Annotated in this window: 96 protein-coding genes and 2 pseudogenes (2 of these 98 only partly in view); 69 read left to right on the top strand and 29 right to left on the bottom strand. The window is 59.4% G+C overall.

Annotated features, from left to right (window positions below):
• Positions 1 to 143: the 5' portion of a helix-turn-helix domain-containing protein gene (locus AC3ZU9_RS12505; RefSeq protein ID WP_490090793.1), read on the bottom strand. 832 nt of this gene lie to the left of the window's left edge; the window shows 143 of its 975 coding nt (coding positions 1-143); the start codon lies at positions 141 to 143; its stop codon lies off the left edge, out of view.
• A gap of 241 nt (positions 144 to 384) precedes the next feature.
• Here AC3ZU9_RS12505 and AC3ZU9_RS12500 point away from each other — a divergent pair, with 241 nt between their 5' ends.
• From AC3ZU9_RS12500 to AC3ZU9_RS12485, 4 genes are all read left to right on the top strand, one after another.
• A complete protein-coding gene (locus tag AC3ZU9_RS12500) occupies positions 385 to 918 on the top strand; it encodes a 2,4'-dihydroxyacetophenone dioxygenase family protein (RefSeq protein WP_076953982.1) in 534 nt (177 codons plus the stop codon).
• Between the two features lie 23 nt (positions 919 to 941).
• Positions 942 to 2,183: an MFS transporter gene (locus AC3ZU9_RS12495; RefSeq protein WP_122811021.1), complete on the top strand. Its 1,242-nt coding sequence runs from the start codon at positions 942 to 944 to the stop codon at positions 2,181 to 2,183.
• Between the two features lie 61 nt (positions 2,184 to 2,244).
• Positions 2,245 to 3,513: a carbohydrate porin gene (locus AC3ZU9_RS12490; protein WP_122811022.1), complete on the top strand. Its 1,269-nt coding sequence runs from the start codon at positions 2,245 to 2,247 to the stop codon at positions 3,511 to 3,513.
• A gap of 51 nt (positions 3,514 to 3,564) precedes the next feature.
• Positions 3,565 to 4,290, top strand: a complete 726-nt coding sequence (locus AC3ZU9_RS12485) for an SDR family NAD(P)-dependent oxidoreductase (RefSeq protein WP_224795860.1) — start codon at positions 3,565 to 3,567, stop codon at positions 4,288 to 4,290.
• Between the two features lie 36 nt (positions 4,291 to 4,326).
• Here the strand turns inward: AC3ZU9_RS12485 and AC3ZU9_RS12480 are convergent, their stop codons facing one another.
• On the bottom strand, positions 4,327 to 4,914 hold the full coding sequence (locus AC3ZU9_RS12480) for a TetR/AcrR family transcriptional regulator (protein ID WP_122811101.1): 588 nt from the start codon (positions 4,912 to 4,914) through the stop codon (positions 4,327 to 4,329).
• 147 nt (positions 4,915 to 5,061) lie between these two features.
• On the opposite strand from AC3ZU9_RS12480, the gene AC3ZU9_RS12475 reads away from it, so the two are divergent.
• From AC3ZU9_RS12475 to AC3ZU9_RS12465, 3 genes are all read left to right on the top strand, one after another.
• A complete protein-coding gene (locus AC3ZU9_RS12475; protein WP_122811024.1) occupies positions 5,062 to 6,162 on the top strand; it encodes an alkene reductase in 1,101 nt (366 codons plus the stop codon).
• A gap of 59 nt (positions 6,163 to 6,221) precedes the next feature.
• Positions 6,222 to 7,010 carry an SDR family NAD(P)-dependent oxidoreductase gene (locus AC3ZU9_RS12470; protein ID WP_122811025.1) on the top strand — a complete coding sequence of 263 codons (789 nt, stop codon included), beginning with the start codon at positions 6,222 to 6,224 and terminating at the stop codon, positions 7,008 to 7,010.
• Positions 7,011 to 7,349: 339 nt separating this feature from the next.
• Positions 7,350 to 8,348 (top strand): NADP-dependent oxidoreductase, encoded by a 999-nt coding sequence (locus AC3ZU9_RS12465; protein ID WP_122811026.1) that lies wholly within the window; start codon positions 7,350 to 7,352, stop codon positions 8,346 to 8,348.
• Positions 8,349 to 8,697: 349 nt separating this feature from the next.
• Here AC3ZU9_RS12465 and AC3ZU9_RS12460 read toward each other — a convergent pair whose 3' ends face one another.
• On the bottom strand, positions 8,698 to 9,633 hold the full coding sequence (locus AC3ZU9_RS12460) for an alpha/beta fold hydrolase (protein ID WP_122811027.1): 936 nt from the start codon (positions 9,631 to 9,633) through the stop codon (positions 8,698 to 8,700).
• Positions 9,634 to 9,797: 164 nt separating this feature from the next.
• Here AC3ZU9_RS12460 and AC3ZU9_RS12455 point away from each other — a divergent pair, with 164 nt between their 5' ends.
• The 10 genes from AC3ZU9_RS12455 (at position 9,798) to AC3ZU9_RS12410 (ending at position 20,907) form a co-directional block, all read left to right on the top strand.
• On the top strand, positions 9,798 to 10,478 hold the full coding sequence (locus tag AC3ZU9_RS12455) for a TetR/AcrR family transcriptional regulator (RefSeq protein WP_122811028.1): 681 nt from the start codon (positions 9,798 to 9,800) through the stop codon (positions 10,476 to 10,478).
• A gap of 342 nt (positions 10,479 to 10,820) precedes the next feature.
• Positions 10,821 to 11,537, top strand: a complete 717-nt coding sequence (locus AC3ZU9_RS12450; protein ID WP_163825797.1) for a Crp/Fnr family transcriptional regulator — start codon at positions 10,821 to 10,823, stop codon at positions 11,535 to 11,537.
• Between the two features lie 565 nt (positions 11,538 to 12,102).
• A complete protein-coding gene (locus AC3ZU9_RS12445; RefSeq protein ID WP_122811030.1) occupies positions 12,103 to 13,377 on the top strand; it encodes an outer membrane protein transport protein in 1,275 nt (424 codons plus the stop codon).
• A 343-nt stretch (positions 13,378 to 13,720) separates the two neighbouring features.
• Entirely contained in the window at positions 13,721 to 14,380 is a 660-nt protein-coding gene (locus AC3ZU9_RS12440; RefSeq protein WP_206077238.1) for a winged helix-turn-helix transcriptional regulator, read from the top strand.
• A 347-nt stretch (positions 14,381 to 14,727) separates the two neighbouring features.
• Positions 14,728 to 16,380: a GMC family oxidoreductase gene (locus tag AC3ZU9_RS12435; RefSeq protein WP_122811031.1), complete on the top strand. Its 1,653-nt coding sequence runs from the start codon at positions 14,728 to 14,730 to the stop codon at positions 16,378 to 16,380.
• 24 nt (positions 16,381 to 16,404) lie between these two features.
• Complete coding sequence (locus AC3ZU9_RS12430) at positions 16,405 to 17,664, top strand: NADH:flavin oxidoreductase/NADH oxidase family protein (protein ID WP_490090792.1); 1,260 nt, start codon at positions 16,405 to 16,407, stop codon at positions 17,662 to 17,664.
• A gap of 112 nt (positions 17,665 to 17,776) precedes the next feature.
• On the top strand, positions 17,777 to 18,622 hold the full coding sequence (locus AC3ZU9_RS12425; RefSeq protein WP_122811033.1) for an alpha/beta fold hydrolase: 846 nt from the start codon (positions 17,777 to 17,779) through the stop codon (positions 18,620 to 18,622).
• 21 nt (positions 18,623 to 18,643) lie between these two features.
• Positions 18,644 to 19,042: a helicase gene (locus AC3ZU9_RS12420; protein WP_122673137.1), complete on the top strand. Its 399-nt coding sequence runs from the start codon at positions 18,644 to 18,646 to the stop codon at positions 19,040 to 19,042.
• Between the two features lie 33 nt (positions 19,043 to 19,075).
• Entirely contained in the window at positions 19,076 to 20,038 is a 963-nt protein-coding gene (locus AC3ZU9_RS12415; RefSeq protein ID WP_122811034.1) for an alpha/beta fold hydrolase, read from the top strand.
• Between the two features lie 44 nt (positions 20,039 to 20,082).
• On the top strand, positions 20,083 to 20,907 hold the full coding sequence (locus tag AC3ZU9_RS12410; protein ID WP_122811035.1) for an SDR family NAD(P)-dependent oxidoreductase: 825 nt from the start codon (positions 20,083 to 20,085) through the stop codon (positions 20,905 to 20,907).
• Positions 20,908 to 21,267: 360 nt separating this feature from the next.
• Here the strand turns inward: AC3ZU9_RS12410 and AC3ZU9_RS12405 are convergent, their stop codons facing one another.
• From AC3ZU9_RS12405 to AC3ZU9_RS12385, 5 genes are read right to left on the bottom strand one after another with little or no spacing between them, the layout of a single operon-like run.
• Positions 21,268 to 22,143: an alpha/beta fold hydrolase gene (locus AC3ZU9_RS12405; RefSeq protein WP_122811036.1), complete on the bottom strand. Its 876-nt coding sequence runs from the start codon at positions 22,141 to 22,143 to the stop codon at positions 21,268 to 21,270.
• On the bottom strand, positions 22,136 to 23,782 hold the full coding sequence (locus AC3ZU9_RS12400; RefSeq protein WP_122811037.1) for a dipeptide ABC transporter ATP-binding protein: 1,647 nt from the start codon (positions 23,780 to 23,782) through the stop codon (positions 22,136 to 22,138). The genes AC3ZU9_RS12405 and AC3ZU9_RS12400 overlap by 8 nt, the downstream gene beginning before the upstream one ends.
• The gene (locus AC3ZU9_RS12395; protein WP_490090791.1) at positions 23,779 to 24,606 is read right to left on the bottom strand and encodes an ABC transporter permease; all 828 of its coding nucleotides are present in this window, start codon (positions 24,604 to 24,606) and stop codon (positions 23,779 to 23,781) included. The genes AC3ZU9_RS12400 and AC3ZU9_RS12395 overlap by 4 nt, the downstream gene beginning before the upstream one ends.
• A complete protein-coding gene (locus AC3ZU9_RS12390) occupies positions 24,606 to 25,583 on the bottom strand; it encodes an ABC transporter permease (RefSeq protein WP_490090790.1) in 978 nt (325 codons plus the stop codon). The genes AC3ZU9_RS12395 and AC3ZU9_RS12390 overlap by 1 nt, the downstream gene beginning before the upstream one ends.
• Positions 25,580 to 27,163 (bottom strand): ABC transporter substrate-binding protein, encoded by a 1,584-nt coding sequence (locus AC3ZU9_RS12385; RefSeq protein WP_122811040.1) that lies wholly within the window; start codon positions 27,161 to 27,163, stop codon positions 25,580 to 25,582. Before AC3ZU9_RS12385 ends, AC3ZU9_RS12390 begins: the two co-directional genes overlap by 4 nt.
• 316 nt (positions 27,164 to 27,479) lie before the next feature.
• Between AC3ZU9_RS12385 and AC3ZU9_RS12380 the strand changes: the two genes are divergently transcribed.
• Complete coding sequence (locus tag AC3ZU9_RS12380) at positions 27,480 to 28,820, top strand: tetratricopeptide repeat protein (RefSeq protein WP_122811041.1); 1,341 nt, start codon at positions 27,480 to 27,482, stop codon at positions 28,818 to 28,820.
• 103 nt (positions 28,821 to 28,923) lie between these two features.
• Here AC3ZU9_RS12380 and AC3ZU9_RS12375 read toward each other — a convergent pair whose 3' ends face one another.
• Positions 28,924 to 29,916 (bottom strand): P1 family peptidase, encoded by a 993-nt coding sequence (locus tag AC3ZU9_RS12375; RefSeq protein WP_122811042.1) that lies wholly within the window; start codon positions 29,914 to 29,916, stop codon positions 28,924 to 28,926.
• A 310-nt stretch (positions 29,917 to 30,226) separates the two neighbouring features.
• Here AC3ZU9_RS12375 and AC3ZU9_RS12370 point away from each other — a divergent pair, with 310 nt between their 5' ends.
• Genes AC3ZU9_RS12370 through AC3ZU9_RS12340 form a run of 7 tightly spaced genes read left to right on the top strand, consistent with a single transcriptional unit; the run spans position 30,227 to position 39,039 of the window.
• The gene (locus AC3ZU9_RS12370; RefSeq protein ID WP_490090789.1) at positions 30,227 to 32,662 is read left to right on the top strand and encodes a TonB-dependent receptor plug domain-containing protein; all 2,436 of its coding nucleotides are present in this window, start codon (positions 30,227 to 30,229) and stop codon (positions 32,660 to 32,662) included.
• A 57-nt stretch (positions 32,663 to 32,719) separates the two neighbouring features.
• Positions 32,720 to 34,054, top strand: a complete 1,335-nt coding sequence (locus AC3ZU9_RS12365; RefSeq protein ID WP_122811044.1) for an LLM class flavin-dependent oxidoreductase — start codon at positions 32,720 to 32,722, stop codon at positions 34,052 to 34,054.
• Entirely contained in the window at positions 34,051 to 34,965 is a 915-nt protein-coding gene (locus AC3ZU9_RS12360) for a 5'/3'-nucleotidase SurE (RefSeq protein ID WP_122811045.1), read from the top strand. The genes AC3ZU9_RS12365 and AC3ZU9_RS12360 overlap by 4 nt, the downstream gene beginning before the upstream one ends.
• Entirely contained in the window at positions 34,962 to 35,942 is a 981-nt protein-coding gene (locus AC3ZU9_RS12355) for an LLM class flavin-dependent oxidoreductase (RefSeq protein ID WP_490090788.1), read from the top strand. Before AC3ZU9_RS12360 ends, AC3ZU9_RS12355 begins: the two co-directional genes overlap by 4 nt.
• Positions 35,939 to 36,916, top strand: a complete 978-nt coding sequence (locus AC3ZU9_RS12350; protein ID WP_122811047.1) for an LLM class flavin-dependent oxidoreductase — start codon at positions 35,939 to 35,941, stop codon at positions 36,914 to 36,916. Before AC3ZU9_RS12355 ends, AC3ZU9_RS12350 begins: the two co-directional genes overlap by 4 nt.
• A 16-nt stretch (positions 36,917 to 36,932) precedes the next feature.
• Positions 36,933 to 37,910, top strand: coding sequence for an LLM class flavin-dependent oxidoreductase (locus tag AC3ZU9_RS12345; RefSeq protein ID WP_122811048.1), 978 nt, complete (start codon positions 36,933 to 36,935; stop codon positions 37,908 to 37,910).
• Positions 37,903 to 39,039, top strand: coding sequence for an LLM class flavin-dependent oxidoreductase (locus AC3ZU9_RS12340; RefSeq protein ID WP_122811049.1), 1,137 nt, complete (start codon positions 37,903 to 37,905; stop codon positions 39,037 to 39,039). Before AC3ZU9_RS12345 ends, AC3ZU9_RS12340 begins: the two co-directional genes overlap by 8 nt.
• Positions 39,040 to 39,046: 7 nt before the next feature.
• On the opposite strand, the gene AC3ZU9_RS12335 is transcribed toward AC3ZU9_RS12340, so the two are convergent.
• Both AC3ZU9_RS12335 and AC3ZU9_RS12330 read right to left on the bottom strand, forming a co-directional pair.
• Complete coding sequence (locus tag AC3ZU9_RS12335) at positions 39,047 to 40,126, bottom strand: sigma-54 interaction domain-containing protein (RefSeq protein ID WP_122811050.1); 1,080 nt, start codon at positions 40,124 to 40,126, stop codon at positions 39,047 to 39,049.
• 187 nt (positions 40,127 to 40,313) lie between these two features.
• Positions 40,314 to 41,381, bottom strand: coding sequence for a sigma-54 interaction domain-containing protein (locus AC3ZU9_RS12330; protein ID WP_122811051.1), 1,068 nt, complete (start codon positions 41,379 to 41,381; stop codon positions 40,314 to 40,316).
• Positions 41,382 to 41,726: 345 nt separating this feature from the next.
• On the opposite strand from AC3ZU9_RS12330, the gene AC3ZU9_RS12325 reads away from it, so the two are divergent.
• The 6 genes from AC3ZU9_RS12325 to AC3ZU9_RS12300 all read left to right on the top strand — a co-directional run bounded on the left by AC3ZU9_RS12325 (position 41,727) and on the right by AC3ZU9_RS12300 (position 50,611).
• Entirely contained in the window at positions 41,727 to 42,803 is a 1,077-nt protein-coding gene (locus AC3ZU9_RS12325; RefSeq protein WP_122811052.1) for an ABC transporter substrate-binding protein, read from the top strand.
• 14 nt (positions 42,804 to 42,817) lie between these two features.
• Positions 42,818 to 44,044 (top strand): alpha/beta hydrolase family protein, encoded by a 1,227-nt coding sequence (locus AC3ZU9_RS12320; RefSeq protein WP_065941405.1) that lies wholly within the window; start codon positions 42,818 to 42,820, stop codon positions 44,042 to 44,044.
• A 13-nt stretch (positions 44,045 to 44,057) separates the two neighbouring features.
• On the top strand, positions 44,058 to 45,263 hold the full coding sequence (locus tag AC3ZU9_RS12315) for an LLM class flavin-dependent oxidoreductase (protein ID WP_122811054.1): 1,206 nt from the start codon (positions 44,058 to 44,060) through the stop codon (positions 45,261 to 45,263).
• A 4-nt stretch (positions 45,264 to 45,267) separates the two neighbouring features.
• Positions 45,268 to 46,824 carry an ABC transporter substrate-binding protein gene (locus AC3ZU9_RS12310; RefSeq protein WP_122811055.1) on the top strand — a complete coding sequence of 519 codons (1,557 nt, stop codon included), beginning with the start codon at positions 45,268 to 45,270 and terminating at the stop codon, positions 46,822 to 46,824.
• Positions 46,825 to 46,944: 120 nt separating this feature from the next.
• Positions 46,945 to 49,506: a TonB-dependent receptor gene (locus AC3ZU9_RS12305; RefSeq protein ID WP_490090787.1), complete on the top strand. Its 2,562-nt coding sequence runs from the start codon at positions 46,945 to 46,947 to the stop codon at positions 49,504 to 49,506.
• 19 nt (positions 49,507 to 49,525) lie between these two features.
• The gene (locus AC3ZU9_RS12300; protein WP_490090786.1) at positions 49,526 to 50,611 is read left to right on the top strand and encodes an LLM class flavin-dependent oxidoreductase; all 1,086 of its coding nucleotides are present in this window, start codon (positions 49,526 to 49,528) and stop codon (positions 50,609 to 50,611) included.
• Positions 50,612 to 50,707: 96 nt separating this feature from the next.
• Here AC3ZU9_RS12300 and AC3ZU9_RS12295 read toward each other — a convergent pair whose 3' ends face one another.
• From AC3ZU9_RS12295 to AC3ZU9_RS12265, 7 genes are read right to left on the bottom strand one after another with little or no spacing between them, the layout of a single operon-like run.
• Positions 50,708 to 52,486 (bottom strand): dipeptide ABC transporter ATP-binding protein, encoded by a 1,779-nt coding sequence (locus AC3ZU9_RS12295; protein WP_122811058.1) that lies wholly within the window; start codon positions 52,484 to 52,486, stop codon positions 50,708 to 50,710.
• Positions 52,483 to 53,310, bottom strand: a complete 828-nt coding sequence (locus AC3ZU9_RS12290) for an ABC transporter permease (protein WP_122811059.1) — start codon at positions 53,308 to 53,310, stop codon at positions 52,483 to 52,485. Before AC3ZU9_RS12290 ends, AC3ZU9_RS12295 begins: the two co-directional genes overlap by 4 nt.
• On the bottom strand, positions 53,307 to 54,365 hold the full coding sequence (locus AC3ZU9_RS12285) for an ABC transporter permease (RefSeq protein ID WP_122811060.1): 1,059 nt from the start codon (positions 54,363 to 54,365) through the stop codon (positions 53,307 to 53,309). Before AC3ZU9_RS12285 ends, AC3ZU9_RS12290 begins: the two co-directional genes overlap by 4 nt.
• Positions 54,358 to 55,914 carry an ABC transporter substrate-binding protein gene (locus AC3ZU9_RS12280; protein ID WP_122811061.1) on the bottom strand — a complete coding sequence of 519 codons (1,557 nt, stop codon included), beginning with the start codon at positions 55,912 to 55,914 and terminating at the stop codon, positions 54,358 to 54,360. The genes AC3ZU9_RS12285 and AC3ZU9_RS12280 overlap by 8 nt, the downstream gene beginning before the upstream one ends.
• Positions 55,915 to 55,917: 3 nt before the next feature.
• A complete protein-coding gene (locus AC3ZU9_RS12275) occupies positions 55,918 to 57,105 on the bottom strand; it encodes an LLM class flavin-dependent oxidoreductase (protein ID WP_122811062.1) in 1,188 nt (395 codons plus the stop codon).
• Positions 57,106 to 57,151: 46 nt separating this feature from the next.
• Complete coding sequence (locus AC3ZU9_RS12270; protein WP_093545108.1) at positions 57,152 to 57,880, bottom strand: class II aldolase/adducin family protein; 729 nt, start codon at positions 57,878 to 57,880, stop codon at positions 57,152 to 57,154.
• Between the two features lie 15 nt (positions 57,881 to 57,895).
• Complete coding sequence (locus AC3ZU9_RS12265) at positions 57,896 to 58,939, bottom strand: ABC transporter substrate-binding protein (protein WP_122811063.1); 1,044 nt, start codon at positions 58,937 to 58,939, stop codon at positions 57,896 to 57,898.
• Positions 58,940 to 59,281: 342 nt separating this feature from the next.
• Here AC3ZU9_RS12265 and AC3ZU9_RS12260 point away from each other — a divergent pair, with 342 nt between their 5' ends.
• From AC3ZU9_RS12260 to AC3ZU9_RS12195, 14 genes are all read left to right on the top strand, one after another.
• A complete protein-coding gene (locus AC3ZU9_RS12260) occupies positions 59,282 to 60,514 on the top strand; it encodes an acyl-CoA dehydrogenase family protein (protein WP_122811064.1) in 1,233 nt (410 codons plus the stop codon).
• Between the two features lie 56 nt (positions 60,515 to 60,570).
• Positions 60,571 to 62,337 carry an ABC transporter ATP-binding protein gene (locus tag AC3ZU9_RS12255; RefSeq protein WP_122811065.1) on the top strand — a complete coding sequence of 589 codons (1,767 nt, stop codon included), beginning with the start codon at positions 60,571 to 60,573 and terminating at the stop codon, positions 62,335 to 62,337.
• Complete coding sequence (locus AC3ZU9_RS12250; protein ID WP_122811066.1) at positions 62,330 to 64,168, top strand: ABC transporter ATP-binding protein; 1,839 nt, start codon at positions 62,330 to 62,332, stop codon at positions 64,166 to 64,168. Before AC3ZU9_RS12255 ends, AC3ZU9_RS12250 begins: the two co-directional genes overlap by 8 nt.
• 190 nt (positions 64,169 to 64,358) lie before the next feature.
• Positions 64,359 to 65,510: an LLM class flavin-dependent oxidoreductase gene (locus tag AC3ZU9_RS12245; RefSeq protein ID WP_122811067.1), complete on the top strand. Its 1,152-nt coding sequence runs from the start codon at positions 64,359 to 64,361 to the stop codon at positions 65,508 to 65,510.
• Positions 65,511 to 65,530: 20 nt separating this feature from the next.
• Complete coding sequence (locus AC3ZU9_RS12240) at positions 65,531 to 66,604, top strand: ABC transporter substrate-binding protein (RefSeq protein ID WP_122811068.1); 1,074 nt, start codon at positions 65,531 to 65,533, stop codon at positions 66,602 to 66,604.
• A gap of 88 nt (positions 66,605 to 66,692) precedes the next feature.
• Positions 66,693 to 67,751 carry an ABC transporter substrate-binding protein gene (locus AC3ZU9_RS12235; protein ID WP_065941389.1) on the top strand — a complete coding sequence of 353 codons (1,059 nt, stop codon included), beginning with the start codon at positions 66,693 to 66,695 and terminating at the stop codon, positions 67,749 to 67,751.
• Positions 67,752 to 68,087: 336 nt separating this feature from the next.
• Positions 68,088 to 70,328: a TonB-dependent receptor gene (locus AC3ZU9_RS12230; protein WP_122811069.1), complete on the top strand. Its 2,241-nt coding sequence runs from the start codon at positions 68,088 to 68,090 to the stop codon at positions 70,326 to 70,328.
• A 68-nt stretch (positions 70,329 to 70,396) separates the two neighbouring features.
• Complete coding sequence (locus AC3ZU9_RS12225) at positions 70,397 to 72,862, top strand: TonB-dependent receptor plug domain-containing protein (protein ID WP_490090785.1); 2,466 nt, start codon at positions 70,397 to 70,399, stop codon at positions 72,860 to 72,862.
• Positions 72,863 to 73,032: 170 nt separating this feature from the next.
• Entirely contained in the window at positions 73,033 to 73,794 is a 762-nt protein-coding gene (locus AC3ZU9_RS12220; RefSeq protein ID WP_122811071.1) for an ABC transporter permease, read from the top strand.
• Positions 73,795 to 73,803: 9 nt separating this feature from the next.
• Positions 73,804 to 74,565, top strand: coding sequence for an ABC transporter permease (locus AC3ZU9_RS12215; protein ID WP_122811072.1), 762 nt, complete (start codon positions 73,804 to 73,806; stop codon positions 74,563 to 74,565).
• 11 nt (positions 74,566 to 74,576) lie between these two features.
• Positions 74,577 to 75,356, top strand: a complete 780-nt coding sequence (locus tag AC3ZU9_RS12210) for an ABC transporter ATP-binding protein (protein ID WP_122811073.1) — start codon at positions 74,577 to 74,579, stop codon at positions 75,354 to 75,356.
• A gap of 138 nt (positions 75,357 to 75,494) precedes the next feature.
• Positions 75,495 to 76,223, top strand: coding sequence for an SDR family NAD(P)-dependent oxidoreductase (locus AC3ZU9_RS12205; protein WP_122811074.1), 729 nt, complete (start codon positions 75,495 to 75,497; stop codon positions 76,221 to 76,223).
• Between the two features lie 13 nt (positions 76,224 to 76,236).
• On the top strand, positions 76,237 to 77,070 hold the full coding sequence (locus tag AC3ZU9_RS12200; RefSeq protein ID WP_122811075.1) for a CmcJ/NvfI family oxidoreductase: 834 nt from the start codon (positions 76,237 to 76,239) through the stop codon (positions 77,068 to 77,070).
• A 102-nt stretch (positions 77,071 to 77,172) separates the two neighbouring features.
• Complete coding sequence (locus AC3ZU9_RS12195; protein WP_071495196.1) at positions 77,173 to 77,955, top strand: IclR family transcriptional regulator; 783 nt, start codon at positions 77,173 to 77,175, stop codon at positions 77,953 to 77,955.
• On the opposite strand, the gene AC3ZU9_RS12190 is transcribed toward AC3ZU9_RS12195, so the two are convergent.
• Both AC3ZU9_RS12190 and AC3ZU9_RS12185 read right to left on the bottom strand, forming a co-directional pair.
• Positions 77,952 to 79,430 carry a class I adenylate-forming enzyme family protein gene (locus AC3ZU9_RS12190; protein WP_154845594.1) on the bottom strand — a complete coding sequence of 493 codons (1,479 nt, stop codon included), beginning with the start codon at positions 79,428 to 79,430 and terminating at the stop codon, positions 77,952 to 77,954. The genes AC3ZU9_RS12195 and AC3ZU9_RS12190 overlap by 4 nt on opposite strands.
• A 2-nt stretch (positions 79,431 to 79,432) precedes the next feature.
• Entirely contained in the window at positions 79,433 to 80,455 is a 1,023-nt protein-coding gene (locus AC3ZU9_RS12185) for an alcohol dehydrogenase catalytic domain-containing protein (protein ID WP_122811077.1), read from the bottom strand.
• Positions 80,456 to 80,603: 148 nt separating this feature from the next.
• Between AC3ZU9_RS12185 and AC3ZU9_RS12180 the strand changes: the two genes are divergently transcribed.
• The 12 genes from AC3ZU9_RS12180 to AC3ZU9_RS12125 all read left to right on the top strand — a co-directional run bounded on the left by AC3ZU9_RS12180 (position 80,604) and on the right by AC3ZU9_RS12125 (position 93,390).
• A complete protein-coding gene (locus AC3ZU9_RS12180) occupies positions 80,604 to 81,305 on the top strand; it encodes an enoyl-CoA hydratase/isomerase family protein (RefSeq protein WP_122811078.1) in 702 nt (233 codons plus the stop codon).
• Positions 81,306 to 81,410: 105 nt separating this feature from the next.
• On the top strand, positions 81,411 to 83,936 hold the full coding sequence (locus tag AC3ZU9_RS12175; RefSeq protein ID WP_122811079.1) for a TonB-dependent receptor plug domain-containing protein: 2,526 nt from the start codon (positions 81,411 to 81,413) through the stop codon (positions 83,934 to 83,936).
• A complete protein-coding gene (locus AC3ZU9_RS12170; RefSeq protein ID WP_224795859.1) occupies positions 83,936 to 85,249 on the top strand; it encodes an MFS transporter in 1,314 nt (437 codons plus the stop codon). Before AC3ZU9_RS12175 ends, AC3ZU9_RS12170 begins: the two co-directional genes overlap by 1 nt.
• Positions 85,250 to 85,269: 20 nt before the next feature.
• A complete protein-coding gene (locus AC3ZU9_RS12165; protein ID WP_122811081.1) occupies positions 85,270 to 86,454 on the top strand; it encodes an acyl-CoA dehydrogenase family protein in 1,185 nt (394 codons plus the stop codon).
• Positions 86,455 to 86,463: 9 nt separating this feature from the next.
• Positions 86,464 to 87,780 (top strand): amidohydrolase, encoded by a 1,317-nt coding sequence (locus tag AC3ZU9_RS12160; protein WP_490090784.1) that lies wholly within the window; start codon positions 86,464 to 86,466, stop codon positions 87,778 to 87,780.
• 511 nt (positions 87,781 to 88,291) lie between these two features.
• Complete coding sequence (gene ectB, locus AC3ZU9_RS12155; protein WP_490090798.1) at positions 88,292 to 89,545, top strand: diaminobutyrate--2-oxoglutarate transaminase; 1,254 nt, start codon at positions 88,292 to 88,294, stop codon at positions 89,543 to 89,545.
• Positions 89,542 to 90,009, top strand: a complete 468-nt coding sequence (locus tag AC3ZU9_RS12150) for a GNAT family N-acetyltransferase (RefSeq protein ID WP_122811084.1) — start codon at positions 89,542 to 89,544, stop codon at positions 90,007 to 90,009. The genes ectB and AC3ZU9_RS12150 overlap by 4 nt, the downstream gene beginning before the upstream one ends.
• A 10-nt stretch (positions 90,010 to 90,019) precedes the next feature.
• Positions 90,020 to 91,324, top strand: a complete 1,305-nt coding sequence (locus AC3ZU9_RS12145; RefSeq protein WP_490090783.1) for a SidA/IucD/PvdA family monooxygenase — start codon at positions 90,020 to 90,022, stop codon at positions 91,322 to 91,324.
• Between the two features lie 51 nt (positions 91,325 to 91,375).
• The gene (locus AC3ZU9_RS12140; protein WP_012723429.1) at positions 91,376 to 91,999 is read left to right on the top strand and encodes a LysE family translocator; all 624 of its coding nucleotides are present in this window, start codon (positions 91,376 to 91,378) and stop codon (positions 91,997 to 91,999) included.
• A 9-nt stretch (positions 92,000 to 92,008) separates the two neighbouring features.
• On the top strand, positions 92,009 to 92,308 hold the full coding sequence (locus tag AC3ZU9_RS12135) for a hypothetical protein (protein WP_122811086.1): 300 nt from the start codon (positions 92,009 to 92,011) through the stop codon (positions 92,306 to 92,308).
• Between the two features lie 382 nt (positions 92,309 to 92,690).
• On the top strand, positions 92,691 to 92,861 hold the full coding sequence (locus AC3ZU9_RS12130) for a histidine phosphatase family protein (protein ID WP_318185188.1): 171 nt from the start codon (positions 92,691 to 92,693) through the stop codon (positions 92,859 to 92,861).
• 58 nt (positions 92,862 to 92,919) lie between these two features.
• Positions 92,920 to 93,390, top strand: a complete 471-nt coding sequence (locus tag AC3ZU9_RS12125) for a bifunctional diaminohydroxyphosphoribosylaminopyrimidine deaminase/5-amino-6-(5-phosphoribosylamino)uracil reductase RibD (RefSeq protein ID WP_093545050.1) — start codon at positions 92,920 to 92,922, stop codon at positions 93,388 to 93,390.
• On the opposite strand, the gene AC3ZU9_RS12120 is transcribed toward AC3ZU9_RS12125, so the two are convergent.
• The 4 genes from AC3ZU9_RS12120 to AC3ZU9_RS12105 all read right to left on the bottom strand — a co-directional run bounded on the left by AC3ZU9_RS12120 (position 93,384) and on the right by AC3ZU9_RS12105 (position 98,848).
• On the bottom strand, positions 93,384 to 93,716 hold the full coding sequence (locus tag AC3ZU9_RS12120; protein ID WP_093545047.1) for an Arm DNA-binding domain-containing protein: 333 nt from the start codon (positions 93,714 to 93,716) through the stop codon (positions 93,384 to 93,386). The two genes, AC3ZU9_RS12125 and AC3ZU9_RS12120, sit on opposite strands and share 7 nt — an antisense overlap.
• 636 nt (positions 93,717 to 94,352) lie before the next feature.
• Complete coding sequence (locus AC3ZU9_RS12115) at positions 94,353 to 95,030, bottom strand: YkgJ family cysteine cluster protein (protein ID WP_490090782.1); 678 nt, start codon at positions 95,028 to 95,030, stop codon at positions 94,353 to 94,355.
• A 175-nt stretch (positions 95,031 to 95,205) separates the two neighbouring features.
• Entirely contained in the window at positions 95,206 to 96,789 is a 1,584-nt protein-coding gene (locus tag AC3ZU9_RS12110; RefSeq protein WP_490090781.1) for a methyl-accepting chemotaxis protein, read from the bottom strand.
• 457 nt (positions 96,790 to 97,246) lie between these two features.
• On the bottom strand, positions 97,247 to 98,848 hold the full coding sequence (locus AC3ZU9_RS12105; RefSeq protein WP_490090780.1) for a phytoene desaturase family protein: 1,602 nt from the start codon (positions 98,846 to 98,848) through the stop codon (positions 97,247 to 97,249).
• Between the two features lie 112 nt (positions 98,849 to 98,960).
• On the opposite strand from AC3ZU9_RS12105, the gene AC3ZU9_RS12100 reads away from it, so the two are divergent.
• The 5 genes from AC3ZU9_RS12100 (at position 98,961) to AC3ZU9_RS12080 (ending at position 103,909) form a co-directional block, all read left to right on the top strand.
• Entirely contained in the window at positions 98,961 to 99,671 is a 711-nt protein-coding gene (locus AC3ZU9_RS12100; protein WP_490090779.1) for a Crp/Fnr family transcriptional regulator, read from the top strand.
• 481 nt (positions 99,672 to 100,152) lie between these two features.
• Positions 100,153 to 101,295 (top strand): pectate lyase family protein, encoded by a 1,143-nt coding sequence (locus tag AC3ZU9_RS12095; protein WP_490090778.1) that lies wholly within the window; start codon positions 100,153 to 100,155, stop codon positions 101,293 to 101,295.
• A 343-nt stretch (positions 101,296 to 101,638) separates the two neighbouring features.
• Positions 101,639 to 102,211, top strand: coding sequence for an isochorismatase family protein (locus tag AC3ZU9_RS12090; RefSeq protein ID WP_490090777.1), 573 nt, complete (start codon positions 101,639 to 101,641; stop codon positions 102,209 to 102,211).
• A 163-nt stretch (positions 102,212 to 102,374) separates the two neighbouring features.
• Complete coding sequence (locus tag AC3ZU9_RS12085; protein WP_490090776.1) at positions 102,375 to 102,566, top strand: hypothetical protein; 192 nt, start codon at positions 102,375 to 102,377, stop codon at positions 102,564 to 102,566.
• Positions 102,567 to 102,751: 185 nt separating this feature from the next.
• Complete coding sequence (locus AC3ZU9_RS12080; RefSeq protein ID WP_490090775.1) at positions 102,752 to 103,909, top strand: serine hydrolase domain-containing protein; 1,158 nt, start codon at positions 102,752 to 102,754, stop codon at positions 103,907 to 103,909.
• An 82-nt stretch (positions 103,910 to 103,991) separates the two neighbouring features.
• On the opposite strand, the pseudogene AC3ZU9_RS12075 reads toward AC3ZU9_RS12080, so the two are convergent.
• A pseudogene (locus tag AC3ZU9_RS12075) lies at positions 103,992 to 104,258 on the bottom strand (aldo/keto reductase); the annotation flags it as partial.
• A gap of 54 nt (positions 104,259 to 104,312) precedes the next feature.
• Between AC3ZU9_RS12075 and AC3ZU9_RS12070 the strand changes: the two are divergent.
• The 3 genes and pseudogenes from AC3ZU9_RS12070 (at position 104,313) to AC3ZU9_RS12060 (ending at position 106,236) form a co-directional block, all read left to right on the top strand.
• Positions 104,313 to 104,510 (top strand): hypothetical protein, encoded by a 198-nt coding sequence (locus AC3ZU9_RS12070; protein WP_490090797.1) that lies wholly within the window; start codon positions 104,313 to 104,315, stop codon positions 104,508 to 104,510.
• Between the two features lie 2 nt (positions 104,511 to 104,512).
• Positions 104,513 to 104,871, top strand: a pseudogene (locus tag AC3ZU9_RS12065) (type II toxin-antitoxin system RelE/ParE family toxin).
• Positions 104,872 to 105,324: 453 nt separating this feature from the next.
• A complete protein-coding gene (locus tag AC3ZU9_RS12060; RefSeq protein ID WP_490090774.1) occupies positions 105,325 to 106,236 on the top strand; it encodes an N-acyl homoserine lactonase family protein in 912 nt (303 codons plus the stop codon).
• 58 nt (positions 106,237 to 106,294) lie between these two features.
• On the opposite strand, the gene AC3ZU9_RS12055 is transcribed toward AC3ZU9_RS12060, so the two are convergent.
• The 3 genes from AC3ZU9_RS12055 to AC3ZU9_RS12045 all read right to left on the bottom strand — a co-directional run bounded on the left by AC3ZU9_RS12055 (position 106,295) and on the right by AC3ZU9_RS12045 (position 110,216).
• Positions 106,295 to 108,241 (bottom strand): methyl-accepting chemotaxis protein, encoded by a 1,947-nt coding sequence (locus tag AC3ZU9_RS12055; RefSeq protein ID WP_490090773.1) that lies wholly within the window; start codon positions 108,239 to 108,241, stop codon positions 106,295 to 106,297.
• Between the two features lie 191 nt (positions 108,242 to 108,432).
• On the bottom strand, positions 108,433 to 109,245 hold the full coding sequence (locus tag AC3ZU9_RS12050; RefSeq protein WP_490090772.1) for an N-acyl homoserine lactonase family protein: 813 nt from the start codon (positions 109,243 to 109,245) through the stop codon (positions 108,433 to 108,435).
• A gap of 77 nt (positions 109,246 to 109,322) precedes the next feature.
• Complete coding sequence (locus tag AC3ZU9_RS12045; protein WP_064052546.1) at positions 109,323 to 110,216, bottom strand: NAD(P)-dependent oxidoreductase; 894 nt, start codon at positions 110,214 to 110,216, stop codon at positions 109,323 to 109,325.
• A 227-nt stretch (positions 110,217 to 110,443) separates the two neighbouring features.
• Here AC3ZU9_RS12045 and AC3ZU9_RS12040 point away from each other — a divergent pair, with 227 nt between their 5' ends.
• The 4 genes from AC3ZU9_RS12040 to AC3ZU9_RS12025 are packed head-to-tail and all read left to right on the top strand — an operon-like array spanning position 110,444 to position 115,142.
• A complete protein-coding gene (locus tag AC3ZU9_RS12040) occupies positions 110,444 to 111,571 on the top strand; it encodes a zinc-dependent alcohol dehydrogenase family protein (protein ID WP_102060522.1) in 1,128 nt (375 codons plus the stop codon).
• A 14-nt stretch (positions 111,572 to 111,585) separates the two neighbouring features.
• Positions 111,586 to 113,019, top strand: a complete 1,434-nt coding sequence (locus tag AC3ZU9_RS12035; protein WP_490090771.1) for an aldehyde dehydrogenase family protein — start codon at positions 111,586 to 111,588, stop codon at positions 113,017 to 113,019.
• A gap of 34 nt (positions 113,020 to 113,053) precedes the next feature.
• Positions 113,054 to 114,721, top strand: coding sequence for an MFS transporter (locus tag AC3ZU9_RS12030; RefSeq protein ID WP_064052543.1), 1,668 nt, complete (start codon positions 113,054 to 113,056; stop codon positions 114,719 to 114,721).
• A gap of 28 nt (positions 114,722 to 114,749) precedes the next feature.
• Positions 114,750 to 115,142 (top strand): carboxymuconolactone decarboxylase family protein, encoded by a 393-nt coding sequence (locus AC3ZU9_RS12025; protein ID WP_102060524.1) that lies wholly within the window; start codon positions 114,750 to 114,752, stop codon positions 115,140 to 115,142.
• A gap of 75 nt (positions 115,143 to 115,217) precedes the next feature.
• Here AC3ZU9_RS12025 and AC3ZU9_RS12020 read toward each other — a convergent pair whose 3' ends face one another.
• Positions 115,218 to 115,343: the final stretch of a zinc-dependent alcohol dehydrogenase family protein gene (locus tag AC3ZU9_RS12020; protein ID WP_102060525.1), read on the bottom strand. The gene runs 876 nt beyond the window's last position; 126 of the gene's 1,002 nt are visible here — the last part of the coding sequence; its start codon lies beyond the right edge, outside the window; its stop codon occupies positions 115,218 to 115,220.

Genomic DNA, 115,343 nt, shown 5'->3' with positions numbered 1-115,343 from the left:
AACCCGGTTTCACTGAAGGAAGAGCACTTCAGGCCGACCAGCGTCGATGCGTTGTACTGCTCCCAGAATGCCACGCGCTGATCCAGCGGAAGGTCATCGGTACTGGCACGCTGGGTATCAAGCAAGGCGGCGGTTCGGGTCATTTTTATTATTCTCGTTTTTATTAACTACTCGGCCCCACACAAGGCTAATTACCGGGCCTGCAGCGCCCCATTAACCGCCCACCCAAGCACGCTGTCAATCGGTAGCCGATACAAAACCACGGCAACCGATGAACTGAAAATATCCGTCCGATTCAGACAACAATGACGTCAGTTTCGATCAAACCGCAGCTCCCCGTTCTCCCTAGAGTGGCCCCTGTATTCCAACAATCAGAGGCCCAACATGCCCGAATTAGCCCGCAACGAATTCTGGAAAGACCTGCAGCCCATCGCGAACTGCTTCAAGCCCGACGCCAAGCCTGAGGTTTACCTGCCGAATGCCGCCAGTGATGATTTGCGGCTCTACGTGCCCTTCACCGAGACGGTTTCTTCACGCCCTCTGTGGATCTCCCCCAGCGAAAACCGCTGGTGCGACATCTTGATGTCCAGCCATGCCGGCCTGGTCAATCGCCACTACCACCCGCACGAAGTGTTCGCCTACACCTTGTCGGGCAAGTGGGGCTACCTGGAGCACGACTGGACCGCCACCGCCGGTGATTTCGTTTATGAGACGCCCGGCGAGGGTCACACTTTGGTGGCCTATGAACATGAGGAACCCATGCGCGTGTTCTTCATCGTCAAGGGGCCACTGATCTGGCTCGACGAGCAAGGCGAGTCCACCGGCTACTTCGACGTGCACTCCTACATTGCCCTGTGCCGTGAACACTACGAAAAGGTCGGACTCGGCGCTGATGCAGTGGACCGTCTATTCCGTTAAACCCCGTGCTGCGGAGAACCATCATGGCTCACAACAATAATAAAGCCAGTTATGAAAATGTCCTGCTCTGCGTGTTGTTCCTGACGTTTGGTTTTGTGTTTTTCGATCGTCTAGCGCTGTCGTTCCTGTTTCCGTTCATGGCTGAAGAGCTGCATCTGAGCAACAGCCACCTCGGCATGTTGTCCTCGGTGCTGGCCTTGGCATGGGCGATTTCCGGCACGTTGGTCGGTGCGTGGTCGGATCGTCGGGGGGTGCGCAAGCCGCTGCTGATTGCGGCGGTCATCCTCTTTTCGCTGTGCTCGGCCCTCTCGGGGCTGGTCGCGGGATTCCTTAGCCTGTTGCTGTTTCGCGCCATCATGGGGTTGGCCGAGGGCCCCATCCTGCCGTTGTCTCAATCGATGATGGTGGAGGAGTCATCGCCGCATCGCCGGGGCTTGAACATGGGCCTGCTGCAAGGTTCGGCAGCGGGTTTGTTGGGCGCAGTAATCGGCCCGCCGGTATTGATTGCCCTGGCCGAGGCTTACGGCTGGCGACATGCGTTCATTGTGTCGCTGCTGCCAGGACTGCTAATCGCATGGCTCATCTGGCGCTATGTGCGTCAGGATGAACCTCGTCAGGCTCCAGTGAGTGACGTCAAGCTCAGCGGGCATCGCCTGGCACTGCTTAGAAGCCGCAACATCGTGCTGTGCACATTGATCAGTTGCGTGTTTCTGACCTGGTTCGTGATCCTGATCTCCTTTACCCCGACGTTTCTGGTCAGCGTCCGCGGTTACAGCGCACCGAGCATGGGCACGATCATGAGTTGCCTGGGTGCGGCATGGGTTGTGTGGGGGTTTGTGGTGCCCAGCATCTCCGACCGTATCGGCCGCCGTCCGACGCTGGTGCTGTTCTCGCTGGTTGCTGCCTGCTGCCCGATAGCCCTGCTATTTGCGCCGTCGCCGATGATACTCGGCGTGCTGATGGTGCTCACCTTCACCGGGCTTGGCTGCTTCACGCTGTTCATGTCCACCATTCCGGCTGAAACCGTCCCGCGTGAAGTCATGGCCACGGCGCTGGGCATGATCATGGGCGTTGGCGAACTGGTGGGCGGGTTCGTGGCGCCGACCGTTGCCGGGTTCGCTGCCGATCAGTTCGGGTTGTCGATTGTGATGTGGATCTCCTGCGGCGGCGCCTTGTTGGCAGCAGGGCTGTCCCTGCTGCTCAAGGAAACCGCACCTGGCGTGCTGCAACGCCGATCAATGCAAGCCTGCACACAGCGTGCGTGATCCGAGATCACCACGCTGCTCCATTTGCTCATCACAACAACAATAAAATGAGTCCCAGACCATGCACCCTACTCTTCGTTTGTACGCGTTTTTATTCCTGGTGTTTACCTACCCCCAAGCCTGGGCACTGGACCGAGAAGGTCCACTGGCCGGCCTGGGCGAGCAATTGGCAGGCTACGGCATCCAGCCCCATGTGCAATTCACGAGCCTGTCGATGAAAAACCTCGACACCGGCCCACGGCCCTACAGCTTCGGCAACAGCGGTGACCTATACATCGGCGCAGACGTTAACCTCGCCACGCTCAGTGGCCTGGACGGCGCAGCCCTGCATTTCGAACAAACCGTCTTTATCCTCGATAACGGTACCGGCCAACCGACCGGGGGCGAATGGCAAGGTGCCGTCGGCAGCTATTTTGGCGGTGCGCCCTTGCACAATGACATCGCCAGCAATCAGTTGAGCCTGTTGACCTACGAGCAAAAATGGCTCGATGGTCAGCTCGACCTGCACGTCGGACGGACCAATGGCCGGCGGTACTTCTACATCTATAACTGCGAAACGGGGGTCACCTGCAACGACCCGATCCTGGACGCCTCAAGCGGCATGTTGCCGCCGCCCTTCGGTGCCTGGGGCGGCTATCTGAAGTATCAAGTGAACCCGCGTTTTTACGTGCACGCGGGTGCGTTTGAATCCAACCCGGTGGACTACCTGAAAAAGCGCAAAGGCCTGGACTTCAGCACCGACGACGCCAGTGGCACCAGCTTTCTGCTGGGCATTGGCAGCAAGCCGGGCGATGACACCACCCAGTACGAATTGAACGCGTATTTCAACTCGTCCAACCAGGTCGACCCGTTGACGGGTGCCAGCGACCACGGCACAGCCGGCGGCTTCTTCAAGTTTCGCCAGACGCTCTGGCGCGGCGGGCAGCAAGGCGTGCAGGTATTCGGTTCGCTGTCGGCGGCGGCTGACGATAAACAACCCTTCAGCCATTTCGCCGAAGCTGGGCTGACCTACCTTGCCCCCTTTGATCGGGCGCAGGACAAGCTCAATCTCAAAGCCAGTTACCTGCAAGTCAACGACCATCAGTTGCAGTTCCAACAACGCCTGCGCACGGCGGCCGGTGGCGATCCTGAGTTGGGTGAGCGCAATGTCTACGCAGTGGAAGCCAACGGCCACTTTGCCTTGACCCGCCACCTGGCGATCGAGCCGAGCATCCAGTACATCATCAACCCGGACAACTTCTACAACCCGGGCGCGACGCAATTGAGCAACAACGGTTTTGTGGTTGGCCTGCTGGTGGTGCTGGATGTGGGTTCGGTACTGGGTCTGTAAGCCGGTGCCTTGAATAAAACGTTTAACTGACTCCGTGAGGTAATGATGACTATGTTCAGCAGCACTCTGTTTGAAGGCAAGGTCGCGCTCGTCAGCGGCGGCACATCCGGGATTGGCCAGGCGACCGCCGAGTATTTGGCCCGGCATGGCGCCAGGGTCGTGGCGATCGGCTTGGGCGCCGACGCGACAATCGTCGCTGAGGGAGTTGAGCTTGATCTTCGCGAGGTTAACGTCACCGACGATCAAGCGCTCAAAGGCGTGATCCAAAGCCTGGACCGCCTGGATATTCTGGTACCGGCTGCGGGTGGCACCCTGGGCGAAAAGGAGATGGAGTGGGACGCCTTCAACCAGGTGTTGTCGGTGCAACTCAACGCTGTCTACCGCCTTATCAACCTGGCGTATCCATTGCTGGCCAGGCAAGGTGGGTCGATCATTAACATCGCGTCGATGTTCTCCTACTTTGGCGGGGGCAAACTCGTGGCTTACTCGGCAGCCAAAGGCGCGATTGTCCAAATCACGAAGTCCCTGGCGGAGGCCTACGCCCCTGACAACATTCGCGTCAACGCTGTAGCGCCGGGATGGATTACCACCCCACTGCTGGCGAAAATCGATGATCAACCGAGGATAGATCGCCTGCTGTCGCGTACGCCCATGAAACGCTTCGGCAGTGCTGAGGAGGTCGCCAAGGTGATTGCCTTCCTGGCTTCAGATGCGGCGTCCTTTGTAACCGGTGTGGTGCTGCCGGTGGATGGCGGTTACCTGACCACCGCTATCTGAAGTCAGCATCGCCTCACAGGCGCGCCTTGATTCACCCTATGACTCGCTCGATGGCGATACAGGCAAAGCAGCAGTCATCCGAGCGTGGCAAACCTCAAGTATTTCATCGGAAAGCTGCGAGTCATCCGGACAAGCGCGCGATAACATGACCGCGCCAACAGCATGGGCGAGGATGTCGATCATCTTCGCCCTTACCTCGCCCGGTGCCGCCTCTTCGGTGGTTGGATATCCTTCTCCCAGCGCGCTCAATGTGCGCTCTATGCCATCGGCGAATGCGCCTCGCAACTCGTCCGGCTGACGCGCCGCGTCTCCGCACAATGCTGCCATGGTGCAACCATCGCCACGCCCGTCGCGGTGGTCCCTCGAAAAGTACAAATCGATAAACCCCTGCACATCGAGCGATTCGGCATCGGACAACGACCGGGCAAGACTGTTAGCCGAAGCTTCGGCCATCAACTCAGCCTTGGAGCCGAAATGTTTGTAGAAACCTCCATGGGTGAGTCCGGCAGCCGCCATTAGATCCACCAAACCTACACCGTCAAACCCTCGTTCACGAAACAACACAGAGGCCGTCTCGACGATGCGTTCGCGATTTGCCTGCGACTGGGCCTTGGTAACTCTCACCTGCAATACCTCGGGTCAGCTAAAGAATCATGCATCCATAGTACATAGATGTTGAGCGCAATCAAATTTATTGACAGTTTAGATTATGATCACCATCATAACGACAAGCCAAATCCATTTCAGCAACGGCCTCGGAAGACACATCACATGACCGATCAGAATCTGTTTACGCCCTACACGCTTGGCGCCCTCACACTGTCGAACCGTATCGTCCTCGCGCCGCTGACGCGCAACCGTGCAGGCGCAGGCTTCGTACCCAGCGAATTCGCGGCGACCTATTACAGTCAGCGCGCATCCGCCGGCCTGCTGATTTCAGAAGCCACACAGATCTCTCAACAGGGTCAGGGCTATCAGGACACTCCGGGGATTTACACACAGGCGCAGATAGATGGCTGGCGCACAGTCACCGATGCGGTGCACGCAAAAGGCGGGAAAATTGTGCTGCAGCTGTGGCATGTCGGCCGCGTATCGCATGTTGACCTGCAGGAAAATGGCGCAGCGCCGGTTGCCCCCTCTGCACTGCGCCCGGCGACTAAAGTATTCGTCAACAACAGCTTTGAGGACGTTTCCCCACCGCGCGCACTGGACATCAGCGAGCTGCCCGGCATCGTTAACGATTTCCGACAAGCCGCCGCAAACGCTATTGCAGCGGGTTTTGATGGCGTAGAGATCCATGGTGCAAACGGCTATTTGCTGGATCAATTCATTAAGGATGGCGCCAACGTACGCACCGATGCCTACGGCGGCACCATCGAAAATCGAGCGCGCTTATTGCTCGAAGTGACGGCCGCGGTCGTCGCCGAAATTGGTGCGGATCGCACGGGTATTCGCCTGTCGCCGGTGTCGCCAGCCAATGGCGTTTCGAGCAGCGATCCGCAGGCGCAGTTCGATTACATCGTCGACCAACTGGATGAAATTGGCATTGTTTATCTGCACGTGGTCGAAGGCGCTACGGGCGGGCCACGTGATGTGGCGCCGTTCGATTTCGGCGCCTTGCGCCAGCGCTTCAAAAATACCTACATCGCCAACAACGGCTATGACGTGGCGCTGGCGACTTCGCGAGTCAACGACGACAAGGCCGACTTGATCGCCTTCGGTCGTCCCTTCATTGGTAACCCCGACTTGGTGGAACGACTGAAGACCGGTGCGCCGTTAGCCGCCTTCAACCCCGCCACGCTGTATGGCGGCGGCGCGGCGGGCTATATCGACTACCCGACGCTTGCCGAATCGAGCGCTGCTGCGAACTGAGCACACCGCTGTTTTTTGCGCATCACCCCAATCGATATGCTTGAAAAAGAGATGACACCATGACCGCACGCCCTACCGTTCTTATCACTGGCGCCTCCACAGGAATAGGCGCGGTTTACGCCGAGCGCTTTGCCCAACGCGGACACGATCTGGTTCTGGTTGCCCGGGATGCCGCGCGCCTGGAAACACTTGCAGCGAAGTTGCGCAGCGAACACAGCATCGCGATTGATGTGCTTCAGGCTGACCTGACCCAACTCAGCGATCTGGCGAGCGTCGAAGCGCGACTGCGTGATGACGCCCGGATTGGCATCCTCATCAACAATGCCGGTGCGGCGCAGTCCGGCAACTTCATTGACCAGAGCACCGACAGTATCGCGAACCTGGTAGCTCTAAACACTACGGCTCTGGTGCGGCTCGCCAGCGCCATCGCGCCACGCCTGGCCAAAGCAGGTGACGGCGCGATCATCAACATCGGCTCAGTAGTGGGTCTGGCTCCGGAGTTCGGCATGTCGGTCTATGGAGCGACCAAGGCGTTCGCGCTGTTTCTTTCCCAGGGACTGAGCCTGGAGCTTTCGCCTCTGGGCGTCTATGTCCAAGCCGTGCTGCCTGCTGCTACCCGCACGGAGATCTGGGATCGCGCGGGTATCGACATCAACACCTTGAACGAAATTATGGAAGTGGGAGATCTGGTCGATGCCGCGTTGATTGGCTTTGATCGTCGCGAGCCAGTGACCATTCCGCCGCTGCAAGAAGGCGAGCGCTGGGACGTCCTGCAAACGGCGCGTCAGGGTCTACTCGCGCAGATCAGGCAGTCCACTGTTGCACAACGCTATAAAGCCCAGTCGTAGTCTTTCTGTAATCGGCGCCAGCCAGCTGGGTGCTGAAAGCACGTTAACGGCACCCAGCGCTCGCAATTTGCACGGAGTCACCATGCCCCTCTTGGATACATGCCTACACTCTGGATCACAGGTGCAATTCGTCAAAACAGCGAACCACACGATCATGGTTGGCGACACAGCCTTTGCCTATCGGGATATGGGCCCCTTCACGAAAGTACCGCTGGTTCTGCTCAACCACTGAGGTGCGGTGCCGGACAACAATTGTCGATGGGTTGGCAAAGAGCCCATAGCAGCAACGCAGGGAGCTCGCTTCCAACCTTAACTCCAACCTACAAGAGCCGCATCATCATGAAGGCATTTTTAATTGATCGTTATGGCAAGAACGCAGGGCGTATCGGCGAGATATCCGAGCCCTCGGTGGGCGTCCATGACGTCCTGGTTCAAGTACATGCCAGCAGCGTGAACATGCTGGACTCAAAGATCAGAACAGGCGAGTTCAAACTGCTACTCCCGTATTCATTTCCACTGACACTGGGCAATGACTTGGCCGGGGTTGTGGTGCGGGTAGGTTCCGGAGTGAAACGATTCAAGCCAGGCGATGAAGTCTACGCACGCCCGCCTGAGGAGCGGATCGGGACGTTCGCCGAAATGATTGCAGTGGACGAAAACGCGCTCGCCTTCAAGCCGGTCAATATAAGCATGGCTGAAGCCGCATCCATTCCCTTGGTCGCCCTGACAGCGTGGCAAGTGCTGGTTGAAACCGCACATGTGAAGAAAGGCCAGAAAGTGTTAATTCACGCTGGCGCCGGGGGTGTCGGCACCCTTGCCATCCAGCTCGCCAAACACCTCGGGGCCTTTGTCGCAACCACTACCAGCACTGCAAATGTCGAGTGGGTGAAAGCGCTTGGGGCCGACGTGGTCATCGACTACAAACAGCAGAACTTCGAAAGCGTCTTGCGCGATTACGACGTGGTGTTGAACAGTTTGGGCGCAGATATTTTAGAGAAGTCGCTCAAGGTACTGAAGCCCGGCGGTCAACTCATCTCCATTTCAGGACCACCCACGCCGCAGTTCGCACAAGAGCGAGGGGCAGCGTGGGCGATCAAGCAAGTCATGCGTCTGTTGAGCTATGGCATTCGACGCAAGGCGCGCAAGCAGGGCATTAGCTATGCGTTCGTATTCATGCAGGCACAGGGCGCGCAATTACAAAAAATCACCAAGCTGGTCGAGTCCGGCGTTCTACGGCCGGTCATCGATCGTACCTACGCGCTTGAGTCAACTGCAGAAGCACTGCGCTACATCGAACAGGGCAGATCAAAAGGCAAAGTAGTCATCCAGATCAAATAGCTACCCCCCCATCGGAAACAAGGGGTAAGGCAGAAGCGCGCAAAAGGCCGGCAAGATGGAAGTGGATAAAGATAAGTGCGACACCAACGCAAACATTGAATCAATCGTAGCCGAAAGACACGACACAGAAGATAACAGTGAATGTCAGGGTAAAGCGCCAGAACCTGACGAAGCGACGTCTGAGCGTTCACCAACGAATAAAGTGCCTGACGCCACTGCTCCGCCTGTAATCCTCTGGCGTAGCTTGATGCTGCAGCAGTAAAACTACGACGTCGGATCGCCGGCCCATCAGATTAGGCCCAAAACCTCTCCCGCGCCCTAGGGTGCGGAAGAGTCAATGACGATGTAACTACAACCGTTGATAGACGAAACCTGGTTCTATAAGCCGATGGCTAACGCGTAGAGGATGTTGTGCGATAAACGTATTCAAATGCTTTGCCACCTCGTCCGGCACGGAGTCGGGAAAGAAATGACCGCCTGGAATGGCGGCGGCGGCCAAGGTCGTAAAACGCTTAGACCAGGTAGCAGGAATGTCATAGTGTCGAGCCATTGCTCCAGACGCGCCGTAAAGAATCTGCGCGGGGATCGCCATACATTGCTCTTGATCAATCGAGTCGTCAGCGAAATCGACCGCCAGTGCAGCACGATAGTCGTTGCAAAAACCAGCGATGGTCGCTGGGTCTCTCCATGATTGCCGGTACGCCAACAGTTGCTCAGCATTGAAGTCTTCCGGCCCGGCCGCTCCCCATCCGAAAAGACAACTCTCGAAGAAAAAATCCGGATCAGACTCGATCATTCGCTCGGGAAAGGGCGCAGGCTGGGCCAAAAAGAACCAGTGCCAGTAGCTTTGCGCGACTTCCTTGCGCAGATCGGTCAACAGCACCGTCGTTGGCACAATGTCCATTAGCGTGAGGCTGGCTACCGAATCCGGGTAGTCGAGCGCCAAGCGATATGCAGCCCGAGCGCCACGGTCGTGGCCTATGAGGTGGAACTTTGAATGCCCGAGTGCGCGCATAAGCGCCAATTGATCCAACGCCATGGCGCGGAATCCGTAGTTCGCCAGGCTTGCTAGAGCCGTAGGCTTACTCGACGCCCCATATCCGCGCAAATCGGCGCAAACGACCCGATAGCCTTGCGCAACCAATATGGGTGCAATTTCCGCCCAAACTGCCATGGTCTGCGGGAAGCCGTGCAGCATCAGTACAGGTTCGCCTTCACCGGCAACCACACACGCGATTTCAACTTCGCCTACGTTGACATGATGCTGCTCGAACCCTTCAAACATAAGTTCTCCTTTGAGGTTTTTACCATCGTCGGTCAGTGGGTAGACCTTGCGTCTGCGCGGATCAAGAGTTTCGCCAGCAGTGTACTTTTCAGCGCCCTTTCGCGGCCCCATCTGCATAGCGATGTTATTTTGTTAAAATAACTTTGTTATGGCACCATCGCAACATGACTGAAAAATCACTTCCCGACGCCCCCATTCGCCTGATTGAGGCGACCATTCGTGTGCTTGCGACCAGAGGTCCATCCGAAGTCAAGGCACGTTCGATATCGACTGAAGCCGGCCTTTCTACGATGGGTGTTTATACCCACTTCGGCGGGGTGCCAGAACTTCTCCATGCAGTCGCTGACGAAGGTTTCAAACGGTTGGCGGCAGCCTTCAAGCGCTTGCCTGTGACGGATGATGCGATAAGCGACTCATGTGCAATCCTCCTGGCGTGCCGCGACTTGGCAAAAAGCAATCCTCATTTGTACGACTTGATGTTTGGCCTTTCGATTGATGGAAGGTATAGCCCCTCACGCGGCACGATGACGTCAATTGCGGGTGGACAATCGGAAGCGTTCAAAGCGACCTATACGATTGTGATCCAGGCATGTGCGCGTTTGGTAGACGAGAAATGCGTACACAAAGTCGATCCGGCGCTCATCGCACCACAGCTATGGAGTGCTGCGCATGGATTCATCATGCTCGAACTCGCGGGCCACTTTGCAGGCATAGCCAAGCCTGCTGAAGAGATCCTGGTGGCGACATGCAACAACATTGTTGTGGGCTTTGGAGCGAATCGCCAAATAGTCGAGTCTTCCACTGCTGGTGTACTTGCCAGATGGGTAAGCTCACCAATGGCTTGAAAACCCGCGCCCCCAAACAGCGCTCACATCTTCGCCGGGCTCCTCGCGTGGCGCGCATCTGCTGCTAGACACTCATTCAGCGTGATAACCGTTAATCCGACCAATGTATAACGCTGTTATCTTCAAAAAATAACACTGTTATAGTACGTTCGTAATACACGGCTTTTGCCGTACGTTTTTCGATGAACACGATGACCGTCGCAGATGCCAGCCTCAAAAAGCTCGACTGACCGGACCTGTCTCGTGTGAGCGAACTTGATTTCCCGGGGCCTATCCGGCCAAGCAATGCGCCCCATTCGACAAGCATTGGAAACACAGCCGCCACGATGGAGCGACCAAAAGATGAATGGCTTCAACTGGATAGATCAACTGAACCCTCAATTGCGTAATACCGTTCTGGGATGTGCCCATCCAAGAACCGTTGCCGACTCAAAGATCCTTTATCAAAAAGGCGACCGAATAACAGAGGTTTTTCAGATCGTTTCCGGAGCCATACGCAAATGCATTCTCACGGAGGACGGTCGAGAGGTTCTGCTCTACATTTATGGACCAGGCGATATCGTTACAGATGCACCACTAGCTGATGACGAACGCTGCCCCGTCACGCTGACGACACGCGGTGAAACCAAATTAAGAGTTTGGTGGGCGGGTGATTTGAAGCTACTGCGCGAGCAGCACCAGGACATCGAAATGGCCCTTACCCGCCAGCTCAATCTTCGCTTGCGAGTGGCGCTTCAGTTAATCGAGGAGCTCCTGACCTTGCCGGTCGCAGCAAGAATCGCATCCCGTTTCGCTCAACTCAGTGGTCTTCAAATGCCTTCCAATAAAGGGGTCGATTTGCTGCTCTCGCAGGTAGATATAAGCCTCATGGTCGGAAGCACACGACAAAGTGCGAATCGAGCAATCAACGTCCTTAGAAAACTCGGCCTGATAGAAGCGCTCTACGGGAAAATAACTATCAAGGATCTGCAGGGCCTTAATCGCTATGTTCGAGAACATCACCGATCAAGCGAAAAAAAGCTCACACAATGTAATCTGGAAGACGTTTTCTCCTTGTGATACGCCCTACCATCGGTTCCGTAAGTGCCCTAGCCATAACAATAAAACAGGCGCTACTGGAGATTTCCCATGCATGCAAAAACACTCGCCATTATTTCGCCGTCCCTCGTGCCAACGGCACTTCACGGTGCTCACCGTCTCACGTACTACCGCGCTGGCTTCGCTAAAAGCCAGCATGCCCGCCCGATGACTCAGGGTTTGAGCCTTCGGGTTATCCACCCTCGAAAACCCGGGGCAATGCTCGACTGCAAAGGTCAGCACGCCTACCCCCCCTCCCCACTCGCTATCTACATCAAGCCAACGCATTCGCGAGCCAAATCGATGAGCCCCCGATCAACCAATCCTCCCTCAGGCCCAGCAAGCGATGCCTCTCTGAAGGAACCCTTGCCCGCCAATCTGCCAATGCGCTCCTCGCTGACCTAGCTCTCTTTTGGGCCGCTAGAAAACACGCAGATGACTAGGCGTCACGGTTATGGATCCTCTCCATTGCACTGGTGCATGACGGAGAACGTGATCGCCCCAAACGGGTGATGGACCACGCTTTCACCCTGATCGGAGTAAGAAATTGAATAAAATCATTCTTCAAAGCACTTTCGCGCTGACCGTTTGCACTCTTTGCTCCACTGCTATTGCCAACGGCCTGGCCGTCAATGAGCAAAGCGCCAGCGCTGCCGGGACTGCCTATGCAGGCCGCGCGTCAACAGCGCTGGATGCCAGCACTGTCTATGGCAACCCCGCCGGCTTGAGCAAGCTCAAACGCACCGAGGTCAGTGGCGGTTTCGCGGTGGTCAGTGCCAAGACCGATATCCATGACGTTCAGAGCGGTGCTTCGGGCGGCAACAAAGGCGACTCAGTACCCTTGATCACGCTACCTTTCGGTTACTTCTCCACGCCGATCAATCAGGACCTCACCTTCGGAATGGGTATTTATGTTCCCCAGGGGCTGAGCAACGATTATGAAAGCAGCTTTCAGGGCCGCTATCACGGTAGTAACAGCTTGGTAAAAGTGGTCACCTTGCAGCCGACACTCGCCTATCGACTCAACGAGCGCGTCAGTATCGGCGGTGGCCCGACCATCAATCACATAGACGGCGAACTGGAGAACGATCTGGCCACGGGTGCGCTGAATGCGGGCAAGGACACAAAGATCACTATCAAGGGCGACGATACCGCGATCGGATACAACCTTGGGCTGATGATCGATCTGAATGACGCAACGACGTGGGGCATCACTTATCACTCCAAGGTCACCTATACACTCAAAGGTCATACTGGAGTTAAAGACGCTCCAAGCGTGTTAGGCCTGAACGGTAAGTATGCGGCCTCCTTGACCACCACCCTTCCAGAGTCAGTGGATACCTCTTTCACCCATCACTTCAATGATCGCTGGACCGGTTACCTGGGTGCCACCTGGACGCGCTGGAGTCGGCTGAGCAAGCTCGAAGCGATAAATAAAGGTGTGTCACCGCTTGGGCAGCAACTGGGGTTTGGCACTATAGGCGAGGAACTTAACTGGCATGACACCACAGCAGTGGCAGTGGGCGCCTCCTATCAGCTTGACGAGCAGTGGGTACTACGCGGGGGTTTCGCCTACGACCCATCACCGACTACCAATGCAAATCGTGAAGTGCGCATTCCCGTAGGCAATCGCCGGGCACTGACCTTCGGAGCCGGTTATTCACCCAATGAAGATCTCACCTTCGACCTCGCTTACGCCTACCTGTGGGAAGGCAGCAGCTCGATAAGCCAAGCCAACACCTCCGGACTCCAGCCGGCTTATAGCGCCAAGTACGAGAACAGCGCCAACGGTGTAGCGGTTCAAATGACATACCGTTTTTGAACTGATCTGACGTGGGTTGGCTTCCGATCAGCAACCCCACGTCAACGGCATTTCCGCTACGCTCAAAAACCTATAAAGCTATATTATTTGTATAGCATTATTAGTATACAGATCGTATAGTGAGCTCAAGAGCGACACTCGACCCACCCAAGCAGCGAGCGATACATGAGAACGGCCATGAGATCAGCAGCAGAAAATGCTCAAACGCTGCGCTCGTTCCAATCGACGGCGACGCGTTCAGCGACGCTACCGAAGGGAAAGGCACCAGGTCTTGAACGGGTGGTGCTTGCCGATCTACCGTATTGCGCCACGTATCGGCTGAGCGGAATATGTACAATAAGCCATGACAAACAAAACCTATGGTCAACTCTGCCCGATCGCCCGGTCGCTGGATGTGCTGGGAGATCGCTGGACGCTGCTTTTGATTCGCGAATTCCTGCTGGGTCCAAAGCGATTCAAGGACCTGCTCGCGATTCTGACCGCAATGGGTCCAAACCGGCTCTCGGAACGTCTCGCCATGCTGGTGCAGAATGGCGTTATTCAACAAGTCACGTTGCGCACGCCTCCTGCTACGCCCGCTTACGAGCTGACGGCGCTGGGCGAACGGCTACGCAAGCCAGTGCTCGCGTTGGGTTTTTGGGGGCTGAGTTTGCCGATCGACGAGCGCATCGATCCGTCCAGTGCGCGGGCGGAGCTCATAGCACTTTGCCTGACCAGTGCGAACGATTCGGCATCGAGCATCGGCTTGCAGGAAGTCTACGAATTTCAAGTGGGAGCAGAAGTCTTCCATATACAAGTCAACGACGGCAGCCTGTTGGCGAGGTCGGGGCCCTGCGCGGAGCCTGTCGACGTCAAGATCCAGTGCGACATGCAAACGTTCATTGCTCTGGCCTTACGCGAGGTCACGCCAACGCAGGCGCTTCGCGAAGGACAGGCAAAACTGCTGATCGGCGAGCGTCCAGCGTTTACGCGCGTGTTCAAAGTACTCGAGTACAAGCCCTAAAGCCTGGGGCCACCTCCCGTTTTTCTTGGGGGGTGGCGGGCCTGAATGAGCCGCTATACCCAGACACCCACCCGCACCTTATTGCCCGTGCTCAATCCGTCGCATTCTCGCGCACGGGGAACAACGCTGTCCCCTTAGCTGCCAGCCGAACCTATCTGCCCCTACTTGCCTGCATCCGATGTCGTCCGGTGGTAACCCCGCGCACGTCAAACGCTCATGCGGCGTGTAACCACTTTCAGTAACACCTGCCCTGTCACCAGTGTCCGAAGCGCCATTACAAAAATAAGGAGACGCAGCATGACCCGTTTTTTTACGCCTCAACGCAGTGCTTGCCTGGGCAGTACGAAATGAAGCCATCTTTCGATCTCGACTATATCGTTATCGGCTCAGGATTCGGCGGCAGCGTGTCCGCTTTGCGGTTGACCGAAAAAGGTTATTCCGTCGCAGTCATGGAGATGGGTCGACGCTGGACACCTGAGGATTTTCCCGCGTCTAACTGGGATATCCGTCGCTGGATGTGGCGACCCGGCATGAAGATGTTCGGCTTCTACAACATGCGCAAATTCCGCCACGTGATGATCGTGAGCGGCAACGCGGTGGGTGGTGGATCAATCACCTACGCCAATGTCTTGCTGAAGCCGAGCGACAGCATATGGAGTGAAGGTTCCTGGGCCGGTTTAGCGGACTGGAAACGGATCATGCCGCAGCACTACGCCACGGCAGAGAAAATGCTCGGCGTGACAGAGAGCAAAATCATGGCAGAGGCCGATTTACGCCTCAAAAAAATGGCGGATCTGCAAGGCGTTGGCCACACGTATCACGCCCCCCACGTAGGAACGTTCTTTGCTCCTGAAGGCGAGGAAGGCGGCAAGACTTATCCAGACCCCTACTTCGGCGGTGAGGGCCCGGATCGCGGAACCTGCACCGCGTGCGGTGGTTGCATGATGGGTTGCAAGCACAACGCCAAAAACACGCTCGACAAAAACTACCTTTATCTCGCGCAAAAGCGTGGTGCCCAGGTGTTTGCTGAGACCAGGGTGGTAGACGTCCGGCCGCTCAACAACAAAGAAGACGGCAGTGATGGTTATGAAGTCTTTACCGAGTGCTCAACGGCTTGGTTCAAAAAGCAGCGTCGCAGTTTCCGCTGCCGCGGCGTGGTCTTCGCCGCGTCGTCCTTAGGCACGATGGAGTTGTTGTTTCGCCTCAAGCAAAAAGGCTCATTGCCACACATCAGTGCGGACCTGGGAAAGCGAGTTCGTACGAATGCCGAGTCGCTTATCGGTATTCGCTTTCCTGCAACGGACAAAAGCATGTCGCCAGGGCTGGCGGGTGGTGGCGGCATCTACCTTGATGAGCGCACCCATATCGGCGTCGTGCGTTACCCGGAAGGCTCGGATGCGATTGGCCTGCTGATGACGTTGCTATGCGGCGGACGTGCCGGGTGGACACGAATCTTTACCTGGCTGTGGATGCTGCTCAAGCACCCACTGCAAGCTTTGCACGTGCACAACCCCGTGGGGTTTGCTCGGCAGACGATGTTGTTGCTGGTGATGCAAACCGTGGACGCGTCGCTGAACATGAGGCTCAAGCGTCGTTGGAATTGGCCATTCGCAAAAAAGCTGGACAGCGAGGGAGGCCCGATCCCGACCTTCATTCCAGAAGCCAATGCCTTTGCCGAAAAAGGCGCAAAAGCACTTGGCGGCATACCGACAACTTTTCTGTCCGAAATCTTATTCAACATCCCGACCACCGCGCACTGTATGGGTGGCTGTGCAATGGCCGATTCGCCAGAGCGGGGCGTAATGGACGTACAGAGCCGCGTCTTCGGTTATCGAAACATGCTGGTCTGCGACGGCTCGATGCTCAGCGCCAATCTCGGGGTTAATCCAAGCCTGACGATCACCGCATTGACCGAGCATGCCATGTCCTACATCCCAGCCAAAAACACCCAATTGCGGCGGATGTCGGATCGCGTCCCAGTGCACACCCTTCAATCTTGAAATAGCCTTTGTAGAGAATTCACCATGACCGCCTCCCCGACTGAAGAAAATCTGCTGAACCAGCCCTTACACCTGCCGAACGGGAGCGTTTTTCGCAATCGCCTAGCCAAGGCGGCCATGAGCGAAACGCTGGGCACCTACAACAATCGCCCCACATTGAAACTCGTCGAGCTTTACCGTCGGTGGTCCGCGTCAGGCATTGGTTTGCTGATTACCGGAAATGTGATGATCGACCGGCGTGCGCTCGGTGAACCGGGGAACGTGGTGATCGAGGATGATGCGGACCTGCCGATGTTACGCCAGTGGGCGCATGCCTCAACCGAGCAAGGAGCCGCGATCTGGGTGCAGCTTAATCACCCCGGCAAGCAGTCGACCAAAGGTCTGAACCACAGCAACCTCGCGCCATCTGCCGTGCCGTTTCGCAAGGACATGGCCTCATTCTTCGAAACTCCATGCGAAGCTACGAAGGCCGAGATCGAAGAGATAATTCAACGCTTCGGCCGCAGCGCAGCCACCTGTAAGAAGGCGGGTTTCAGCGGCGTGCAAATCCATGGCGCGCACGGCTATCTGATCAACCAGTTCCTGTCCCCCCACCACAATCGGCGAACGGATGAATGGGGTGGTAGCCCTGAAAAACGTCGGCGTTTCGTGCTGGCCGTCTATACCGAAATACGGCGCCAGGTCGGCGCCGATTTTCCGGTCGGAATCAAGCTCAATTCTGCAGACTTCCAGTTCGGCGGTTTCAATGAAGAGGAGTCCATGGCAACGATCCATGCACTCGCCGAAGCAGGTATCGATCTGATTGAAATTTCGGGCGGCACTTATGAAGCGCCCGCCATGAGCGGCGGCCTCGAAGAAACCAAAAAAGCATCCACCGTCGCGCGTGAGGCTTACTTTTTGGAGTTTGCCGAGAAAGTGCGCGCCTCGATCGACGTGCCGCTGATGGTCACAGGCGGTTTTCGCAGTGCCGCTGCCATGAACGCCGCGTTGGGTTCCGGCGCACTGGATGTCATAGGCCTGGCACGGCTGTTGGCGATTGATCCCGAAGCACCGGCGGCCCTGCTGCAAGGGCAGGACAGCGCGCAGCGTGTACGACCGATCACCACAGGCATCAAGCAGATCGATCAGATGGGGGTCATGGAAATTCTGTGGTACTCGCTGCAGCTCAAGCGAATCGCCAATGGCGGTGATCCAAAACCCGATGAAAGCGGGCTTTGGGCGCTTGCAAAATCGGTGCTGAAAAGTGGCTGGGGCACATTCCGTACGCGACGCGCGCGCGCATGAGCCCGGCCGTCGCTGACCCGATCGCGCTGATTTTCACTGTGCCTGCCCCCTTACGTACACAGGTTCAACGGCGGCGCCTGCAAAACATGACAAAATCTTGGAGCACTTCAAAATGAGCTATAGCCATCTAACCGCCCCTACCCTCTATGTCGACGTCGATGGGGACACCTTCGCCTATCGCCGCTGGGGCAATGACAAGACAGACCAGCCTCCCCTGTTCCTCCTCCAACATTTCCGTGGCGGCATGGATCATTGGGACCCCATCATGACGGATGGGCTGGCGGCAGGGCGCGAGGTCATTCTCTACAACGGTCGCGGCATTGCCTCCTCTTCCGGAGAACCGCGTAACCGAGTTGAGCTGATGGCCGACGACGCTGCCGCGGTGATCCGCGCACTCGGTCTATCAACAGTCGATGTGCTGGGTTTCTCGCTCGGCGGTTTTATCGCACAGGACCTGACTCGACGCCATCCCGACCTCGTGCGCAAACTGATGCTGCTGGGTACCGGGCCGCGTGGCGGTAATCCGGACTCAGACCCTGGTGTGCTGGAGGCCGCACCACGCCCCATCCCCACAGTGGACGACTTTCTGTTTCTGTTTTTCGGTCGATCTGAAGCGGCGCGACAGGCAGGACGCGATTTCTGGGAGCGTCGTCATCAGCGCGTCGACCAGGACCCGCCAAGTTCTGCGCAGGTGATACAAGCACAGATCGAAGCCCATATGCACTTTATGCCCAAGCCGGACCCAAAAAATCCCTTCGATCATCTGCGCGCTATCAAACAGCCAACGTTCATCCTCAACGGCATGAATGACATCATGGTTCCAACGGTCAACTCCTGGTACATGGCCCAGAACATCCCAAACGCCCAATTATTCCTGTACCCGGATGCGGGCCACGGCGCCCAATTCCAATGCCCTGAGCGCTTTCTGAAACACGCCATCGCGTTCCTCAGCGAATAACCCCTACGGAGCGAGTACATCATGCTGAAATTCAAATTTTTGTTATGGGCGTTGACCAAGCTGTTACAGCGAGCCATCAAGAAAAACCCCGGCTGCGCAAAACTGGTTAAAGGCAAGTCGCTGGTCTTTCAGATTCGAACTGAGGATGGCGTGGGTCGCTACTTCACCGTTGCGAACGGAAAGATAAAATCCGCCGCAGGCTTAACGCAAAAGCCGGCATTCACTCTGTCGTTTAGAAACGCAGAAAGAGGCTTCGCCATACTGTCGGCTAAAGACAGCAAAGATGAATTCCTGACAGGGTTGCGTAAAGGCGATCTGAAAATCAGCGGTGATTTTGTTGAGGTGATGTGGTTCCAGGGGTTAACAGAATACTTGCAGCCGGCTAAAGACCCTGCACAGGTCTTTTTTACGACGCGTTAGGGCTCGACACACTCAACTCTGGAGTAAAAACCCATGCATCGTTTATTTGCAATGGCCGTGCTGTGCTTCACGTTTGGAGCATCCTTCAATACGGCATCCGCCCAGGCCCAGGCAGTGGGCTACCCGGCGCCAAGCCCATCATCAAGCGAATCTCGACCGGGTGTCGAATGGCGAAATGTGCGCACTCAGTTCGTCTCCACAGGCGGTGTTTATTACGCCTATCGTGAGCTTGGACAGAATCAGGGTGGCACGCCCGTCGTGTTTCTAAACCACTTGGCCGCCGTGCTGGACAACTGGGATCCGCGTGTCGTGGACGGGATCGCAGCGAACCACCACGTTGTCGTGTTCGACAACCGTGGCGTCGGCGCTTCAACCGGCGAACCTGCGGCAACCATCGAACAGATGGCTGATGATGCAATCAGCTTCATCAAAGCCAAGGGCTACACGCAGGTCGACCTGTTCGGCTTCTCGATGGGAGGCATGATTGCCCAGGAAATCGTGCTCAAGGAGCCGCAACTTGTCCGCAAAATCATCCTGGCCGGCACCGGCCCGGCAGGTGGCGAGGGCATTAGCACCGTCGCCGGCGTTTCCAATAGAGCCCTGATCCGGGGCCTCTTGACGTTCCAGGATCCGAAACAGTTTCTGTTCTTCACGCGTACCGCTAACGGAATCGCCGCAGGCAAGGCGTTCCTGGAGCGGCTGAAAGAGCGTTCTGAAAAACGCGACGATGAGATCAGCTTTTCCGCGTATCGGGCGCAGTTAAAGGCCCTGCGCGCCTGGGGCGAGAAAGCCCCCTCCGATCTCTCTGTCGTCAAGCAACCGGTGCTTATCGCCAATGGAAAAGACGACCTGATGGTTCCGATCGAGAACTCGCGTGATCTTGCACGCAGGCTCCCCCACAGCGAGTTGATCATCTACCCTGACGCCGGTCATGGCGGCATATTTCAGTTTTATGCCGACTTCATACCCGCCGCGCTCAAGTTTCTGGCTCGTTAACACACCTCTGCATCCACCTGGCGCTACACGATAAGGAGAACGCCATGAGCACTTATACAACCGGCAACATTGGCAAGCGGGCGCTGGTGACGGGCGCCTCCAGTGGCATTGGTGCGGCAATCGCCCGTGAACTTGCGGCGCTCGGCGTGGATCTGGTGCTGACGGCGCGGCGGCGCGACGCACTCGAATCGGTGGCCGCGTCCTGCGAGGGTGTGAAGGTCGAGATCGTCACCGCTGACCTCGGCAAGCCCGATGCCGCACGCGCGCTGTGGGACGAAGTGATCGCCGCCGGCCCCATCGATATCCTGATCAACAATGCAGGATTCGGCTACTTCCGCCGATTCGACGCGGTCGACTGGGCGCGCGACGCCGAACTCGTCCAAGTCAACATGACCTCACTTGTCGAGCTTGCAAGGAGCTTCATTGACACTCGCAAGGCAAGCACCGGCCGTGCGTACATGGTCAACATCGCGTCGACCGGCGCGTACCAGTCAGTGCCGAACATGGCGCTGTATGCCGCCTCAAAAGCCTTCGTGCGCAACTTCAGCGAGGCCCTGCATGACGAGCACCGCGATACGCCGCTGTCGGTGACCTGCATCTGCCCAGGCGGCACCAACACCGCCTTCCATGCTGCGTCAGGCGGGGGCGACTACTCGAAGATCGCGAACGCATCGATGAAAAGCGCGGAGTTCGTGGCACACGCTGCAGTCCAAGCGATGCTGCACGGCAAGCGTACGGTTGTGCCCGGCCTGTTCAACAAGTTGTCATGCCTGGGCGTGCGATTCGTGTCGCGCAGGTTTGCGTCTCGGCTGGCAACTCAAGTGCTCGGGAAACCGCGATTCGTTCTGCCCACACGCGGTGAACATTAGATACTGCAATGAACCTGTGGCGGCTTGAAAATGTGTGTGATGCTGCCGGCATTACGTTGCTGGGGCTGTATGGGGCGGCGTGCCGCTGAGCGGTGGCGATCTTTAACACCGCCCCAGACCGTCCCGTGTCCAGTGAACCCTAGGGCCAGGAGGGCTGGGCCGGCGCCCGCTTGGTCAAACTTAAAGGCTCAACCCTGAAGGGTATCAAGGACCAAGAAGAAGGTGATTCCAAGACAAGCTAATGGATTCCACCCTTAGCCAAAAAAACAAATACTCATCAGCGCTACATTTAAAGCGCTGCGCTGGATAGAGTACCCATCCATAAGGCCGGTATTCACGTGTTCACCAACTGAAGCCAGCTCAACCGGACGAACCTGGACGCTGATCAAGTTTTTTCATCAGCCTCTGGAATGCCGCCAGCACCTGCGCAGGCCGCTCCAACATCAATTGATGACCACACCGCTCCAACACCTCAAAGCTACCCGTCGGCAGCTGTCGGGCGAGCGCGTCCCCCCCACTGGAGGGCGTCAGCCCGTCGCTGTCTCCCGCTAACACATAAGTCGGCAACGTCAGTCGGGCCAGGGTATCGGCGTCGGGCCATTGGGCGTTTTGCAGTAGAGACTTGAACACATACAGACGATTACGACGAGTCAGGTTTTCCTCGTAGGCCACCAGCCGGGGATCGGCTGCGGGGTGCCACGCACGCTGACGAAAGCCCTTGGCCAGCAACGGCCGCAGCAGCTCCAACACCCAGGCAGGCAGCGCCATCAGACCACCGCGGCTCAACGGGCGATGCAGTTGCGTGCCTAGCAGCAGGGCGCCATCTATGGTCACCTGCGGCAACCTGTGTGGGAGCTCCAGCAAGGCACTCAACCCCAGTCCGGTACCAAAGGAATGTGCGACCAGGATATTCCGCCGTGCAGCGTAGCGGCTCAGTATTTCCAGCTGATCTGCCACCAGTTCCGACCAGGCATAGGCCTGCGGCTGGCGCGGCTTTTCGCTATCGCCGTGCCCCAACAGGTCCCACGCCACCAGGCTGTATCCCTGATCGGACAACGACTGCCATAACTCGCGCCATTGATCCTTGTGACCACCCCCACCATGCCCGAAGAACAAGACTGTATCTGCCTGATGCGTGCCTGGTTGATAAGCGATGCTCAGGTACCGTCCTGGACGGATCTCCACCCGCTCGCCCCGCACCAGAGGTAAATCAGAAAATGCGTGTAAATCAGCCATGAGTGGGACAAGCCTCTTTGGATTCAAGGTTTTGAGGAGTGACTGTCGAAGGGGGGACGGTTCTGGAAAAACCACGCAATAAGGTCTGGGTATAAGCGTGTTGCGGATGGACCAGTAGCGTTGCCGCTTCCCCCTGCTCCACCACATGCCCGCCCTGCATCACGGCAATGCGATCACACAGTCTGGCGGCCACTCGCAAATCGTGGGTGATGAACACAATGCTCAGCTTGAGCCGACGTTGCAGGTCTTCAAGCAACTCGAGAATCTGTACCTGGATCAGCGCATCCAGAGCGGAAACGCATTCGTCCGCGATGAGTATTTTCGGCTCTACAGCCAAGGCACGGGCGATACCGATACGCTGGCGCTGACCACCGGAAAACTGATGAGCATAGCGTTCGAACGCGGCTGCGGGCAGCCCAACCAACTCCAGTATTGCCCGCGCGCGTCGCTCAGCCTCGGCCTTTGAGTGTCCCTGCACCAGCGGGCCGGTCATGACGATACGACCGACGGTCTGGCGCGGATTGAGCGAGGCAAACGGGTCCTGGAAAATCATCTGCACGTCGCTGCGCAATGCTCGCAAACGCCCTTCGGACAGCGCCGTTACATCCTGACCCAGCCATTGAATTTGACCACTGTCAGCACGTAGCAGCCGAACAAGGCAACGGCCCAGAGTGGATTTCCCCGAGCCTGACTCCCCAACAATGCCCAGGGTTTCACCCTCGCGCAGGGTCAACTGAACCTGCGCCAGGGCCTGGGTGGCACGCTTGCGCCACCAACCGCTGTGGCTGTGAAACACTTTATTGAGTTGCTCGGCCTTGAGCACCACACTCCCGTCCACCGTCGTGCGCGGGGCCCGCGGTTGCGCCGAGACCGCTGCCAACAGTTGCTGGGTATAAAGCGCCTGAGGCGTGCGCAATACTTGATGGGCGCTGCCCTGCTCCACCAACTGGCCTTTTTCCAGCACCAGCACGCGGTCGGCAATGGCCTCGACCACGGCGAAATCATGGGTGATGAACAACAGCGACATGCCCTTGTCCTGTTGAATCTTGCGTAACAGATCGATGATCTGCGCCTGGGTGGTCACGTCCAGCGCCGAGGTGGGTTCGTCGGCGATCAGCAGCGAGGGATCGAACGCCAATGCCATGGCGATGACCACGCGCTGGCGCTGGCCACCGGAGAGCTCAAAGGGATAGACCAGGCGCAGGCGTTCAGGCTCGGGCAGGCCGACATAACCCAGCAACTCCACCACCCGTCGGCGACGCTCCTGGGCCGATTTCACCCCGTGGGCGCGCAGGGTTTCATCGATCTGCTCACCCACGCGCAGCAGCGGGTTCAGCGCGCTCATGGGCTCCTGGAACACCATGCTTATATCTCGCCCGCGCAGCTGGCGCATCGCGGTTTCACTGAGCTTCGCCAGGTCTTCATCACGAAACACCAGTCGCCCGCTTTCCACGCTCAGCGGCGTCGGTAACTGGCGCAACAATGCCTTGGCCAACATCGACTTGCCCGAGCCGGACTCGCCCACTACACATAGGCATTCGCCGCTGCGCAATTGCAGCGACAGGTCATACAGCGCGTGACTGCGGTCGGCACCGGCCGGCAAGGCGATACGCAGGTTTTCCACACTGAGCAACGTCATAGCGACCTCCCCGGTTCAAAGGCCACGCGCAAGCCTTCGCCCACCCGGTTCACCGCCAGCACGCACAGCACAATCGCCACCCCCGGCAGGAAGCTCATCCACCAGGCATCCCGCAGCAGCCCACGGGACGCGTTGATCATGTAACCCCAGCTCATGGCCTCAGGGTCGCTCAGGCCAAGAAACGCTAACGCGGCTTCGGTGAGAACGGCAGTGGCCATCACAAAGGTCATGGTCACCAACAACGGCGCCAAGGCATTCGGCAGGATTTGTTGGCAAATGATGCCCAACGGCGATTGCCCCAGCACCCGCGCCGCCAGCACAAACTCACGTTGTCGCAGGGTAAGGAATTCGCTGCGCACCAGCCGCGCGACGCCCGGCCACGCCACCAGCGAAATCGCCAGCACGATGGAACCCAGGGACGGCTCCAGCACCGCCACCAGGATCACCGCCAACACCAACTGCGGAATGATCTGAAAGAACTCGGCGATTCGCATCAGCACGCCGTCGAGCCAGCCACCGAAATAACCGGCGACAGCGCCGACGAGCAGCCCCACCAGCAAGGTCGCCAGACTGGTCAACATGCCCACGGCCAAGGACACACGGGCGCCGTAGAGCAAGCCGCTGCCGAGGTCGCGGCCAAGCATATCGCTGCCCAGCCAGTGCGCCGAATCGTGGAACGGCGGGAGCATCGGCTGGGTGTTCATTTCCCAGGGCGAGCTACTGGTGAGCCACGGTGCGGCAGTCGCTAGTGCTGCTAACACCAGCAAAAACACCGCGCCGGCCAGCGCCGACGGCTGGTGAATAAAGCGTGTGAGCACCGCCATCAGCCCTGTCCTCCGGCGCCTATACGTGGGTCGAGCAAACGGCAAATCACATCGGTCAACACATTGAAGCCCACCACCAAAATCGAGATCACCAGAAAGCCGCCCATCAACACACCGTAGTCACGCTGGGCCAATGAGTCATACATCAAGCGGCCAATGCCAGGCCAGGAGTACACCACCTCCACCAGTAACGCACCGCTGGCCAGTTGGCCGAGTTGCAAACCAGCGAAAGTCACCACCGGCAGCAGTGCATTGCGCAACACATGTACATACAGGATCCGTCGTGGATGCAGGCCTTTGGCGTGAGCAGTGCGCACGTATTCCTGACCAAGAGCATCGAGCACGGCGGCTCGGGTGAGGTGGATATACAGGGCCAGAAACAGCACGCTCAGGGATAGGCACGGCAACAACAGATGCCGCAGGCGATCCAGCAGCGAGAAGTCCCGGCCCACGGTCTCCATACCGAACGCCGGCAACCAATCCAGACTTACGGAGAACAGCAAAATCATCAGCATCGCCAGCCAGAACGGCGGCATCGCGTACAGCAACAAAGCACCGTGGGAGATCACGTCGTCCAGCCAATGCCGTTTCTGACGTGCCCGCGCCGCCAGCACACCCAAGGTCACGCCAAGCACGGAAGAAACCACAAAGGCCGAGCCCATCAATGCCAGCGTTGCCGGCAACCGTTCGGCGATCAGCGACCACACCGACGTCTGGTTTCGGTAGGAATAACCCAGGTCCAGGTGGGCGATATTGCCCAGGTATATCAGCAACTGCTGGAGCAGCGGTTTATCCAGGCCCATGGTCTGGCGCAGTTGCTCGATAAACTGCACATCGTCCCCCCCCGCCTCTCCGGCCAACAGCAATGCAGGATCGCCCGGCGCCAGTCGAATCAGCAGGAAACTCAGCACCAGCACCGCCACCACCATCAGCAACGCCTTGACGAGCCGCCCGCTGAAATACAACACGCCGTTCATGGTGCCAGGGCCTCGAGGTACACGCTCTCGTCGTCCTCGTTAAGGCTGGTAGCGGTCTGCAGCAGGTTTTTCACCTGTTTGTGAAACAGCGTCGGGTAACGCATTTCGAAGATCGGTGCGATGGGCAGGTCGGTGTTCAGCACGTTCTCCAGCTGACTGTAGAGCTGTTTGCGCTCCGGACCTTCCGGGGTATCGGCGACTTTCGCCCACAAGGCGTCGGCCTCGGCGCTGTTGTAGCCGCTGACGTTGGCGAACGGCGAGGTTTTGAGTATGTAGTCGGAGCGGAACAGGTAGGCGCTGGTCAGGTAGGGATCGCCGATCTGGAAGATAAAATTGTAGGTCAGGTCGAAGTCCCAGTCGCTTACGCGCTGGAACCAGGTCGCCGCGTCGGACGTGACCACCTGCACCTTGAAACCCAGGGGCTGCAAGGACTGCTTGGTGTATTCGGCCAGGCGCTCCCAGGCCCCCCCCTTCTCGCCATTGAGCAGGCGAATGCGCACCGCGCCGACATCCACGCCGGATTCGGCAATCAGCGCTTTGGCCTTTTTCACGTCATAGGCGTACTGCGGCAACTGGGGATCGTGGTAAGGCGAGCTGGACACAAACGGCCCCTGGGCGACCTTGCCCGAGCCGAAGAAGATGTTATCGACGATGAACTGTCGGTTCAGCGCATAGAGGATCGCCTGGCGCACCTTGGGGTTGTTCAACGGTGGCTTGCGCGTGTTGATTTGCAGGAAGGCCAGACCCGCGTACAACTCCCAGCCCTTCTCCGACGACTGCACATCGGGCAAGGCGGTCAGGCGCTTAAGGTCGGAGTAATCCGCATCGCCGCCGCGCAGCACTTGCACGTCGTTACGCTCGAACGCGGCGGCACGCGAAGAGGCATCAGGAATAACGTGGAAGATGATGCTGTCGAGGTACGGCAGGCCCTTTTTCCAGTAGTTGGGGTTCTTGGCCAGCTTGATATAGGCGCCTCGTTTCCACTCGACGAACACAAACGGCCCGGTACCCACCGGTTTTAGGTTGTAGGGGTTGTTACGAAAGTCGGTGTTCTCGTAAAGATGCTTCGGCACCACCGGGCGCAAGCCGCTGCCCAAGGCCGAAAGCAACGGTGCAAAAGGTTTCTTCAGGTGAAAGACCACCTGCAGCGGACCTTTGGCGGTGATGCTCTCGACGTACTCGGTGATGATACCGCCAAGGCGCTTGTCCACCTCGGGGTAGAAGGTCTGGAAGCTGAACACCACGTCATCGGCGGTGAACGCTGGACCGTCGTGCCAGTGCACGCCGTCCTGCAAGTCGAAGGTATAGGTGAGGCCGTCAGGGGAGATAGTCCAGGCTTTGGCCAATACCGGCTTGGGCGCAAGGTGTGTGTCGAAGGTGAGCAGGCCCTGGAGCACCTTGCCGCTCACGTATTGGGTCGACACATGGCTGACTACGCCGTGCATCAGCGAGGGCGGCTCCGGCTGGGCCACCAGGTTGAGCACCCCGCCCTCCTGGGGTTGCGCGTGAGCCTGGCCGGCCAGCAACGCGGTGCACAGTGCCACGGACGTGAGGGCACGGCGGAAAGAGAATGAGCGCATGGAGTCTCCTCGAATTGAACAATATAACGAGGGTTTTGCAAGCGTTGTGCCATGGGCGGTTGGGCGGGTATTGCTGGGGTGGGCGGTGGTCGCGCTGATGAAAAAACCACAGAGCTGCGCCTGAGTGTGCAAAAAGCAGCAGCAAAGCATTTCAAATGTGGGAGGGGGCTTGCCCCCGATACCGGTGGGTCATCAATGAATGAGCCAACTGACCCGCCGCTATCGGGGGCAAGCCCCCTCCCACAGGGGTCAGCGCTGGTCGATGGCACAAGGTTTGCCCCTGTAACTGTCATCTGAATAAACGAGCCTCGCCACCATGTCACTGGACTACCTGGGCAACCCCATCGACACCACCGACCCCACCACCCTCCAAGGGCTGGACGACTTCATAGGCGGCTTCCTCGGCTACCAGCCCCGTGCCGAACGCATCCTTGCCACCGCCGATGCCGATCCCGACTCCGCGCTGGCCAATGCGTTTGCCGGCTTGCTGCTGATGTTCATCGAGTCGCCCGAGGGCCCGGCACTCGCGGAAAAATACCGCCAACGTGCGGCGCACGCCGCTCACCCGCGCGCCCTGCTGTACCTTGGCGTGCTGCAAGCCTGGATCAAGGACGACCTCGATCAAGTCCTGCATTTGAGCGAAAACCTGCTCGACCGCTACCCCCGCGACCTGTTTGCCGCCAAGCTCAACCAGTACCTGGAATTCAACCGCGGCAACTGGCCCGCCCTGTTGCGCATCGGCCTAAAGGCCACCACTGGCGCACCCGATATTGCCCACAGCCACGGCCTGCTGGCCTTCGCCTACGAGCAATGCCACCTGCTCGAAGAAGCCGAAGCCAGCGCGCTGCAAGCCTTGCGCCTGCAACCCTCGGAGCCTTGGGCTCAGCACGCCCTGGCCCATGTGATGCTGACCCAGGGACGTATCGAGGAAGGCACGGCGTTCCTGGAAAGCGTGACCCATCACTGGGACGGTTTGAACTCGTTCATGTACACCCACAACTGGTGGCACCTGGCGTTGTTCTACCTGGCGCGGGGCGAGGATCAGCGCGTGCTGGAGATTTACGACCAACACGTGTGGGGCATCCTCCCGGAATACTCCCAGGACCAGGTCGGCGCCGTGTCCTTGCTCGCGCGATTGGAACTGGCCGGCATCAACGTGGGCGAGCGCTGGCAGGCGCTGGCACCCTACCTGCAACGCCGGGTCTGCGATACGGTACAGCCGTTCCTGAGCGTGCAGTACCTGTATGGCTTGGCCCGGGCGGGCAAGCCGGAGGCGGATAGGTTGCTGGCGGCGCTGCGGCAGTACAGCTTCGACGCACGGCCAGTGTGGGGCGAAGTGACCCTGCCGTTGGCGAAGGGCTTAATGGCCCATGCACGCGGGGACTGGCAACAGTCGCTGGCGCAACTGACGATCGCCCTTCCCCGGCTGAATGAGATTGGTGGCAGCCACGCACAGCGCGATCTGTTTGCCCTGGTGGAGCTGGATGCACGCGTGAAGGCCGGGGATTGGTTGGGTGCGCAGCAGACACTGGAATTGCGGCGCCGGTATGACGGATGGGATGTGCCGACGAATCGGAGTTTGGTGCGGGTGTATGAGGCGTTGAAGTTGCCGGAGCTGGCGGCAAAGGCACAGACGCGCCTATCACGTTTCACCTAAGCAGCAGGAGCCGGCTTGTCGGCGTTAGCGGTCTGTCAGTTAACACAGGTGCAAGCTGAGCCGCCGCCATCGCCGGCGAACCGGTTCCTACAGTGGATAGTGGTTAGCCCCTGGCACTGAACACCCCTCTGGCAATCGCCCGCGCCACGCAATCCGCAGCCGCCGAGCCAATACAACCAATTTCCACCTGCCGCCGTGGGCCATCGCTCAACTCAACCGTCGCCGACGCCAAGGCAAATACAGTGTCCCCATCAAACGGTAAATGCGCCGGACGCACCGCACGGGCAATCCCGTCCTGAGCCATGATCGCCACGCGCTTGCACTCAGCCACAGTGAGCCGAGCGGTACTGGCGACCACCACCAGCGTCGTGTTGGCCCCGGCTTGCAGGCGGCCCATCGAATCCAGGCGTGACAACTCCGGCATCGGGTCGCTGCAGTCCATCTCGGCTTCAGGACGCTGTCCACCGAACTCCCCCGCCACTTCCCAGGGCCACGCCCAGAAGGTCTGGCCGTCGGGCATGTACACCGAGCCTATTGGGTTGGCGACCACCAATGCAGCGACGATCAAGCCATTTCCCAGATTCAGGGAAGCGGTACCCAGCCCACCTTTCAGCACCCCGGCCATGGCGCCACGACCGGCACCCACCGAGCCCAACTCAAAGTCCTCACCTGCATTGGCTAGCGCCTCGAAGCCCAAGCGTCGGTAAGGCGGTTCCAACCCCCAGTCTTTATCGCCGCCGTTGGCCAGGTCATGCAACACCGCTGCGGGCACGATGGGAATAGCTGGAGCACCGGGTTTGAGGTGCAGGCCCACTTGGTCGTGGGACAGTTTCGCCGCTACAGCATCCGCCGCACCCAGGCCGAAGACCGAGCCGCCGGCAAATACCAGGGCATGGAGCTGGCCGACCATATTTTCCGGCTCAAGCGCAGCAGTTTCGCGCCCGCCAGGGCCACCGCCGCGAATGTCGATGCTGGCAGTCCAGAACCCATTGGGGCGAATCACTGTGACGCCGGTGTCGACGCGCAGGTCCGTGGCGTGGCCGACCGTGAGGCCTGGGATATCGGTGAGGGCATTGCGCGGGCCGGGTCTAGGCATACAGAAATAGCTTCCTTGGGTTCAGGGTGTCGCGTGGGGAGAGCAAGTCGTGTGCCAAGCACAACCACCCAAGCCTTACGGCTCACTACCCGGTTGCTGATGAAAGCCCCTGCACAAAAACCAACACCCTGCCCTTGGGCCTGTTAAAAAAACACCAACACCCCCGCTTAACACCAAGTAACCATATGTTTTTAAACACTTTTAACAGATGGCATAGCCCTTGCTCTCCAGCCTTCCCACCAGAGCTTGAACTCAACAAGCCGTCCTCTATCAAGGCCCAACACCTTAAACCACTGGAGTATTTCCCATCATGAATGCATCACGCGCCACAGGTCGCCGACCCAGTAAGGCCTTCGCCCACACGTTGTTGTTTATTGCCCTGTACGAAGCCGCCAGCTACAGCAGCCTGACTCTCGCCGCCGACGCGCCGGCCAGCGATAACCCCTTGGACACCGTTGTGGTGATCGGCAACCGTGGCCAGGCGCGCACCCTGGCCGAGAGCCCATCACCCGTGGACGTGATCTCCTCCAAGCAACTGCTGGCCACCGGGCAAGGCGACCTCACCCGCGCCCTGAGCAAGGTACTGCCATCCCTCAATCAGCCAACATCGTCAGGCTTCGGCTCAACGTCGGTGGTGCGCCCGATCAGCCTGCGTGGCCTCAATGGCGACCAGGTGCTGGTACTGGTCAACGGCAAGCGTCGCCACAACAGCGCGCTGCTCAATAACGGCACCTACCTCAACTCCGGCTCGCAACCGGTGGACTTGGACATGATCCCCACCGCTCTGGTGGATCATGTCGAAGTGCTCCGTGACGGCGCCTCGGCCCAGTATGGTTCGGATGCGATTGGTGGCGTGGTCAACATCGTGCTCAAGCAGACCGACCACGGCGGCAGCCTGTCCACCAGCTACGGCCAGAACTATGAAAACGGCGACGGCGAAACCGAGCGCCAAACCGGCAATGTCGGCCTGGCGCTGCCCAACGACGGCTTTATCAACCTTGCCCTGGACGTGAAGAAACAGAAGATCTCCGACCGCTCCGACAACGCGCCATATACCGACTCGGCCGGCAACACCAGCCTGCAACACACCTACTACGGCACCGGCCTGCCCGAGGCACGCAACTTCAGTTTCGGCTACAACGCCGAGCTGCCGGTGGACGATGCCCTCACGCTCTACTCATTCTCCACCTACACCCGCCGCAACTCGGAAAAACCGCTGGCTTTCCACCAGCCCGCCAGTTTCGATGGCATCCGCACCCCCTTCCCCGAAGGCATCGAAGACACCCTGCGTTTTATCGAAAATGACTTCCAGGTAGCGTTTGGCGGCAAGGGCGAACTCGCCGGCTGGGACTATGACCTGTCCAGCACCTATGGCCAGGACCATGCCGAAGCGACCCTGCGTCACACCTACAACCTGAGCTACGGCCCGGGCTCGCCGACCTCGGTGGACACCGGCGTCAAGACCTTCAGCCAATGGACCAACAACCTCGATCTGACCCGCGCATTTGACCTCGGCCTGCACAAACCTACGCAGATTTCCTGGGGCCTGGAGCAACGCTACGAGAACTACAAGATCGGCAAGGGTGACCTCGCCTCCTACGCCAGCGGCCCTTTCACCACCGGAGCCAGCGGTGGCCTGATCGCACCGGGCACCATCTCCGGTGCCGGTACCACCCCGCAGGATGCTGCGCAAAAAGGCCGCACCAGCCTCGCCGGGTACGGTGAGATCGGCCAGGACTTCACCGATAAATGGCACGTCGACCTGGCCGGTCGCTACGAGCACTACAACGATGGCTCGGGCACCACGACTAACGGCAAGTTCTCCACCCGCTACCAACTCACCCCGATCCTGGCAGTACGCGGCACCTTCAGCACCGGTTTCCGTGCGCCTTCGCTGGCCCAGCAGATTTACAGCTCCACCTCGCAAACCAGCGTGAACGGCCAGCTGTTCGACTACCGTAACGTTGCGGTCAACTCCGATGTGGCCAAGGCGCTCGGTGCCGAGACTCTCAAACCTGAGAAGTCCACCAACTTCAGCCTGGGCCTGACCCTGCAACCGACGGACGCCACCAGCATCACCCTTGATGCCTACCAGATTAAAATCAAGGACCGCATCGCGCAAACCGGCTACCTGGGCGGCACACCGCAAATCAGCGCAATCCTCGCAGCAGCGGGTCTCAACCCGAACCAGGCGGTTACCTATTTCACTAACGCCCTCGATACCACCACCCGTGGCGTCGACCTCGTCGGAGACTACCGCCAGAGCATCGGTGCCTACGGCAACCTGCGTTACACCTTGGGCTTCAACTGGAACACCACGCAGATCGACGACATCCACGCCTCCAGCGTGGCCCAACAAGCCCTCGGCCCAACCGGTGGTTATGACCGTCAGCGCCAGGGCAACCTCAAGTACGGTTTGCCGCAATCCAAACTGCTGCTGGGCACCACTTGGACCGTCGACAAGTTCGAGATCGGCCTCAACCTGACCCGCTACGGCGAGTACACCCAGTACGGCACCGCCGAATCCTTCGACCGCACGTTCTCGCCAGCGTGGATCACCGACCTGAACATCGACTACCACCTGACTCCGGCGATCACTCTGAATGCAGGCGCCAACAACCTGTTCAACAAGTACCCGGAACGCACTGACCTGGCCAGCAGCTCGGGCGGCTTTCCCTATGGCAACTTCTCGCCCTACGGCACCACCGGCGGCTACTGGTACACCGGTGTGACGTACAACTTTTAAGCCAGCCTGCGGAGCCGGTTCACCCGCTCCGCACCTGCCCCTGATGGGAGCCTGTTCATGACCCGCCGCACCGACAAACTCAAACTGGGGGCCTTCCTCGCCAACAGCGGCCACCACGTCGCCGCCTGGCGCCACCCGTTGGCCCAAGCCGATGCCAGCCTGGATTTCGACCATTTCAAACACATTGCGCAGACCGCCGAGCGCGGCAAGTTCGATGCATTGTTTATTGCCGATGTGGTCGCCTTGTGGGGCCACCATCACGATGCCCTGAGCCGTACGGCCCGCGCCGAACACTTCGAACCGCTGACGTTGATGTCGGCCCTGGCTGCCGTCACAAACAATATCGGGCTGATTGCAACCGCGACCACCACCTACAACGAGCCGTACCATATCGCGCGCAAATTCGCGTCCCTGGACCACCTGTCCAAGGGACGCGCCGCCTGGAACCTGGTGACCTCGGTAGTCTCGGATGAAGCGTGGAATTTCGGCCGCGAAAACCACGTCGACCATGGCGACCGCTACCAGCGTGCCGAAGAGTTCCATGACGTGGTCAAGGATCTGTGGGACAGCTGGGACGACGACGCCTTTACTCGCGACAAAGCCAGTGGCGAGTATTTCGACCCGGCCAAATTGCACACCCTCAACCATCGCGGCGAGCACTTTGCCGTACGCGGCCCGCTCAACGTGGCTCGCCCGCCCCAGGGCCACCCGGTACTGGTGCAGGCCGGGGCATCGGAGCCGGGCAAACAACTCGCCGCCCGGGTTGCCGAACTGATCTTCGCCCACTCGCATAACCTGGAAGGCGCCCAGGCGTTCTACCAGGACATCAAGGCACGCGCCGCTGCCCTCGGCCGCGACCCGGATCACGTCAAAATCCTACCCGGCGTCACACCGTTTATTGCCGATACCCGTGAACACGCCAAGGTGCTGTTCGAAGAGTTCCAGGCACTGATCGACCCGGTGCTGGGCCTGCGCCTGCTGGCCGACACCTTGGGCGATGACATCGACCTCTCCGGCCATGACCTCGACGGCCCATTGCCGGAAACCCCCGTGGGCCAGCGCGGCAGTCGTCGGGATAAGGTGCTGGAATTGGCGCGCACGGAGAACCTGAGCATCCGCCAGCTGTACTTGCGCCTGGCCGGAGGCAACCCGGTGATAGGCACAGCCGAGGACGTTGCCGATCACTTTGAGGCATGGTTCCAGGCACGCGCCTGCGATGGCTTCAATGTGTTCTTCCCCTACTTCCCTGGCGCCATCGACGTGTTCGTCGATCAGGTGATTCCGTTGCTGCAGGCGCGTGGGCTGTTTCGCCAGGAATACGAGGGCGCCACCCTGCGCGAAAACCTCGGCCTGCCGCGCCCTGAAAACCGTTTTACGGGAGAGAGGGCATGAAACGCATCGCCTGGATGCTCGCCTTCGCCAGCTTGATCGCCCCCAAAGCCTTCGCCTTGAACATCTTGCTGAGCAATGACGACGGCTATCAGCATCCGAACATTCGCGCACTCTACACCGAGCTGAAAGCCCAGGGCCATAACGTGAAAATCGCCGCGCCCCAGAGTGATCAGAGCGCGCGAGGCGGTTCGTTCTTCTTCGGTCGCGAAGTGAGTGTCGGGCGCGATACCGACCCCGCTTACCCCGACAGCTACTACATCAGCACCACCGACAACGGCATATGCCAGAGCACCGAGTGCGCCGGCAAAGCAGTCCAGATCGAAATCAGCGGCACGCCGGTGATGGCACTGCTGATGGGCCTGAAAAAAGTCCTGCCACATCCCGACCTGGTGATCGTCGGCCCCAACCCTGGCAATAACCTCGGCGCGATCAATATGGCCTCCGGCACCTTCAATACCGCCAGCGTGGCGTTGCAGTCGGGCATTCCGGCATTGGCGGTGAGTACTGATCTGAAGGAGAAAGACCCGCAGCGCGCCGCCCAACTGGTAGCAAAACTGGTGCATGCCCTTGACCACCATCGCCAACCCGATGGCGCGCTGCTACCGCCGGGCCTGGGCTTGAATATCAACCTGCCCAAGGATGCGCAGATAAAAGGCGTCAAACTGACCCGCGTCGGCAGCTATGTGGGTTTTGAGGCGCTGTACACCGATGATCTCAAGCAGTTCAACCTGCCCGGAAAACCCGGCATCGGCTTCCAATACAGCCCCGCCGCTACCGCTGCGCAACAGAACGATGAAGCGGTGTGGCTGAACAAAGGCTACCTGACCATCAGCCCGTTCAGTGGCCTGCCGGAATCCGTCAGCGCAGGGCCAGCACTGCAAAAGCAGTTGGCCCATGAGGTGAAACCATGAGTGCAGGCTTTTCCCTCGGGTTTCTGAGCCGGGTCTATAGCCCGAGTGCTGATCCCAAGGTCTACCGCGACACCCTGGAACTGTTCAAGGTTGCCGAAGCGCTGGGCTTTGACAGTGGCTGGTTAGCGCAGCACCACTTCGCCAGTGAAAATGGGCGCTTGCCGTCGCCGTTGGTAGTGTTGGCGGCCGTCGCCCAGCAGACACGGCATATCAGCCTCGGCACCGGGATTATCGTATTACCCCAGGAGGCGCCGCTTCGCCTGGCGGAAGACGCCGCCGTGCTGGACTTGCTGTGCAACGGCCGACTGGAACTGGGCCTCGGTGCGGGTTTTGATCCTGAGACCTTCCTCGCCTTCGGCCGCGAGCATGAAACACGGCATCGTGACTACGAGCAGCACCTTCAACAGTTGCTCAATGCATTTGGCAACGCGCCACTGACCGATAGCGGTTCCCGCCTCCTGCCACGCACCAACGGTTTGAGCCAGCGTGTGTGGGAAGCCACCGCGCGGGTGGAGCTGGTAGCCGAACGTGGCCACGGCCTGATCGTGGCACCCAATCCGCATTTGCCTGCCCAAGCCGGTGTTGAACTGGTGAACCGCTACCGCCACGCCTGGACCGGCAACAACGGCACGCCCGCCCGCGTCGCACGGGTGCAGGCCTTGCTCGCCGCACCGGACGATGCCACACGCCGCGATATCCAGGCCTATGTGCAACGCCAGCAAAGCATCGGCGTACTCAAGGGCACTCTGGACGCTGACTTCGACACCACCCTCAAGCGCCTCGGCGTGTTGCACGGCCCGGTGGAGCAGATCATCGAGCAATTGCAGCAAGGCCCGCCATTGACAGCCCACGACCAACTGATCCTGCAAGTACAAACCACCAGCACGCCGCTGCGCGAGGCGATCCGTGCGCTGGAGATCATCCGCGAACACATCGCACCAGCACTGGGCTGGCAACCCACAGGAGCCCCATCATGACGTTTAAATTGGGTTTCCTCAGCCACGCTTTTGGTGATGACCCGCAACAGGTCTACCGCGACCTGATCGAACAATTCGAAGTGGCTGAAGCCCTCGGCTTCGACGGTGGCTGGATTGCCCAGCACCACTTGAGCAATGGCTTTGGTCGTCTTCCTTCACCCTTGGTGCTGCTGGCGGCCGTTGCCGAACGCACGCGGCTTATCGAACTGGGCACCGGGGTGATTGTGTTGCCATTCGAGGACCCGATCCGCCTGGCCGAAGACGCCAGTGTGCTGGACGCCCTGAGCAGCGGGCGCGTGCAATTGGGCCTGGGCAGTGGTGGCGCCAACCTCGATAACTTCAGCGCTTTTGATCGGGACCCAAGCCGGCGCCAGGCGGATTTTGCCGAGCGCCAGCAACGCTTGCAGCGCCTTCTGGAAGGTAAACCGCTGACCGGCGAATTAACGTTGCAACCGCCTGCACTCGGTCTGGGCGAACGCCTTTGGCATTCCCACGGCAGCACTGACGGCGCGGTCTATACCGCCAGACAAGGCAATGGACTGCTGCTGGGCACCGCCACCCATGATCCGCTCACCGTGCAAAAGCCTTTGGCGGATGCCTACCTGCAAGCCTGGTCGCGCAGTGACCGCGCACCGCGTATCGGCGTGGTTCGTGCCATTTTCCCCGCCATCGACCGCGCCAGCGCCCAGGCCGAACTGTCGGTGGATATCGAGCGGCATATCCCGCGCTTGCAACGTGAGGGCCTGATCGACGAAGCCGTGGATTTGCAGGAACACCTGCGCTTGATGAACGTGCACCACGGCCATCCCGATGAAGTGATCGAAAGCTTGCAACAGGACCCGTCGCTGCTGCCTTATGCTGACTACATGATTGCTGTGGTTCAGGCGGAAAGCTCGACCCAGGCACAAATTCTCACACGCTTGGAAATCCTGGCCCGGGACATCGCCCCGGCCTTGGGTTGGAAAAAACGATGAATAACGGAGCTTATACATGCCCCTGGAATTCAGCTGGTTGATGCCCCTGTGTACCCCAGACTGGGCGGCGCGGCCGGGACAATGGATTCAATTGGCCCAGGCCGTGGAATACGCCGGGCTCGATGGCCTCTGGATTCCCAGCGGCGCGTTATGTGCCGACAGCCTGGGCGTGGCGGCAGCTTTGTGCGCGCATACACGCAGCGTGCAGTTGTCGGTGAGTGTGCCGCCGGAAGTGATGCTGCCAGCCGCGCTGGCCACTACCCTGCAAAGCCTGCAGTCGATCAGCGGCCACCGTGTGCGGCTACATTTACCCAATAGCGAACACAGTGCCTTTGGGGAGTGGCTCAACCGCGACCAACGCAGCGAACGCATTGGCGAATATCTGGAACTGCTGCAACACCTGCTGGCGTCCAACACCGAAGGGTTCGACTATCAGGGCCGTTATTTCCAACTGGAGAACGCCGGCTTCACCCGCCGCGAAATACCCGCCCCATCGTTGCTACTGGACGACACCCAGAGCCATGCGCTGGTGGCGGCACATGCCCAGACCTGCCTGTTAGCACCTGGCCATCCACAACGACTGGCCCAGGAGATACAGCGCTGGCGGCAGGTCCAACCTACGCTCGACTTTGCCTGCACGTTTGGGTTGATCCTCGGCGACAGCGAAGACCTCGCCTGGGAGACCGCCGCCACTTTATTATCGGTGCCTCAATTGCCCGAGGAACCCCTGGCCACCCTGCCCCGTGCACGCCACCCGCTGCGCCAGTGGGAAGTGCATCCCAACCTGCTGCAACGAGAAGCCGGCCAACCGCTGGTCCTGGTGGGCACCCCACAACAAGTCGCTACACGCCTGCAAGAACTGCACGGAATTGGCTTGAATCATCTGATCCTGGAGGGCGGGCCGTCAGTCAGCGAAGTGCTGCGCTTTGGCGAACAGGTTTTACCGTTGCTTTTTCAACAGGGTTTGCGCAAGGAGCGCCTGCACCATGACTGATGATGTACGCCCACCGATCCAACTGGACTGGTTTTTACCCACCAATGGCGATGGCCGTCACCTCACCAGCAGCGGCTTGCCAAAGGTCGGGTTGTTTCAGCAAGGCGAGCGTGCACCGACGCTGGACTACCTGCGCCAGATTGTGCGCGCCACCGAGCAGGCCGGTTTCGACGGCATCATGGTGCCTACCGCTGCCGGGTTTGAAGACCCTTGGCTGATCACTGCGGTGCTGGCCCAGGAAGTGCGCCGCCTGAAATTCCTCCTGACGCTGCGACCGGGCACCGAGCTGCCAGCCTATACCGCCCACCGCGCGGCGACGTTGCAACTGCTCAGCGAGAACCGCCTGGCGTTGCATGTGGTGACCGGCTCCAGCCGTTTTGAACAGCGTTCCCTCGGGGATTTTCTCGAACACGATGAACGTTACGCACGCACCGCAGAATTTCTGCAGGTGTTCCAGGCCGTGTGGGCAGCCCAACCGCCCGCGCATCAGGGACGTTACTACCGCAGCGGCATTCAAACGCCGATTGCGCCAGGCGCACGAGTACCGCCGATTTACTTTGGCGGCGCTTCCGAAGCGGCTGAGCGTGTCGGTGCGGCCCATGGGCAAACTTATCTGATGTGGTGCGAACCGCCGGTGATGATCGCCGAACGCATCCAACGCATGCGTGACCTGGCTGCCGCCCAAGGCCGTACGCTGCGCTTCGGTCTGCGTCTGCACGTGTTCGCCGCTGTCACTGATGACGCGGCGTGGGCCCACGTGGAACGGCTGCTGGAAGAAATCCCTACGGATACCATTGACCATGCACAACGGCAGATGGCGGCGTATGAGTCGGTGGGGCAAAGCAGGCAGACGCAGTTGATGCAGGGCCGTGGGCGCGGCGCTCGGGAACTTGAGGTGTCAGCCAATCTTTGGGCCGGGGTAGGCTTGGTACGCGGCGGTGCCGGAACAGCGTTGGTCGGCAGTTATGCGCAGGTGGCAGAGCGAATCGAGGAGTACCACCAGTTGGGGGTGGACAGTTTTATTCTGTCGGGTTTTCCCCATTTGGAGGAAGCGATTCACCTGGGCGGGCAGTTGCTGCCTCAGCTGCGCCTTATAGGTAACCCACCCAGCCAGGTCAAACAAGGTTGAACACAGATCAGGGTTTTGCTCGGCCTTTGAGCATGCCGTGATTGACCAGTAAGGTGCGCATGGCGTTGCGGGTAATACCCAGCAGTTGCGCGGTGCGTAACTGGTTGAAACCGCAGTAGGCAAACGCCTCGCGCACCATCAACGCCTCAATATCGTGCAAGAGCGAATCACCTGGAACATCGAACAATCGCAACAACTGTTCGCGAAGCACTTCCTGAGGAAGCTTTTGCACCCCGTTGGAACTTGCGCCTTGCCATGCACTAAGGCCTGCCGAGAATTTCAAGTGCTCGGGGCGGACCGGTCTGTCGCCGGCCACCAGTAAAGCCAAGTGAACAACGTTCTCGAGCTCTCGGATATTCCCCGGCCAGGGATAATCGAGCAGCGCCTGAGTAGCCGACTCCGAAAGCATAGGCTCATTGATTTTAAGGCGGGCGCTGTAGAGTTTCCTGAAGTGTTCCACCAACGGCAGAATGTCCAAGGGACGCGCCCTTAACGGCAGAACTTCCACTTGGGCGACGTTTATTCGATAGAACAGATCGAGCCGAAAATTGCCAGCTTCAATGGCCTGTTCCAAATTGACGTTGGTAGCCGTCACCAATCGGATGTTGATCTTGATCGGTTTGCGCGAGCCGACCCGAACCACTTCCTGTTCCTGTAGGACACGCAGCAATTTAACTTGCAAAGGCAACGGCAAATCGCCGATCTCATCGAGAAACAGCGTCCCCCCATCAGCCTCCTCGAACCAGCCGGCTCGCCGACCGACAGCTCCGGAAAACGAACCGGCCTCGTGGCCAAAAAACTCGCTTTCAGCCAGGGTCTCACTGATCGCACCGCAGTTGACCGCAATAAAAGCGCCAGTGCGGCCACTGCTCGAATGGATGTAGCGCGCCACCAACTCCTTACCGGTGCCCGTCTCTCCATTGATCAACACTGGCGCGTCACTGGGCGCCACCCGCTGCAGATACTCCAGCAACTGCCGAGACCGGGGGTCGGCAAATACCAGCGCTTTCGCTCGGATTGAAAGAGGATCTTTATCGCCCTGAGGCAATGTCAAAATCGGGCTGGGGTGTCCGCGCGGGATGTTCATAGACAATTTCCAATGGCGGCCATGAAGGAATTAACAGCACTTTACTGCTCGCGCCATATAACAAGAAATATTAAAAAAACATGAGGATATAACCTTGCACCATAGCGACTGACGCGTCAGGTACAACCAATCGCCTACTCGTATGAACGATCAAAAACGACCATTGCTTTAGTTGCGGATAGATCAGTTAAATTCTCGCTGACGCTCCCAACTCACCAATCTTTTCCAGTCGCGCCCGGACAATGTTGCGACTGATATTGAGCAGGCGCCCAGTCTGCAATTGGTTGCCATGGCAGTATCGGTAAGCAGCACGAAAGATCGTCTCTTCAATATGCTCGTAAAGGTCGGGAATATTCTGTTCGAATAACGCATTGAGGGCCGTTTCCAAGTCCACGGGACCGCTGAGGGCAGCTGGAGCATGGGTAGCCTCTTCCTGGCGAATACCCGAAGATCGCATGTCCACCAGGTGCAGATCCGGCGGCTGCACCAACTGGTTGCGGCACACCAGCAAGGCGTGGTGAATGGCGTTTTCGAGCTCGCGGATATTGCCCGGCCAGCTATGTTCCAACAGCTTTCGCTCAGCATCGATGCTCAACGTGGCGCGGTTATACCCCAGTCGTTGGCAATGCTCTTCAAGAAAAAATTCCGCCAGGGGCAGGATATCGCCCGGCCGCTCGCGCAGAGGCGGCAGTCGAATGGTGGCGACGTGCAGACGGTAGAACAAGTCTTCGCGGAAGTTACCTGCCACGACGGCATCGGCAAGGTTAACGTTAGTGGCGGCCACCAGCCGCACATTGATCGGGATCGGTGTCCGCGAACCCAGGCGCACCACTTCGCGCTCCTGCAACACGCGCAGCAACTTCACCTGCATATTCAACGGCAGATCGCCGATCTCATCGAGAAACAGCGTGCCGCCGTTGGCGGCTTCAAACCAACCGGCCTTCTGGGTAGTAGCGCCAGTGAAAGCGCCTTTCTCGTGGCCGAACAACTCGCTTTCCACGAGAGTCTCGGCAAACGCGCCGCAGTTCACCGCCACGAAAGGTTCACGTCCGCGACGGCTCAGATGATGGATATGTCGTGCGACCAGTTCCTTGCCGGTCCCGGTCTCGCCAATGATCAAGGTATTGGCTTCGCTGGGCGCCAGGCGCTCAATACGTGCCAGTAATTCCTGGGAGCGCGGGTCCTTGAAGACCAGCACGGTGGCACGCACCGACTTGGTCAATTCGCGAGGATTGGGATGGGTGATCAGCGACATAGTGCGTTCCTGGCAGTAAAAGCGCGTGCTCAATAGTGCATGAAGTTTTCTAGACCATTTAATTATAAATTAATATTTATATATTCCCTGATCGCATATACCAACACCATCACCTACCACTGCTGCTGGAGCAGCAACCGGCCAGCACCCACGTGTTCGTCAACCAGCAGCAGATCAGACAGGCCGTTGCTGCCTCAGGCGCTGAAGCCCATGCAGCACGCGGCCTAGAGCGATTTTTCCGGCAGCTGGCATGCAATCTGCTCTCTCCCTCCCAACACGATCCCCTGTAGGAGCCGGCAAGCCGGCGCCTACAAAGGCTTTTGAATTCAGGTAGGGAGAAACCTCATGAGAAATTTCTGGCACAGAAGCCTCATCGCTCTGTTCGGCCTACTGGCAAGCAGCGCGGCGCTCGCCGAGTCGGCTGCCCCGGCCTCGGTAAAAATCGCTATCGTCGCCTACACCCAAGGTGGCAAGCCAGTGTTTGGGGGGATTGCCGGCCGCGTGATCGACGACGGTTGGCTGGAGGCCCAACTGCGCGAGCGCGGGGTGAAACTCGAATGGATCGCCCTACCCCACGCCGGCGCCGGCCCGCAGATCAACGAAGGGTTCAGCAACAACAGCCTGGACTTCGCCGTACGCGGAGACCTGCCCTCAGTGATCGCCGGTGCCGGCGGTGTGCCGGGCAAGCTGATCGTGCCCGGCGGCAGTGGTAATAACATTTACCTGGTGGTGCCCGAAGGCTCCAGCGCCAAGACCATCGAAGACCTCAAGGGCAAGCGCCTGGCCCTGCACCGTGGCCGGCCTTGGGAGTTCGCATTCAGCAACTTCCTCGCCAGCAAGGGCCTGAAGCTCAATGACTTCAAGATCGCCAACCTCAACCCGCAGGTCGGCGCGGCAGCGGTGTCTGCCGGCAAGGTCGATGCAGCCGTGTTGCTCAGCGAGGCCTATGCCCTGGAAGACAAGGGCGTGGGCAAGATCATCTGGTCGACCAAACAGGGCAACAATGACTGGCGCCTGATCTCCGACCTATGGGGCACCGATTCTTTCGTGCAGCAGCATCCAGACATCACCCAATTGCTGGCGACCGCCTGGGTCAAGGCAGCGTGGTGGATTTCTCAACCGCAAAACCAGGACGCCTATTACCAGCTGTCCTCCCGTGCTGGTACCGCTGAAAGCGTGCTGCGCCGCGACGACCAAAACGACCCAGTGACCTGGAAGGAACGCTGGGCGCCGAAAAGCGATGCGCAACTCAAGGCCCACTATCAGGCCCTCACCGCCTACGCCCTGGCCAACCATCTGATTCGCGACACCTATGACATCGGCCCGTCACTGGCTACCGGCTTTACCAACCAGGCTTTGATCGACCTGAAACTCACTGACTACTGGCCGGCCCTGCGTGGCCAGGTCAGCACCAATCCTTGATAGGGAAATTGATAATGAAACTGCCGCATTCTTTCGCCTTCGGTCTCAGCGTACTGGCCTTGTCCATGAGCGCGTTCGCCGCTGACGTATACGCCCCAAAACCGGACCCACTGCAAGGTGATGGCCGCGTCTCGGCGTTCTACACCTGGGAAAAAGCCATTCCGGCCATTCCGGGCAAGCTGTTGCGCAGCGAACCGCTGGACAAGACCATCAGCCTGGCAAACGCCGCCAGCGCCCAACGCATCCTCTACACCTCCACCGATGGCATCGATAATAAAACCCCAGTCGTGGTTTCCGGCGCGTTATTCCTACCCAAGGGCACACCGCCGGCCGGCGGTTGGCCGGTCGCAAGCTGGGGCCATGGCACAGTCGGCGTCGCAGATGTGTGTGCACCGTCCTGGCAAGGTCGCTCCTACCGCGATGTGGCGTACCTCAACCGCTGGCTGGCAGAAGGGTTTGCGGTGGTCGCCACCGACTACCAAGGGCTCGGCGTACCCGGCGGCCACCCGTTGCTGAACAGCCGCATGGCCGCCTACGGCATCCTCGACGCCGCCAAGGCCGTCGTTGCAGGCGTACCTGGGTTGGCTGACAAGGTATTGATCGTCGGCCAGTCCCAAGGCGGGGCCGGCGCGTTTGCCGCAGCTGCCTATGCCGCCACTTACGCCCCGGACCTTGGCGTCAAGGGCAGCATCGGCACCGGCGTGATCTACACCCTCGACTACGCGAAAAACCCCAGCGAGGAAGTACGCAATAAAGTCGACCCGACCTTGGCCTACGGCTTCTACACCTTGCTCGCCGCCCAGCAATACGACCCGAGCATCAACCCGGCTGACTTCTACACCGACAAGGCGCTGCCGATCTTCGAACAGGCTCGCACTAGCTGTCTGTTCGCTCTAGAAGGCGACGTGGAGGGCCTGGGCCTGAGCATTGCCAACACCAAGAAAGATTACAAAGGCAAACAGCTCGCGCCGTGGCTCGCGCAAGTCGCCTATCCCACCCTGAAAACGTCCAAACCGGTGTTCATCGGAACCGGTGCCGAAGACGTCACCCCAGCCGCCGCGACCCAGGTCAAGCTGATGCAGGACGCCTGCAACGCCGGTTCCGTAGTCGAAGGCCACCTGTACAAAGGCCTGGGCCACAGCGCGACGGTCAATGCCTCGCTCAAGGACTCGATCCCGTTCGCCCACAAAGTCATCAACGACCAGCCGATCACCCCAGTCTGCGCCCCAACCGCGCAGTAAGCAGGAGGCTTGCATGAGCATCGAATTTTTCACTCGCCTGCCGCTGCACGGCGAAACCCAGTTCCTGCCGGGCGACCCACGTAACCGTGGCGACTGGCATCGGGGCGGTCCCGACAGCACCGGGGCGGTGTCCGGGTTCAGCGTGGGCGACCACTTCACTTACATCGACTACCTGGGCCAGATCGCCAAGGCCGCCGAGATCAATAAGTTCGGCGGTGTGTTGATGGTCAACGCGCCCAGCGGCGAAGAACCGTGGACGGTGTGCTCACTGCTGGCCCGCGAGACACGCACCCTGCAATTCGTCACCGCGTTCCAGCCCTACCACTACACCCCATGGGTGGCCGTGCAGCAGGCGGCGACCTACCAACGCGCCACCGGCAATCGCCTGGTATGGAACATCATCAACGGTGGCTCGGACGCGATCCAGCGCCAGGTCGGCGACTACAGCGACCACGATGAACGCTACGAGCGCGCCACCGAATTCATGGACGTGGTCAAGGGCTATTGGCACAACGAGTCGTTTCACTACGATGGCAAGTTCTACAAGGCCGACGGTGGGGGCTTGCGCGCGCCGCTGAAAAAGGCGGAGTTGCCGCTTATCTGCACCGCAGGCTCATCCATCGCTGCACGGGAGTTCGCCGCCAAGCACGCGGATTTCTACTTGATGCGTGCCGAGCACCCGGATGAAATCACCGCTCTGATCGCCGACCTGCGTCAACGCGCGTTGAAATGGGGGCGCACCGATATTCGCTTTGGCCTGTCGATTGACGTGATCACCCGCGAAACCGAAGAACTGGCGCGCACTGAAGCCAAGCGTTTCTTCGACGAAGGCATCGCCCGTGGCGCGGTCAAGGCCGTGGCCGCCCACGCCGGGCTGCGCACCGCGCGCAAACTGAGCTACGAGCACGGCTTTGCCGAGAAAAACGAGGCGCAGAGTTTCGAAGACTTTTTTATCCATCCGAACGTGTGGGCTGGCTTCGGCTATATCGGCATCCCACCGGGCTGCGCGCTGGTAGGCAGTTATGAAAACGTGGTGGCGCGGATTCGCGAATACAACAACCTCGGCATCGACCTGTTCTTCCTCGCCGGCTATCCGCACCTGGAAGAAGCCTACCGACTCGGCGAGCATATCCTGCCGCACTTTCGCAGCGAACGCTCAGTGTTGAGCCGCCCGCTGGAGCCGGTGCGCGAACTGCACTCGGCCAACGGCGGAGCCTGAAACCATGACCTTACTGCTGAGCCGTCGAGACTTTCTCGGCTACAGCGCGACCGTCGGCGGCGCACTGCTGCTGGCGGGTTGCGGCCCGAATGACGCACCGGCTGCCACCACCGGCAGCGACCAGCCACGCTACGGCGGCCGCCTGCGCCTGGGGATTCTCGACGGCAACCAGAGCGGCAACCTGGACGCGCATAAACCGGTGGGCAGCGGCATCGTTCGCGGCTTTGCGCTGTACAGCAAGTTGTGGGAGTGGGATGAACACATGCAGCCGCGCTTGGCACTGGCCGAGTTTGCCGAGCCCAACGCGGATGCCAGTACCTGGACCCTGCGCTTGCGTCCGGGCCTGGAGTTCCACAACGGTAAGACCATTGACGCCGACGACCTGATGTTCTCGATCCGCCGGCTCACCGATCCGCAACTGGCCTCGCCGTATGCGGCACTGTTGCACTGGGTAGACCGCGACAACCTGGTCAAACTCGACAACCGCACCGTGCGCCTGAACTTTCGCGACGGCCGCAGCTATATGCCGCTGGCCGAAACCTGGGTCAACTTCGGCGGTATCGTGCCGGTGGATTACCACCCGGTCACCAATCCGGTGGGCGCCGGCCCCTACAAACTGAAAAGTTTCACCCCCGGCCAGCGCTCGCTGTTCACGCGTTTCGAGAATTACTATAAGGAGGGTAAGCCGTACGCCGACGAGCTGGAAATCATCGATTTCAAGGATCAGGTCTCACGCCTCGCCGCACTGCGCGCCGGGCAGATCGACATGGCCAACTCGATGCCCACCGAACAGCTGCCGATCCTGGAGAAGGACCCACGGTTGAAGGTCATCAAATCGGTGACCGGCAACTGGCTGTCCTTCGATATGAATCTGGAAAAGCCGCCCTTCAACGACCCGCGGGTGCGCGAGGCGTTTCGCTTGCTGGCCGACCGCGAAGAACTGGTCCGTCGCGCACTGAATGGCCAGGGTCGAGTGGCCAATGATTTGTATGCGCCCAGTGACCCCACCTTCAACCACAGCCTTGGCCCGCGCCCGTATGCCCCTCAGCGCGCAGCGCAACTGCTCAAGGACGCCGGCCAGGAACACCTCGAGGTGGAGCTGATCACCACCCCGGGCCCTGGCTTGAGTTCAGCATTGGTGCTGGCTGAGCAAGCTAAGCGCATCGGCGTCACCCTTAAGGTCAAGCAAGTAGACCTCGCCACTTTCCAGGGCCCGCTGAAAAACGATTGGACCCTGAGCACCGGCGGCAGCATCGGTGCACCGTTCCTCGCCAGTGCAATCCACACCGACGCACCCTTTGCGGTATCCAACAAGACCCACTTCAACGACGCGCAATTCAGCGAACTGTTCCTCGCCGCCATGGCCCAGCCCGACCTGGAAAAACGCAAGGTCCTGGTGCATCAGGTGCAGCAGATCCAGTACGAACGCGGCGGCATGTTGATCTGGGGGTATGCCGACCTTCTGGACAGCGTTTCCACGCGCGTCGGTGGGGCCCAGGCAGAAGAGTCGCTGTTCAGCACCTGGCGCTTCGAGAAGCTCTGGCTCAAAGACACGGCCTGACACCTCATTCCCCGTAGGAGCTCGGTTTGCCGGCGATGAGGCCCCAAGCCTTGCGCGGATCAACCGGACGCCTACGGGGCATCACATTGATAACAATTTTCGACAGGAGTCATTTCTGCCATGCACGCTATCGCCTTGCGTTTACCCCTGCTGCTGGCAGTCACCCTGCCGCTGCAGGCTTTTGCCACCGATACCCAACTGCAAACCGTGACCGTGCAGGCAAGTGCCAGCGAGTCGGATGACGACGCACTGCCCACCCGCCCGCCGACCTCAGTGTACGGTGGCACGGAAACCAAAGTGCTGGACACTCCGCGCTCCGTGGTGCAAATCAACGCCGAGCAATTGGCGAGCGGCGCGATCCATAGCGCCGACGACCTGGTCAAATATGCGCCCGGCATCACTCGGGGCGGCGGGCAAAACGCGGGTATCGCACCGCAGTTTCGTGGCCAGGGTTCGGAGATTTTCCAGGACGGCCAGCGTGGTTACGCCGTGCGCCACCCCGCCAACTTCAACGCCTATGAAGGTGCGGACATCGTTGCCGGCCCGTCCTCGGTGACCTACGGCTCGGTATCCGGCAGCGGCGGCTACGTCAACTACCTGAGCAAGAAACCCGACTTCAACGCGTTCAAGACCAAACTCAGCGGCGAACTGGGTTCGTGGATTCCGGACGGCACCTCACGCAGTTCCAATAAATTCAGCATCGACAACACCGGGCCTCTGAGTGACAACCTGGCCTACCGCGTGAGCATCACCAAGCAGCGCCAGCAGGACTTCTATGACAATGTCGAGAACAATTTTGATGCTTTTTACGGCGCGTTGGCCTGGCGCAACGACAACGTGCGTGTCGACTGGAACGCCAGCTACGACAATTACTACGACTACAACATCACCCACGGCTGGAACCGCGCTACCCAGAACCTGGTAGACAACGGCAAATACTACGCCGGGCGCGCCACGCCGATTATCCAGAACGGCAGTACCCTGTGGTCGCCGGTGCTGGCTTCGGGCGCCGCCGATGCGCCAACACTCGGTTGGGTAAAACGCCAACGCAACGCCCAGGGCCAATACAGTGTGGTCGACGGCAGTTTCCAGACCGCCTCACCGAATACCCAGGCCAACCCCGGCAGCCTGCGTGGCTGGGTGTATGACCCGACGCTGGCGGGCAATGGCGAGCAGTCGCTGTCATCACAGACCGGGCAGCGCAAAGAGGACGAAAGCAGCTCGCGACGCTTTACCACGCAACTGCGTATCGAGGCCGACCTGTCGCCGACTATCACCGTAGCCAACAACACGTTTTATGAACGTTCCAAGGACATCACCGATGCCGTTGGCGCATTCCAGGTGCAATCGAAGGACAACATTTTCGATAACCGCTTCGAGTTCCGCTCGCGCAACGAGACCCAGCTGGGTGGCTGGACCCTGCGCGATGACAGCAACACCGGCCTGATCTACCGCCGCGAATTCAACCAGTCGATTGCTGCGAACAACAGCTTTGGCTCGACCATCAATGCCTATGACCTGACCCAGGACCCTTCCGGCAAAAACCCTGGTGACTTACTCGGCCTCGACGCCAGCAACCCGGCCGGCGGCAACGGCGCTTGGATCGGACAACCCGGCGTGCCGCAATACTCCAACGACTACGGCTGGCTCAACCTGCCGCCCATGTATGCAGCTGGGCACGGCCTGTACGCCGAATCGGTGGCGCCCTACACCGCTGAAAGCACCTGGACCACCAAGACCCTGTTCAGCCAGCACAACCTCAAGTACGGCGAGTATTTCGGCTTGAATATTGGCGCCAGCCGCAGCTGGATCGAGGCCGAGATCGACAACCCGTTCGTACTCGCCGGCGGCAACCGGCGCAAGGACAGCGACAATTACCGGCTGTTTGCTTTCCAGGTCAGCCCGTATATAAAACCGACTGAAAACACCACGCTTTACTACACCTTCGACCGCTCGTTGGCGGTCAACACCGGGTTCTTTTCCAACGGCCTTGGCTGGGGCAGCGGCAGTGGCGCCAACCAGCTCAACCCGCTGGCGTTCCAGAGCTTGAGCGTGCTGCATGAAGTTGGCGTAAAGGTCGAAGCGTTACCCAATCAGCTGTTCATGACGCTGGCGGCGTTCAAGCAAGCCCGTGACCAGGCACCTGACAGCAATAACAACATCGCGCGGCTGATGATCAAGGGTGTGGAAGCCACCGTGCGCTATCAACCGGACGACCACCTTCGCAGCGGTCTGAACCTGTCCAAGCTCAACGCCTATAACGAGTTCACCTCCCAGGCTGGGTTTGCCTCAGCGGGGTTCATTCCCGACAACGGCACAGTGTTCGGCGATAACAATAGCCTCAACCAGCGGCCGTCCGGGCGTTACGACGCGGTGCAGATTCCTGAATACACCGCCAGCGGGTATGTCGACTACCGCTTCGACTCAGGCTTTGGCGCCGAACTTTCAGGCTGGTGGACCAGCAGTTGGTACCTGAACCTCAGCAAGACCGTAAAGATCCCGAACGAATACAACCTCGATCTCGCCGTGTACTACCGCCAACCGCAATGGAGCACCACGTTACGGGTGCTGAACCTGACCAATGAACTGAACTTCGTCAGCGGACTGGCCGGTTCCACCAACACCTTTTTGCAACCCATGCCTGGCCGCACCTTGTTGGCCCAGGTCGACTATCAATTCTGATCCTCATCAGGAGCACTCTATGTCTATTGAGTTTGTCGGCATGATTTTCCCTCGCCAGTGGTCCGAAACCCGTGGCGTTCGCAGCCCGGATTTCGACCTCGACTTTATCCGTCACCATGCCCGCGCCCATGAACATGCGGGCTTCGACCGTGTGCTGATCGCCAGCGGCCCCGGCAGTGCCGACAGCCTGCAAATTGCCGCGTATGCGGCGGCGCACACTGAGCGATTGGGCTTTATGATCGCCCATCGCCCCGGACTCACCGCGCCGACCGTCGCTGCCCGCTCGTTTGCCACGCTGGACCATACCACTGGCGGCGGGCGCATTCGTTTGCACGCGATTACCGGCATCACCGCCGAGCCACAGGAAGGTGACTTCCTGCTGGAGAAGACCCAACGCTACAGACGTACCGATGAATATCTGGAGATTGTGCGACGCACCTGGACGGCCGAAGAGCCGTTCGATTTCGAAGGTGAGTACTTCAACATCAAGGACGCGTTTTCACCGGTCAAACCGTTGCAACAGCCGCATATTCCAATCTCGTTTGGCGGCTCTTCCGACATTGCCTATCAGATCGCGGTGAAGCATGCGGACCTGTATGCGCTGTGGGGCGAGCCGTTAAGCGGCGTGGCTGAGCAAATTGCCAAGCTGAAGGCGGCAGCATTAACAGCGGGTGTTGAAGCGCCACGGGTCAGTTTATCGGTGCGCCTGATTTTGGGGGCGACAGAGGCATTAGCCTGGCAGCGCGCCGAGCAGATCCTGGAGCAGATCAAGGCCAATCCACAGTTTGCCGCAGGCAGTCCGTGGCAGAAGCGGATCAAAGGCACCGGCTCAGAACGTCTGTTAGCAGCTGCTGCGTTGGGCGATCGTCATGATCGCGCGTTGTGGATGCCGACGGCGACTGCGGTGGGCGCTTATGGCGATACTACGGCGCTGGTGGGTACACCGGAAACGGTGGCACAGGCGCTGTTGGATTATGTGGACCTGGGCGTTACCACGTTTTTGAACCGTGGTTATGACCCGCTGTACGACACAGTGGATTATGGGCGGTGGATTATCCCCGCGGTGCGTGAAGAGGCGTTTCGGCGCAAGGCGAAAATTGCTTAACGACGGCGGATGCCATCGCCGGCAAGGCGGCTGCTACAAGGGCTTTGTGTACCTGTAGGGGCCTGCTTGCCGGCGATCACTGTGCAGCGCAGCCATTCACCTCAACGACGGCGAATGCTCCAACAACGTGCACGTATACACCGCCTGCGGATGATCCAATACATCATCAACAGCCCCCTGCTCCACCACCCTTCCGACCTTCAACACCAGCACCCGATCGGCAATTGCCCGCACCACGCCCAGGTCGTGGGTCACGAATAACATCGTCAACCCTTCACGCTGTAGCTGGCGCAGCAGGTCCAGGATCGACGCCTGTACCGATACGTCCAATGCCGAGGTGATTTCATCGCAGATCAGCAACCTGGGCTCGCACAACAGCGCACGGGCGATGGCCACTCGCTGGCGTTCGCCACCTGACAGGCTGTGGGGATAGAGGCCGGCGACTGATCCCGGCAGTGACACACGCTTGAGCACGGCTTCCACTCGCTCCCGTGCTGGCGCCCCTTTCACGCCGAAGAAATGCGCCAGTGGCGCGCTCAGAGTCTGGTACACGGTTTGCCGTGGGTTCAACGCGCGATATGGATTCTGGAAGATGTATTGAATCTGGTGGCGCAGGCCTGCATCGCGCTGGCGGGCGTGCAACGGTAAATGCCGGCCGGCGTAGTCCAGTGCCCCCTCGGCATTCTCCCCAAGGCCAGCAATAGCTCGCGCCAGGCTGGTCTTGCCCGAGCCCGACTCACCCACAATCGCCAGGCATTCACCCGGCTGCACCTGCAACGAGACATCGAACAACACCTGCCGGTCATAGGCGACGTTCAAGCCACTGACCGACAACAGTGGCAGTTCTACCCGCCCCTTCAAGGCAGCAATTGGCGCGAGTGCCTTGACCTGTAACGCCTGATCGTGAGGCGCCAGGCAAGCCACCCCACGACCGGCCGCGTTCACCTGCAATAACGGCTCAGCCACCGCGCACCCAGGCGTAAACCGCTCACAACGCGGCCCGAAACTGCACCCTTGGGGCCGACGCCCCGGCGCCGGTGCATGCCCGGCAATCGCCGTCAATTCGCGCCGTCCCGCCACATCCGGAATCGCCGCCAGCAACCCTCGGGTATAGGGATGGGACGGTCGACTGAACAACTCATCCCGCGTCGCCGTTTCAACGATGCGCCCGGCGTACATCACCATCACCCGGTCCACCAGGTCCTTGATCACCGCCAGGTCGTGGGACACATACACCGCCGCCACGCCCTGGCTTTTGCACAGCCGACGCAGCGTGGCGAGGATATGCGCCTGGGTGCTGACGTCCAGCGCAGTGGTCGGCTCGTCCAGCACGATCAGGCGCGGGCGCAGCACAAAAGCCAGCGCCAGCATCACCCGTTGCTGCTGGCCGCCGGACAGTTGATGGGGAAAGCGCCGTAGAAACCCATGATCGTCCGGCAAGCCGACGTCACGCAGGGTCTCGATGATGCGCTGCTGTTGCGCCTCGCGGTCAAGCCCAGAAGGATGCGCCGCCAGGGTCTCACGCAACAGGTGACCGATGCGCAGTGCCGGATTGAGCGCGGTGGCCGGGTCCTGGGCGACATAACCGATCAGGCTGCCACGGGCACGGCGCAAAGCTTCGCCTTCCAGGCTCAACAATGCCTGGTCACCTACGTGCACCTGCCCGCTGACAATCCGTGCACCGCGCCGGGCATGTGCCAGCAACGCAGTCGCCAAGGTGGTCTTGCCCGAGCCCGACTCACCCACCAAACCGAGAATTTCCCCGGCAGCCAGGCTGAACGAGATGCCCGACACCACATCCACCTGCCCCGGCAATTCCACCCGCAGGTCGCGGACTTGCAACACCCCGGCATCGATTTCGGTCATCGCATTCATGCTTGTCTGTCTCCCAGCCTTGCGCTGCTGCGGCCGATGCCTTCAGCCAAAATATTGGTGCCGTAGGCAAATACACCGATCAGCACCGCCGGCGCCAATACGGCCCAGGGTTGCACCAGCAGGCCGGCCTGGTTTTCATTGATCATCAGCCCCCAGTCAGCGGTGGGTGGCGCCACGCCGTAGCCAAGAAAACTCAGGCCCGACAACATGCCCACGCCCCAGGTCAGCATGTTGCCGAAATGCACCAGCAGCGGCGTGAGGATGTTCGGCAGGATCTCCTTGAACAGAATTCGGCGTCGCGAATAGCCCATCATTTGCGCCGCTTCAACGAACTCCTGACCTGCCACTGCTACCGCACTCGCCCGCGCCAAACGGATAACGCCCGGTATAAAGGCGATGGAGACTGTCAGCACGATCAACCACGGTGCGCGCCCCAACATGGACACAATCAGCAGCACCAGAATCAGGTCGGGGAACGCCAGGGACACATCCGCCGACCAGGTAATGAACTGATCCAGGCGCCGACGCGACAAACCCGCCAGCAACCCCAACGTAGTACCCACCGCCAGTGCAATACTGGCGGCTGCGACCGACATCCACAGCACCGACAAACCACCGCTGAGCAACCGCGACAGCACGTCATGCCCCAGGAAGTCATACCCCAGCCACGCATCACCTGCAGGCGCGCCGTAGACAGGACCGACCATGTCCGTCGACCCGTGAGGTGCCAACCAAGGCCCGAACAGCGCCACGGCCACCACCAGCAGAGTGATCAACGCGCCCTTACGTGTTTGTGGTTCGACCAACCATTGACGGGCACTCATGCGTCACCTCGGGAGCGGCGCCACCACGGGGTTATTCCCCTCCGGTTGCGTTGAATCAGGGTCACCCGCCGTGCGGTGCGCAGCTTGGGTGTAAGCAGCACGGTCAATAGGTCGGCCAGTAGGTTGATCAGCACCACCGCGAGGGTGATCACCAGCACAATCGCCTGGATCATCGGCAGGTCGCGCATCTGGATCGCGGCGTTCAGCGCGGTGCCGATACCGGGATAGCTGAAGATGACTTCCGCCAGCACTGCGCCTCCGATCAACGTACGCAAGGTCAGCGCCACACCCTGGATCGCCGGTACCAGCGCATTGGGCAAAGTGTGGCACCAGACAATCCGCCGCTGCGCAATGCCGCGTAGCCTGGCGGCAATCACGTAATCGGACTCCTGCGCCTCGATCACTGCGGCCCGCACCATGCGCGTGAGGTACGGCAATGCAGTCAGGCTCAAGGCGAATATCGGCAATACCAGGGACTTGAGTTGGCGCAGCAGCGACAGGTCGGGATCCAGGATCGATACCGCGGGTAAGAAATCCATGTGCGGCATGGAAAACAGCAATACCAGGCCAATCGCCAACAGAAACCCCGGCGTGGCTTTCAGAAAGATCAGCAACGACAGGCTCCAGCGATCCAGCCAGCTGTCGCGCCGCAATGCCAGGGCCACGCCAAGGGCCAGTGCGCCAGGCACTACCACGGTAATCACCCCGACCAGCAACGCCAGTGTGTAGCCCAAACGCCCCCACAGGATATGGCTGACCGGCGCGTTGGAGTCCAGGGAAACCCCGAGGTCCCCGCGCAAGACGCTGCCGAGCCAGCGCAGGTATTGCCACAGGATGGGCTGGTCGAGCCCCAACTGGTGTTGCAGGGTGAGGATGCTTTCCAGCGGCGCGTCCGGGCCGAGGATCACCCGCGCGGGGTCGGATGGCAGTGCCTGGGTGGCGATGAATACCACCAGGCTGATCACCCAGGCCGTCAGCAGGCCGTAACCCAGGCGCCCGATAAACCATGATAACCACGCAGGGGTGCGTGGAGGATTAGCAGACGGCTCAAGCATGTTTCAACCACAGTTCGTCAAACCGCCAGGAAGCGAAGGTGGTCTGCTCTGGCGCCAAACCGCCGACCTTGACCGAGGCGGCGTCCAGCACGTCGTTGAAGCCCCAAATCAGCAATCCGCCGCGTTCGTGTTGAATCTGCTGGGCCTCGTGTACCAAACCTTTACGCAGTTCCAGGTCTGGCTGCGCAAGGGCCTTACGGTAGAGGTCATCAAAACGCGGGTCATGGAAGTTGCTGCGGTTGTAGATCGCCAGCGGCGCATCGTTGTGCAATGCCGAAGCCAGGAAACCCCGGGCCGGCGTAGAACCCGGCGACACTTGCCACTGCTCACGCTGCGGGCCGTTGAACACAGCACCATCCACCTGGGTCACGCTTATCTGGACACCGGCCTTTTTCGCTTGCTGGGCAAACACCAGCGCGGCGTTCACACCGGGCCCAGGCGTGGTGGTCAGTTCCACGCGCAAATCCGTGTGCCCGGCCTGACGCAGCAGCGAGCGGGCCTGCTCCAGATCATACGGCCGCTGGGCAATCGCATGGTTATAGGTGGGATCGTGAGGTGAATACAGGTCATTGGCAATGCGACCAAAACCGTTGAGGCCACGGTCCACCAGCTCTTGCCGATCCGCCATCAAGCGAAACGCCTGGCGCACCCGCACATCATCGAAAGGTGGCTTGGCCAGGTTGAGATTGAAACCGGTAAACGAAGTACTTGGCGACACGCACAACGACAAGCGCGAGTCGGCCTTGAGCAACGCACTGTGCTCGGCCTGCACACCGCTGGCCACATCGATCTGCCCGGCGCGCAACGCGGCAACACGGGAGACCTGGTCCTTGAACTCGATGAGTTCCAGCTCATCGGCATAAGGCTGGCCGGGTTTGTAGTAATTCTCAAACCGCGTGTACACCGAGCGCTGGCCGGGTACGAAGCGCTTGAGCTTGTAAGGGCCGGCACCCACCGGATTGGTGATGGGGTCATAGTCGGTGGGGACGATGCCGCCAAAGCTGATCAGGGTTTCATCCAGAGGGAAGAAGCTCTGGCCTTGCTTGAAGCGAATTTCGATGGTGCGCTCATCCAGCTTGCGTAAGGCATTGCGATCAATGGCACCGACCAGGCCGGCAAACGGCGATGCCAGCTTGGGATCGGTAAGGCGCAACAACGAAAACAGCATGTCGTCAGCGCCGATGGTCTTGCCATGGTGAAACTCCAGCCCCGGCTTGATGCGGATGATCCAGGCACTCGCGTCGGCATTCGGTTCGGCGAACTCGGCCAGGGCCAGGCGCGTGCTGACATCGGTGTTCCATTCCCAGAACTTGCTGTACAGCGCCCAGCCACGAATGATCCCGCCGCCCACCGGTTTATGGGCATCCAGGTTGCCGGACTGATCGCCATCGATAATGCCAACGCGCAGGCGCCCACCGCTGACGGGCTTAGCGCTCAGTACGGCGGCCCCCTGAGTCGTCGCGCCGCTGTCGCAGCCGCCCAACAGCAAACCACCGCCGATGGCCAAGCTGTTGCCGAGAAACACCCGGCGAGAAAATCCATCACTCATGGTTCAAGCCTCTTGGCGCTGCGGCGACTGTTGGCTGACACCCAGACGCGGCGCTTCAAAGCCGTGGTCCAGGTCCAGCAGCGGGAACAGCAGGTCGGCCACGCGGTGGGCTTCATCGATCAGCGGGAAGCCAGACAGAATGAACGAGGAAGTGCCCTGGGCTTCGTATTCGCGGATGCGCTCGGCGACCTGTTCCGCGCTGCCCACCAAGTAGGTACCGGCGGCCGGCCCGAGGATATTGAAGCCGAACAGGCTCGGGCCAAGCCATACGTTAGGATAGATCTCCAGCTCACGCGCGGTCGGTAAACGCCCGGCGCGAATGGTCTCGACGTTACGCTGGGTCTGCGGGTCGTCGCTGTGGAAATCTTCCAGGCTCACACCGGCCGGTAACTGGCGCTCGATGGCGTTGCGCGCTGTTTGCAGCGAGGTGCGTTGCAGAAGTCTTTCGGCGTGGGCCCAGGCTTCTTCCTCGGTCTCGCGTACGATGATTTGCAGGCGTGTGCCGAAGGTCAGTTCGCGACCGATCTTCGCCGCTTCTGCGGCGACTTTGCGAAACTTGTCGCCGAGTTTTGGCGGAGTGTTGGCGAAGCTCAGGTACACGTCGAGCAATTGCACCGAATGCTCGACACCGGGCCCTGAGGTTCCGGCGCCCCACAACGGGATGCCCGGCTTCTGGTAAGGCGGATGCCAGCCGCCCAGCGGATGGTTGGCTGCGCCGGGCGAACGCGGTGCGAGCTTGACGTACTCACCGTCATAGCCACGCGTGTCGCCGGCATAGAAACCCTGGAACGCCCGCCAGTATTCCAGGCTGAAGGCGTATCGCTCGTCATGCGGGTAGTGCACCCCAAGTGTCGCCAGGCCTGCGTCATTGCCATTGACCACGTTGAACAGCAGGCGGCCATTGGAGAACTGATCGAAGGTCAGCGCCCACTTGGCCAACACCGCTGGCGATAACTCGCCCGGGTGCTGCGCCACCAGAAAACGCAGGCGCTGGGTGGCGTCGATCAACGACGCGGCCACCGCCAGGCTTTCATTGGGGCTGGAACCGAGCAGCGAACCGTAGTAGCCCAGGCGATCACTGGCCACGGCGAGCTGTTTGAGGTGCTGGAAATCAGTGTTCCAACGGCCTTCCGGCTCCCATGGGTACGGGCCATCGGGTGTGGTCAAGTACCAAAGAATTTTTACAGCCATAAAAAACATCCTTGAAATAGAGAACCCTGTGGGCGCTGGTAAGGCGTTAGCGGCGGTCGATGGCCGGAACCAGGCCCAAGGCCGTGGCGTGTTCGAACAGGCCGCTCATTTTCCATTGCTGGGTCAACACGCCCGGCCCGTAGGCCCGTGAGCCACCGAGCGCATCGGCAAGCAATTGCAGTTGTGCGCCCTCCTCCAGCAACAGGATGAATTCGGCGGTGGCGCGCAGGCCTTGCTTGCCCCACACGGTGGAGCCGCCATTGGCCTCCAGGATCGCCAGGTTGAAGGGGTTCTCGGCGATCTTGTCGAGGATGAAATCCACTTCCTGTTGGCGACGGTCGATATACACCGGCAGTTCACGGGCCAACTGGTAGCGCTGCACCGGCACGTAATGGAATGGCAAGGTGCGGTGGGTCTGGGCCCAGGCGCCCAGGTACGGCGAATGCACGTGGGACACGGTGGTCACATCCGGGTGTTGCTGGAACAGCTTGGTGTAGCGCCCCAGGCCGCCCTTGCCCTTGCCAAACACCACGTTGCCGGCAAAGTCGGTCACCGTGGCTTGCAGCGGCTTGCGGTAGTTCCACGGGCCTGCGTAGTTCACCGATACCAACAGTTCCTGGCCAGGTACGCGCTCGATAAAGCCGACGGTCCCTGCGGCGGTGATGGTGTTTGTTTCACGGAACACGGTGAAGGCTTCTTCGGCTTCCAGCAGGACCTTGTCGATAAAGGTTTGCAGTTCCTGGCTGATCGGTTGTGTGTGGGCAATGGCAGTCATGGGGATTCTCCGGATTCAGGCGCGGCGCTTGGCCAACAGTTCATGGGCAGCTTGCAGGGGGCGCGGGTCGACCCAGTCGGCGATGGCAAAATCGCGCTCCAGGAAGCCGTGCAGGTAGAGGAAATCTTTCTGGATATCGAGGAATTCCAGGCGCTGGGCAGACAGGTCCGGCGCCAGGGTGGTGTGGAAATCACCGCGATAAGCCTCGGCCACACCGGCACTGCCGGCACGAGTTTCTTCTTCTAGAATGGCGTTCAGGCTGTCGCGGTTGTTGGCCGCCCAATCGGCGGCGCTGAGGGTTTGCGCGAGGAAGCGCACCACCAGGTCAAAGTGGTTGTCCAGCAGGCTCTGGTGAACGGTGATCGGACGCGGCGTGCCGTTGTTGATGCGGTAGCGCGGTTCGGCGATCAGGTCCAAGTCGATCCCCACCACCAGCCCCAGGCGGCGTGCGGCGTCGGCCGCCGAAGCGCCCTTGACGTAAACCGCATCCACCTCTCCACGTACCAGGTAGTCCAGGCCGGACCACAAGCGCTGCAAACCTTGCTGCGGGTCAGGCGCTTGTTCCTGGTCCTGCAATGCCACTTCCACCAGTTCCACATCATCAAACCCCAGTCCGGCCAGGCTCAAGGCGCCCTTATAGCCATGCAGGCTCATGGCGCGGGCGATGCTGCCAGGACGGTTTTCACCCCAGGCTGGCAGGGCCAGGCGCTTGCCTTTGAGGTCTGCAGGACGGGTGATGCCGGAGTCCGGGCGGACCAGAATGGTCTGCCATTCCTCGATCCAGGTCAGCCCGATCAAGCGGCTCGGCGCACCCGCGGCACGTGCGGCCAATGCAGGGACGTTGCCGCCTTCGCGGAATAGCCCCGGCAAATCGTGATCATAGTGGTGCCGGCCCAACTGACGCGCCTCCTGCAAGGTGGACACCGGCAGGCCGTCGGGCGCGAACTCCTCGCTCAACCAGCCCAGCTTGTAGGCAATGCCGGACGCAGTCGGCACCGGGCAACGGGTAAACCAGATCTGCTCAAGCTCAGGCGTGGGCAGGACAGCGGAAAGGGTCATGGGCAGCTCCATTAAATTGGGCAAGTCAGTGGAGGGGGTATTGCAGAGGGCGTGCCAATCGCTCAAAGCCCCGGTTTACAAGGACATCGAAACAAACATCCAAACGCGACTGCTGGCCTGCCAACAGCACTGCTGCTCTTCCAGCAGCCGTTTCACGACGCTGCTTCCCCAGCAGCAAACCGGCGCGCCCCCTCCCCCGTACAGCAAGGGTTTGCTCGTTGGCGCAGAACTTGCTCAAGCCCTGCCAACACCAACCTCCCCTTAGGAGCCGGCTTGCCGGCGATGTTCGTCAACGATGACGCACAGCCATAGGGGGAACGGGGCAAACCAAAGGATGAATGAATGACAACGTATGAACAGGCGCCCGCCCGCCACCTGCACAGCGAAGCCGAGGCCATCGACGCCGCCAGAGAAATCGCCGTGGAGATCGCCAGCATTGCCGCCGACACCCAGCAAAATGGCCAACTGCCCTGGCGCCAGGCGCAATTGCTGTCCGAAAGCGGCATCACCGCCATCGGTGTACCTAAGGCCTTCGGCGGCCTGGGCGCATCGGTGCAGACCATCGTCGAAACCGTGCGCATCATCTCGGTGGCCGACGGCGGCGTCGGGCAATTGCTGCAAATCCACAATGTGATGCTGCGCGGGATTTTCAACGGTTACCCGGATGCGGTACGCGATCGGCTGGTCAGCGATGTCCTGGCTGGCAAGCGTTTCGGCAACGCCCTGGCCGAGGTAGGCGGCAAGAACAAGTTCGCCCTCAAGACCCGCGTCGAACGCCGCGAGGACGGCGCCCTGGTACTCAATGGCAGCAAGTTTTACTCCACGGGCTCTTACCTGGCCGAATGGATCTCCCTCACGGCCGCCTCGGATGACGGCGGTGCCGGCGTATTGCTCAACCGCAACACGCCAGGCCTGACCCTGGTGGACGACTGGGACGCCTTCGGCCAGAACAACTCGGTGAGTGGCACGGTGAACTTCGACAATATCGTGCTGGATGAGGATTTTGTTTCACGCCGCAAGGGCCCAATGAAGCGTACGGGGTTGACCTTCCCGCAGATCCTTCACGCGGCCATTGATACCGGTATCGCGGCCGGCGCGTTGTCGGCGGCCGTCGACTACCTCAAGCACAACGCTCGGCCGTGGGTGGAAAGCGGCGTAGACCATGCCAATGAAGAGCCGCACATCATCAAACAGATTGGCGAATACGCCGTGGCCCTGCGTGCCGCTGAATCCCTGCTGCGCGATGCGGCACGGCTATTTGACCGCCATGAGCAAGACCCGGAAAACAAAGAGCTGCAAGACGAGCTGATCCTTTCGGTCGCCACCGCCCGCGCCCATTCGGACAGCGCCTCGCTGAAGATCTCCAGCGATATCTTCTCGCTGCTGGGGGCCAGTTCATCGCTGAGCAAATGGAACCTCGACCGCTTCTGGCGCAATGCCCGGGTGCACACCACCCACGACCCGATCCGCTGGCGCCTGCACCATGTGGGCAACTACTACCTCAATGGCGTGGACCCCGGTGAATACACTGCGATCCTTAACGCCAAGGAAACCCAAGGCGCTACACGCAAGTAAATCACCGTAGGGTTTTGTGTGTGCCCTTATACGCCGTTTATGCCAATGAGCTTTTCATGATCGAACGACACCCTCTTCTACGCAGCCTGGCGATCTATAGGGAAATGCCCTGGCGATTCACCCTGGTGGCGGCGCTGTACGTGGCCATCAACCTGGGCCTGGTCTGGCAGCAATGGCTGATCGGCCATGCAGTCAATGACGTGAGCGCCGGGCGTGCCGTGGTACGCCTCGGCGACGGCAGCCTGGATGCCGGCCTTGGCTGGTACTGGCTGGGCCTGATGCTGGCCGTGGCCCTGGGCCGTGGCGTGCTGCAATACATCGCCAGCGTGTTGTCACTGATGATCAGCCAGGAACTGCTGACGCGCCTGCGCGAACGCATCCTGGCCCAGGTGCAAAGCCTGCACCTGGGCTATCACTGGCAGCACGGCATGGGGGAAATGATCACCCGCACCACCCGTGATGCCGACAAAGTGCGCGACGCGTTGATCACCTTCTGGCGGCAGTTGGTAGAGACACCGCTGGTGGTGCTTGCCACGGTTGGCCTGCTGAGCTGGTACAACCCGCTGCTGGGGCTGGTGCCGCTGTTGCTGACGGTGACCGGCTTGGCGATTTTCGTGCGCCAGACCGAACAGCTGGTGAGCCTGGATCGCGCGGTCGGTAGCGCCTATGACCGGGTTAACCAGGACCTGAGCGAAGGCATTGGCGGCGTACGGGTGATCAAGTCGTTCGCCCTGGAACAGCGGCGTATCCAGGGCTTTGCCGATCAGGTAGCGGTGTTTGCTGCGTTGGCGCGCCAGGCCCTGGCTTATTCCAGCTCACGTATTCCGCTGCCCCAGGCGGTAGTGGCGCTGGGTCACGTGTGGATCCTGGTATACGGCGCGCACCTGGTGGCGACCGGTCAACTGGGAATCGGCGAATTGGTCACTTCGCTGCTGATCGCCACCACCCTGGTATTTCGTATAGAGGGCATCGGCCGGGTAATGCAGACCTTCGCCGATGCCCGCGCCAGTGCGCAACGCATCTGGCAACTGCTGGACGCCCCGGCCGCGATCCGCAGCGGTGCTGCCACCCTACCCGCCAGCCCGCTGGGACTGAAGCTGGAACAGGTCAGCGTGACCGCGCCCGGTGGTGGCCGCGACATTTTGCACGGCTGTTCGCTGACATTGCAGCCGGGTGAAATCGTCGCGCTGGTGGGTGCAACCGGTACCGGTAAGAGCCTGCTCGCCAGCTTATTGCCACGCCTGAGCGATGTGACCGCCGGGCGCCTGTTGCTCGGTTCGGACAACGATGGCTGGCAGGACATCCGTGACCTGCAACTGGGCCCGCTGCGTCAGCGCGTGCATGTGGTACCCCAGGAGAGTTTCCTGTTTGCCGGCAGCCTGGCGGCCAACCTGCGCCTGACCGCGCCTAATGCCACTGACGAAGAACTGCGCGAAGCGTTGCATCAAGCCGCTGCTGAAGATGTCCTGCAGCGCCTGCCCCACGGCCTTGAAACCCCTCTCGGCGATAGGGGCGTGACCTTGTCCGGCGGCCAGCGCCAACGCCTGTGCCTGGCCCGCGCGCTGCTCGGCAAACCCGACATCCTGTGCCTGGACGACGCCACCAGCGCCCTCGACGCCATCAGCGAGCGCCAGGTGCTGCACAACCTGCGACACCTGCGCGGCACCACGGTGCTGGTGATCTCCAGCAAGCTCTCGACCATCCTGCTGGCCGACCGCGTGCTGATACTGGACGACGGTAGGATCACCGCCCAAGGCACCCATGCTGAACTGCAATCAACCAATGCGCACTACCGCGACCTGCTGGGGATAGACCATGGCTAACCCGCTGCCAGGCAAAGCCTTGAGCGATATCGAAATCGAAGAAATGCTGGCGAAAAAGGCCCTCGATCGCGGCATGTTCAAACGCTTGCTGCCGTTGCTGCGACCGATCCGTCGGCAGATTGTGGCTGTCATCGGCATTGAGATCCTACTGGTGTTTACCGTGTTCCTGCGGCCCTGGTTTGTGCGCGAGCTGCTGGACCGAGGGCTGATCCAGCAAGCCGATCACTGGCTGCTGGATGAACGCCTGGTGCTATGGCTGGGCCTGGGCCTGGCGACCAGTTGGCTCGCGCGCTTCCTGCTGGCCGGGGTCTCGCAGTTTGTTGCCGGCGGCGCGGCGATCCGCGTGCTGAATGCCTTGCGCGTGCAGGTGTTTGCCCATGTGCAGAACTTGAGCGTGAGCTACTTCGACCAGACCCGTGCAGGGCGCATCATTTCCAGGGTCGACCGCGATGTCGACGCCCTCGAACCGCTGGTGATCCAGGGGCCGCCGGAGTTGCTGGGCGCCGTGCTGCGCTGCGGCCTGGCCTCGGTAATGCTCTGGCGCATCGACCCACGGTTCTTCCTCAGTCTGGTAGCGACGGTGCCATTGCTGGTGCTCGCGACATGGAGCTTCAAGCGTATTTCCCAGCGCAACTGGGCCAAGGTCGCGGAGAACCGCAGCCGCTTTACTGCGCACTTGGTGGAAAGTGTCAGCGGTGCACGCTTGCTGCAACAGTGCGCCCAGGAGGCGCCGAACCTGCAGCGCTATCGCGTGCTGCTGGATGATTTCAACCATGCGCTGATTCGCGGCAGTTTGCGCTCGTCGTGGTTTGCACCGTTTACCGCACTGCTCAGTTCAGCAGGCATCGCGCTGTTATTGCTGGTGGGTGCGTATGGGTTGGCGGCGGGTGAAGTCAGTGTCGGCCAGGTGGCAGAAAGCCTGTTCTACGTGTTTCTGTTCCTGGGACCATTGCAGGAGCTGTCGGACCTGTTTGAACGCTACGCCACGGGTTCGGCGTCGGCCCAGCGGATCTTCCTGTTGCTTGACACGCGCCCGCAGATCGTCGACAGCGCTACCCCCCGCGCATTGGAGCGCGCTCGTGGAGAAGTGCAGTTTGACCAAGTGGAGTTCGGTTATGGTCAGGCGCCCGTCATCAAAGGCTTGAGCCTGCATATTCCAGCCGGAGAAGTGCTGGCGATCGTCGGCCCGTCCGGCCACGGCAAAAGTACCTTGGTGCAACTGCTGACACGCTTCTACGAAGTCCAAGCCGGCGCAGTGCGACTCGACGGCATCAATGTGCGCGACCTGGCGCAACACACCTTGCGTCGCCATGTGGGCGTGGTGTTGCAGGACAATGTACTGTTCAGCGGGAGCATCCTCGACAACCTGCGCCTGGCCGCGCCCCATGCCGATGATGCAACGCTGGTCGCCGCTGCCCGTGAACTGGGCGCCGATGAAGTGCTGGAACGCCTGCCCCATCAATACCACACTGAAGTAGGGCCGCTGGGGGCACATCTGAGCCATGGCCAGCGGCAACTGGTGTGCCTGGTGCGCGCGTACCTGGCGGACCCGGCGGTGCTGGTACTGGATGAGGCGACGTCGGCGGTCGATATTCATACCGAACGGCGTATCCAACGGGCCTTGCGACGCCTGTGTGAGGGGCGCACGGCAATCATCATCGCCCACCGCCTGGCAACGATTCGGGATGCCGACCGGATTGCCGTCGTACGCCACGGCCAAGTGGTGGAACTGGGGCCACACCAGCAATTGATCGGACAGGCCGGGCCCTATGCAGCGCTGTACCACACCTACCTGCGCAGCGCCCATCAACCTGACGCCATCACCCTGTAGGAGCACCCCTGAAAGCCTATGTTGCGCCTCCAGCATGGGTTGCTGGGAGGCTGCTGCTACAGCAGCAGCCCTCTCCTACTGAAGCGCGGTTGCCCCCGTAGCCATTGGCCGAGGCGCCCATGGCATGCACGTTGCACAGACCTTGCACATCAGGTCTGCGCCCCCTGCACGACTCAAATCAGGAGCACCCATGAGCACTGAATTTTTCTGGCGCCTGCCGTTGGGCACCGACGGTCCGCAACTGACCACCGACCAACACAACCGTGGCAACCCCGACTACCGGCCTGGCAATATCGCCCCGGGGCGATTACCCAACGGCGAGCCGGATGACTTCACCTACATCGACTACATCGCCCAAGTGGCCAAGGCTGCCGAACTAGCAGGTTTTGAAGGTGCCTTGCTGCCCACCGGCCCCGAGCCCTGGATCGCCGCTGCAGCGCTGGCCCGCGAAACCCGGCGCATCAAGTTCCTGATCGCCTTCCAAGCCACCTGGACCCTGCCCGCCTACGCCGCGCAGCAAGCCGCGATCCTGCAGAACCTCAGCCGTGGCCGCCTGGAGTGGAACATCATCACCGGCGGTAACCCCGCGAGCCAGCGCGCCAATGGCGATTTCCTCGAACATGACCTGCGCTACAAGCGCACCGGCGAATTCCTGGACATCATCCAGGGTCTGTGGGAGAACGAAAATTTCTCCTACGACGGTGAGATCTACCAACTGGAAAACGGCGCCCTGCCCACCGGCCTGCGTCATGAGCGCAAGCCAGGGGTGTATTTCTCCGGGTTCTCCGATGCTGCGTTGGGCGTTGCCGCCAAACACGCCGACGTGTACCTGAACTGGGCCGAGCCTATCGACAAGCTCAAGCCGCATATCGAGCGCGTACGCGAGTTGGCCGACAAACAAGGGCGCACGGTACGTTTCGGCCTGCGGGTCGACCTGTTCGCCCGTGAGACCGAAGAGCTGGCCTGGAAAGACCTGCGACGCCAATTCGACAAACTCGAAGGCAAGACCAGTACGGTTGCCAAAGGCTTTACCAGCGGTTCGGATTCAGTCGGCGGCGCACGGCAGGCCGCCTATCACCAGAACGTCGACCGCTTCGACGACCTGATCATCGGCCCCAATCTCTGGGCTGGTTTCGCCAAGGCCAAGCCGGGGCCCACCGTCGGCCTGGTGGGCAGCCACGAAAACATCGCCGAGCGTCTGGTGGAATACCGCGACGCTGGCTTCTCGACCTTTATCCTTGCCGGCAACCCGCACCTTGAGGAAGCCTTGCGCATTGGCCAGGAAGTCTTGCCGCTGGTGCACCAACGCCCGGCGATCCAACCTTTGAAAGCCAGCGCCTGAGCGCTGGGGGAGAACCTCTGATGACACAACCCCTCGACACCCTCTGGTATACCCGTTGTCCTGTGCCAACCGGGCTGGGCATCGCCGTACAAAAGGGCTGGTTGCAAGACACCGTCGGCTCCTTGGGCACCGAGGTGCAGTCCCTGCGCGAATCGAATGACAAGGCCGTGCGCGAGTCGCACTTCGACCACACCTTGCAGAACTCGGTGCGCCATGGCGGCAATATCCCGGCGATCTGGGCCCGCGCCCAAGGCCGCGAAACCCGGGTGATCGGCTTGTCCTGGGCGGATGAAGTGCAACTGATCCTGACCCGCCCGGACAGCGGCATCAAGACCGTCAAGGACCTCAAGGGCCGCACCTTCGGCTTGCCGGACTGGGCCGGCGTTCAAATCGACTTCACCCGCGCCCAGGCCCTGCGCGGCCTGGAAAACGCGCTGTCGCTGGAAGGCTTGAAAGTCGGCGATGTGAAGCTTGTCAACTTCCGCTACGGCGGTACCTTCAGTGACAGCGCCGTGCGCAATGTGGCCGGCACGCCGGTTAACACCCAAGTCAGCGCGCGCAACCTGGAACTGATCGGCCTGCTGCGCGGCGAGGTGGATGCAATTTTCCTCAAGGGCGCCAGCGCCGCCCAGCACGCCCATGATTTCGGCCTGCATATCGTGATCGATACCGGCGCCCACCCCGACCCACTGATCCGCAGCAACAACGGCACCCCACGCACGCTGGCGGTAGACCTGAACCTGCTGGATAACCATTTTGACGTGGCCACTGGCATCCTCGACGCGGTGCTGCGCGCCGAACAGTGGGCCCATACCCACCCGGAAGACACCCGCCGTTACCTGGCGCGGGAAACCAACAGCAGCGAGTATTGGGTGACAGCCGCCTATGGCCAAGACGCACACCTGCGCCTGCGTACCGAACTGGATGAACAGGCGATTGCCGCCCTGCAGGACTTCACCCACTTTTTGCATCGCTGGCGCTTTATTCCACAGCGCTTCGATGTGCGTGAATGGATCGATGCACGGCCGTTGAATACAGTACTCAACGATAACGCCACCCCTGCAGAAGCTGGGTTGCCGGCGATGGCCTCCTAATGATCACTGCGTCATTCACGGACGCCATCGCCGGCAAGCCGGGCTCCTGCAATGTGCGAACATTTCACGAATTTGAACGAAGAATTTTATGAGCAAACCACTCGATACTCTCTGGTATACCCACAGCCCGGTCCCCACCGGGCTTGGCATCGCGGTGCAGTCCGGGCGGCTGGCCGAAGCCTTCCTGCCCTTTGGCACCAATATCCAATCGTTGCGCGAATCCACCGAGCGGGAAGTGCGCGAAGCCCACTATGACCATCACCTGCAGAATTCGGTGCGCCACGGTGGCAATATCCCAGCGATCTGGGCCTACGCCAGTGGCGTCGAAACCCGCGTGCTGGGCTTGTCGTGGAGCGACGAGGTGCAGTTGATCCTGACCACCGCAGAGAGCGGTGTTAAGAACGTACGCGACCTGAAAAACCGCCGTTTCGGTCTGCCGAAGTGGGCCAACGTACAGATCGACTTCACGCGTGCCCAGGCCCTGCGGGGCCTGGAAAACGCGCTCAAGCTCGAAGGCTTGAACGTGTCGGACGTAGAACTGGTGGACTACCCCTATGGCGGGACCTACAGCGATAACCAGACCTCCTATGTGTATGGCCCCGAAATCGGACTGGGGGTCAGCCGCTTCAGCCGGCGCAACAATGAACTGATCGGCCTGCTACGCGGCGATATCGACGCGATCTTTCTCAAGGGCGCCCACGCTGTGCACTTGGCCAATGAGTTCGGTTTGCATGTCGTGGTAGACACCGGCTCGCACCCGGACCCGTTGATCCGCAGCAACAACGGCACGCCGCGCACCCTCACCGTGGATATCAACCTGCTGCAAGAGCATTTCGATGCCAGCGTGAAAATCGTCGATACCGTGCTGCGCACTGAGCAATGGGCCTGGGCCAACCCAGATGAAACCCGGCGCTTTCTCGCCAAAGAACTCAATACCAGCGAATACTGGGTCACGGCCGCCTATGGTGAAGATGCGCACCGTCGACTGCGGACCACGCTGGACTCGCGCTCGATCGATGCGTTGCAGGATTTCACCGACTTCCTGTTCCGCTGGAACTTTATCCCGCGCCGCTTCGATGTACGCGACTGGATCGACTTCAGCGTGCTGGAAAAAGTCATCGGTTCCACTTCACGCGTCGCTGTTTAGTCCGACCCTGCCTGTAGGCGCCCGGCTTGCCGGCGATGGCGCCCGTGAAAACGCCATCGACGGCAAGCCGGGCGCCTACAATTAATGTGTGATCAGTGCCAGCTGTGTTGGCCTGGCAACACTTCCCCTGCTGCTCCAGCAGCACCCTGCGCGCACTTTCTGCTGAATCCTCCGCAGGCCGTTTTCACGCCCCTTGAAAGCGTTATAAAACTCAGCGTTATGTAATTTTTTTATAATTAAAATCAGCAGGTTACGCTCATGTATCGACACTGAAATCCTCTTGGCACGATCTCTGCTGTACCCCCTTCAAGGACACATTTTCCGGGGGAGACTGCAATGCATAAAATCAATCCGATCACCAAGGGCCTTTGGCTCGCTTTGCTCGTCGCCGGCAGCACGCACGCCGCTGAAGACGACGCCAGCAAGACCGAGCCGTCACTCAAGACCGTGACCGTCACCGCGCAACACCGCGAGCAAACCCTGCAAGAGGTTCCGGTGGCGGTATCGGCGGTCCAGGGCACCAGCATCGTCGCCGACGGCGTACGTAACATGGGCGACATCACCACCTTCATTCCCAACGCCTCGGCCAAGAACCCCGACGGCGACGGTCGCCCGCGCTGGTACATCCGCGGGCTGGGCACCGGCGACACCGGTGCGGCCACGGTTTACCCAGTAGGCATTTATGCCGATGACGTGTACCTGAACGCACCGATTGCCGGTGGCGGCCCGCTGTGGGACCTGGAGCGCATCGAGATTCTGCGCGGTCCACAGGGCACGCTCTACGGCAAGAACACCACGGCCGGCGCGGTAAATATCATTTCGAAGAAGCCGACGTTCGACACCGACGGTTTCGGCACCATCGGCTTTGGCAGCAAGAACGAACGCATCCTCAGCGGCGCCCTCGGCGGTACCCTGGTGGATGAGAAACTCGCCGCGCGGATCTCGCTGTACTCCGAAGAGCGCGACGGTTTCCAGAAGAACCTGGTGGACGATCACACCTATGGTGACGTGAACAAAAAGGCCGTGCGCCTGCAGTTCTTCGCCCAGCTCAACGACGAACTGGACGCGCTGTGGAAGATCCACAGCCGCGAGTTCAAGGGCGATGGCGCCAACGGTGCGCTGACCCTGGGCCGCTATTACAACGTGGGCTACCAGCGGCCGGCCGGGCGCGATATCGCGCTCAATGTGAAAGACGATTCCAAGCTCAATCACGACGGTACTTCGCTGACCCTCAACTGGCACCTGGGCGACTACACCCTCACGTCCATCAGCGCCTATGACTATATTCGCGGCCAGTCCAGCAGTGACGGCGACTACACGCCGTACGAGGTTAACGGGACCTCCACCGCAGACAACAAATACGCTCAGTATTCCCAGGAAATCCGCCTGGCCTCGCCCCAGCAGGAAACCCTGCGCTGGCTGGCCGGTGCGCACTATTTCCATGAAGATCTGGATAGCACCGCCGGGCGTTTTATCCAGCCCGGCCCGACCCCCAACGGCACAGGTTCGAACCAGATTGGGGGCGCCACGGACTTTCGTGACCTGAGCTACGACCATAAGACTGACAGCTACGCGCTCTTCGGCAACCTGACCTACGACTTCACCGACAACTTCAGCGTGACCGGTGGCCTGCGCTGGACCCAGGAAAAGAAAGACATCGACCTCAGCCTGACCCAGTTGACCCGCGCCACCGCCAACGGCCCATTTATCCCGCTAGCCGCCGCCGGCAGCAACGGCAATCGCCAGGAGGATAAAACCTGGGAAGCCTGGACCTACGACCTGACCCCGGAATACCGCATCAACGACAACGTGCGCGTGTTTTTCCGCTACGCCCATGGCTTCCGTTCCGGCGGTTTCAACACCGGGTTGTCCACCAGCCTGTCGCAACTGACCACGGTCGACCCGGAACAACTCGACGCCTATGAGTTCGGCGTGAAGTCCGAGTGGTTCAACCATCGCCTCACGGCCAACGCGAATATCTTCTACTACGACTATTCGGATATTCAGGTGAACCTGCTGACGGTCAACAACGGTGTACTGACAACCGCCTTGACCAACGGCGCCAAGGGCAAGGTCAAAGGTGCCGAGTTGGAGCTGGAAGGCCAACCCACCGACTACCTGCACCTGCGTGCAGCGATCTCGTTCCTGGACAGCGAATACACCGATTTCAAGAACACCAACCCCACCACCGGTGCGGTCACCGGCGACTACAGCGGTAACAGCTTCGTGCGCTCGCCGCGCAATGTGGTGTCCTTGGGCGGCGACTACACCATCCCACTGGAAATCGGCGGCAAGCTGGTGGCGGGGGCGGATGTGAGTTTCCGCGACAAGGAATACTTCCTCGCCGACCGCCAAAGCAGCGCCGACAAGGACCTGAGCCAGCCTCACTACACCTTGGCCAACAGTCGCCTGACCTGGTACAGCACCGACGAAAAACTCAGCGTCACCGGCTTCGTCAACAACCTCACCGACCGCCGCTACCAAGTCCATGGCCGGCCGAACGGTGGCTTGGGCCAGTACGTGATCACCTACGGCGACCCTCGTACCGTAGGCCTGAGCGTGACCAGCCGCTTCTAACCCAACCACACCTCCACTCCCTGTAGGAGCCGGCAAGCCCGGCTCCTACATTCTGAAAGGACCTTTTTATGTTCCAACGCACTCCGTTGGCCGGCGCCATTGCGCTGGTCATGGGCAGCCTTGCCGTGCCTGTCTTTGCGGCAGACGATACGCAGCCCACTGCAAAAAACGATCGCCTGGACACCGTAGTGGTACTCGGCACCCGCCGCAGCGACCTGACCGCCCTGCAAAGCGCAGCACCCGTCGATGTACTGTCCGGTGAGCAATTGCAGCAGACCGGCGCCACCGACCTCTCCGGCGCCCTCACCGCCTTGTCGCCGTCTTTCAACTTCCCACAGTCGCCCCAAGGCGCCTTCGGCGGCTCCATCGCCCAGGGCGCTTCGCTGCGTGGCTTGGCGTCGGACCAAGTGCTGGTGCTGGTCAATGGCAAGCGCCGTCACAGCAGCGCGAATATCACCCGTCAGAGCCTGGTGAATGGGCGAGGCGCGGCAGCGGTGGACTTGAGCCTGATTCCCTTGAGTGCGATCCAGCGCGTGGAGATCCTGCGCGACGGCGCCGCGGCCCAATACGGCTCCGACGCCATCGCGGGGGTAATCAACATTGTGCTCAAGGAAAACGACGACGGCGGCAACCTGGGCTACCGCTTTGGCGGCTATGACAAAGGCGATGGCCTGCAGCGTAAGCTCAGCGGCTGGAAGGGTTTCACCCTGCCCAACGACGGCTTCCTGACCTTGAGCTTCGATGCCGGCAGCCAAGACCCGGCCAGCGACACCAACCCCGACAACCGGATCTTTTACCCCGGCGATACCAGCATTAACACGCCCCGCGAGCAGAATAACCGCTACCGCACTTGGCGTTGGGGTGCGGGCAATGTCTCGGACCAGTACAACTTCGTGGCCAACAGTGAGGTCGGCATCGGCGAGAGCCTGACCGCCTACGGCTTCGCCACCTACTCCCACAAGAACACCGACGCCGAAGGTTTCTTCGACCCGCCCACCACCTTGCGTAACAACTACGGCAGTAACGCGTTGGCGCGCTACCCGGACGGCCGCTTGCCGATCACCCGCTACGGCCTGGAGGATTATGCGGTGACCGGCGGGCTGCGTTGGGAGAACGAGCGCCTGGGCAAATTCGACCTGGCGCTCAACCATGGCAACAACACCCTCAAATCCACCGACCGCAATGCGATCAACCCCAGCTATGGCACCAATAGCCCATCGAAGATCTACACCGGAGAGCGCGAAAACGACCAGACCAACCTGACCCTGGACTGGGTGCGCGACTTCCCTACCGACCTGTTGTTCAAGCCGCTGACACTCTCCGCCGGGCTGGCCTGGCGTAAGGAAAACTATCAACTGAGCGCGGGTGAAGCGGCGGGCTGGCAGAACGGCCCGCTGTTCAACACAGCCGACCCGATCACCGGGCGCCGGATTCCCGGTTATTATTCAGGCATCACCCAAGTAGATGCGGCCTCGCTGGATCGAAAGGTACTGGGCGCCTACATTGACGTCGAAGGCCAGGTTACCGAGAAATTCCAGGCCGGCGTGGCGGTGCGTACCGAGCACTATTCGGACTTTGGCGACACCACCAACGGCAAGCTGTCCCTGCGCTACGACTTCACCCCACAGATCGCCGCACGGGCCACTGCGAGCACCGGGTATCGCGCGCCTTCGCTGGTGCAGAGCGGCATGTCCTCGTTCAGTGTGCAGGTGGTAGAGCAACCCCCTGGCAGCGGCAACTTCGTCGAGGTGCAACAACGTACGTTGCGCGCCAACAGCCCGGAAGCCCAGGCGCTTGGCGGCAAGGCGCTCAAGCCAGAGGAGTCGACCAACTATTCCCTGGGCCTGGTCTGGCGCCCACTGGAAAATGCCTCGGTCACGGTGGACGCGTACCGCATCAACATCGATAACCGCATCACCCTTTCCGACCAGTTGCCCGCCAGCGTGGTCACGCCGATCTTTGCCGGTACGCCTTACGCCAATATCCAGAGCGCGGCGTTCTACACCAACGTCGCCGACACCCGCACCGACGGTATCGAGTTGACCGGCAATTACCAGTGGGACCTGCAGCAATGGGGCCGCCTGAACCTGAGCAGCGGCTTTGCCAAGACCGACACCACCATCACTGGCTTGCGCGATGTGGGCAATATCAAGGGTTCGCAGATTGTCGGACGCAACACGCAGGGCCTGATCGAGGAAGGCACGCCGGACACCAAGCTGACCCTGAGCGCCAACTGGCTGTATGAAAACTGGGGCCTGACCGTGGCCCAGCGCCGCTATGGCGAATGGAAAAGCCTCAACGCCACCAATCCCAGCCTCGATCAAACCTACAGCCCTCAATGGGTGACCGATCTCGACCTGTCGTACACCTTCCACAAGGGCGTAAAAGTCTCGGTGGGTGCGATCAATCTGTTCGATACCCACCCTGACAAATCCGATGGTGCGCAGTTGTACGGCGTACCGAAATACTCCATCACCAGCCCGGAAGGCGCACAGGGGGCGTTTTATTACACCAGCGTGAGCTACGACTTCTGAGGCGGCTGCTGAATGGGTGCTGCCACAGCAGCACCCCATCACCAATTGCCCGTTTGCCAGGAGCTGATTTTACGGGCCTCATCGCCGGCAAGCCGGGCTCCTACAGATGGGTTGGGTTGTGGCACATGTTTTGCGATGGACACGTTGTACTTCGCTGAAAAAGACTTGCCATGCGCACCCATCGATTGTTCACCGCTCTCACCTGGCTTATCTCGCCCCTGGTTTTGCTCGCCGTCTGGACGGGGGTGGCCCATCTCGGGATTTTCCCGCGCAACCTGCTAGTACCACCGGCCCAGGTGCTGCACACCTTCGAAGAACTGCTGGCCAGCGGCGAATTGCTCGAACACCTGGGTAATAGCTTGTCGCGGCTCGGTCTGGGCTTTGGCATTGGTTCACTGTGTGGCTTGGCCTTCGGCGTGCTAATGGCCTTGTCCAAGAACGTCGAGGTGTACTGCGGGCCGCTGTTCCACACCCTGCGCCAGATCCCCAGCATCGCCTTGATCCCGATGTTCGTGCTGCTGTTCGGCATTGATGAAACCTTCAAGATCATTATCGTCGCCAAAACCGCGTTCTTCCCGGTGGCACTCGCGGCAGGGGAAGGGGTACGCGGCATTCCGCGCAGTTACTTCGAAGTGGCCAACGTGTACCGCTTGCGCTGGCCGACCTTTGTGCGCCTGGTGGCCCTGCCCGCCGCCGCGCCGCCGATCATCACCGGCTTTCGCATCAGCTTGACCCGTGCATGGGTGGTGCTGGTGGCCACTGAGTTGCTGGCGGCCGACAGTGGGCTGGGGCAGATGATCGAGATGGCCCGGCAGATGCTGCGCATCGATGTGGTGATGGTCGGTGTAGTGGTCACCGGGGTGATTGGGTTTGCCCTCGACTATGCCTTTCGCCGTATCGAACAGCGCCTATTTCGCTGGCAGACACGCTAGGAGCCTCACATGTTGCCCTTACTGAAAAAATCCCGAGGACTGCTGCTGCCACTACTTCTGGTGCTCGCCTGGGAATACGCCTCACGCCAGGACGCTGCCGGGGCCTATGCCTTCGTGCCGTTATCGGCAATCGGCTCGGCGTTGCTGGAAATGCTCAGCAACGGCGAACTGCTGGTCAACCTGCTGGCAAGCCTGGCGCGCACCAGCAGTGGCTTGCTACTGGGCATTGTGTTCGGCGTGATGCTGGGGGTGCTGATGGCGCTGTCCAGCGTAGCCAATCGTTTGATCGGCCCGCTGTTCCACTCGATTCGTCAGGTGCCGATGCTTGGCTGGATCCCGCTGATTGCGATGTGGTTCGGCAACGGCGAGTTCTCCAAAGTGCTGATCGTCACCCTTGCCGCGTTCTACCCGATGGTACTCAACACCTACCAGGGTTTCAGCCATGTGGAGCGCCGTTACCGGGAAGTCGGCCAGGTGCTGGTGCTCACCCCTGTTCAGCAATTCACCCAGGTGCTGCTGCCGGCGGCGTTGCCGAGTATCGTCACCGGCGTGCTGCACGCGCTGGCATTCGCCTGGGTCACCGCGATAGGCAGTGAATTGTTCCTGTCCTCCGGGGCGGGCCTGGGCAATCTGATGATGAATGCAGAGGCCGGCTCGCGCATGGAAGTGATCGTGCTCAGCGTGCTGTGCATCGGCTTGCTCGGCTACCTGATGACCCTGTTATTCACCCTGCTGAGCCGCCACCTGTTGCGCTGGCGCAACCTCCGTTGAAAGGCCCTGATATGAACGCAATCGCTTCTCCACTTTACGTGCAAACCGGTGCGCTGCAGATTCGCGGCCTGAACAAGACATACCTGATCGAGGGCCGTTCACTGCCGGTGTTGCACGACATCCAGCTCGACGTGCGCCCTGGCGAGTTTGTCAGCATTGTCGGCGCCAGCGGCTGCGGAAAATCCACTTTGCTGCGACTGATTGTCGGATTGGAAGCCGAATACGGAGGCGATATTTTGCTGGACGGCAAACGTATCGTCGCCACCAGCCTGGAACGCGGCATCGTGTTCCAGGACCATCGCCTGTTCCCCTGGATGACCGTCAGCCAGAACATCGCCCTGGCCCTGAAAAACCACAAGCTGCCCCAGGCGGAGAAAGACCGTCAGGTAGCTGAACACATCAGGCTGGTGAACCTTGAAGGATTTGAACATGCCTACCCCCATCAGCTCTCAGGCGGTATGGCGCAGCGCGCCGCGATCGCCAGGGCGCTCATCAACAAACCCAAAGTGTTGCTACTGGATGAACCGCTGGGCGCCCTAGATGCCTTGACCCGCGTGCACCTGCAACGCGAGCTGCAACGCATCTGGGTACAGCAGCGTTGCACGGTGATTATGGTCACTCACGATATTGAAGAGGCGTTATACCTGGGAGATCGAGTGATCGTGATGGACGCACATCCGGGCCGAATCAAGCATGAAATCCGGGTAGACCTGCCCCATCCGAGGGACCGGACATCATCAGTGCTACAGGGGTACAAGGAGCAGTTGCTGGAAGAATTGGTAGGGCATTGAACCTGCCGCTCACAGGCTGCACCTTCCGCTCCCTTACGTCTGAGAACATGGGCATAACCTTAGCTGTCGATATTCTTATTCCTCCCGCCCGGCCATGGGTAGATTGGTAGCCACTTACCCCATTGGAGGATGTGGCGCATGGCGGAATCAGTGGTGTGGATTGCCGGGGTCGGCGCGGTTGCCGGGCTGGGTGCAGCCTTGGCGCGGCGTTTTGCCCGCGAGGACTACCGCGTAGCGGTCAGCGGCAGGAGCCTGGACAAGTTGCAGGCGGTGGTGGCGGATATAGAAGCGAACGGCGGCAAAGCCAATGCAATCGTGGCCGACTCGGGCATCGAAGCCGACGTGCTCGCCGCCATCGCCCAGGTCAATGAGCTCGGCACACTCAGGGCGGCGATCTTCAACGTGGGCAATTCGGTGTCCAAGCCGGCGCTTGAGTTGAGCGCCGAGTTGTTCGAGCAAACCTGGCGCGCCTCGACATTGGGGGGCTTTTTATTCGCCCGCGAAGCCACCCGCACCTTGCTTGCCAATGGTGGCGGCAGCCTGTTGTTTACCGGCGCCACCGCGTCATTGCGTGGCAAGCCGCCGTACACCGCGTTTGCGGCAGGCAAGGCCGGGCTTCGCTCGGTAAGCCAGTCGTTTGCGCGGGAATTCGGGCCGAAAAATGTGCATGTCGCCCATGTGGTCATCGACGGTTCCATCGATGGCGAACGCGTGCAAAGCCGCGCACCGGATTACCTGGCCAAGCTGGGTGAAGACGGCGCGTTGAAGCTCGACGATATCGCCGACGCGTATTGGTACCTGCACACCCAACCGCGCAGCGCCTGGACCCAGGAGCTGGACTTGCGGCCCTTCAAGGAACCGTTCTGACCCGGAGGTTTTTATGGGAACCCATCAGACCCAACTCGCCCCCACATCCGTGCTCGGCGTGCTCAATTACCTGCAGGACACCGGCCAGCGCCCGGTGAATTACACCTACCCGCCACCAGACGGCGAGGCCCTGCGCAGCGGCGTGCTGGACCCGACCCAAGTAACCATTCATAACGCCCGGTTGCTCGACGAACCGGCGAATATCAACCGCCAAGGCTTCGAAAAAGTCGATCACACCAGTGCCGTTGCGAACCTGGAGGATGACGACCAAGTGCGCCTGCACTACTACCCGGAAACCGAAGCCTTGCTCAAACAGCAGACCGGCGCGGTGAAGGTGGTGATTTTCGACCATACGATTCGCGTCGATGACCCTGGCCGTGAGGCGCGTGGCCTGCGCGAGCCGGTACGCTACGTGCACAACGACCAGACCGAACGCTCGGCGATTCGCCGTGTGCGCGACCACCTCGACCCGGACGAAGCCGAACAGCGCCTGCTCAAACGCTTTGCGATCATCAATGTGTGGCGCCCCATCGGCGCGACAGTGCTGAGCACGCCCCTTGCCTTGTGCGATGCGCGCAGTATGGCCGATAGCGATTTGTTGCCCAGCGACCTGGTGTATCGCGACAAGGTAGGCGAAACGTTTTCGGTCAAGGCCAACCCGGCCCACCGCTGGTATTACTACCCGCAGTTGCGGCCGGACGAGGCCTTGCTGTTGAAGATCCACGATTCGCGGCGGGATGTGGCGGGGCTGAGTGCACACACCGCGTTTGATGACCCCACCACGCCAAAGGACGCGCCGCCACGGCGCAGCATCGAATTGCGCGCACTGGTGTTCTTCGACACCTAAATCAAGGCTTCACCCAGCAACGGATCGCGGCTAACCTTGGTCACCGGCCAAGCCTGCGATCCGCGCTTGCCGAACAAAATGATTTCGGAAGCCGCTGCCACCATGGATATTTCTTCGACTCCTCCCCCGCCCACCAGCAGTAAGGAAAACGCCGGTGGGCGCGTTCAGGTCATCGACCGTTCGATCGTACTGTTGCGCACCTTGTCGGGCCTCAAGCATGGCGCCAGCGCGCTGGACCTGGCGCGACTGACCGGTATCGACCGCACCACCATCCACCGTTTGCTCAAGACCCTCACCCACTGGAGCCTGATCGAATCCCAGGCCGGCACCTACCGGATCGGGCCGGAGTGCCTGATCTATTCGGCGGCGTACCTGAACCGCCTGAACCTGCGCAAGATCGCCCTGCCCTACGCGATTGAACTGCAACGGGTGATCGGCGAACGCCAGGCGATTGTGTCGTTGTCGGTGCCGGTGGGTGACCAAGTGGTGTTGATTGAGCGGATGTGGACACCGACCACGCCGCTCAACGTGATTGTCGACCTTGCCGACCAATTCCCCATCGACGGCAGCCCCAGCGGGCGGGCGGTACTCGCCACCTACAGCGAGGCGGCCGCGCAGGCAATCCTCGGCGAAGCGCGTTACGCCAAAGCCCTGCCGGCACTGGAGCAGATTCGCAGCCAGCAGGACTTCGCCTTCGGACACGGCGAGTTTAAGCCGGGCCTGTCTTCGGTGGCGTTTCCGATTCGCGTGGAAGCCGGGCAAGCCATTGGTGCGGTGGTGGTCGCCGGCCTGGAAATGGAAGATGAAACCCACCCCGGCTCGTCCCTGGCCAGCCATGTGCGCCGCGCCTGTGAAGGTATCGCGGCGCAGTTGGGCAACCTTTAGGGCTTGAGGCCCAGTGCGGCGAGCAGGCGGTTTTTCTGCACCTTGCCGTAGTGGGAGCGTGGTAGTTCGTCGATGAAGTAGACGCGGCGCGGCACCTTGTAGCGCGACAAGCCGGCGCGGCAGTGGTCCATCAACTGCTGCGCCGACAGGTCTTGGGAACCCTCCAATACCACGGCTGCGCACACTTGCTCGCCCCACTCCAGGTCCTCCAGGCCAAACACGTGGGCGTCCTGCACGCCGGGATGGCTCAGCAGGTTCTGTTCGACTTCACCGGGCTGCACGGACTTGCCACCGCTGCGGATGATGTCCTTGCAACGCCCCAGCACACGCAGCAACCCATCGGCGCCAATGCGCCCGAGGTCACCGCTGCGCAGCCAGCCGTTGTCCAGGGTCTTGGCGCTGAGTGCTTCCAGCTGCCAGTAGCCGCTCATCAATTGCGGGCCGCCGAGCAGGATTTCGCCGACGCCGTTTGCGTCCGGTTGATCGATGCGGACCGCGGCGCTGAACAACGGTCGGCCCACCACGCCTTCGCCACTGTCGCCGGCCGCGCGCACCGCCGCCATTTGCGCGGGCGAGAGGTAGCAACTCCAGGGCGCTTCGGTCATGCCGTAGAGCACGCCGATGCGTTCACTGAACAAACTGCATGAGCCTTCCAGCACTTCGCCGGTCAACGCGGCAGCGCCGACATCGAGGCTCTTGAATACCGGAAGATCGGCCGCTGCAGTGCCGGTTTCGCGCAACAGGCGCAGTAATTGCGTCGGCACCAGGGAACTGAACGCCACCCGGTACTCAGTGAGCTGAGCGATGAAGGCCTTGCCGTCGAAGCGCCCGCCCAACACCACTCGGCCACCGCTGAGCACATGGGCCAGCACCGCCACCGCTGCAATCGGCCATAGCGGGCGGACGTTGAGCAGTACATCGCCGACCACGGCGCCCCGGCCCATGACGATGTTTTGCAACACCGCACACAGGCTGGCATGCCGGTGCATCACGGCCTTGGGCGTGCCGGTGGTGCCTCCGGTGTAGTTGAGCGAGGCCAGCGCCTGGGGTGATTGCGCCGGGCGTGGAAGGATGTCGACGGGCTTGGCGTCGGTCACGGCTTGCAGCGGCAGGCAACGGATGCCCAAGCCTTGCGCCACACCGACGTACTGCTCGGAAAACAGCAGCAAGGCAGCGCCCGCGTCCTGTAGCTGAGCAAGCAATTCGTCAAGCGCCAGGGCCGGGTCCAATGGCACGCGCACACGGCCGCTGGCCATGCAGCCATAGTCGGCCAGCAGGTAGTCGATGCTGGCGTCGGCCAGTAAGGCCACCCGCGCACCGGCCGGGATTTGCAACTGATCCAACACTTGGCCGACACCGCTGAGGGCGCGGTCCAATTCGTCAAACGTGAGGGTGCGAGCACTGGCCGGTTCGTGCAGTGCGATGTGGTCCGGCCATTTAAAGGCCGCCTGGCTGAGCAGCGTACTGATGTCCATGCTTACCACCCGCTCAACACAATGCGCCCATGGACCTGACGCGATTCCAGCAGCGCGTGGGCCTCGGCCACTTGGTGAAACGCCAGCACACGGTCGATCAGCGGCTTGACCTGCCCGCCCTTGATGAGTGCCAACGCCAGGCGTACCTCTTCCAATGTGGCACTGCCCGAGCCCTGCACCCGTAGGCGACGACCAATCAACAGGCCGGGGTTGACCGGCACGCTGGCGGGCGCAACGTTACCCAATACCACCACGCGACCACCGAGGGCCATGCTGCGCAGGGTGTCTTCGAGGGTGCTGCCAAGGTTTTCCATGGCCACGTCCACACCGCGTTTGCCCGTGAGTTTCCACACCTCGGCGCTGTAGCTGCCGGCACTGACGATCACCTCGTCGGCCCCCAGGCGGTGGAGAAAGTCGCGTTTGTCGGCGCTGCCCGTCACAGCGATCACCCGCGCTCCGAAGGCTTTGGCCAATTGAATCTGATGAGCCCCCAGGCCGCCGCTGGCGCCATTGATCAACACACTTTCGCCGGGCTTGAGCGCCGCCTCGCCGTGCAGTGCGCGAACGCTGGTGCCGATGGGACAGGACGCCAACGCGGCCTGGATAAAGTCGAGCCCGTCGGGCAGTTCGATGGCGGAAATTGCCGGCACTCGCAGGTATTCGGCGTAGGCGCCTTCGGTATCCACCGACGGCAGACCAAGGGCGCGGCACAGGTCCTGGCGGCCGCGCAGGCAGTCACGGCACTGGCCACAAAAACGACGTTGATAAACCACGACCCTGGCGCCGACCGCTAGGTGATGCACGCCGGCGCCGACCTCAACCACTTCCCCCGCCACTTCATGGCCCAGCACCACGCCCGTATGAGCCCCCGGCAAGTGCCCGGCACGATGTAGCAGATCGTGGTGGCAAACCCCGGCAGCGGCGACTTTAACCAACACTTCACCCGCGCCAGCCTGTGGGGTCGGCACCTCCTCGACCTGCAATTGCTCCGGCCCGCCGAAGGCTTTTAGAACTATGGCTTTCATTTTATATAACCGTTTTTGACCCGATAAGAATATGTTCATATAACAAACATCTTGTTTGCATTGTGCACATCCTTTAAGTTTTCCTCACTTTGGCGCTGACCTCAAGGGGCAATCGCGTCTTTCTTTCACACCGGATAAAAAGCACCCCATGACAGTCGAGTATCAAAACATTGGCGAAGGAATCCTGGTGGTCACCCTCAACCGCCAGGAGCGCCTCAACGCACTGGACAGCCAGGCCAAGCATGCGCTGGCCGAGGTGTGGCAGCGCGCGAAGCATGACACCGCCGTGCGCGCCATCGTGCTGCGCGGCGCCGGTGAGCGGGCGTTTTGCGCCGGTTCCGACCTCAAGGAGATCGAGGCCACCGGCGAGACCGTCAGCAGCGAAGTCCTGGCCCGTGCCCTGCCCGGTGTCGGCAACGATTTGAGCAAGCCGGTGATTGCCGCGTTGCACGGCCACACTCTGGGCCTGGGCATCAGCCTGGCGATTCATTGCGATTTCCGTATTGCGCGGCACGACACGCGCTTTCACTTCCCCGAAGTGCAGCACGGCATGTTGTCCGGCTTCAGTGCGATCACCCTGCCCAGCCTGATAGGCGAAGCAGCGGCCCTGGACATCATGCTCAGCGCGCGCAAATTCGACGCCCAAGAGGCTCTGGCCATCGGCCTGGTCAACCAGGTGGTGGACGACGCCTACGCCAGCGCGCTGGAACTGGCCGCACGCCTGGCCAGCCATTCCGGCAAGGCGGTGGCGTGGACCAAGACTTTGCTGCTGGCCGAACGCAAGGCTCGTCTCCTGCGGCAGATGGCACTGGTCGACCAGGCCCGCCAGGACGTGATGCTGGGGCGTTGACCTCAACCCATAACTAGAAACAGCCAACACATAAGCCTCCCCAGTACTGTCAGGAACTCCCACCACCAGGAATGGAAAGCGGCACCTAACCATTGGAGCCTCACCATGTCTCGCCCATACACTCGCTTTCGTCCCAGGTTCAGCCTGCTGACCGCCGGCATCCTCGGGCTGTGCGCCCAACCGGCAGCCCAGGCTGAAGAGAATCCGTCACGTCCGTCGGCGGCCAGTGACACCGCCCTGCAAACCGTGGTGGTCACCGGTGCCAGGGACAGCGGTCGCACCGTGGCCAAGAGCCTGGCGCCGATTGATGTGATCAGCGCCGACGACCTCGCCCGTTCAGGCAAACAGAACCTGCGCGATGCGTTGGCCGCCAGCGTGCCGTCCTATACCAATGCCGCAGGGTTTACCGGCGGCACCGGGTTGTCGGTCAAGTCCGCGACCTTGCGAGGCCTGGGTGGCAACCATGTGCTGGTGCTGGTCAACGGCAAGCGCCGCCACAATACGTCGCTGATCTTTGTGCAGACCGCCGCCACCTCAAGCGGCCAGTCGCCCGCCGACCTCGACTTGATCCCCATCGCCGCGGTGGACCACGTGGAAGTGCTGCGCGACGGCGCGGCGGCGCAATACGGTTCGGACGCGATTGCCGGGGTGATCAACATCATCCTCAAGACCAACCGCTCCGGCGGCAGCGGCAGTGCCCTCTATGGGCAGTACGCCAACCGTGTGGGCGGCAAGGGCAATTTCGGTGCGCGGGGCCAGGGCCAGATCAACCAAGGCTTCGAGCTGCCCAATGACGGCTTTTTCAGCCTCAGCGCCGATATCGGCCTCCAGGAAAGCTCCAACGTAGCCGGTGCCGTGCCGGACCGCACCAGCATCTATTTCCGCCAGAACGGCCAGCCCGACCCGCGCGAGACCAGCGAAAGCCGCTACCGCCAGCAACTCGGCCAGCCGCGCTCACAAACCTACAACTTCGGCTACAACGCCGAGTTGCCGCTGAACGAGGACTACACGCTGTACTCGTTCTCCACCCTCAGCCACCGCAACTCCACCAGTTGGGGCACCTACCGCACCGCCAACTCGCCGCAGAACATTGTCTCGGTGTACCCGGACGGTTTCTCGCCGCGTTTCGTGGTGGAAGAAGACGACTTCCAAAGCGTGTTCGGCGTGCGCAACGACGACCTGCTGGGCTGGGCTTGGGACCTGAGCACCAGCTACGGCTACAACAACGCCAACACCCGCAACGAGCGTTCGCTGAACCCGTCCCTGGGACCAAACAGCCCTCAGGATATGGACGGCGGCAACCTGATCGCCAGCCAATGGACCAATAACCTCGACCTGACCCGTTCGTTCGATACCGGGCTGTTTGCCAAGCCGCTGAACGTGTCGACCGGCCTTGAGTTCCGCCGCGATGGGTTCGAGATCCAGGCCGGCGAATACGCCTCCTATGCCGATGGCGGCTACGTGTTCCCCGCCGGCAGCCCACTCGCCGGCCAACGCCCCAACCCCGGCGCGCCTGGGCTGGTGGGTTTCACACCGGCCGACGCGCACAACTACTCACGCACCAACACCGCAGGCTACGTCGACTTCAGCCAAAGCCTGACTGACCAATGGGACGTGAGCCTGGCCGGGCGTTTCGAGCACTACAGTGATTTCGGCGACACCGGCAGTGGCAAGTTCTCCACGCGTTACGCGTTCACCCCGCAATTCGCCGTGCGCGGCACCGTGAGCAACGGCTTCCGCGCGCCGTCCCTGCAACAGCAGTTCTATTCGTCGTCGCTGACCGCCTGGCGCACCAGCCCGCTCACCGGGCAACTGGAGCAGGCCACCACGCGCTACGTCACCGTCAACGACGCCGCCGGCCAGGCCCTGGGCGCCAAGGAGCTCAAGCCTGAACGCTCGATGAACTACAGCCTCGGCTTTGTCGCCACACCGACCGAGAATCTGGACATTACGGTCAACCTGTACCAGATCGACATCAAGGATCGCATCCTGCAGACCAGTAACCTGCAAGGCACGGCGGTCTCCAACGTGCTGGCCGCCCAGGGCCTGAACCCGAACCAGATCGTCTCGTACTTCGGCAACCTGGCCGATACCCGCACCCGTGGCATCGACCTGGTGGCCGACTACCGCTATGACCTGGGCCGCTACGGCAAGACCAAATGGACCTTGCTCAGCAATCAGAGCCTGCAAACCATCGAGAAGATCAAGGAGCCCGCAGCACTGGCCGGCACCGGTGTCAGCGTGATGGGCCGTGACCGCCAGGGCAACCTGACCTCGGCCTACCCGAAAAACACCACGTCGCTGAATGCCGCCTGGCAACTGGGGGATTTCGAGGTGAATCTCAAGGAAACCCGCTATTCCAAGGTCACCGGGCGTAACCAGATTTCGGCCAGTCGCGATGAAAAAATTCGCCCGGCATTCATCACCGACCTGAGCGTGGGTTACTGGTTGAGCGACGCGGTGAAAGTCACCGTCGGCGGCGAGAACATCTTCGACCGGCGCCCGCAGCAGCTGAATGATGAGGCCAAGCGCTTCTACTTCTTCCCCACCGACAACCCCACCTACAGCTGGTACTCGCCCTATGGCCTGGAAGGCGCCTACTACTTCGCTAAAGTCGACGTGAGCTGGTGATGACGAACTTCGAACGCCCGCAGGCGACCTTCGACCAACGCCTGTATCGCAAACTGGCGTGGCGGATCATGCCGTTCCTGTTCCTGTGCTTCGTGCTCAATTGGCTGGACCGGGTCAACATCAGCTTTGCGCATTTGCAGTTCAAGACCGACCTGAACATCAGCGACGCCACGTTCGGCATCATCGTCGGGGTGTTCTCCATCGGTTACCTGCTGTTCGAGATTCCCAGCAACCTGCTGCTGGAAAAGATCGGCGCGAAAAAAACCATGATGCGCATCATGGTGCTATGGGGGCTGGTGACCATCGCCACCGCGTTTGCCCAGACCCCGGCGCAGTTCTATGTGCTGCGGGTGTTGCTGGGCGCCGCCGAAGCCGGATTCTTCCCAGGGGTGATCCTGTACCTCACCTACTGGTTCCCGGCCAGCCACCGCGCGCGCATCACCTCGCGTTTCATCATGGCCATCGCGGTGTGCGGGATCATCGGCGGGCCGCTGTCGACCAGCATCATGGCGCACTTCGCCGGTGTCGGCGGCTTTACCGGCTGGCAATGGCTGTTCGTGATCACCGGCATTCCGCCGGTGCTCGCGGGGTTGTTCGCCTGGTACTGGCTGGACGACAAACCGGCCTCGGCCAAGTGGCTGAGCGACGATGAAAAACACGCCATCGAGCAAGCCCTGGCGCGTGAACGGCTACAGCGCAAACCCGGCGGGCATACGCGCTTCGTCGAGGCATTGAAGGACCGCAAGGTGTGGTTTATCACCCTGGCCTACTGCCTGACCATTATGTGCACCGGCAACGTCACCAATATCTGGGCACCGTCGATCATTCGCGATTCAGGCGTGAGCAACCTTGGGCAACTGGGCTTGCTCTCGGCTTTGCCCTATGTGGTCGGCGTGTGCGTGATGCTGTGGGCGTGCCGCCATTCGGATGTGAATCAGGAGCGGCGCTGGCACTTCGCACTGAGCGGCCTCACGGCGGCGCTGGCAATGCTGGTGCTGCCCAACTTTCTGTTCAGCCCGTACTCGGCAATCGCCGTACTGACCCTGATGACCAGCGGCTACCTGGTGGCCACGGCGATTTTCTGGACCATCCCCACGTACTACCTGTCGGACCACGCCAAGGCCGCAGGCTTAGCGCTGGTCAATTGCTGCGGGCAGATCAGCAGCCTGCTCACGCCCATCATGATCGGTGCGATCAAGACCTCCACCGGCAGCATCAGCCTGGCGCTTTATATCGTGGCGGCGCTGGTGGCCTGCGGCACCTTGACCCTGTTGCTCGGCGTCCCGCGCAGCGCTCTGCGCGACGCTTCCTGACCTCTTTGATGGACCTTTCCATGACCGATTACCTTGCCCTCGCCCACCAACTCGCCGCGCAGATCCAACCCGGCGCCGCCGACCGCGACGCCGGCAGAATCCTGCCTTACGCGCAGCTCGACCTGATCCGCGAATCCGGCCTGGGCGCCGCCCGGGTACCCACTGAGCTGGGCGGCGGCGACGTCAGCCAACTGCAGGTGGCACAGATTTTCATCACCCTGGCCAAGGCCGATCCGAGTGTGGCCCAGGCGTTGTTTCCGCATTTCGCCACGGTCGAGCACCTGCGCCTGATCGCCAACTCCGACCAGCAGCGCGAGTACCTCGGTGCCTTTGCCGAGCGCCAGTTGTCATCTGGCGCGATTGCCGAACGCAGCGGCACCTTTCGCGGTGAAATCCACACGCGCCTGGAGCATCGCGGCGATCAACTGGTGCTCAATGGCAGCAAGTTCTACAGCACCGGTTGCCTGTTTGCCGACCTGCTGAAGATCCAGGCCGTGGACGAGGCCGGCAACGCGGTCTACGTGATGCTGCCCGCCGATACTGCGGGCATTACGCTGCTGGATGACTGGGACGGCATGGGCCAGCGCGTCACCGCCAGCGGCACGACCTTGCTGGAAAATGTGCCGGTGCGCCCGGAGCAGGTGATCCCGCTGGCGCAGTGGTATCAACGCCGCAACTATGTCGGCGCCAGTGCGCAATTGATCCACTGTGCCCTGGATGTCGGCATCGGACTGGCGGCCTTGGATGACGCGGTAGCGTGGGCGCGCACTGGCTCGCGGCCGGTGCGCGAAAGTGGCGTGGACCAGGCGCGCCACGACCCGTACATCCTGCACACCCTCGGCGATCTGGCCGCGCGCATCCATGGCGCCGAAGCGCTGGTGGAGAAAGCCGCCGGGGCGGTCGACCTGGCCGCGCGCACGCAGTTGCAGGGGTTGGCGCAGGGTGAGGAATTGGAAGCTATTTTGGTCAAGTCTTCGATTGCCGTGGCCGAAGCCAAAATCGCCTCAACCCGCGCCGCCCTCTTCGTGTGCGAACGCCTGTATGAAGTCGGCGGCGCCGCCACCACCCAGTCGCGCTACAACTTTGACCGCCACTGGCGCAATGCGCGCACCCACACCACCCATGACGCCCTGGCCTACAAGTACAAGGCGATTGGCGACTATTTGCTGAACGCGAAAGCACCGCCGATTGCGTTTACTTACTGAGCACTGGATATGTTGAAGCTACCGATTTCCCTGCTGCTTCTGTCCGGCTCCGTGTCGGCCGCCGAGCCTTGGGACGACCTGGACGCGCAGATTAGCCAGGCATTACCCGGCGTGATAGAGCTGCGCCACGCGATTCACCAACAACCCGAACTGGGCAATCGCGAGTTCCACACCGCCGAGCGCATCGCCCAACGCCTACGGGAACTGGGGCTGGAGGTGCAGACCGGCATCGCGCATACCGGTGTCATCGGCATTTTGCGTGGCGGCAAACCTGGCCCGGTGGTCGCGATTCGCGCCGAGCTGGACGCGCTGCCGCTCACCGAGGAAACCGGCTTGCCGTTCGCGTCGACAGTGCGCAGCAAGGATGAAGGCGCTGACTTTCGCAGCCGTGGCAAGGACGTCGGGGTGATGCACGCTTGCGGTCACGATGCGCATATGGCGATGGCGCTAGGGGTTGCCGAGGTGTTGGCGGCCCATCGCGAGCAGTTGCCGGGCACCCTCAAGCTGATCTTCCAACCGGCCGAAGAAGGGCCGCCGCTCGGCGAACAAGGCGGCGCGCAATTAATGATCAAGGACGGCGCGCTGCAAAATCCCGCGCCGGCGGTGATCTTCGGCATCCACGTAACTGCGGGTACGGCGGGGACTTTCACGCTCAGCCGGCAACGCACCACGGCGGCAGCCGACACCTTTGTCGCGCGCATCATCGGCCGCCAGACCCATGCGGCCTTCCCGTGGACCGGCATCGACCCTGTGCCCGTCGCCGCCCAGGTGATCCTGGCCTGGCAGACCATTCCCAGTCGCCAATCCAACCTCAGCCTGTTGCCGGCGCCGGTAATTTCCGTGGGCCGTATCGAAGCCGGTGACCGCCACAACATCATCCCCGCCGAAGTGCGCCTGGAAGGTTCGATTCGCACCGTCAGCGATGAACAACGTGAGGACGTGTTGCAGCGCATGACCCGCACCGCCGAGCACATCGCCGAAGCCTCGGGGGCCACCGCCAAGGTGGACTACCTGCCGGGCAATTACCGCGCCGGCTACAACAACACTGCATTGGTTGACCAGTTGATGCCGGTGCTGCAACAGGTGTCGACCACACCGGTGCGGATCGACAATGGCACTTACGGTGCCGATGACTTCGCCGAATACGCCCGCCAGGTTCCAGGGATTTTCATGCGTATGGGCGTGACACCGCCTGCGCTGGAGGGCAAAAACGTATGGCCTACCCATTCGCCGGGCTTCCAGGTGGATGACCCGAGCCTGGCGGTGGGGATCCGGGCGCTGAGTCGGATGACGTTGAGCTACATGATTGACGCTCCTCGGTCCTAGTGAAAAAACGGATCAGCCCCACTTCACAACCACGCGGACCTCTACCGACTCGGCACCTCGCTGCTCAAGCGAGAGCGACAGTAGCGCAGTGACTGTACCGATTTGCACCCTCTGCGACAGGCGCCGACAGGGTATTTATCTTGGTGAGGGCATATCCGCCTCATTGACCTAAGGTGTCGGCGGTGGCAGGCATGCCTATCATTGCAACCATCCAAAAATGGGTCATAAGCATATGAATTTATAATTAGTGGTTCATTCCTAAATTTCTGCTAGTTTAATTAGCGAAAGACGTCATTGTTCCTGCTGGCCAACAGAGCGGGTCATGTTTCACTGGATGAAAGTTGCACGCGGACTTCAAGGGATTAAAGTCTTCTCAGCATTCGCTACATGGCCACTGGGAAATCGCTGTATCTGTTGTAAGTCCATTAACATGGATTGATAAACGGTACCTGACATGACGGCTACGCTGAATTACTCGTTTTCAAAAATTGCGCCTACGGCGCCACAGCCCCTGGATATATTCGAGCTTAAAGAATCTAACGTTCGCTCTTATTGCCGGGACTTCACCGCCACCTTCCATACCGCCGAAGGCTCAACCTTGACCAGTGAGCAAGGCCAGGTATTCATCGATTTTTTCAGTGGTGCAGGAGCCTTGAACTACGGGCATAACAACCCAGTCTTGAAGGCAGCACTGCTCGATTACATCGGTAACAATGGCATCACCCATGGCTTGGATTTCAAGACCACTGCCAAGAAAGCCTTCCTCACAACGTTCGAAGAGCAGATCCTGGCACCGCGTAAACTGCACTACAAAGTGCAGTTTCCCGGCCCCACTGGCACCAACGCGGTGGAGGCCGCCATCAAACTGGCCCGCAAGTACACCGGGCGCCAGAATGTCGTGGCGTTTACAAACGCGTTCCATGGCATGTCCCTGGGCAGCCTCGCCCTGACCAGCAACCCGCGTAAACGCGCAGGGGCCGGCGTCAGTTTGAACAACGTGACGTTCATGCCCTATGACCGGTACTTCGGCGACGGTGTGGACACCTCGTTGTACCTGGCCAACATGCTGCGCAGCGGCAGCGGGGTCGACAAACCGGCGGCTATCGTACTAGAGACGGTGCAGGGCGAAGGCGGCGTGAACAGCGCTTCCGCCGCCTGGGTACGAGCCGTACAAGCCATCGCCCATGAGCATGACGTTCTGCTGATCATTGACGATATCCAGGCCGGCTGTGGTCGCACCGGCGAGTTCTTCAGCTTCGAAGCACTGGGTGTCACCCCGGATATCGTGACCTTATCCAAATCGATCAGCGGTTATGGCTTGCCCATGTCCCTCGTCTTGTTGGCTCCCCATCTGGATGTCTGGGAGCCGGGAGAGCACAACGGCACATTTCGGGGCAACAACCTGGCATTCGTCACGGGCAAGGCGGTGATCGATCACTACTGGAGCAACGCGGGTTTTACCCAGGTGCTCAGGGACAAGGCAGAACAGTTGCATCAGGGGTTGCAGGAGTTATCCCTGGGCTTTGCCGCCAAGGCACCTAACCGTCTCAAAGGGCGGGGGTTCTTCAGGGGCATAGAGTTTGACGACTCGGCCCTAGCGCAAAAAATTGCAGCGCAGGCCTATTCTGGCGGGCTCATCATTGAAACCTCCGGCATCGACAATCAGGTACTCAAGTTCCTCCCGGCGTTAACGATCAAACCCGTGCAGATCACCCAAGGCTTGCACATACTCAAGCAAGCCTTTGCCGAGGTGACCGCGCCATGAGCGATCCGATCATCACCCGGCACGCGTCCCTAGACGACGCTGCGGCCATCGCGACGTTGCTGGACAAATACCGCGAGTTCTATGGCGAAGCACCCGACCTGGCCCGCTCCCTGGCATTTATTCAACAGCGCTTCTTTCTGGGCGAGTCAATAATCATCGTTGCGCAAGTTAACAATGAAGTCATTGGGTTTACGCAACTCTTCCCCAGCTTTTCAAGTGTCACACTGGAGCGTCTGTGGATACTAAATGACTTATATGTCGAAGCCTCCAAACGCAGTACGGGGGTGGGCCTAGCGTTATTGAATGCTGCAAAAGCGTTCGCCCAGACAACCGGGGCCAAACAGTTATTTATTGAAGGCGCGGACGATAACCCTAAGGCACGCAACTTATACACGCGCTTCGGGTTTATCGAAAACACCGCGTACCACTATTACCATCTTCCATTGAAGCCAATCCAGGGATAGGAGCTTTTCCATGTCAGACACTGTTTTCGATATCGTGGGTATTGGTTTCGGCCCCTCAAACCTGGCGCTGGCTATAGGATTGGAAGAGTCAGCTTCTGCGCTGACCTATCGCTTTCTGGACGCCAAGCCAACGCCGGACTGGCAGGATGAAATGCTGCTCAGCGGCTCGGACATCCAGAACAACCCGTTGCGGGACCTGGTCACGCCGCGCAACCCGCGCAGCCGCTATGGCTTCGTCAATTACCTGAAAGAAACTGGCCGCCTGTTCGACTACCTCAACCTACCGCTGACATACCCGCTACGGCGCGAGTATGCGCAATACATCAAATGGGTTGCCGGGCATTTTCTCGGCAGTGTCGAATCCTCGGCGTTCGCCCAACGTGTCGAGCCGTTGCTGTTACAGGGCGAGCATGTATGGAAGGTCACCTATAACAATCAGCGGGTCATTTACGGGCGCAGCCTGGTATTGGGTACCGGGCGCACGGCGAACATCCCGGCGGTTTTCGACGGCCTGTCCGGCCCGCAGGTGTTCCACCTTAATCACTACCTTGAACGCATCAATAGGTTGCCATCGAACGTGCAGCGCATCGGTGTAGTCGGCTCCAGCCAAAGCGCCGTGGAGATTGTGCTCGACCTGACCGCCAGGTTTCCGGACAAGGAAATCTACTCGCTGCACCGCAGCTTCAGTTTCCGACTCAAGGACACCAGCCCGTTCAGCGACAAGGTGTATTTCCCGGAGTTCATCGACTACTACTTCAACCTGCCGCCAGAGGCCAAGGCGCGGGTGGATAAACAATTGCGAGGCACCAACTACAGCTCGGCTGATGAAGATGTGATCAATGCGCTGTACGTGCGCATCCATGAGGAAAAGTTGCAGGGTAAGCAGCGCATCCACATCCTCAACAATATTGCCATCGAGCAGGCGCAGGTTAATGCCTCAGGGCACGTGCAGTTGGCGCTCAAGGAGGTCAATCAACTCACGCACTCGACCCTTGAGCTGGATGCGCTGGTGCTTGCCACCGGGTTCAAGGACATTGCCGCCAAGGAAAATGGCGAGTTGTATCCGCCGTTACTGGCGTCTTATCACCGTCGGTTTCGCGCCGATGCGCACGGCGCGCTCGTGGTGAATCGCGATTACAGCCTGACCTCTTTGGATGATCTGCCCACGGTGTTCCTCAACGGTCTATGCGAAAGCTCCCATGGCCTGGGGGACGCCGGTTCGTTCAGCCTGATTTCGTTGCGGGTGGAGCACATTCTCTCGGCCCTAGAGGCACAGTTGGCGCAGGTCGAGGCTCCGGCGCACGCATTGGCCTGAATCAGCCCCGGTAGCAGCCCCGCGGGCTGCTGCTTCATACAAGGAGGTCACATGTTTACAGCAGCATTGATTTACATACTGGCGGTGATAAGCCCCGGGCCGAATTTCATCATCGTCAGCCGGTTCTCTTCATTAGGGTCGGTCACTACCGGCCTTGGTGCAACCTTGGGGATCTGCACCGTAGGCGTATTCTTCTCGACCATTTCCTTGCTGGGCCTGGCGGCATTGCTGCATCAGTACCCGGCCTTTTCCAAGGTCGCCACCCTGTGTGGTTCAGCGTACCTGCTGTACATCGCCTACAGCATCATCAAAAGCGTGCTGGCAAAAAACACCGGTACTGCCGAAAGCACCACACCTGGCGTCACCAGCTTCGCCAAGGCGTATCGCGTGGGGGTCATCACTAACATCAGCAACATGAAAACCATCGCCTTCATGATCAGCATCTACGCCGGCTTTCTTTCTTCGCCACGTACCGACCTCGAAAAGGTACTGGTGGTGATGTTGTGCTCTACCCTGGAAGTCATCTGGTACTCCCTGGTCTCGCTGCTCTTCGGCCAAGGCCCGATCAAGGCGCTGTTTCTCAAATACACCCGCCAGATCGATGTGGGATTGGCTGTATTTCTGGTGGCGTTCTCCCTCAACAACGCGATTCCCGTGTTGATTGCCAGTCGATGAGGCCGTGTCATGGAATGGAACGATCTGCTCAAGGACGTGAGCGCGCGCTTCAAATACCGCAGTTGGCTGCTGATCGACCTACCCCGCGATCGCTTACCACTGAACTGCCCAATACCGAACTTGTCGAGCAATTGCGAAGCCACCTTGATCCTCGACTGCGGCCTTGAAGATATCTTCCCCATCATCGATGCTTTGGGCCTGGGGGTAAGCTACGCAGCCTCGTTACAAGCGACAAGGCGCCGGATTGAAGCTTTAGTGGCAGCGCCACCGGAGGCGATGGCTTTTCACGATTTCAAATGGGCGTGTTGATACCGGTCCACGAAAAAGCCCCAGGTCAGCGAAAAGCCGGAATCGCCGGTCATTCCGGTAGGACTAAATCCAGCATAGCGGGATGTCGCCAAACAGCTGATTCCCGGGCGGCTGGTCCAAACGCTAAAACGGCCAATTTTCAGGGGTAAAACGTGTACGTAAAACGAGGTTTCCACACCTGCCTAGTTGCTATCAAGGACGAAAGATAAAGCCAGTTCGTTCACCGAGCGTCGTCGGGCAGCGACGGTACTGGCTGCTGGGCAAGCGTATTTAACAGGCATTGAGTAGAGCTTGCTGTTCAGTTTTAAGCGTTCCGTACCAGACTCGTCAAAACAGCCCCAAGCGGTTTGGAGTTGATACAGTTCCCACGTTTAACGCTGAGATGGATCTCATGTATTTATACCTCGTACGGCACGGGGAAACCTGGGCCAATGCCGAACAGCGCTACCTCGGTTCGCTTGATCCAGGGCTGATCGAATTGGGGCGGCAGCAGGCTGAAGCTCTCAGTCGAGATAATGGCGTGTTTCCGAGAACGGGATGTCGGGGTTTTTGAGGGTTTGACTCAAGCTGAGGCAAGAGCGTTGGCTAACTAGGATGAGATCTAATCGAATATGCCTAACACTCTCTCCAATACCGATTTCATGCAGCTTGCTCTTGCCCAAGGGCGTTTAGCCTTACCTGAGTGCCTTCCAAACCCGCCAGTAGGTTGCGTACTGGTACAGGACAACATGGTGATTAGCCAAGGCTATACGCAGGCACCGGGGTTCCATCACGCGGAAGCGATGGCGTTAAGCCGATTAACGAATGAATGCTCCGCAGTGACTGCTTTTGTCACGCTTGAGCCATGCTCCTTTCATGGTCGAACGCCGTCATGTGCTCTGGCACTGATAAACAGCGGAGTCGAGACAGTGTTTGTTGGGTTGCTTGATCCCGATCCGAGAAACTCGGGAGCAGGCATAAGGATGCTGCGCGATGCAGGCATTACAGTCATTGTCGGCTTATTGGCGGAGGAAGCTGCTGAGGACTTAGCTGATTTTTTGGTAAGCAAACCGCTTGGATCGTCGGATCGCAATGATCAGTAAATCGTTGACCCAAGTGCCGATCTAAAATTGACACACTTTACTTCGGCTTCAGCTTCTTGGCGCGCCTGCTTTCGGTGCGCGCAGGGGTTGATGTTTTCGGCCAATAGCTCGCGCGCTTCGTCACGACGCTCACGTGCGTGTTTCAGGCTAACGTCAGGATACGCCCCAAAGGACATGCGTTGCTGGCGCCCTTCCCAATAGTAGCGGAACAGCCACAGCTTACCGCCCGCTTTGGTCACCCAGAGGGATAGACCGTCGAAGTCGCCGAGGGTGTAGTTTTTACCAATAGTTCGAGCATGCCGAACGGTGAATTCTGAGAGAGGCATGGCGAGCTCCTGTTGGAGAGTCAACACCCGATGCTCGTCTGGAGGCCCGAGGGAGCCAGTTACAATACGGACTCGAACGGGCCCGTCTGTTGTACTTAATCCTGTCCTTGTTCGTACCGGATTACCCTGGTTTCCAGTGGTTTTCCGCAGAAACGAAAAAAGACGCCGAAGCGTCTATTTCGTGGACCCCAGCGTCCAGTGGACATCTGTGGATCAAATTTTGGAGCGGGAAACGAGACTCGCATCTGGCGTCCGACCCATTGAAATCTAAAGGGTTTCTTTTCTTGCCGGAGCAGGAAAAGACTCAATTCTGGACTTGTTTTTGGGGTGTATTAAGGGCCAAGAAAATGTGGTCTCGGACTATGCAATTTGATTGGACCCACCGCCAATTGGACGACAAGGAGCCTCACAACACCTGAACACATACTGACTGAGTGAAATCCGTACAGGACCTGCCAAAGAGAGACGATCCGGTCGTGGAGCTGCTGTATACCGTGCTCCTCGGAATTTAACATCCACGGCAACCTGCGTTGACCTTAACTCGCGATCAATAAAGGTGGCCGACTGCATGTACACATTCGTGAGCTTTACCTTTGCAGAACTGCTCGAGAAGGTTTGGGCGCTCAATGATCAGCTTTAAAGCTCATGAAAAATATAGTCGGACGACACTGAATTATCGAGCAGCACCCCAGACTGAGCTAGAGACTCTCGTCGCGCCTGACTGCTCGTCCGGACGCTCCAGGAAACTGCTCTTCCAGGCTCGAGCCCTTCGTCGTTGCGACTTATCGCGTCCATCAACTCATTCCTCTCAGGGAGGTACACAGCAAAGGCATCTTCTTTCCATGCCGCCACTGTCATATTCATGGACTCGCAAATAGACACCTTCGCCCTCGCATCAAGCCTGTCCGCAGTTTTAGACTGTTCAATTTGATCAGCCAAGCCCGTGGCAACTCCAGAGTCAGAAACAATAACATCCCCCGCCTCCAAAGTTTCCGGTAGGCAGACCTTATTTAGCGGGTCCAATACGATAAAAGGTGAGATTTCCATCGGATAAATGCGGCACACCAGAGGTCGCTCATGATAAATACCACACCGTTCCTGATCATCAAGATTTGGGCACTGGTCAAGCGCATTAGCGGCGAAGATTGCGATGATATTGATTTTTACACCACTACTATCCACCCGTGCAGAGCGTCCAATATTGTGGGCGCGCTTTTCAGGTTCTGTTTGCCAATAGGACTTGTCGAACGCCTCAAGAATCACTGCAACGTCGTGACCGCGCTGTAGCCACCGCCTGGACTCTTCCAAGGTCAATGGAATCAATCGCCCTTTGCAACAAACGCCGCAGCCATTGCACGCAAACGTACTGTCGTGTTTTTCATATGACATCCGAGAGGTTTTACTATTTACTACGACTGTCGAACAAGTTCATCCACTCAATGTGATTGCGCAGCCTATAACATGGAGGCAATAACAACGCCTACCGTCATCAGACCTTAAACTTGCCAACGAGTGTTTGGAGATGCACGCCAAGTCGAGCAAGCTCGATACTAGAAGCGGCAGTCTCCTCACTGGCAGCAGCAGTTTGTTCGGAAACCTCTCTCACATTCAACACACTAAGATTGATCTCATCTGCAACAGCGCTTTGCTGTTCCGATGCAGCAGCAATTTGCAAGTTCATGGACTCGACCGTAGCGACCAAACGGGTAATTTTAATGAGTGACGTACCCGTACGACGAGTGAGCTCGACGCTACTGCTGGTGAGCGCGCAACTTTTCTCCAAGGTATCTGCGACTTCCTGCGTTCGTCTATGCAGGCCACCAATCAGAGTCTCGATTTCCTCAGTGGAGGACTGAGTTCGCTGAGCCAAGCTGCGAACTTCATCAGCGACTACAGCGAAACCGCGCCCTGCCTCGCCGGCACGCGCTGCTTCAATGGCAGCGTTCAACGCTAACAGGTTAGTCTGCTGGGCCACTGACTTTATAACGTCCAGTACCGTTCCGATCTTGTCACTTTCTCGCTTAAGCTCAGCCATTGCATTCGTCGAGTGGCCAAATTCCAAGTCTAGATCAGTTATTTTTTCAATCGCCTGAGTGACTACTTTGTCGCTTTCACGAGCTTCATTGCCAGCGCTGAGCGCGGCAGTCGAAGCCTCCTCGGTACTGCGCGCAACTTCCTGCACGGTCGCAACCATCTCGTTCATTGCTTTCACGACCTGGTCAGTTTCAAACTTTTGACTGTTAACGCCAGCGCTGGTCTGCTCAGTGACGGCAGACAATTCTTCAGCCGCGCTAGAAATTTGTATGACACCATCGCGCAAATCACTCATCAGCTCTCGTAGGTTCAAAGTCATTTTTCGCAGACTGATTTGCAACTGTCCTAATTCATCACGTCGAGATATTTTGATGTCGTGACTTAAGTCGCCGTTGGCCACCAGCTCTGCACTCTGAAGTGCCTCTTTTAACGGACCAACGATCAAGTTAGTGATCAGCCATGCTGCTAAAAAACCCAGTACAAGTGCCAACGCCGTCATACCGACAAGCATCTGATTGGCGAAGTTAATTTCCTGATCGCGTTTGCTCGACTGATTTTTCGACAATTGCCCACTGGACTCAAGAATACTTTTTATATCCTCATCCAAGGCTATTTGAGCGCTATTAGAGCTCGCATCATTACGGGCCTCAATGGCGTGCACGAAGTCTTGAAAATGATTTCGATAGTTCTCAACTGAAGTATCCGCAACACTCACCCAGCGCTGATCGACATCGTCGGCAAATATAAATTTTAGTGCGTCTATTTTAAGATTCAAATCATCCATTACTTTAATAACAGCTTCAGCGCGAGCGGAATCTGGGCTGAGTGCGTACCTCAAGCGCGCATTGCGCATATCACGCGCCACTTCATTGAGCACGGAGATGTCAATCAACTTATTACTGCGCGCCGCCAACTTCTCAAACCCACTCCACCCTACGACTGCGGTCAGTACAGTTAGCGTGAGTACCAACAGAAAGCCCAAAGTCAATTTCGAACGGACGCTAATATCAACCAGTACTTGTGCAACCGAATTAATCATCTGCGCGAATCCCTTTTTTAAATACGATTAAAGGATGAGCCAGAACAGCCACTCCAGCCAACATCCATGTCCACTTTAACGGCCACAGCTGCGCCATTTATTATAAATAAATCATTTCACCTTCTACACAACTTATATTGACTTTATCCGTCACGCGATGTTCGGCCCACGTTATCAACGCGTAGCGCGCCCACTCTTTTGCGGTTTTTATGAATTTTTTGATCGTGTCGTACTATTTGATCTACAACACGACGATGATATGCGTGTTGCGATTCACCCATAAGGTGTATTTTTGGATTTCACTCTTCCACAAATGACACTTATCAATCTCTCGCTCGAAGTGTTAATACCTCATCGAGAACAGTCCTTCGGGAATTCTGCCTCTGTCAATCCAGATACATAGGCAACAGTGATAGGGATCATGATGCATTCCTGATAACAAAAAAAAGAAAAAAGATTAGACACGCAGTTCGCGCATCAAATCGCGCTCCAACGCAGCAGAAGCAGCAAGCAACCCACCTACCATTGCACCACTCACCCCGCCCATGGCCACGTCCTGGCCGCTGAACAACAACCCTTTCACCGGACTGTGTGCACGTGTCCACCGCTGAGCGTAACGATCCGGTGTCGGCGTGAACGACATAAAGTCACCATGACTACGCCCCAAGAAGTGGTTGAAGCTGATCGGTGTGGCTAACTCGCTATGAACGACGTGTCCGCGAGCCTTGGGATAAAAGCGATAGACCTGTTCTAGCATTTCCTCGGTCAGGCGAGCCTTTAGTTCCTCATAGGCATCGCCACGACGTTTCCATTGAGTGTCGGTGAAACGTTGCCAGAGGCTCCAATCGGTAAAACTGCAAATATCCATCGTGCAACGATCGGGATAACGCTCGGGCCAGGTCGGGTCTTTGGCGGACGGTTGGGAGATGAAATGCAGCGGCATGGGGCGGAGCTCGGAGTCGGCCAAATAGTGCTGCCAGTCTTCGTGCTGCCGAGCGCTTTGGTGAGTCCAGATATTGGCTGGCCCAACCTCAAGCGACGCATTGCTCGCGTCAAGGCCGAGATTTAGGACAACTGCAGGCAATGACGACTGCGCTGCCTCGGCAGTACGGCGCAATTCAGCCACGCTTTTATTGGTGTCCGGCAGTAGTCGTAGCGTCTGACGGATGCCAATTCCACTGATCACGAGGGGAGCCTCAATTATTTCGCCATCGGCCATCCTGACACCCAACGCACGGCCATTCCTTTCGACAACTTCAGTCACCTCAGCAGCGACCAGCACACGCCCTCCTGCCTCCGTGATGGTTTCAATCATTGCGTCCGCGATCACTTGCGCCCCCCCGATCGGGTAGCTGGCACCGTCCAGGTAATGTCGAATAACGGCGGCATGCGCAGCAAACGAGGCCTCGCTCGGCAAGGCAGCATAGTCACCAAAGTGACCGCACAGCACCGCAATCAGGGTTTCGTTGTCGGTGAGTTCGCGCAGTACATCAAGTGCGGTCCGGGATGCGTATGGCATGAATGTCGGTGCCACCTGATCGAACGCGGCGTCGGCCATTGCAGGTGGCAGTGCGCGCGCCCCCAGAAACACTGCCGCAGGGCGACTGACCTGCTTAACGAGGTCGATGTAGCGGTCAATAGCCAACGCCTCGGCGGGGAAGTACTCCTTCATCCGCGCTTTGAAAGCCTCCCCGCCCGCGTGGTATTCGAAGACCTCGTCACCCACGGCAATCCGGTTATAGATGTCGGGCATTTTTGCCCATTGGATTTTTTCGCGAGTAACCTTGGCAAACAATGAGGTCAGCGTTCCTGGTCGATGGACTTCACCGACATAGTGCAAACCCACATCCCACTCAAACCCGGGGCGCTTGAATACCTGGAGACAGCCGCCTGCGACAGCATGACGCTCCAGCACCAATACGCGCTTGCCGTCCAATGCCAATAGTGCGGCCGACGTCAGGCTGCCCGCTCCAGAGCCAATGACGATGGCGTCGAAACGTTGGTCGAGCGCTCCACTCGCGCGTGCTCGTTTGTAGCTTCTGTCATTATCGTTGATCATCTATCGCCGCTCTTGTTGGTGTTGTTATCGAGAAATGATGGATGCAGAGCACGCTATTCCGATGTGGACGATGCGTCTGTCAAGAACTTGAACTTTGGTGAGGCCCGAACAGATGACTTCCTCCGAGCACTACTTGGGCACCTGGCTCAGCACTGTTTGTGGAGACGCGTGGTTTTCCAGCTGTGATTCAGTTCTGCAGACAGCACTGCTCGCGCAGGCGCGAGCACGGCAGCTTGACTCGGGAGAAGCGTTGTATCGCCAGGGTGATCTGCCGACCCATGCCCTGTTCTGCGTTCTGCGAGGGGCGGTGTCCGTCGAGAATGCAGAGGCCGACGGAGCAGCCTCCTTACTGGTGTATCTCGAGCCCGGACATTGGTTTGGCGATGCCTGTCTGATTGACGGATTGGCACGGCACCACGATGCATTTGCAGATGGCCCTACCACGGTATTGACCCTCGAGCTCCAACCTTTCCTCGACTGGCTCAACGAGCATCCGAAGTACTGGCAGGACATTGCTCGACTGAGCGTCGCCAAACTGCGGGTTACTTATCAGGTCGTTGCCGAACGGGGCTCATTGCATAGGCGCCTGGCACGCCGACTCTGGCTCATGGCCCATGGTTTCGGCTCCCGCCCGCAGTCGCCTTCAATTGATCTAAGCGTCTCGCAAGAGCAGTTGGCCTACATGATGGGCAGCAGCCGGCAAAGCATAAATGCAGCTCTGCATGAGTTGGAGCTTGAGGGCTTTATCGCGCAACGCTACCGAGAGGTCGGCATCATTGATTTACCTGGCCTTTTGCTGCATGCCAATGGCGTAAAGTCTTGACTCGGGAGTGTCCTTCCGGAGCTATCATCGGGACGGCACCTCACCCACGACTGTGGTGCGGAGTATCTCTCCGCGAATGCCATGGTAGTCAGCCATCGGCATGTGTCGGATACTGCGTTTTCGCCTCTTCAAGCTTCAAGCCTTTATTCCCGAGGTGTCCGACGGGCTAACCAACAGGACCTTCTTTGCGGTTTCAGGATGATGGTTCAAACCTATAGCCGACAAAATCGGAAAGCGACGAATCAGAACAGTTTTGCATTGAGAAATGATGATTATAAGTCATCAAAAATGAGTAGCTGAATTTCACAAGTAAATACCAATCCAGCTCATTCTGATTTTACGACAGCGCACAGGTTCACGTGATAGCATTCTCACGTAGCGGACGTTCGATTCGCTGCAATGGCGACAAGGACGTCCGCTCGAGAAACGTGCCGGGTCACGGCGCGGTTACTACTCAAGTTAATCAAGGATCTGATTAATCATGGCCAAACCCTCAACCTTCTCTCCCTGCAAACTGGCCAGCGCTATCGTCGGTTCACTGTTGCTGTCCAGCCTACCCGCACATGCCGCCGACATTTGGCTGGATGCAGCCACGACTGGTTTCGCCACTCTGAACGGTGGTACCAAGGGTGGCTCCAGAGCGGCGGCAAATAACATCTATACGGTAAAAAATGCTGCAGAGTTCAAAGCCGCGCTCAAAGCAAGCGTGGGGAGCAACGGCCGTATCATCAAAATCACCGGGGTCATTGACATCAGCGAAGGCAAGCCTTATGTCAAAACCGATGATATGAAGGTACGAGCCCGACTGGATATTCCAGGCAAGACCACGATTGTCGGTATTGGCAGCAATGCAGAGATCCGTGAAGGGTACCTTTACGCCAAGGAAAACGACGTCATTATCCGTAACCTCACCATCGAAAACCCGTGGGACCCTGAGCCGAAATGGGCGCCTACAGATGGCAAGGCCGGTAACTGGAACTCAGAATACGACAGCCTGACCATCGAAAAAGCCAGCAACGTGTGGATCGACCATGTCACCTTCACCGATGGCCGCCGCACCGATGATCAGAACGGTACCGAAAATGGCCGGCCCAAGCAGCACCACGACGGCGCGCTGGACGTAAAAAAGGAGGCTAACTTCGTCACCATTTCGTATTCGGTATTCAAGTCCCATGAGAAGAACAACCTGATCGGTTCCAGTGACACGGACACCACCGATGACGGCAAGCTCAAGGTGACGATCCACAATACCTTATTCGAGAATATCTCCTCACGCGCCCCGCGCGTGCGCTTCGGCCAGGTGCACCTGTACAACAACTATCATGTGGGTAGCACCAGCGACAAAATCTATCCATATGTATACGCGCATGGTGTTGGCAAGGGCTCGAAAATCTTCTCCGAAAGGAACGCGTTCGAGATCAATGGCATCAGCGGTTGCGAAAAAATCGCCGGGGATTATGAAGGCAGCGTCTATCGCGACCAAGGCTCAATACTCAATGGCAGCGCGCTTACCTGCTCCTGGAGCCCGGATATCGGCTGGACCCCGCCTTACAGCTACACCCCACTGGCAGCAGACAAAGTGCCTGCCGACGTGAAGGCCAAGGCTGGCGCGGGTAAAATCTGAGGGAACGGTTCAAACCAGTAAATTTTAAGCCCTCGGCGACGAGGGCTTTTTTGCGTGTGAAACAGGTGGATGTTTTCTGCGATCACATACCGGGCGTCAGTTTCTATATCAGCCCGAATATCGATGAACGCCCTAACCGAGGGGCGCCTCTGGAGTGGGATGAGCGAGCCGTTGAGCCCACCGCCATTTCTCGCACAGTGGCAACGTTGTCTAAGACCGATTACAAACCGCTTCTAAATAATTCACACCACAAATGGATGAGTTCAACCCAATCAACCCATCTACCGCTTTTATAAGGCAGGATTTACGCTTCTTGGCACCTCCAAACCATGCGAAGAAAATCATGCACAAGTCTGCCTTCAATCCGGAAAACAGCGCTCTTCTTCTGATCGATCATCAGGTCGGCACGATCGGCTTCACCCATTCGCACGACATCAACCTGCTGATATCGAATACCTTGAAGCTCGCGAAGATCGCCGCAGCGATCGACCTGCCGACGGTTCTGACTTCCAGCCAGGAAACAAATTTTCAGGGCCCACTGCTTCAGCAGCTCCAGGACATCCTGCCCGTGCAATATGAAGCACGAATCAAGCGCGGCGGTATCGTCAACGCCATGCATGACGAAAACTTCGCCAGCGCTGTCCGCGCGACGGGGCGTAAGAAGCTGTTCGTGAGTGGCATTGCGACCGAAGTGTGCGTGCTCTACCCGGTACTCCAGCTTCTGGAGGAAGGCTATGAGGTGCAGGTCTCGGCTGACACCTCGGCGTCGCATACATTGTACGGTGACAATATCGCAATACGGCGCATGGAGCAGGCCGGCGCAATCATCACGACGGTCGACCAGATCATCGCGGAACTAGCGATCGATTGGACCAGCCCGACCGGTACTAAATTGATTCACATACTGGATTATTGATACTTGCCGCTGCCGGACCTATCGCCGGATAAGGCGGTGGTATTTCAATAACCGGGACCGGCTCATCCACGGCATGCATCAAAGAGATGAGCGTCGTGATCAGAATACGCGCCGATATCCAGTTCTTAGATAAATTTAAAACTCTCACTCTGGAGTGCATAACATGATAATAACTATCAAGCTGCGCGAGCAAACCAAGATGCCACACGACTCTGCGGACCACATCGTCGATATGTGGGATGTCTATCAAGGGGATATTCTCGTGGGTATTTATCACAAAGAAAGTGACGCTGTGAAATACAAGGAACTCCTCGAGCGCGGTGACCTAGATGAGCTGTTGCCCTCAAAACCATAATTTGCAGAATAAGAGCCTGGCTCAGCGCTAGGCTTTCAATGCTTGACATCATTTGTATCGATCACTATAAAATATGTCGCGTATGCCCCCCCTTTCCAAATATTCATCAGCGCTCTGCTGGTGTCTCCTGGTCCCTAGGGACCCTCTAAAGAATCCATCAGGTGCTGCTCAGGGAGAGTTCTGTCATGCCGCATTCATCCATTACCACCCGCCTGGACAGCGTGATAGAGCATGCACTTGCTCAACATCGTGTGGTGGGAACGGTGGTGCTCGTCAGCCGTGATGGCGAGTTGGTCTATCACCGCGCGGCCGGCCAAGCTGATCGCGAAGCCCGTATTGCGATGCGTGAGGACAGTATTTTTCGGCTTTCGTCCCTTACCAAGCCTCTGGTCTGCGCCGCAGTAATGAGCTTGGTCGAGGCAGGCCGCCTGGCATTGAATGCACCCGTGACGCGTTATCTACCGAACTTTCGACCGCGCTTGGTGGATGGCAGCGAACCCACCATTACCCTGCATCAGTTACTGACGCATACCAGCGGCTTGGGGTACAGATTCGGCTTGCCCGAGGGCAGCGAGTATCATCAACTGAACATTTCCGACGGGCTTGACCAGCCGGGCTTGAAGCTCGATGAAAACCTGGCTCGACTGAATGCGGCGTCGCTGCTGTTCGCTCCCGGCGAACGCTGGAATTATTCGTTGGCGATCGACGTATTGGGTGCTGTGCTCGAAAGGGTCGAAGGCGAATACCTGGGCGATATCCTGCAAAAACGCGTAACGGGCCCTCTGGGTCTGTCCGATACGGGGTTCGGGGTGAAGGATCTGTCCAGGTTGGTGAAGCCCTATGCGGATGGGGTACACGAACCTGTCGAACTGACCGACGCAATGGCGGTACCCCTGAATATTCCAGGCTTTCAAGGTGCTGTGACATTTGCACCCAGCCGGATCCTGGACCCGCACTCCTACCATTCTGGTGGCGCCGGCATGGCAGGTACTGCAGGTGACATGCTGTGCTTTCTGGAAACCCTGCGTACCGGCGGCGCCCCGCTACTTGAACCGGGGACGTTGCGTATGATGATGCAGGACCAGGTCGGGGCGCATACGCAGACCCAAGGGCCTGGCTGGGGCTTCGGCTATGGCTGGGCGGTACTCGCCGATGCCAGCCAGTCAGACTCACCTCAAGGCCAGGGCACGCTGCAATGGGGCGGCGTTTATGGACACTCCTGGTTCCTGGACCCCGCGAACAAATTGAGCGTCGTCGCGCTGACCAATACAGCGTTCGAAGGCATGTCGGGGGCGTTTCCAGTGGCCGTTCGTGATGCCGTGTATGGCCATAGCGCACACTGACCATCTGTAACACTGACTTGGATTCAAAGACAGCCCCTAGTCAGGTGCAAGCACATGCCGGGGGAACGGGCCGGAATCGCACTTACGTACCCAGCGCTTCCAACTCGCTCAGCAACGCAGGTGGGATGATCAACTCGGCCGCGCTCAAGTTCTCGCGCAGGTGTGCCACCGAGGACGTTCCCGGTATCAACAGAATGTTGGGTGAGCGTTGTAGCAGCCATGCCAATGCGACGCACAACGGTGAAGCCCCCATACGTGTCGCAACGCTCGACAGCCCTTGCGATTGCAACGGTGAGAAGCCACCCAGAGGAAAGAAAGGCACATAAGCAATGCCTTGTTGACCCAGCTGCAATCAGCGCTTCGTCTGGTGCAGTCCGGCCGTTATCAGAATGCCAGCGAAGTGATGCAAGAAGGTTTGCGCCTATTGGAACAGCGCATCGCCGAAGACACTGCCAAAATTGAGGCTCTGCGTCAGGCGACCTCAATCGGCATCATGGATCTTGAGCACGGGCGCTTTACTCAGTTGAAGGAAGGGGGTCTGGAGCAACACCTCGAGGACTTGAGCCTGGAGGCAACGATCCCCGCTAGAGAAAAATACTGAGCATGCCGCAGTATCGGATTCCAACGCGGCGCGCGCGCCGACATTGTCGACATACTCAGGCTCTCCCAGACGCAGTTCGGCGATCAAGCACGTCAGCGCTACCAGCGCTCTGATCCTCTCGGCGCTGCAAGCGATTGCCAACACGCCTTATCGCATTGGCAGCTACGACCGCGATGAGCTTGCACCGGGCCTTCGCAGCTATCACCTCATCTATTCACGCCAGCAGTCCAAACAAACCCATGGAGCGGTCAAAAGCCCGTGCCATATCGTGTTCTATCGTGTAGTAAACGACGACGTGATCGAGGTCGTCCGACTCCTTCATGACGCCATGGAAGCGCAACTGCACCTGCCCAACGACTGATCACCGCCGTGGCGGTAAGAATCAAACAAAGACTTTTCTTTGGACGAAAAAAATGGACCTCTTTTCAGAGATCCATTTTTTAATGATTGGAGCGGGAACCGAGACGTGCATCGGCCAACTAACTATTTGATTTTTATGTATTTTATTACGGTGATGTGGAAATACTCGATGGTGTACTTGTTATGTCGGCTTCAAGCGCAAACAGATGAGCACTTAAACCGTACAGCAAGGGTTTCTCTCCTACCTAACCGGGCAATCAGGCTGAATTGGCAGGATCAATCACTGCACAATGTTATTGACATATTGTAATACAATTAACTAAATTCCAACCTGCATTCATTGACTTAGCGCGCGGCGTTTATTTTTGCAGGTGACCTGCCCCTTTCGAACCCTGACTGACTGCTGCCATCGCGATGAGTGCGAAATCATTCACCTTAAAAAAAGAAGAACGTGATGAAAAATGACCGCACTGCAATGAGTAAAAAGGCACTTGGGTTGAGCTTGTGCATGACAGCAGCCTTATGCAGTGGGGGACGGGTTTACGCTCAAACCCCACCCTCTCCACCCGCTCAGCATCGGCTTGCGATGGCGCCGCTGCCAGTCGTTAAAACCTTGCGCGTCTATGTGCTCGATTGTGGGCAGTTGATTTACAACCACCCGGAGTCGTACAACCTGACGCGTGAAGAGGTGGTCGATACCAACATGCCTGTCACCTGCTATCTGGTGATACACCCCAAAGGTGTTTTGTTGTTCGACACTGGACTATCCGACCGCTTGATCGGACGCCCGGTTTATGAAAATGCGATCGATGGCTATGGGCAAATCGTCACCAAAACACTGCTCAGCCAGTTGGCCGACATTGGGGTCGCACCTTCGGACATCAACTACCTCGCGCTTTCACATTCGCATTTCGATCACGTGGGTAACATCAGCGAATTTCCGAGCGCAACGTGGCTTACCTCCAAAGCAGAGCAGGACTTCATGTTCACTGCACAGGCCACCCCTGAAAACGCAGCGTCTTTTACCTCACTTAAACACAACCCACAGCAGTTGTTTAAGGGCGACCACGATGTCTTCGGCGATGGTTCAGTCATTTTGAAACAAACCCCGGGCCATACCCCCGGCCACCAATCGCTGTACGTGAAGCTCAAGCAATACGGCGGAGTCTTGATCTCCGGCGACCTTTATCACTACCCCGAAGAACGTACGAAGAACCGCATGCCTGATAAGGAAAAGCATGCCGGCACGCCTGAATCGCGACAGGCCATGGAAGATTTTCTCAAGCAGACCCACTCGCAATTGTGGATCGGTCACAGCACTGAGTTCGTGCGTAACGCGCTGAAATCGCCTGCTTGGTACGACTAAGCAATCGCGCCACACAGCGAGGGCCACTGCGGGTATTGGCCCTCGTCCTACGCGCTCGTCAGGTACGAAAACGCCGGACCAGGCTGTCCAGCTCCGCGGACAATCCAGCCAAGCCTGATGAGTTCAATCGCGCCGATTCAGCCAACTCTGCGACACGTTGCGCATCGCCATGGATCTGACTGATATGCAGATTGATGCCTTCGGCGACTTGATGCTGCTCCTCAGCTGCCGTGGCGATTTGAGTGTTCATGTCTCGAATCACATCTACAGAATCGCGAATCAGGCCGAAGCTGGTACGCGCCACGCCGATTCGGCTAACCGACTGTTGCGAGACATCCAGACTGGCACGCATTTGGTCCGTGACAAGGCCCGTACGCTTGGCCAAGGTGCCCAGCAGGCCGTCGATCTCGGCGGTGGAGTCGGCCGTGCGTTTGGCCAGCGCCCGGACCTCATCGGCGACCACGGCAAACCCGCGGCCCTGCTCGCCAGCACGTGCAGCCTCAATGGCGGCGTTCAGTGCCAGCAGGTTGGTTTGCTCGGCGATTGAGCGAATGGTGCCGAGGATCGACTGGATATCGTTGCTGTCACGTTCCAGTTGTTGCATTGACTCGGCGGACTTCTCGATTTCATGACTCAGTTGGTCAACGCTGCTGACCGCCGAATCAATCTGCTGCTGACCCTCGCGTGCTTTTGTCCAGCCGCTGTCGGCTGACTCGGCGGCCTGACTGCAGGCACGCGCAATCTCGTTGGCGGTGGCCACCATTTCATGGAAGGCGGTGGAAACCATATCCACGGCCTCTCGCTGGCGCCCTGCAACCTCAGCCATGTCGCTGGATACCTGCGTGGCAGCGTTGGATGTGGTCAGAATGTTATGTGCAGCCTGGCCGATGCTGCTGATCATGCTGCGGATCGCCGCCAGGAATTGGTTGAACCAGTTGGCCAACTGCGCCGTTTCATCTTTGCCGCGCACGTGAAGGCTTTGCGTCAGATCGCCGTCGCCTTCGGCGATGCCTTGCAAGCCGCTGGCGACGCTGCGGATCGGTCTTACGATCAAGCCAGCGAAGCTCGCGCCCACCAGGGCAAATACCAGCGCCAGCACGCCCGCAATGATCGCAATCACCCACGCCAAGTGGGTCGCAGAGCTCATCACCTCCTGCTGTTTGATCAGGCCCACAAAGCTCCAACCCAATTGGCTGGAGGGCCAGACGTTGGCCATATAACGTTCACCGTTGAGCTCAACTTCAAACGCGCTTTTCCGGGCGTTGGCCAACTGTTCATAGCCGCCGCCGATCGCTGTAAGCGTCTTGAAGTTATGCGCAGGTTGCTTAGGGTCAACCAACACCTTGCCGTCGCGCTCGACCAGCATCAGGTAACCACTCTCGCCGAGTTTGATGTGTTTGATGATTTCGGTGAGTTGCTGCAACGACACATCGATACTGATCACGCCGCTGTTGCTACCCAGTTGGGTATCGATGCTGCGCACAACGCTGACATACACCGCATCTTTAGGCGCGTAGTAGTAAGCATCGGTACGCAGGGTCTTGCCTGGACTGCTCAACGCAGACTTATACCAAGGCCGCTCGCGGGGGTCGTAATTGGCCCGGTTCGGGTTGTCGGGCCAGGACACAAAACCGCCGGTGCTGTTACCGAAAATGATGTTGGAATACGCCGAATGGCTATTGGCCAAGTGCGCATAAAAATCAAAGATCTGCTTATCCAGCACGCCTTGCGCAATGCTGGGAGCGTTGGCGCCACTGTAGTTTTTCAGGCTGCCGTCAGCGTTGCGCAATAACGGCTGAGAGGCGAGGTAGTCGACGTTCTGGCGAATACTTTCGAAGTACAACTGCATCGCCGTTTCAACCTGGCGTATTTCCCGATTACTGCCCTCGATAAAATCATCGCGGGCGGCGTTGCGCAAATCCATGACCACCAGTGTCGCAATCAGGCAGACAGGCAAGCAGGCGATCACAACAAACGCCCAGGTCAACTTCTGTTTGACGTTCATCTGCACTCCAGAATGTTATCGAGTCATTTTTATAAGAGGATTGCGTAGAACGAGGTGGCCTTGAGTCAGGCGGCGACTTGGTTACGCGCGGGTTGGACAGTAGCGAGCAGCCGCCAGGAATAAAAACAATAAGATTTACTGGTTCATATAAATAATATTGATCAGACACCGACAGCCAAGGCCGTCAGGAATCACCGATATGTGGGGTGCTCATGGAGCACGCAGATCGAGCCTTCCGACGCGCCAGCAAGCGGTGGATAGCGATTCATCACCAAGGGATCATGCCCCGGGACAATATGATGCTCGGAATCGGCCAACGATCTGATTCGGGCCCAGCCACTGCGCATATCGTCCACATTGAAGACGATCGGGAATGGACGGTCCTCGATAAAATTGCGGTAGTAGTGGCTGGCGTCGGAGGCCAGTACCACCCAGCCTCGGCGGGTAAAAATGCGCACCACTTGCAAACCCATGGTATGCCCTCCCACCAGGTGCACGGAAAGGCCGGGCGTCAACGTGGCGTCACCGTCATGGAACTGCACACGCCCGCGGTAGACCTCGCGGACCATCCCGACCACATTCTCGACGTCATAGGCCTCGTGTGCACACGTGTGCGCCATGTGCCGTCCGGTTGCGAACAGCATCTCATGGTCTTGAAGATGATAAGTGGCCGATGGGAACAGGTCGAAGTTGCCCACATGATCGTAATGCAGGTGGGTAATGATCACGTTGTCGACAGCGGCCGCATCAATACCGAGCATCCGCAACGATTCAGCCGGGCAACGAATGAAGTCTCGCCCACGCTGGCGGGCCGTGGCCTGGTTGAAGCCGGTATCAATCACCCAAGTGCCGGTGCTGTTGGTCGCGACCCAGATAAAGTAATCCATGGGCATCGGCCCATCGTGCGGGTCGCCGCCGAGGAAGTTCGAGGAGGCGGTGCGCCGATGCTCGGCATATTTCACCGCGAACACGTCAAAAGGCTCAATCGCGGGGGCGATGTTCATGGTTCGGATACCCAGCAGTTGGACGAAGAGCCGGGACGTAGCGGTGACGCCCCGGACGGTAGCGCGCAGCTTGTCGACTAGCCGTGAGCATCGATGATGCGGTACATCTCAGTGTGATCGGTCTGAGGCGTGGTGCTTTGCGCCGCTTCCTGCCAGACGGCCAGGCACTCATGGCCGAGCTTCATCTGCTGACCCATCTGCTCTGCAAGGGTGACGGCGATTTTCAGGTCCTTGACCATCAGTTGCAATGCGAAGCCCGATGCGTAAGTGCCGCTGAGCATGAACTGGTTGACCTTGTTGGCCGTGGTGAAGTTACCGCCGGAAGCATTATTGAGCACGCTGGTCATCACTGCCGGATCTACACCGAATTTCTCACCCACATGCAGCGCCTCAACGGTGGCCAACAACCCGGTGGCAGACACAAAGTTGTTCAACGCCTTGACCGCATGACCTGCACCATTTGGACCAACGTGGGTTGAGCTGCCCATGACGTCCAGCAGCTCGCGGTGTTGCTGGAGCACGTTGACATCCCCGCCCACCATGATTTGCAGCGTCCCGGAAATAGCGCGTTTCACGCCACCGGAAACCGGCGCATCAAGGAAACACAGCGACAGCTCATTCAGTTGTTTGCCCAGCGCTTGGGTTTCGAGCGGTTCCGAGGAACTCATGTCGATCACGCAGGCGCCCTGCGCCAGGCGTTTGGCGACACCATAGTCGCCCACAAGCACCTGATTGACGATGCGGGAGTTGGGCAACATGGTGATGACGATACGGACATCGGCAAGGGTCTGCGCACTTTCAAGGCGACGGGCGCCCACTTCGGCACACAGATCACTGACAGCCTGGTCGTTGGTGTCGCTCACCAACAAAGGGTATCCCGCCTTGGCAATAAGACTTGCCATCGGGCGCCCCATCATCCCCAGCCCGATGAAGAGGACTGTAGGGCGAGTGCCTTGGTTATCGTCGTTCATAGCGTATCTCGATGGTTAATTGTTTTTTTGGCCAAGGTGCTCAGATACCCCGGGCGCTTTGTGAGAACACCTTAAGTATTGTAATACAATATGTCAATAATTCAGACCAATTACGACTTGCTGCCTGAAACCCCCTGTATTGTTGAAGCTGTAATATTGTAATACAGTGATACGACTAAATCGCTGAACGCGCCCTCATAAAAACAATTGATTTAAAGGAAATCCCCATGCAAATCAGAGCTGCCGTGTTGGACCAGATGGGTTTGCCGGCTCCATTTGCCCAAAGCCGACCTTTGCGCATCGATACGATTGAGCTACGAGATCCGGGACCCGGCGAGGTATTGATCAAGATCGCCGCAGCCGGCATCTGCCATTCCGATCTGTCCGTGATCGAAGGCGTGCGACCACGTCCGCTGCCGATGGTAATCGGGCATGAAGCCGCGGGTGTGGTCATCGCGGTCGGGCCTTATGTCGACGACTTGGTTGTGGGTGATCATGTCGTGACTGTGTTCGTCGCCTCCTGTGGCCATTGTGTTGAATGTTCGGGCGGGCGCCCTGCCCTTTGCGGCCCCGGTGCGGTGGCGGGCGCGGCTGGCACGCTGTTGCGCGGTGATCGACGCCTGCAGCGCGGGGAACAAGTCCTCAATCATCACTCGGGCATCTCCGCATTCGCCGAATACGCCGTGGTTTCGACACGCTCTCTGGTGCGCGTGGCCCGAGATATTCCCTTGGAACATGCGGCACTGTTTGGCTGCGCCGTCTTGACCGGCGTTGGCGCAGCGACCAATACCGCCAGTATCAAACTGGGCTCGACCGTCGCAATCGTCGGAATGGGTGGCGTAGGCCTGGCGGCGCAGCTAGGCGCGCTAGCGGCGGGCGCAAGCCAAGTGATCGCCATCGATACCAATGCGGAAAAACTGGCGATGGCCAAATCGTTGGGGGCGCAGCATGTGTTTAATGCAGCCGACCCTGACCTGGTCGAAGCCATCCGCGACCTGACCGGCGGAGGTGTTGATGTGGCGCTGGAGTTCGCGGGGGCATCCGCTGCGTTGCAAACGGCCTGGAAAGTCGGCAAGCGAGGCAGCGAGGTCGTCACCGCCGGCCTGGCTCGACCGGACGCGACATTCGAGGTGCCGATGGTCGGCCTGGTGGCTGACGAGCGCACCTTGCGCGGCAGCTACATGGGCAGCAGCGTGCCCAGTCGCGACATCCCGCGCTACCTGGAATTATTCCGTCTCGGTCGCCTGCCGATCGACAAGCTGGTGACGCACCGATTGACCCTGGATGAGATCAATGTCGGCATGGATCGCCTGCGTGACGGTGAAGCCGTTCGCCAGATCATCACGTTCGATTGAGCAGGAGTGTCGCCATGTACCCTACAGACAAGTTCTACATTGATGGGCAATGGGTCGAGCCGATGGGCAAGGCCACGTTTACCCTGATCAATCCGGCTGACGAGCAAGCCTATGGTGAACTGGCCATGGGCAACGCCGACGATGTGGAGCGCGCAGTACACGCTGCACGCCGGGCGTTCGCGGACTATTCACGCTGGACACCGGGGCAGCGCATCGATTTGCTTGAGCGGGTATTGAGCATCTATAAGCGTCGATACGAAGAGTTTGCCCAGGCGATGACCCTGGAAATGGGCGCGCCGATTGCCTTCTCCCGGGCGGCCCAGGCGGCACGGGGCTCGCTGCATATCGAGGAAATCATTCGCGTGCTGCGCAGTTTCGAGTTCGACGAGTTGCAGGGCACGACCCAGATACGTCGCGAAGCGATCGGCGTATGCGGGTTGATCACTCCGTGGAATTGGCCGATCAACCAGATCGTGGTGAAAATCGCCCCGGCGCTGGCGGCCGGCTGCACGATCGTCCTCAAGCCCAGCGAATTCTCTGCGCTCTCAGCCTTGCTATTTGCCGAGGTGCTGGACGAAGCGGGCGTACCGCCAGGGGTCTTCAACCTGGTCAATGGCGACGGACCCAACGTGGGCCACGCTATCAGTGCGCACCCGGACATCGACATGGTGTCTTTCACCGGCTCTACCCAGGCCGGTATTCGCGTGGCGAAAACCGCTGCCGACACGGTCAAACGCGTCGCTCAGGAGCTGGGGGGCAAGTCGGCCAATATAGTGCTGGGCGATGCTGATTTCAGCCAAGCAGTCTCCAAGGGCATCGCCGCGTGCTTCACCAACAGCGGGCAATCCTGCTCGATCCCGACTCGCATGCTGGTGCCGGCGGAACGCATGGCCGACGTAGTGCAAATCGCTCGGATCGAGGTGGCGAAGTACCGTGTCGGTGATCCGCAGGATGAAAACACCCAGCTGGGGCCGCTGGTCAACAGGGCTCAGTTCGAACGCGTACAAACCCTTGTGCAACGCGGCATTGACGAAGGCGCCGAATTGGTCTGCGGTGGCGTCGGCCGTCCCGAGGGCCTGCAACAGGGCTATTACGTCCAGCCCACGGTGTTCGCCAACGTAACCCCGCACATGACCATTGCCCAAGAGGAAATCTTCGGCCCGGTATTGTCGATCATTGCCTATCACAACGAGTCAGAAGCCATCGCAATCGCGAACGGCACACCTTACGGCTTGGCGGCCTACGTGCAATCCGCTGATCTGAACCACGCCCGCGATATGGCCAGGCACCTGCGTGCTGGCCAGGTTCACCTGAACTATCCGCCGGCCGATATCGGCGCGCCCTTCGGCGGTTTCAAACAGTCCGGCAATGGCCGAGAGTGGGGTGCGCACGGACTGATGGAGTACTTGGAAACCAAGGCCATCGTCGGCTTTGCACCTGCCAACTGAACACACCAATAAAAACAATACAGGTTGTGAAAAAATGAAAACGACTGCTGAGTCGGTGGACTTGAAATCCACCCAAGGTGTAGACCGCTCTACGCTCAAAGTAATCGCTGCCGCGTCCCTGGGCACCGTGTTCGAATGGTACGAATTCACCCTGTATGGCGCGCTGGCGTCGGTGATCGCGCTTAATTTCTTCTCCGGCCTGGACACCGCCACCGGGTTTATCTTCGCGTTGCTGACCTTTGCGGTCGGCTTTGTGATGCGACCGGTTGGGGCAGTGGTATTCGGGCGTATCGGCGACCGTATCGGGCGCAAAAAGACCTTCCTCATTACCATTGTGATCATGGGTATTTCTACGGTGGCGGTGGGCCTGCTGCCCACCTATGAATACGCCGGGATCCTGGCCCCCAGTCTGTTGATCGCACTGCGGATGCTGCAAGGCCTTGCGCTGGGCGGTGAGTATGGCGGAGCGGCGACCTACGTCTCCGAGCACTCGACCAATCGCCAGCGCGGCCTCAATACGGCGTGGATCTCGGCCACCGGCACCCTGGGGCTGCTGCTGGCTTTCGGTGTGATCCTGGCGTGCCGTTACATCAGCGGCGACGACTTCAATACCTGGGGCTGGCGCATCCCGTTCCTGTTCTCGCTGGTGCTGTTGGGCATCTCGATATCCGTGCGCATGGGCATGGAAGAGTCGCCGGCGTTCAAGAAAATGAAAGCCGAGAAACGCCTGTCGAAATCACCGCTGCGCGAAACCTTTCTGGACAAGGCCAACCTGCGCCGCCTGGTAATCGCCTTGTTCGGCATTTGTGGCGGCATGACCTGCGCTTACTACATCGCAGTGCTGTACCCCACGTTCTTCATGACCCAGAACCTCAAGGTCGATCCCCAGCAAGCCAACACCACGCTGACGCTGGCGTTGATGACGGCACTGCCGATGTTTTTGCTGGCGGGCTGGCTGTGTGATCGCCTCGGACGCAAACCTGTCCTGCTGGCGGGTTTCCTGATGTCGGCACTGTCCATCTTCCCTATCTACAAAGGCGTGGCGCTCTACGCCAACCCTGACTTGATGGCCGCGGAACAGCGCACGCCGGTGACGTTGGTCACTGACACGTCCCAATGCTCGTTCATGTTCAATCCGACCGGTACCCGCACCTTCAGCAGCCCGTGCGACGTTGCCAAGCAGGCCCTCTCCGCAACCGGCATCAGCTACGAAACCCAATCACTGCCTGGCCAAGCCCACGCGGTGATCAAAGTGGGTTCGGCACAGCTGGTCTCTGAAGGCACCGTAGGCCTCGACGCAGCGGTCGCCAAGGACCGCATGGGTGCGCTGAAAACCTCGTTGCAGAGCCAATTGGACCAGGCGGGATACCCCCTCAAAGCCGACCCGGAGAAGTTCCAGCGCGGCAAAGTTTTCCTGCTGTTGATGGCGTTGGTGTTTTGCGGCGTGATCTCGCTGACGCCGGTCGCGCCCATGCTGGTGGAAATGTTCCCGGCGCGTATTCGTTATACGTCCATGTCGTTCCCCTACCACTTTGCCAGCGGCTGGATCGGCGGACTGTTGCCCACCATCGCCTTCGCCCTTTCAGCACAGATGGGCAATATCTACTTCGGCCTGTGGTATCCGGTGGCATGGATCGGCGTGTCGTTTGTGGTCGGCCTGTTTTTCCTGCGCGAGACGCGTGATATCGACATCAATCTCTAACCTCCCCTCCCCTGAGCCAGGTGAAACCATGAGCAATAAAGAACTGTTTGATAAAGGCTTCGAGAATCGCAAAGCCGTACTGGGTGCCGCCCACGTTGAGAAGTCCTGGTCGTCGGCAGACGATTTCAATAAACCCATGCAAGCCTTGGTAACCGAGTATTGCTGGGGTGCCGTGTGGGGTGACGAGACCTTGCCGTTCAAAACCCGCAGCCTGCTCAACATCGGCATGCTGACGGCCATGAACCAGCACCATGAGCTGGGCGTGCATGTGAAGGGCGCGCTGACCAATGGCGTGTCCGTCGAGGAGATTCGCGCAGCGTTGATGCAGGCTGCAATCTACGCGGGTGTGCCGAGCGCATTGGCGGCGTTCCGGGTCGCGACGGAAGCCATCAAGACCTGGAACACCGAGCACAGCCGTTAAACCTCGAACACCAAAACGCAGCCCTCGGGCTGCGTTTTTTGTTGTGATTACAGTGCCGCGATCTGTCGACAGCCATCAAACGACATCAATAACCACCTTCCCAACCATCTTGCCCGACTCCTGCAACGTATGCGCGGCGTGTGCGTCTGCCAGGGAGAAGCGCTGCTCATCCAGCAAAGGAACGAGCCTGCCTGCCTCGGC

The organism is Pseudomonas sp. A39, from assembly GCF_058145955.1.
The sequence above is the reverse complement of the archived record's forward strand: the minus strand, read 5'-3'. Positions and strand labels throughout refer to the sequence as shown.

Coding starts and splice junctions, on each gene's coding strand:
- AC3ZU9_RS12500 (WP_076953982.1), top strand. CDS start 385: ATGCCCGAATTAGCCCGCAACGAATTCTGGAAAGACCTGCAGCCCATC.
- AC3ZU9_RS12495 (WP_122811021.1), top strand. CDS start 942: ATGGCTCACAACAATAATAAAGCCAGTTATGAAAATGTCCTGCTCTGC.
- AC3ZU9_RS12490 (WP_122811022.1), top strand. CDS start 2,245: ATGCACCCTACTCTTCGTTTGTACGCGTTTTTATTCCTGGTGTTTACC.
- AC3ZU9_RS12485 (WP_224795860.1), top strand. CDS start 3,565: ATGTTCAGCAGCACTCTGTTTGAAGGCAAGGTCGCGCTCGTCAGCGGC.
- AC3ZU9_RS12475 (WP_122811024.1), top strand. CDS start 5,062: ATGACCGATCAGAATCTGTTTACGCCCTACACGCTTGGCGCCCTCACA.
- AC3ZU9_RS12470 (WP_122811025.1), top strand. CDS start 6,222: ATGACCGCACGCCCTACCGTTCTTATCACTGGCGCCTCCACAGGAATA.
- AC3ZU9_RS12465 (WP_122811026.1), top strand. CDS start 7,350: ATGAAGGCATTTTTAATTGATCGTTATGGCAAGAACGCAGGGCGTATC.
- AC3ZU9_RS12460 (WP_122811027.1), bottom strand. CDS start 9,633: ATGTTTGAAGGGTTCGAGCAGCATCATGTCAACGTAGGCGAAGTTGAA.
- AC3ZU9_RS12455 (WP_122811028.1), top strand. CDS start 9,798: ATGACTGAAAAATCACTTCCCGACGCCCCCATTCGCCTGATTGAGGCG.
- AC3ZU9_RS12450 (WP_163825797.1), top strand. CDS start 10,821: ATGAATGGCTTCAACTGGATAGATCAACTGAACCCTCAATTGCGTAAT.
- AC3ZU9_RS12440 (WP_206077238.1), top strand. CDS start 13,721: ATGACAAACAAAACCTATGGTCAACTCTGCCCGATCGCCCGGTCGCTG.
- AC3ZU9_RS12435 (WP_122811031.1), top strand. CDS start 14,728: ATGAAGCCATCTTTCGATCTCGACTATATCGTTATCGGCTCAGGATTC.
- AC3ZU9_RS12430 (WP_490090792.1), top strand. CDS start 16,405: ATGACCGCCTCCCCGACTGAAGAAAATCTGCTGAACCAGCCCTTACAC.
- AC3ZU9_RS12425 (WP_122811033.1), top strand. CDS start 17,777: ATGAGCTATAGCCATCTAACCGCCCCTACCCTCTATGTCGACGTCGAT.
- AC3ZU9_RS12420 (WP_122673137.1), top strand. CDS start 18,644: ATGCTGAAATTCAAATTTTTGTTATGGGCGTTGACCAAGCTGTTACAG.
- AC3ZU9_RS12415 (WP_122811034.1), top strand. CDS start 19,076: ATGCATCGTTTATTTGCAATGGCCGTGCTGTGCTTCACGTTTGGAGCA.
- AC3ZU9_RS12410 (WP_122811035.1), top strand. CDS start 20,083: ATGAGCACTTATACAACCGGCAACATTGGCAAGCGGGCGCTGGTGACG.
- AC3ZU9_RS12405 (WP_122811036.1), bottom strand. CDS start 22,143: ATGGCTGATTTACACGCATTTTCTGATTTACCTCTGGTGCGGGGCGAG.
- AC3ZU9_RS12400 (WP_122811037.1), bottom strand. CDS start 23,782: ATGACGTTGCTCAGTGTGGAAAACCTGCGTATCGCCTTGCCGGCCGGT.
- AC3ZU9_RS12395 (WP_490090791.1), bottom strand. CDS start 24,606: ATGGCGGTGCTCACACGCTTTATTCACCAGCCGTCGGCGCTGGCCGGC.
- AC3ZU9_RS12390 (WP_490090790.1), bottom strand. CDS start 25,583: ATGAACGGCGTGTTGTATTTCAGCGGGCGGCTCGTCAAGGCGTTGCTG.
- AC3ZU9_RS12385 (WP_122811040.1), bottom strand. CDS start 27,163: ATGCGCTCATTCTCTTTCCGCCGTGCCCTCACGTCCGTGGCACTGTGC.
- AC3ZU9_RS12380 (WP_122811041.1), top strand. CDS start 27,480: ATGTCACTGGACTACCTGGGCAACCCCATCGACACCACCGACCCCACC.
- AC3ZU9_RS12375 (WP_122811042.1), bottom strand. CDS start 29,916: ATGCCTAGACCCGGCCCGCGCAATGCCCTCACCGATATCCCAGGCCTC.
- AC3ZU9_RS12370 (WP_490090789.1), top strand. CDS start 30,227: ATGAATGCATCACGCGCCACAGGTCGCCGACCCAGTAAGGCCTTCGCC.
- AC3ZU9_RS12365 (WP_122811044.1), top strand. CDS start 32,720: ATGACCCGCCGCACCGACAAACTCAAACTGGGGGCCTTCCTCGCCAAC.
- AC3ZU9_RS12360 (WP_122811045.1), top strand. CDS start 34,051: ATGAAACGCATCGCCTGGATGCTCGCCTTCGCCAGCTTGATCGCCCCC.
- AC3ZU9_RS12355 (WP_490090788.1), top strand. CDS start 34,962: ATGAGTGCAGGCTTTTCCCTCGGGTTTCTGAGCCGGGTCTATAGCCCG.
- AC3ZU9_RS12350 (WP_122811047.1), top strand. CDS start 35,939: ATGACGTTTAAATTGGGTTTCCTCAGCCACGCTTTTGGTGATGACCCG.
- AC3ZU9_RS12345 (WP_122811048.1), top strand. CDS start 36,933: ATGCCCCTGGAATTCAGCTGGTTGATGCCCCTGTGTACCCCAGACTGG.
- AC3ZU9_RS12340 (WP_122811049.1), top strand. CDS start 37,903: ATGACTGATGATGTACGCCCACCGATCCAACTGGACTGGTTTTTACCC.
- AC3ZU9_RS12335 (WP_122811050.1), bottom strand. CDS start 40,126: ATGAACATCCCGCGCGGACACCCCAGCCCGATTTTGACATTGCCTCAG.
- AC3ZU9_RS12330 (WP_122811051.1), bottom strand. CDS start 41,381: ATGTCGCTGATCACCCATCCCAATCCTCGCGAATTGACCAAGTCGGTG.
- AC3ZU9_RS12325 (WP_122811052.1), top strand. CDS start 41,727: ATGAGAAATTTCTGGCACAGAAGCCTCATCGCTCTGTTCGGCCTACTG.
- AC3ZU9_RS12320 (WP_065941405.1), top strand. CDS start 42,818: ATGAAACTGCCGCATTCTTTCGCCTTCGGTCTCAGCGTACTGGCCTTG.
- AC3ZU9_RS12315 (WP_122811054.1), top strand. CDS start 44,058: ATGAGCATCGAATTTTTCACTCGCCTGCCGCTGCACGGCGAAACCCAG.
- AC3ZU9_RS12310 (WP_122811055.1), top strand. CDS start 45,268: ATGACCTTACTGCTGAGCCGTCGAGACTTTCTCGGCTACAGCGCGACC.
- AC3ZU9_RS12305 (WP_490090787.1), top strand. CDS start 46,945: ATGCACGCTATCGCCTTGCGTTTACCCCTGCTGCTGGCAGTCACCCTG.
- AC3ZU9_RS12300 (WP_490090786.1), top strand. CDS start 49,526: ATGTCTATTGAGTTTGTCGGCATGATTTTCCCTCGCCAGTGGTCCGAA.
- AC3ZU9_RS12295 (WP_122811058.1), bottom strand. CDS start 52,486: ATGAATGCGATGACCGAAATCGATGCCGGGGTGTTGCAAGTCCGCGAC.
- AC3ZU9_RS12290 (WP_122811059.1), bottom strand. CDS start 53,310: ATGAGTGCCCGTCAATGGTTGGTCGAACCACAAACACGTAAGGGCGCG.
- AC3ZU9_RS12285 (WP_122811060.1), bottom strand. CDS start 54,365: ATGCTTGAGCCGTCTGCTAATCCTCCACGCACCCCTGCGTGGTTATCA.
- AC3ZU9_RS12280 (WP_122811061.1), bottom strand. CDS start 55,914: ATGAGTGATGGATTTTCTCGCCGGGTGTTTCTCGGCAACAGCTTGGCC.
- AC3ZU9_RS12275 (WP_122811062.1), bottom strand. CDS start 57,105: ATGGCTGTAAAAATTCTTTGGTACTTGACCACACCCGATGGCCCGTAC.
- AC3ZU9_RS12270 (WP_093545108.1), bottom strand. CDS start 57,880: ATGACTGCCATTGCCCACACACAACCGATCAGCCAGGAACTGCAAACC.
- AC3ZU9_RS12265 (WP_122811063.1), bottom strand. CDS start 58,939: ATGACCCTTTCCGCTGTCCTGCCCACGCCTGAGCTTGAGCAGATCTGG.
- AC3ZU9_RS12260 (WP_122811064.1), top strand. CDS start 59,282: ATGACAACGTATGAACAGGCGCCCGCCCGCCACCTGCACAGCGAAGCC.
- AC3ZU9_RS12255 (WP_122811065.1), top strand. CDS start 60,571: ATGATCGAACGACACCCTCTTCTACGCAGCCTGGCGATCTATAGGGAA.
- AC3ZU9_RS12250 (WP_122811066.1), top strand. CDS start 62,330: ATGGCTAACCCGCTGCCAGGCAAAGCCTTGAGCGATATCGAAATCGAA.
- AC3ZU9_RS12245 (WP_122811067.1), top strand. CDS start 64,359: ATGAGCACTGAATTTTTCTGGCGCCTGCCGTTGGGCACCGACGGTCCG.
- AC3ZU9_RS12240 (WP_122811068.1), top strand. CDS start 65,531: ATGACACAACCCCTCGACACCCTCTGGTATACCCGTTGTCCTGTGCCA.
- AC3ZU9_RS12235 (WP_065941389.1), top strand. CDS start 66,693: ATGAGCAAACCACTCGATACTCTCTGGTATACCCACAGCCCGGTCCCC.
- AC3ZU9_RS12230 (WP_122811069.1), top strand. CDS start 68,088: ATGCATAAAATCAATCCGATCACCAAGGGCCTTTGGCTCGCTTTGCTC.
- AC3ZU9_RS12225 (WP_490090785.1), top strand. CDS start 70,397: ATGTTCCAACGCACTCCGTTGGCCGGCGCCATTGCGCTGGTCATGGGC.
- AC3ZU9_RS12220 (WP_122811071.1), top strand. CDS start 73,033: ATGCGCACCCATCGATTGTTCACCGCTCTCACCTGGCTTATCTCGCCC.
- AC3ZU9_RS12215 (WP_122811072.1), top strand. CDS start 73,804: ATGTTGCCCTTACTGAAAAAATCCCGAGGACTGCTGCTGCCACTACTT.
- AC3ZU9_RS12210 (WP_122811073.1), top strand. CDS start 74,577: ATGAACGCAATCGCTTCTCCACTTTACGTGCAAACCGGTGCGCTGCAG.
- AC3ZU9_RS12205 (WP_122811074.1), top strand. CDS start 75,495: ATGGCGGAATCAGTGGTGTGGATTGCCGGGGTCGGCGCGGTTGCCGGG.
- AC3ZU9_RS12200 (WP_122811075.1), top strand. CDS start 76,237: ATGGGAACCCATCAGACCCAACTCGCCCCCACATCCGTGCTCGGCGTG.
- AC3ZU9_RS12195 (WP_071495196.1), top strand. CDS start 77,173: ATGGATATTTCTTCGACTCCTCCCCCGCCCACCAGCAGTAAGGAAAAC.
- AC3ZU9_RS12190 (WP_154845594.1), bottom strand. CDS start 79,430: ATGGACATCAGTACGCTGCTCAGCCAGGCGGCCTTTAAATGGCCGGAC.
- AC3ZU9_RS12185 (WP_122811077.1), bottom strand. CDS start 80,455: ATGAAAGCCATAGTTCTAAAAGCCTTCGGCGGGCCGGAGCAATTGCAG.
- AC3ZU9_RS12180 (WP_122811078.1), top strand. CDS start 80,604: ATGACAGTCGAGTATCAAAACATTGGCGAAGGAATCCTGGTGGTCACC.
- AC3ZU9_RS12175 (WP_122811079.1), top strand. CDS start 81,411: ATGTCTCGCCCATACACTCGCTTTCGTCCCAGGTTCAGCCTGCTGACC.
- AC3ZU9_RS12170 (WP_224795859.1), top strand. CDS start 83,936: ATGACGAACTTCGAACGCCCGCAGGCGACCTTCGACCAACGCCTGTAT.
- AC3ZU9_RS12165 (WP_122811081.1), top strand. CDS start 85,270: ATGACCGATTACCTTGCCCTCGCCCACCAACTCGCCGCGCAGATCCAA.
- AC3ZU9_RS12160 (WP_490090784.1), top strand. CDS start 86,464: ATGTTGAAGCTACCGATTTCCCTGCTGCTTCTGTCCGGCTCCGTGTCG.
- AC3ZU9_RS12150 (WP_122811084.1), top strand. CDS start 89,542: ATGAGCGATCCGATCATCACCCGGCACGCGTCCCTAGACGACGCTGCG.
- AC3ZU9_RS12145 (WP_490090783.1), top strand. CDS start 90,020: ATGTCAGACACTGTTTTCGATATCGTGGGTATTGGTTTCGGCCCCTCA.
- AC3ZU9_RS12140 (WP_012723429.1), top strand. CDS start 91,376: ATGTTTACAGCAGCATTGATTTACATACTGGCGGTGATAAGCCCCGGG.
- AC3ZU9_RS12135 (WP_122811086.1), top strand. CDS start 92,009: ATGGAATGGAACGATCTGCTCAAGGACGTGAGCGCGCGCTTCAAATAC.
- AC3ZU9_RS12130 (WP_318185188.1), top strand. CDS start 92,691: ATGGATCTCATGTATTTATACCTCGTACGGCACGGGGAAACCTGGGCC.
- AC3ZU9_RS12125 (WP_093545050.1), top strand. CDS start 92,920: ATGCCTAACACTCTCTCCAATACCGATTTCATGCAGCTTGCTCTTGCC.
- AC3ZU9_RS12120 (WP_093545047.1), bottom strand. CDS start 93,716: ATGCCTCTCTCAGAATTCACCGTTCGGCATGCTCGAACTATTGGTAAA.
- AC3ZU9_RS12110 (WP_490090781.1), bottom strand. CDS start 96,789: ATGATTAATTCGGTTGCACAAGTACTGGTTGATATTAGCGTCCGTTCG.
- AC3ZU9_RS12105 (WP_490090780.1), bottom strand. CDS start 98,848: ATGATCAACGATAATGACAGAAGCTACAAACGAGCACGCGCGAGTGGA.
- AC3ZU9_RS12100 (WP_490090779.1), top strand. CDS start 98,961: ATGACTTCCTCCGAGCACTACTTGGGCACCTGGCTCAGCACTGTTTGT.
- AC3ZU9_RS12095 (WP_490090778.1), top strand. CDS start 100,153: ATGGCCAAACCCTCAACCTTCTCTCCCTGCAAACTGGCCAGCGCTATC.
- AC3ZU9_RS12090 (WP_490090777.1), top strand. CDS start 101,639: ATGCACAAGTCTGCCTTCAATCCGGAAAACAGCGCTCTTCTTCTGATC.
- AC3ZU9_RS12085 (WP_490090776.1), top strand. CDS start 102,375: ATGATAATAACTATCAAGCTGCGCGAGCAAACCAAGATGCCACACGAC.
- AC3ZU9_RS12080 (WP_490090775.1), top strand. CDS start 102,752: ATGCCGCATTCATCCATTACCACCCGCCTGGACAGCGTGATAGAGCAT.
- AC3ZU9_RS12070 (WP_490090797.1), top strand. CDS start 104,313: ATGCAAGAAGGTTTGCGCCTATTGGAACAGCGCATCGCCGAAGACACT.
- AC3ZU9_RS12060 (WP_490090774.1), top strand. CDS start 105,325: ATGAAAAATGACCGCACTGCAATGAGTAAAAAGGCACTTGGGTTGAGC.
- AC3ZU9_RS12055 (WP_490090773.1), bottom strand. CDS start 108,241: ATGAACGTCAAACAGAAGTTGACCTGGGCGTTTGTTGTGATCGCCTGC.
- AC3ZU9_RS12050 (WP_490090772.1), bottom strand. CDS start 109,245: ATGAACATCGCCCCCGCGATTGAGCCTTTTGACGTGTTCGCGGTGAAA.
- AC3ZU9_RS12045 (WP_064052546.1), bottom strand. CDS start 110,216: ATGAACGACGATAACCAAGGCACTCGCCCTACAGTCCTCTTCATCGGG.
- AC3ZU9_RS12040 (WP_102060522.1), top strand. CDS start 110,444: ATGCAAATCAGAGCTGCCGTGTTGGACCAGATGGGTTTGCCGGCTCCA.
- AC3ZU9_RS12035 (WP_490090771.1), top strand. CDS start 111,586: ATGTACCCTACAGACAAGTTCTACATTGATGGGCAATGGGTCGAGCCG.
- AC3ZU9_RS12030 (WP_064052543.1), top strand. CDS start 113,054: ATGAAAACGACTGCTGAGTCGGTGGACTTGAAATCCACCCAAGGTGTA.
- AC3ZU9_RS12025 (WP_102060524.1), top strand. CDS start 114,750: ATGAGCAATAAAGAACTGTTTGATAAAGGCTTCGAGAATCGCAAAGCC.